Source organism: Curtobacterium sp. ODYSSEY 48 V2, from assembly GCF_023712625.1.
In the GTDB taxonomy this organism is placed as follows: Bacteria; Actinomycetota; Actinomycetes; order Actinomycetales; family Microbacteriaceae; genus Curtobacterium.
Map to the genome: position 1 here is coordinate 115,343 of NZ_JAMAXX010000006.1, position 113,155 is coordinate 228,497.

Annotated in this window: 111 protein-coding genes (2 of these 111 cut by a window edge); 80 read left to right on the forward strand and 31 right to left on the reverse strand. The window is 71.8% G+C overall.

Annotated features, from left to right (window positions below):
* The 16 genes from rpsC to map all read left to right on the forward strand — a co-directional run.
* Window positions 1–804, forward strand: the 3' portion of a protein-coding gene (rpsC, locus tag M3666_RS10685; protein ID WP_066657031.1) for a 30S ribosomal protein S3. Its footprint begins 3 nt before the window's first position; the window shows 804 of its 807 coding nt (coding positions 4–807); its start codon lies beyond the left edge, outside the window; it ends in the stop codon at window positions 802–804.
* Between the two features lie 2 nt (window positions 805–806).
* Window positions 807–1,226 (forward strand): 50S ribosomal protein L16, encoded by a 420-nt coding sequence (gene rplP, locus M3666_RS10690; RefSeq protein ID WP_066657030.1) that lies wholly within the window; start codon window positions 807–809, stop codon window positions 1,224–1,226.
* The gene (rpmC, locus tag M3666_RS16755) at window positions 1,226–1,543 is read left to right on the forward strand and encodes a 50S ribosomal protein L29 (RefSeq protein WP_058728265.1); all 318 of its coding nucleotides are present in this window, start codon (window positions 1,226–1,228) and stop codon (window positions 1,541–1,543) included. Before rplP ends, rpmC begins: the two co-directional genes overlap by 1 nt.
* A complete protein-coding gene (rpsQ, locus tag M3666_RS10700; RefSeq protein ID WP_066657023.1) occupies window positions 1,543–1,827 on the forward strand; it encodes a 30S ribosomal protein S17 in 285 nt (94 codons plus the stop codon). The genes rpmC and rpsQ overlap by 1 nt, the downstream gene beginning before the upstream one ends.
* Before the next feature lie 31 nt (window positions 1,828–1,858).
* A complete protein-coding gene (gene rplN, locus M3666_RS10705; protein WP_017885523.1) occupies window positions 1,859–2,227 on the forward strand; it encodes a 50S ribosomal protein L14 in 369 nt (122 codons plus the stop codon).
* Between the two features lie 3 nt (window positions 2,228–2,230).
* Window positions 2,231–2,590 (forward strand): 50S ribosomal protein L24, encoded by a 360-nt coding sequence (rplX, locus tag M3666_RS10710; protein WP_066657021.1) that lies wholly within the window; start codon window positions 2,231–2,233, stop codon window positions 2,588–2,590.
* Window positions 2,590–3,180: a 50S ribosomal protein L5 gene (rplE, locus tag M3666_RS10715; RefSeq protein WP_066657018.1), complete on the forward strand. Its 591-nt coding sequence runs from the start codon at window positions 2,590–2,592 to the stop codon at window positions 3,178–3,180. Before rplX ends, rplE begins: the two co-directional genes overlap by 1 nt.
* 179 nt (window positions 3,181–3,359) lie before the next feature.
* Window positions 3,360–3,758 carry a 30S ribosomal protein S8 gene (gene rpsH, locus M3666_RS10720; RefSeq protein ID WP_065960021.1) on the forward strand — a complete coding sequence of 133 codons (399 nt, stop codon included), beginning with the start codon at window positions 3,360–3,362 and terminating at the stop codon, window positions 3,756–3,758.
* A 6-nt stretch (window positions 3,759–3,764) separates the two neighbouring features.
* Window positions 3,765–4,301 (forward strand): 50S ribosomal protein L6, encoded by a 537-nt coding sequence (gene rplF / locus M3666_RS10725; protein WP_066657016.1) that lies wholly within the window; start codon window positions 3,765–3,767, stop codon window positions 4,299–4,301.
* Window positions 4,302–4,303: 2 nt separating this feature from the next.
* The gene (rplR, locus tag M3666_RS10730) at window positions 4,304–4,675 is read left to right on the forward strand and encodes a 50S ribosomal protein L18 (protein WP_066657014.1); all 372 of its coding nucleotides are present in this window, start codon (window positions 4,304–4,306) and stop codon (window positions 4,673–4,675) included.
* On the forward strand, window positions 4,672–5,445 hold the full coding sequence (rpsE, locus tag M3666_RS10735) for a 30S ribosomal protein S5 (RefSeq protein WP_081985128.1): 774 nt from the start codon (window positions 4,672–4,674) through the stop codon (window positions 5,443–5,445). The genes rplR and rpsE overlap by 4 nt, the downstream gene beginning before the upstream one ends.
* On the forward strand, window positions 5,445–5,630 hold the full coding sequence (rpmD, locus tag M3666_RS10740; protein ID WP_031273241.1) for a 50S ribosomal protein L30: 186 nt from the start codon (window positions 5,445–5,447) through the stop codon (window positions 5,628–5,630). The genes rpsE and rpmD overlap by 1 nt, the downstream gene beginning before the upstream one ends.
* Window positions 5,627–6,091: a 50S ribosomal protein L15 gene (gene rplO / locus M3666_RS10745; protein ID WP_066657012.1), complete on the forward strand. Its 465-nt coding sequence runs from the start codon at window positions 5,627–5,629 to the stop codon at window positions 6,089–6,091. Before rpmD ends, rplO begins: the two co-directional genes overlap by 4 nt.
* Before the next feature lie 146 nt (window positions 6,092–6,237).
* The gene (gene secY / locus M3666_RS10750; protein WP_066657008.1) at window positions 6,238–7,560 is read left to right on the forward strand and encodes a preprotein translocase subunit SecY; all 1,323 of its coding nucleotides are present in this window, start codon (window positions 6,238–6,240) and stop codon (window positions 7,558–7,560) included.
* On the forward strand, window positions 7,557–8,147 hold the full coding sequence (locus M3666_RS10755; protein ID WP_251155197.1) for an adenylate kinase: 591 nt from the start codon (window positions 7,557–7,559) through the stop codon (window positions 8,145–8,147). The genes secY and M3666_RS10755 overlap by 4 nt, the downstream gene beginning before the upstream one ends.
* 59 nt (window positions 8,148–8,206) lie before the next feature.
* Window positions 8,207–8,986: a type I methionyl aminopeptidase gene (gene map / locus M3666_RS10760; RefSeq protein WP_251155281.1), complete on the forward strand. Its 780-nt coding sequence runs from the start codon at window positions 8,207–8,209 to the stop codon at window positions 8,984–8,986.
* 210 nt (window positions 8,987–9,196) lie between these two features.
* Here map and M3666_RS10765 read toward each other — a convergent pair whose 3' ends face one another.
* The gene (locus tag M3666_RS10765; protein WP_066657002.1) at window positions 9,197–10,474 is read right to left on the reverse strand and encodes an LCP family protein; all 1,278 of its coding nucleotides are present in this window, start codon (window positions 10,472–10,474) and stop codon (window positions 9,197–9,199) included.
* 285 nt (window positions 10,475–10,759) lie between these two features.
* On the opposite strand from M3666_RS10765, the gene infA reads away from it, so the two are divergent.
* From infA to M3666_RS10800, 7 genes are all read left to right on the forward strand, one after another.
* Complete coding sequence (infA, locus tag M3666_RS10770) at window positions 10,760–10,981, forward strand: translation initiation factor IF-1 (protein ID WP_017885509.1); 222 nt, start codon at window positions 10,760–10,762, stop codon at window positions 10,979–10,981.
* 70 nt (window positions 10,982–11,051) lie between these two features.
* The gene (gene rpmJ / locus M3666_RS10775) at window positions 11,052–11,168 is read left to right on the forward strand and encodes a 50S ribosomal protein L36 (protein ID WP_022903266.1); all 117 of its coding nucleotides are present in this window, start codon (window positions 11,052–11,054) and stop codon (window positions 11,166–11,168) included.
* Between the two features lie 149 nt (window positions 11,169–11,317).
* Window positions 11,318–11,692: a 30S ribosomal protein S13 gene (gene rpsM / locus M3666_RS10780; RefSeq protein ID WP_058728274.1), complete on the forward strand. Its 375-nt coding sequence runs from the start codon at window positions 11,318–11,320 to the stop codon at window positions 11,690–11,692.
* Window positions 11,693–11,701: 9 nt separating this feature from the next.
* Window positions 11,702–12,100 carry a 30S ribosomal protein S11 gene (gene rpsK, locus M3666_RS10785; protein WP_017885507.1) on the forward strand — a complete coding sequence of 133 codons (399 nt, stop codon included), beginning with the start codon at window positions 11,702–11,704 and terminating at the stop codon, window positions 12,098–12,100.
* 205 nt (window positions 12,101–12,305) lie between these two features.
* The gene (locus tag M3666_RS10790; protein ID WP_066656999.1) at window positions 12,306–13,301 is read left to right on the forward strand and encodes a DNA-directed RNA polymerase subunit alpha; all 996 of its coding nucleotides are present in this window, start codon (window positions 12,306–12,308) and stop codon (window positions 13,299–13,301) included.
* Between the two features lie 66 nt (window positions 13,302–13,367).
* On the forward strand, window positions 13,368–13,925 hold the full coding sequence (rplQ, locus tag M3666_RS10795) for a 50S ribosomal protein L17 (RefSeq protein WP_209684906.1): 558 nt from the start codon (window positions 13,368–13,370) through the stop codon (window positions 13,923–13,925).
* A gap of 170 nt (window positions 13,926–14,095) precedes the next feature.
* Complete coding sequence (locus M3666_RS10800; RefSeq protein WP_209684907.1) at window positions 14,096–15,208, forward strand: aromatic acid exporter family protein; 1,113 nt, start codon at window positions 14,096–14,098, stop codon at window positions 15,206–15,208.
* Window positions 15,209–15,221: 13 nt separating this feature from the next.
* Here M3666_RS10800 and M3666_RS10805 read toward each other — a convergent pair whose 3' ends face one another.
* Window positions 15,222–16,370, reverse strand: coding sequence for a hypothetical protein (locus M3666_RS10805; RefSeq protein ID WP_251155198.1), 1,149 nt, complete (start codon window positions 16,368–16,370; stop codon window positions 15,222–15,224).
* A gap of 106 nt (window positions 16,371–16,476) precedes the next feature.
* Here M3666_RS10805 and M3666_RS10810 point away from each other — a divergent pair, with 106 nt between their 5' ends.
* Entirely contained in the window at window positions 16,477–19,680 is a 3,204-nt protein-coding gene (locus M3666_RS10810) for a BTAD domain-containing putative transcriptional regulator (RefSeq protein WP_251155199.1), read from the forward strand.
* Between the two features lie 42 nt (window positions 19,681–19,722).
* Here M3666_RS10810 and M3666_RS10815 read toward each other — a convergent pair whose 3' ends face one another.
* Together M3666_RS10815 and M3666_RS10820 are read right to left on the reverse strand one after the other, a co-directional pair.
* On the reverse strand, window positions 19,723–20,559 hold the full coding sequence (locus M3666_RS10815) for an ABC transporter permease (protein ID WP_209684910.1): 837 nt from the start codon (window positions 20,557–20,559) through the stop codon (window positions 19,723–19,725).
* Window positions 20,556–21,563 (reverse strand): ATP-binding cassette domain-containing protein, encoded by a 1,008-nt coding sequence (locus M3666_RS10820; RefSeq protein WP_251155200.1) that lies wholly within the window; start codon window positions 21,561–21,563, stop codon window positions 20,556–20,558. The genes M3666_RS10815 and M3666_RS10820 overlap by 4 nt, the downstream gene beginning before the upstream one ends.
* A gap of 165 nt (window positions 21,564–21,728) precedes the next feature.
* On the opposite strand from M3666_RS10820, the gene truA reads away from it, so the two are divergent.
* The 6 genes from truA (at window position 21,729) to glmM (ending at window position 28,972) form a co-directional block, all read left to right on the forward strand.
* Window positions 21,729–22,661 carry a tRNA pseudouridine(38-40) synthase TruA gene (gene truA, locus M3666_RS10825; protein WP_251155201.1) on the forward strand — a complete coding sequence of 311 codons (933 nt, stop codon included), beginning with the start codon at window positions 21,729–21,731 and terminating at the stop codon, window positions 22,659–22,661.
* Window positions 22,658–23,404, forward strand: a complete 747-nt coding sequence (locus M3666_RS10830) for an MBL fold metallo-hydrolase (RefSeq protein WP_251155202.1) — start codon at window positions 22,658–22,660, stop codon at window positions 23,402–23,404. Before truA ends, M3666_RS10830 begins: the two co-directional genes overlap by 4 nt.
* 139 nt (window positions 23,405–23,543) lie before the next feature.
* Complete coding sequence (locus M3666_RS10835) at window positions 23,544–26,351, forward strand: ExeM/NucH family extracellular endonuclease (RefSeq protein ID WP_251155203.1); 2,808 nt, start codon at window positions 23,544–23,546, stop codon at window positions 26,349–26,351.
* A gap of 253 nt (window positions 26,352–26,604) precedes the next feature.
* The gene (gene rplM, locus M3666_RS10840) at window positions 26,605–27,051 is read left to right on the forward strand and encodes a 50S ribosomal protein L13 (protein ID WP_022904636.1); all 447 of its coding nucleotides are present in this window, start codon (window positions 26,605–26,607) and stop codon (window positions 27,049–27,051) included.
* 36 nt (window positions 27,052–27,087) lie between these two features.
* Window positions 27,088–27,573 (forward strand): 30S ribosomal protein S9, encoded by a 486-nt coding sequence (gene rpsI / locus M3666_RS10845; RefSeq protein ID WP_066656983.1) that lies wholly within the window; start codon window positions 27,088–27,090, stop codon window positions 27,571–27,573.
* Window positions 27,574–27,595: 22 nt separating this feature from the next.
* Window positions 27,596–28,972: a phosphoglucosamine mutase gene (gene glmM, locus M3666_RS10850; protein ID WP_066656981.1), complete on the forward strand. Its 1,377-nt coding sequence runs from the start codon at window positions 27,596–27,598 to the stop codon at window positions 28,970–28,972.
* Window positions 28,973–29,125: 153 nt separating this feature from the next.
* Here glmM and coaA read toward each other — a convergent pair whose 3' ends face one another.
* Complete coding sequence (gene coaA, locus M3666_RS10855; protein ID WP_251155204.1) at window positions 29,126–30,070, reverse strand: type I pantothenate kinase; 945 nt, start codon at window positions 30,068–30,070, stop codon at window positions 29,126–29,128.
* Between the two features lie 123 nt (window positions 30,071–30,193).
* Window positions 30,194–30,679 (reverse strand): glutathione peroxidase, encoded by a 486-nt coding sequence (locus tag M3666_RS10860; protein ID WP_251155205.1) that lies wholly within the window; start codon window positions 30,677–30,679, stop codon window positions 30,194–30,196.
* Window positions 30,680–30,749: 70 nt separating this feature from the next.
* Between M3666_RS10860 and glmS the strand changes: the two genes are divergently transcribed.
* The 5 genes from glmS to tsaE are packed head-to-tail and all read left to right on the forward strand — an operon-like array spanning window position 30,750 to window position 35,747.
* On the forward strand, window positions 30,750–32,597 hold the full coding sequence (glmS, locus tag M3666_RS10865) for a glutamine--fructose-6-phosphate transaminase (isomerizing) (RefSeq protein ID WP_209685288.1): 1,848 nt from the start codon (window positions 30,750–30,752) through the stop codon (window positions 32,595–32,597).
* A gap of 9 nt (window positions 32,598–32,606) precedes the next feature.
* The gene (locus tag M3666_RS10870; RefSeq protein ID WP_209685290.1) at window positions 32,607–32,981 is read left to right on the forward strand and encodes a holo-ACP synthase; all 375 of its coding nucleotides are present in this window, start codon (window positions 32,607–32,609) and stop codon (window positions 32,979–32,981) included.
* Window positions 32,978–34,081, forward strand: coding sequence for an alanine racemase (gene alr, locus M3666_RS10875; protein WP_251155206.1), 1,104 nt, complete (start codon window positions 32,978–32,980; stop codon window positions 34,079–34,081). Before M3666_RS10870 ends, alr (M3666_RS10875) begins: the two co-directional genes overlap by 4 nt.
* Complete coding sequence (gene alr, locus M3666_RS10880) at window positions 34,078–35,238, forward strand: alanine racemase (protein WP_251155207.1); 1,161 nt, start codon at window positions 34,078–34,080, stop codon at window positions 35,236–35,238. Before alr (M3666_RS10875) ends, alr (M3666_RS10880) begins: the two co-directional genes overlap by 4 nt.
* Window positions 35,235–35,747, forward strand: coding sequence for a tRNA (adenosine(37)-N6)-threonylcarbamoyltransferase complex ATPase subunit type 1 TsaE (tsaE, locus tag M3666_RS10885; protein ID WP_066656963.1), 513 nt, complete (start codon window positions 35,235–35,237; stop codon window positions 35,745–35,747). The genes alr (M3666_RS10880) and tsaE overlap by 4 nt, the downstream gene beginning before the upstream one ends.
* 12 nt (window positions 35,748–35,759) lie before the next feature.
* Here tsaE and M3666_RS10890 read toward each other — a convergent pair whose 3' ends face one another.
* On the reverse strand, window positions 35,760–35,939 hold the full coding sequence (locus tag M3666_RS10890; protein ID WP_066656960.1) for a hypothetical protein: 180 nt from the start codon (window positions 35,937–35,939) through the stop codon (window positions 35,760–35,762).
* A gap of 81 nt (window positions 35,940–36,020) precedes the next feature.
* On the opposite strand from M3666_RS10890, the gene tsaB reads away from it, so the two are divergent.
* From tsaB to M3666_RS10910, 4 genes are all read left to right on the forward strand, one after another.
* Window positions 36,021–36,644, forward strand: coding sequence for a tRNA (adenosine(37)-N6)-threonylcarbamoyltransferase complex dimerization subunit type 1 TsaB (gene tsaB, locus M3666_RS10895; RefSeq protein WP_066656957.1), 624 nt, complete (start codon window positions 36,021–36,023; stop codon window positions 36,642–36,644).
* Window positions 36,641–37,183 carry a ribosomal protein S18-alanine N-acetyltransferase gene (rimI, locus tag M3666_RS10900; protein ID WP_235426394.1) on the forward strand — a complete coding sequence of 181 codons (543 nt, stop codon included), beginning with the start codon at window positions 36,641–36,643 and terminating at the stop codon, window positions 37,181–37,183. Before tsaB ends, rimI begins: the two co-directional genes overlap by 4 nt.
* Window positions 37,170–38,225, forward strand: coding sequence for a tRNA (adenosine(37)-N6)-threonylcarbamoyltransferase complex transferase subunit TsaD (tsaD, locus tag M3666_RS10905; protein WP_200884118.1), 1,056 nt, complete (start codon window positions 37,170–37,172; stop codon window positions 38,223–38,225). The genes rimI and tsaD overlap by 14 nt, the downstream gene beginning before the upstream one ends.
* A 104-nt stretch (window positions 38,226–38,329) precedes the next feature.
* On the forward strand, window positions 38,330–39,106 hold the full coding sequence (locus tag M3666_RS10910; protein ID WP_066656948.1) for a DUF4190 domain-containing protein: 777 nt from the start codon (window positions 38,330–38,332) through the stop codon (window positions 39,104–39,106).
* A gap of 168 nt (window positions 39,107–39,274) precedes the next feature.
* Here M3666_RS10910 and M3666_RS10915 read toward each other — a convergent pair whose 3' ends face one another.
* The gene (locus M3666_RS10915; protein WP_251155208.1) at window positions 39,275–40,492 is read right to left on the reverse strand and encodes an SAM-dependent methyltransferase; all 1,218 of its coding nucleotides are present in this window, start codon (window positions 40,490–40,492) and stop codon (window positions 39,275–39,277) included.
* Window positions 40,493–40,652: 160 nt separating this feature from the next.
* Here M3666_RS10915 and groES point away from each other — a divergent pair, with 160 nt between their 5' ends.
* Together groES and rarD are read left to right on the forward strand one after the other, a co-directional pair.
* A complete protein-coding gene (gene groES / locus M3666_RS10920) occupies window positions 40,653–40,949 on the forward strand; it encodes a co-chaperone GroES (RefSeq protein WP_056121496.1) in 297 nt (98 codons plus the stop codon).
* A 161-nt stretch (window positions 40,950–41,110) separates the two neighbouring features.
* Window positions 41,111–42,073, forward strand: a complete 963-nt coding sequence (rarD, locus tag M3666_RS10925) for an EamA family transporter RarD (RefSeq protein WP_251155209.1) — start codon at window positions 41,111–41,113, stop codon at window positions 42,071–42,073.
* Between the two features lie 189 nt (window positions 42,074–42,262).
* Here rarD and M3666_RS10930 read toward each other — a convergent pair whose 3' ends face one another.
* Window positions 42,263–43,597, reverse strand: a complete 1,335-nt coding sequence (locus tag M3666_RS10930; protein WP_066656937.1) for an ABC transporter substrate-binding protein — start codon at window positions 43,595–43,597, stop codon at window positions 42,263–42,265.
* 334 nt (window positions 43,598–43,931) lie between these two features.
* Here M3666_RS10930 and M3666_RS10935 point away from each other — a divergent pair, with 334 nt between their 5' ends.
* Entirely contained in the window at window positions 43,932–44,750 is an 819-nt protein-coding gene (locus M3666_RS10935) for an SDR family oxidoreductase (protein WP_251155210.1), read from the forward strand.
* A gap of 235 nt (window positions 44,751–44,985) precedes the next feature.
* Here M3666_RS10935 and M3666_RS10940 read toward each other — a convergent pair whose 3' ends face one another.
* Together M3666_RS10940 and guaB are read right to left on the reverse strand one after the other, a co-directional pair.
* Entirely contained in the window at window positions 44,986–45,867 is an 882-nt protein-coding gene (locus tag M3666_RS10940; protein ID WP_251155211.1) for a hypothetical protein, read from the reverse strand.
* Window positions 45,868–46,078: 211 nt separating this feature from the next.
* Window positions 46,079–47,581, reverse strand: a complete 1,503-nt coding sequence (gene guaB / locus M3666_RS10945) for an IMP dehydrogenase (RefSeq protein WP_066656935.1) — start codon at window positions 47,579–47,581, stop codon at window positions 46,079–46,081.
* 318 nt (window positions 47,582–47,899) lie between these two features.
* On the opposite strand from guaB, the gene M3666_RS10950 reads away from it, so the two are divergent.
* From M3666_RS10950 to M3666_RS10980, 7 genes are all read left to right on the forward strand, one after another.
* Entirely contained in the window at window positions 47,900–49,330 is a 1,431-nt protein-coding gene (locus tag M3666_RS10950; RefSeq protein ID WP_251155212.1) for a branched-chain amino acid ABC transporter permease, read from the forward strand.
* 12 nt (window positions 49,331–49,342) lie between these two features.
* Window positions 49,343–50,329: a branched-chain amino acid ABC transporter permease gene (locus M3666_RS10955; RefSeq protein ID WP_066656933.1), complete on the forward strand. Its 987-nt coding sequence runs from the start codon at window positions 49,343–49,345 to the stop codon at window positions 50,327–50,329.
* Window positions 50,322–51,251 (forward strand): ABC transporter ATP-binding protein, encoded by a 930-nt coding sequence (locus tag M3666_RS10960; RefSeq protein ID WP_066656931.1) that lies wholly within the window; start codon window positions 50,322–50,324, stop codon window positions 51,249–51,251. The genes M3666_RS10955 and M3666_RS10960 overlap by 8 nt, the downstream gene beginning before the upstream one ends.
* Window positions 51,248–52,090: an ABC transporter ATP-binding protein gene (locus M3666_RS10965; RefSeq protein ID WP_066656928.1), complete on the forward strand. Its 843-nt coding sequence runs from the start codon at window positions 51,248–51,250 to the stop codon at window positions 52,088–52,090. Before M3666_RS10960 ends, M3666_RS10965 begins: the two co-directional genes overlap by 4 nt.
* A gap of 416 nt (window positions 52,091–52,506) precedes the next feature.
* The gene (locus M3666_RS10970; protein ID WP_144411388.1) at window positions 52,507–52,692 is read left to right on the forward strand and encodes a hypothetical protein; all 186 of its coding nucleotides are present in this window, start codon (window positions 52,507–52,509) and stop codon (window positions 52,690–52,692) included.
* Window positions 52,693–52,824: 132 nt separating this feature from the next.
* Window positions 52,825–53,946, forward strand: a complete 1,122-nt coding sequence (locus M3666_RS10975) for a GuaB3 family IMP dehydrogenase-related protein (RefSeq protein WP_066656924.1) — start codon at window positions 52,825–52,827, stop codon at window positions 53,944–53,946.
* A gap of 258 nt (window positions 53,947–54,204) precedes the next feature.
* Window positions 54,205–55,965, forward strand: coding sequence for a glycerol-3-phosphate dehydrogenase/oxidase (locus M3666_RS10980; RefSeq protein ID WP_251155282.1), 1,761 nt, complete (start codon window positions 54,205–54,207; stop codon window positions 55,963–55,965).
* A gap of 99 nt (window positions 55,966–56,064) precedes the next feature.
* Here M3666_RS10980 and M3666_RS10985 read toward each other — a convergent pair whose 3' ends face one another.
* Entirely contained in the window at window positions 56,065–56,592 is a 528-nt protein-coding gene (locus M3666_RS10985) for a hypothetical protein (RefSeq protein ID WP_251155213.1), read from the reverse strand.
* Window positions 56,593–56,704: 112 nt separating this feature from the next.
* Between M3666_RS10985 and M3666_RS10990 the strand changes: the two genes are divergently transcribed.
* From M3666_RS10990 to guaA, 5 genes are read left to right on the forward strand one after another with little or no spacing between them, the layout of a single operon-like run.
* Window positions 56,705–57,235 (forward strand): cation:proton antiporter regulatory subunit, encoded by a 531-nt coding sequence (locus M3666_RS10990; protein ID WP_058728934.1) that lies wholly within the window; start codon window positions 56,705–56,707, stop codon window positions 57,233–57,235.
* Between the two features lie 3 nt (window positions 57,236–57,238).
* A complete protein-coding gene (locus M3666_RS10995) occupies window positions 57,239–58,780 on the forward strand; it encodes a cation:proton antiporter (protein WP_251155214.1) in 1,542 nt (513 codons plus the stop codon).
* A gap of 5 nt (window positions 58,781–58,785) precedes the next feature.
* Window positions 58,786–59,595 (forward strand): SURF1 family cytochrome oxidase biogenesis protein, encoded by an 810-nt coding sequence (locus tag M3666_RS11000; RefSeq protein ID WP_251155215.1) that lies wholly within the window; start codon window positions 58,786–58,788, stop codon window positions 59,593–59,595.
* A gap of 10 nt (window positions 59,596–59,605) precedes the next feature.
* The gene (locus M3666_RS11005) at window positions 59,606–60,052 is read left to right on the forward strand and encodes a DUF3817 domain-containing protein (protein WP_066656914.1); all 447 of its coding nucleotides are present in this window, start codon (window positions 59,606–59,608) and stop codon (window positions 60,050–60,052) included.
* Window positions 60,049–61,629, forward strand: coding sequence for a glutamine-hydrolyzing GMP synthase (guaA, locus tag M3666_RS11010; protein ID WP_251155216.1), 1,581 nt, complete (start codon window positions 60,049–60,051; stop codon window positions 61,627–61,629). The genes M3666_RS11005 and guaA overlap by 4 nt, the downstream gene beginning before the upstream one ends.
* A gap of 274 nt (window positions 61,630–61,903) precedes the next feature.
* Here guaA and M3666_RS11015 read toward each other — a convergent pair whose 3' ends face one another.
* Entirely contained in the window at window positions 61,904–62,773 is an 870-nt protein-coding gene (locus tag M3666_RS11015) for a Bax inhibitor-1/YccA family protein (protein ID WP_251155217.1), read from the reverse strand.
* 113 nt (window positions 62,774–62,886) lie between these two features.
* Window positions 62,887–63,873: a DUF817 domain-containing protein gene (locus tag M3666_RS11020; protein ID WP_251155218.1), complete on the reverse strand. Its 987-nt coding sequence runs from the start codon at window positions 63,871–63,873 to the stop codon at window positions 62,887–62,889.
* Window positions 63,874–63,986: 113 nt separating this feature from the next.
* On the opposite strand from M3666_RS11020, the gene M3666_RS11025 reads away from it, so the two are divergent.
* Window positions 63,987–65,000 carry a glycerophosphodiester phosphodiesterase family protein gene (locus M3666_RS11025; protein ID WP_251155219.1) on the forward strand — a complete coding sequence of 338 codons (1,014 nt, stop codon included), beginning with the start codon at window positions 63,987–63,989 and terminating at the stop codon, window positions 64,998–65,000.
* Here M3666_RS11025 and M3666_RS11030 read toward each other — a convergent pair.
* The gene (locus M3666_RS11030) at window positions 64,974–65,507 is read right to left on the reverse strand and encodes a hypothetical protein (protein ID WP_209685320.1); all 534 of its coding nucleotides are present in this window, start codon (window positions 65,505–65,507) and stop codon (window positions 64,974–64,976) included. The genes M3666_RS11025 and M3666_RS11030 overlap by 27 nt on opposite strands.
* Window positions 65,508–65,626: 119 nt before the next feature.
* Between M3666_RS11030 and M3666_RS11035 the strand changes: the two genes are divergently transcribed.
* Window positions 65,627–68,092 carry an ATP-dependent helicase gene (locus M3666_RS11035; RefSeq protein WP_066656896.1) on the forward strand — a complete coding sequence of 822 codons (2,466 nt, stop codon included), beginning with the start codon at window positions 65,627–65,629 and terminating at the stop codon, window positions 68,090–68,092.
* A gap of 58 nt (window positions 68,093–68,150) precedes the next feature.
* Here the strand turns inward: M3666_RS11035 and M3666_RS11040 are convergent, their stop codons facing one another.
* From M3666_RS11040 to M3666_RS17095, 10 genes are all read right to left on the reverse strand, one after another.
* Window positions 68,151–68,423 (reverse strand): hypothetical protein, encoded by a 273-nt coding sequence (locus tag M3666_RS11040; protein WP_066656894.1) that lies wholly within the window; start codon window positions 68,421–68,423, stop codon window positions 68,151–68,153.
* A gap of 163 nt (window positions 68,424–68,586) precedes the next feature.
* Complete coding sequence (locus tag M3666_RS11045; RefSeq protein ID WP_066656892.1) at window positions 68,587–69,078, reverse strand: GNAT family N-acetyltransferase; 492 nt, start codon at window positions 69,076–69,078, stop codon at window positions 68,587–68,589.
* A 256-nt stretch (window positions 69,079–69,334) separates the two neighbouring features.
* Entirely contained in the window at window positions 69,335–69,970 is a 636-nt protein-coding gene (locus M3666_RS11050; RefSeq protein WP_066656890.1) for a pyridoxal 5'-phosphate synthase, read from the reverse strand.
* 18 nt (window positions 69,971–69,988) lie between these two features.
* Window positions 69,989–70,642 (reverse strand): NUDIX hydrolase, encoded by a 654-nt coding sequence (locus M3666_RS11055; RefSeq protein WP_066656885.1) that lies wholly within the window; start codon window positions 70,640–70,642, stop codon window positions 69,989–69,991.
* Window positions 70,639–72,192 (reverse strand): nicotinate phosphoribosyltransferase, encoded by a 1,554-nt coding sequence (locus tag M3666_RS11060; protein ID WP_066656882.1) that lies wholly within the window; start codon window positions 72,190–72,192, stop codon window positions 70,639–70,641. The genes M3666_RS11055 and M3666_RS11060 overlap by 4 nt, the downstream gene beginning before the upstream one ends.
* Window positions 72,189–73,019, reverse strand: coding sequence for a hypothetical protein (locus M3666_RS11065; RefSeq protein WP_066656877.1), 831 nt, complete (start codon window positions 73,017–73,019; stop codon window positions 72,189–72,191). Before M3666_RS11065 ends, M3666_RS11060 begins: the two co-directional genes overlap by 4 nt.
* 49 nt (window positions 73,020–73,068) lie before the next feature.
* Window positions 73,069–73,950 carry an oxygenase MpaB family protein gene (locus M3666_RS11070; protein WP_251155220.1) on the reverse strand — a complete coding sequence of 294 codons (882 nt, stop codon included), beginning with the start codon at window positions 73,948–73,950 and terminating at the stop codon, window positions 73,069–73,071.
* Window positions 73,947–74,309, reverse strand: coding sequence for a hypothetical protein (locus M3666_RS11075; RefSeq protein ID WP_251155221.1), 363 nt, complete (start codon window positions 74,307–74,309; stop codon window positions 73,947–73,949). Before M3666_RS11075 ends, M3666_RS11070 begins: the two co-directional genes overlap by 4 nt.
* A 50-nt stretch (window positions 74,310–74,359) precedes the next feature.
* Window positions 74,360–74,653 carry a hypothetical protein gene (locus M3666_RS11080; RefSeq protein WP_066656863.1) on the reverse strand — a complete coding sequence of 98 codons (294 nt, stop codon included), beginning with the start codon at window positions 74,651–74,653 and terminating at the stop codon, window positions 74,360–74,362.
* A 270-nt stretch (window positions 74,654–74,923) separates the two neighbouring features.
* The gene (locus tag M3666_RS17095; RefSeq protein ID WP_251155222.1) at window positions 74,924–76,555 is read right to left on the reverse strand and encodes a RecQ family ATP-dependent DNA helicase; all 1,632 of its coding nucleotides are present in this window, start codon (window positions 76,553–76,555) and stop codon (window positions 74,924–74,926) included.
* 296 nt (window positions 76,556–76,851) lie between these two features.
* Between M3666_RS17095 and sucC the strand changes: the two genes are divergently transcribed.
* From sucC to M3666_RS11125, 8 genes are all read left to right on the forward strand, one after another.
* On the forward strand, window positions 76,852–78,021 hold the full coding sequence (gene sucC, locus M3666_RS11090) for an ADP-forming succinate--CoA ligase subunit beta (protein ID WP_066656857.1): 1,170 nt from the start codon (window positions 76,852–76,854) through the stop codon (window positions 78,019–78,021).
* A 14-nt stretch (window positions 78,022–78,035) separates the two neighbouring features.
* Window positions 78,036–78,929, forward strand: a complete 894-nt coding sequence (sucD, locus tag M3666_RS11095; RefSeq protein WP_066656854.1) for a succinate--CoA ligase subunit alpha — start codon at window positions 78,036–78,038, stop codon at window positions 78,927–78,929.
* Window positions 78,930–79,069: 140 nt separating this feature from the next.
* Window positions 79,070–81,199: a DUF6350 family protein gene (locus M3666_RS11100; protein ID WP_251155223.1), complete on the forward strand. Its 2,130-nt coding sequence runs from the start codon at window positions 79,070–79,072 to the stop codon at window positions 81,197–81,199.
* 31 nt (window positions 81,200–81,230) lie between these two features.
* Window positions 81,231–81,824, forward strand: a complete 594-nt coding sequence (gene purN, locus M3666_RS11105) for a phosphoribosylglycinamide formyltransferase (RefSeq protein ID WP_251155224.1) — start codon at window positions 81,231–81,233, stop codon at window positions 81,822–81,824.
* On the forward strand, window positions 81,821–83,479 hold the full coding sequence (gene purH / locus M3666_RS11110) for a bifunctional phosphoribosylaminoimidazolecarboxamide formyltransferase/IMP cyclohydrolase (protein ID WP_251155225.1): 1,659 nt from the start codon (window positions 81,821–81,823) through the stop codon (window positions 83,477–83,479). Before purN ends, purH begins: the two co-directional genes overlap by 4 nt.
* A gap of 599 nt (window positions 83,480–84,078) precedes the next feature.
* Window positions 84,079–85,902: an ABC transporter ATP-binding protein gene (locus M3666_RS11115; protein WP_251155226.1), complete on the forward strand. Its 1,824-nt coding sequence runs from the start codon at window positions 84,079–84,081 to the stop codon at window positions 85,900–85,902.
* Entirely contained in the window at window positions 85,899–87,821 is a 1,923-nt protein-coding gene (locus M3666_RS11120; RefSeq protein ID WP_251155227.1) for an ABC transporter ATP-binding protein, read from the forward strand. Before M3666_RS11115 ends, M3666_RS11120 begins: the two co-directional genes overlap by 4 nt.
* Before the next feature lie 31 nt (window positions 87,822–87,852).
* Entirely contained in the window at window positions 87,853–88,275 is a 423-nt protein-coding gene (locus M3666_RS11125) for a DUF805 domain-containing protein (protein ID WP_066656841.1), read from the forward strand.
* Between the two features lie 4 nt (window positions 88,276–88,279).
* Here M3666_RS11125 and M3666_RS11130 read toward each other — a convergent pair whose 3' ends face one another.
* Entirely contained in the window at window positions 88,280–88,660 is a 381-nt protein-coding gene (locus M3666_RS11130) for an MGMT family protein (RefSeq protein ID WP_066656839.1), read from the reverse strand.
* A 6-nt stretch (window positions 88,661–88,666) separates the two neighbouring features.
* On the reverse strand, window positions 88,667–89,122 hold the full coding sequence (locus M3666_RS11135) for a GNAT family N-acetyltransferase (protein ID WP_066656837.1): 456 nt from the start codon (window positions 89,120–89,122) through the stop codon (window positions 88,667–88,669).
* Window positions 89,123–89,220: 98 nt separating this feature from the next.
* On the opposite strand from M3666_RS11135, the gene M3666_RS11140 reads away from it, so the two are divergent.
* Window positions 89,221–90,471, forward strand: coding sequence for an ROK family transcriptional regulator (locus tag M3666_RS11140; protein WP_066656834.1), 1,251 nt, complete (start codon window positions 89,221–89,223; stop codon window positions 90,469–90,471).
* A gap of 165 nt (window positions 90,472–90,636) precedes the next feature.
* Here M3666_RS11140 and M3666_RS11145 read toward each other — a convergent pair whose 3' ends face one another.
* Window positions 90,637–91,065, reverse strand: coding sequence for a hypothetical protein (locus M3666_RS11145; RefSeq protein ID WP_209685343.1), 429 nt, complete (start codon window positions 91,063–91,065; stop codon window positions 90,637–90,639).
* A 160-nt stretch (window positions 91,066–91,225) separates the two neighbouring features.
* On the opposite strand from M3666_RS11145, the gene M3666_RS11150 reads away from it, so the two are divergent.
* From M3666_RS11150 to M3666_RS11190, 9 genes are all read left to right on the forward strand, one after another.
* Entirely contained in the window at window positions 91,226–93,790 is a 2,565-nt protein-coding gene (locus tag M3666_RS11150; RefSeq protein ID WP_251155228.1) for a lamin tail domain-containing protein, read from the forward strand.
* 138 nt (window positions 93,791–93,928) lie between these two features.
* Entirely contained in the window at window positions 93,929–94,771 is an 843-nt protein-coding gene (locus M3666_RS11155) for a PhzF family phenazine biosynthesis protein (RefSeq protein ID WP_066656827.1), read from the forward strand.
* 360 nt (window positions 94,772–95,131) lie between these two features.
* The gene (locus M3666_RS11160; RefSeq protein WP_066656825.1) at window positions 95,132–96,496 is read left to right on the forward strand and encodes an extracellular solute-binding protein; all 1,365 of its coding nucleotides are present in this window, start codon (window positions 95,132–95,134) and stop codon (window positions 96,494–96,496) included.
* Between the two features lie 103 nt (window positions 96,497–96,599).
* A complete protein-coding gene (locus tag M3666_RS11165) occupies window positions 96,600–97,550 on the forward strand; it encodes a carbohydrate ABC transporter permease (protein ID WP_374109582.1) in 951 nt (316 codons plus the stop codon).
* 2 nt (window positions 97,551–97,552) lie between these two features.
* On the forward strand, window positions 97,553–98,452 hold the full coding sequence (locus M3666_RS11170; RefSeq protein ID WP_374109583.1) for a carbohydrate ABC transporter permease: 900 nt from the start codon (window positions 97,553–97,555) through the stop codon (window positions 98,450–98,452).
* Window positions 98,453–98,513: 61 nt separating this feature from the next.
* Window positions 98,514–101,642, forward strand: a complete 3,129-nt coding sequence (locus M3666_RS11175) for a glycoside hydrolase family 38 C-terminal domain-containing protein (RefSeq protein WP_251155229.1) — start codon at window positions 98,514–98,516, stop codon at window positions 101,640–101,642.
* A gap of 401 nt (window positions 101,643–102,043) precedes the next feature.
* Window positions 102,044–103,003, forward strand: coding sequence for a hypothetical protein (locus tag M3666_RS11180; protein WP_251155230.1), 960 nt, complete (start codon window positions 102,044–102,046; stop codon window positions 103,001–103,003).
* 141 nt (window positions 103,004–103,144) lie between these two features.
* A complete protein-coding gene (locus tag M3666_RS11185; protein WP_251155231.1) occupies window positions 103,145–103,885 on the forward strand; it encodes a histidine phosphatase family protein in 741 nt (246 codons plus the stop codon).
* Window positions 103,875–104,759: an NAD(P)H-hydrate dehydratase gene (locus M3666_RS11190; RefSeq protein ID WP_251155232.1), complete on the forward strand. Its 885-nt coding sequence runs from the start codon at window positions 103,875–103,877 to the stop codon at window positions 104,757–104,759. The genes M3666_RS11185 and M3666_RS11190 overlap by 11 nt, the downstream gene beginning before the upstream one ends.
* A 204-nt stretch (window positions 104,760–104,963) precedes the next feature.
* Here M3666_RS11190 and M3666_RS11195 read toward each other — a convergent pair whose 3' ends face one another.
* Window positions 104,964–105,479: a YdeI/OmpD-associated family protein gene (locus tag M3666_RS11195; RefSeq protein WP_308301851.1), complete on the reverse strand. Its 516-nt coding sequence runs from the start codon at window positions 105,477–105,479 to the stop codon at window positions 104,964–104,966.
* A gap of 197 nt (window positions 105,480–105,676) precedes the next feature.
* Between M3666_RS11195 and M3666_RS11200 the strand changes: the two genes are divergently transcribed.
* The 5 genes from M3666_RS11200 to M3666_RS11220 all read left to right on the forward strand — a co-directional run bounded on the left by M3666_RS11200 (window position 105,677) and on the right by M3666_RS11220 (window position 110,577).
* A complete protein-coding gene (locus tag M3666_RS11200; protein WP_251155233.1) occupies window positions 105,677–106,816 on the forward strand; it encodes an extracellular solute-binding protein in 1,140 nt (379 codons plus the stop codon).
* 5 nt (window positions 106,817–106,821) lie between these two features.
* The gene (locus tag M3666_RS11205) at window positions 106,822–107,847 is read left to right on the forward strand and encodes an ABC transporter permease subunit (protein WP_251155234.1); all 1,026 of its coding nucleotides are present in this window, start codon (window positions 106,822–106,824) and stop codon (window positions 107,845–107,847) included.
* Between the two features lie 23 nt (window positions 107,848–107,870).
* The gene (locus tag M3666_RS11210) at window positions 107,871–108,719 is read left to right on the forward strand and encodes an ABC transporter permease subunit (RefSeq protein WP_251155235.1); all 849 of its coding nucleotides are present in this window, start codon (window positions 107,871–107,873) and stop codon (window positions 108,717–108,719) included.
* Window positions 108,716–109,786 carry an ABC transporter ATP-binding protein gene (locus tag M3666_RS11215; RefSeq protein WP_251155236.1) on the forward strand — a complete coding sequence of 357 codons (1,071 nt, stop codon included), beginning with the start codon at window positions 108,716–108,718 and terminating at the stop codon, window positions 109,784–109,786. Before M3666_RS11210 ends, M3666_RS11215 begins: the two co-directional genes overlap by 4 nt.
* 260 nt (window positions 109,787–110,046) lie before the next feature.
* Window positions 110,047–110,577, forward strand: coding sequence for a hypothetical protein (locus M3666_RS11220; protein ID WP_251155237.1), 531 nt, complete (start codon window positions 110,047–110,049; stop codon window positions 110,575–110,577).
* Window positions 110,578–110,827: 250 nt separating this feature from the next.
* Here M3666_RS11220 and M3666_RS11225 read toward each other — a convergent pair whose 3' ends face one another.
* Entirely contained in the window at window positions 110,828–111,307 is a 480-nt protein-coding gene (locus tag M3666_RS11225; RefSeq protein WP_209685358.1) for an NUDIX domain-containing protein, read from the reverse strand.
* 58 nt (window positions 111,308–111,365) lie between these two features.
* Between M3666_RS11225 and nagB the strand changes: the two genes are divergently transcribed.
* Complete coding sequence (gene nagB, locus M3666_RS11230; RefSeq protein ID WP_209685360.1) at window positions 111,366–112,151, forward strand: glucosamine-6-phosphate deaminase; 786 nt, start codon at window positions 111,366–111,368, stop codon at window positions 112,149–112,151.
* Between the two features lie 16 nt (window positions 112,152–112,167).
* Here the strand turns inward: nagB and M3666_RS11235 are convergent, their stop codons facing one another.
* A protein-coding gene (locus M3666_RS11235; protein ID WP_251155238.1) for a MalY/PatB family protein crosses the window boundary here: on the reverse strand, window positions 112,168–113,155 show its 3' portion. Its footprint extends 182 nt past the window's final position; only the last 988 of its 1,170 coding nucleotides appear in the window; its start codon lies off the right edge, out of view; it ends in the stop codon at window positions 112,168–112,170.

Consider the following 113,155-nt stretch of genomic DNA (forward strand, 5'->3'; position numbering starts at 1 on the left):
GGCCAGAAGGTCAACCCGTACGGCTTCCGTCTCGGGATCACGACGGACCACGTCTCGCACTGGTTCACCGACAGCACGAAGGCCGGTCAGCGCTACGCCGACTACGTGGCCGAGGACATCAAGGTGCGCGAGTACCTGAAGAAGACCCTCGACCGCGCCGGTGTCGCCCGCATCGAGCTCGAGCGCACCCGTGACCGCGTCCGCGTGGACATCCACACCGCGCGTCCGGGCATCGTCATCGGTCGCCGTGGCGCCGAGGCGGAGCGCGTCCGTGGCGAGCTCGAGAAGCTCACCAAGAAGCAGATCCAGCTCAACATCCTCGAGGTCAAGAACCCCGAGACCGAGGCCCAGCTCGTCGCGCAGGGCATCGCCGAGCAGCTCTCCGCTCGTGTCGCGTTCCGTCGCGCCATGCGCAAGGGCCTGCAGGGTGCACAGCGCGCCGGCGCCAAGGGTGTCCGCATCCAGGTGTCGGGCCGTCTCGGCGGCGCCGAGATGTCCCGCTCGGAGTTCTACCGCGAGGGTCGCGTGCCCCTGCACACGCTCCGCGCGAACATCGACTACGGCTTCTACGAGGCCCGGACCACGTTCGGCCGCATCGGCGTGAAGGTCTGGATCTACAAGGGCGACATCACGAACAAGGAGCTCGCTCGCGAGCAGGCGAACCAGCGTTCGTCGCGCCCCGAGCGTCGTGGCGGCCCGCGTGGCGAGCGCGGCGACCGTGGGGACCGCCGTGGCGGCGACCGCGGCGGCCGTCAGCAGCAGGCTCCGCAGGACGCGCCGGCCGGCGCAGGAGTTGAGGCGTAACCATGCTTATCCCCCGTCGAGTCAAGCACCGCAAGCAGCACCACCCGAAGCGTTCGGGCCAGGCGACGGGCGGCACCAAGGTGTCGTTCGGCGACTTCGGCATCCAGGCGCTCACGCCCGCCTACGTGACCAACCGTCAGATCGAGTCCGCTCGTATCGCCATGACGCGTCACATCAAGCGTGGCGGCAAGGTCTGGATCAACATCTACCCGGACCGCCCGCTCACCAAGAAGCCGGCTGAGACCCGCATGGGTTCCGGTAAGGGCTCGCCCGAGTGGTGGGTCGCCAACGTCAAGCCGGGTCGTGTGCTCTTCGAGCTCTCCGGCGTCAGCGAGGACATCGCCCGTGAGGCGCTGACCCGTGCAATCCACAAGCTGCCCCTCAAGGCACGCATCATCAAGCGCGAGGAGGGCGACGCATAATGGCGATCGGTTCCAAGGAGCTCCGTCCGACGGAGCTCGACACCTTCGAGAACGAGCGTCTCGCTGACGAGCTGAAGAAGGCCAAGGAGGAACTCTTCAACCTCCGCTTCCAGTCGGCCACCGGCCAGCTGGAGAGCCACGGTCGTCTCCGCGCCGTCAAGCGCGACATCGCACGCATCTACACGGTCCTCCGTGAGCGCGAGCTCGGCATCCGTGCCACCCCCGCGCCCGTCGAGACCGCCACCAAGGCCAAGAAGACGAAGAAGGCTGACAAGCCCGCCGAGTCGACCGAGGCCGCTACCGCCGAGGAGAACTGATGGCGAACGAAGAGAACAACTCCGCCGCCTCGACCCGCGGCTACCGCAAGACGCGTCGCGGCTACGTGACGAGCGACAAGATGGACAAGACCATCGTGGTCGAGGTCGAGGACCGCGTGAAGCACGCGCTCTACGGCAAGATCATCCGTCGCACGTCCAAGGTGAAGGCGCACGACGAGCTCGGCACCGCCGGTGTCGGCGACCTCGTCGTGATCAGCGAGACCCGTCCCCTCAGCGCCTCCAAGCGCTGGCGCCTGGTCGAGATCCTCGAGAAGGCCAAGTAGGCCCCGGCCTGCTTCGGAATAGGAGACAGCAGTGATTCAGCAGGAATCCCGCCTGAAGGTCGCCGACAACACGGGTGCCAAGGAGATCTTGACCATCCGCGTGCTCGGTGGCTCGGGTCGTCGCTACGCCGGCCTCGGTGACGTCATCGTCGCCACGGTGAAGGACGCCATCCCCGGCGGCAACGTGAAGAAGGGTGACGTCGTCAAGGCGGTCATCGTTCGCACCAAGAAGGAGACCCGTCGTCAGGACGGCTCCTACATCAAGTTCGACGAGAACGCGGCAGTGATCCTCAAGGCCGACGGCGACCCGCGCGGTACGCGCATCTTCGGGCCGGTCGGTCGTGAGCTCCGTGACAAGAAGTTCATGAAGATCATCTCGCTCGCGCCGGAGGTGCTGTAAGCCATGGCGAACATCAAGAAGGGTGACCTCGTCCAGGTCATCACGGGAGCCAAGCAGGAGCGTGGCGGCGACCGTGGCAAGCAGGGCAAGGTCATCGAGGTCCTCAAGGACAAGAACCGTGTCGTCGTCGAGGGCGTGAACTTCGTCACGAAGCACGTCCGCGTCGGCCAGACGCAGCGCGGGTCGAAGACCGGTGGCGTCGAGCAGCACGAGGCTCCGATCCACGTGTCGAACGTCGCCATCGTCGACCCGAAGACCAAGAAGCCGACCCGCGTCGGCTTCCGCATCGAAGAGGTGGAGAAGGACGGCGTCAAGAAGACCGTCCGCGTCCGCTACGCCAAGAAGTCGGGTGAGAAGCTCTGATGACCGACACGACTGCCGCGCCGGAGACCAAGGTCGAGCCGCGCCTCAAGCAGAAGTACAAGAACGAGATCAAGGCTGCCCTCACCGAGCAGTTCGGGTACGCGAACGTCAACCAGGTCCCCGGCCTGGTCAAGGTCGTCGTGAACACCGGTGTCGGTGAAGCAGCTCGTGACTCGAAGGTCATCGAGGGGGCCGTCAAGGACCTCACGGCGATCACGGGTCAGAAGCCGGTCGTGACGAAGGCCCGCAAGTCCATCGCGCAGTTCAAGCTGCGTGAGGGCCAGGCCATCGGCGCGCACGTCACCCTCCGTGGTGACCGCGCGTGGGAGTTCATCGACCGCCTCGTCACCCTCGCACTGCCCCGCATCCGCGACTTCCGCGGGCTCAGCGACAAGCAGTTCGACGGCAACGGCAACTACACGTTCGGTCTCACGGAGCAATCGATGTTCCACGAGATCGACCAGGACCGCATCGACCGCGTGCGTGGCTTCGACATCACCGTCGTGACCACCGCGAAGACGGACGACGAGGGCCGCGCGCTGCTCCGCCAGCTCGGCTTCCCGTTCCGTTCGGCCGACCAGACGGTCTAAGCTAGTCCGGGCGCTGCGGGCCGGAGGATTCACGTCCTCCGGCCCGCACGCACGAACACCGGCCGACGGCGACAGCCGCCGGCCCCCAGGTCTCCGGGATCCGCTCGGAGACCACCCGATCGCTCAGGTCGGCATTCGTGGAACGGGTGTCGAAACCAGGCGAAGAATGGACGACCATCATGACGATGACCGATCCGGTCGCAGACATGCTGACCAGATTGCGGAACGCGAACTCGGCGCACCACGACGCCGTCTCGCTCCCCAGCTCCAAGCTGAAGAAGAACATCGCCGAGATCCTCAAGCGCGAGGGTTACATCAGCGAGTGGAAGATCGAGGACGCCCGCGTCGGGCAGACCCTCACGATCGACCTGAAGTACGGCCCCGAGCGCGAGCGTTCGATCGCCGGCATCAAGCGCGTCTCGAAGCCCGGTCTCCGGGTCTACGCGAAGTCGACGGAGCTCCCCCAGGTCCTCGGTGGCCTCGGCGTGGCGATCCTCTCGACCTCGTCGGGACTGCTCACCGACCGTGAAGCCGAGCAGAAGGGCGTGGGTGGGGAAGTCCTCGCCTACGTGTGGTGATCGACAATGTCTCGAATCGGACGTCTTCCCATTGACATCCCCGCGGGTGTGACCGTCGCCATCGACGGCCAGACCGTCGCGGTCAAGGGCCCGAAGGGCGAGCTCGCGCTCACCGTCGCAGAGCCCATCCAGGCCAAGGTCGAGGAGAACCAGGTCCTCGTCACCCGTCCGGACGACGAGCGCAGCTCGCGTGCGCTGCACGGCCTGACCCGCACCCTCATCGCGAACAACATCGTCGGCGTGACCCAGGGCTACTCCAAGGGCCTCGAGGTCGTCGGTACCGGTTACCGCGTCGCGGCGAAGGGCAGCAACGTCGAGTTCGCGCTCGGCTACTCCCACCCCATCACGGTCGAGCCGCCGGCGGGCATCAGCTTCGCCGTCGAGGGCAACAACAAGCTCACCGTGTCGGGCATCGACAAGCAGGCCGTCGGCGAGGTGGCTGCCAACATCCGCAAGCTGCGCAAGCCCGAGCCCTACAAGGGCAAGGGTGTCCGCTACGCGGGCGAGATCGTGCGCCGCAAGGCCGGAAAGTCAGGTAAGTGATCATGGCTCTCGGTATCCGAGGAAAGAGCAAGTCGGCCGCCAAGGCGCGCCGTCACAACCGTCTCCGCAAGAAGATCACCGGCACCGAGGCGCGTCCGCGTCTCGCCGTCACCCGTTCGTCGCGTCACGTGTTCGTCCAGGTCATCGACGACGCGAAGGGCCACACCCTGGCCAGCGCATCGACGATGGAGGCCGACCTCCGTTCGTTCGACGGCGACAAGACGGCCAAGGCCCGTCGCATCGGCGAGCTCGTCGCCGAGCGTGCGAAGGCCGCTGGCGTCGAGGCCGTGGTCTTCGACCGCGGTGGGAGCAAGTACGCCGGTCGCGTCGCCGCGATCGCCGATGGTGCCCGTGAAGGAGGGCTGAACCTGTGAGCGACATCGCGAACAACAACGAAGCGGCCGAGACCGAGACCGCTGCTGCGACGGAGACCGTCGCCAAGGCCGCGGCCGGCAAGGAAGCGGAAGCCCCTGCCGTCGCCGAGCGTCCGGTCGAGACCGCCGCGGGCTCCGCGTCGAACAACCGCGACAACGCCGACCAGCGCGGCCGTCGTGGTGGCGGGCGTGACCGTCAGCAGGGTCGTGACCGCAACAACCGCGGTGGCGACAGCCAGTTCCTCGAGCGCGTGGTGACCATCAACCGCGTGTCGAAGGTCGTCAAGGGTGGTCGTCGCTTCAGCTTCACGGCGCTCGTCGTCGTGGGTGACGGCAACGGCCTCGTCGGCGTCGGCTACGGCAAGGCGAAGGAAGTCCCCACCGCGATCTCGAAGGGCGTCGAGGAGGCGAAGAAGAACTTCTTCCGCGTCCCGCGCGTCGGCAACACCATCCCGCACCCGGTGCAGGGTGAGGCCGCTGCCGGTGTCGTGCTCCTGCGTCCGGCCGCTGCCGGTACCGGTGTCATCGCCGGTGGTCCGGTCCGCGCCGTGCTCGAGTGCGCCGGCATCCACGACGTCCTGAGCAAGTCGCTCGGCTCGTCGAACACCATCAACATCGTGCACGCGACCGTCGAGGCGCTGCAGCAGCTCGAGGAGCCCCGCGCGGTCGCGAGCCGTCGTGGCCTCGACGTCGACCGGGTCGTCCCGGCCCGTCTGCTCCACGCCGAGGCTGCGGCGCTGCGTGCCGCGACCGAGAAGGCAGGTGCGTGATGGCGATGCTGAAGATCACGCAGACGAAGTCCGTTATCAGCGAGAAGCAGTACCAGCGCGACACCCTGCGCAGCCTGGGCCTCAAGCGCATCGGCCGTACGGTCCTGCGTGAGGACAACGCCCAGAACCGCGGGTACATCGCGACGGTGGCGCACCTCGTGAAGGTCGAGGAGGTCGACGCATGAGCGACGAGAAGAACGAGCGGGTCCAGGTGCTGAAGCTGCACCACCTCCGTCCGGCTGCCGGTTCCAAGAAGGACCGCACCCGTGTCGGCCGTGGTGAGGGCTCGAAGGGCAAGACCGCCGGCCGTGGTACCAAGGGCCAGAAGGCTCGTTACCAGGTCAAGGTCGGCTTCGAGGGTGGGCAGATGCCGCTGCACATGCGCACCCCGAAGCTCCGCGGGTTCAAGAACCCGTTCCGCGTCGAGTACCAGGTCGTGAACCTGGACAAGATCGCGGAGCTCTACCCCAACGGTGGCGACGTCACCGTCGCGGACCTGGTCGCCAAGGGCGCCGTCCGCAAGAACGAGAAGGTCAAGGTTCTCGGTCAGGGTGACATCAGCGTGAAGCTCACGGTCTCGGTCGACAAGGTCTCGGCGTCCGCCGCCGAGAAGATCGTGGCTGCTGGCGGAACCGTCTCCCAGTAACCCCCGTCGGCGGCCCGTGCGTTTGCGCACGGGCCGCCGTTACGGTTTCCTTGACAGTGGCTGACGTCCGTCGGCCAGGTCGGCGCTGCCGATCGACACCGTGAAGACCCCGATCGGGTCGCCGGTCCCAGAAGTTCGGAGTCCTCGTGTTCAGAGCGGTCGCGCGCATCATGCGCACCCCAGATCTTCGCAAGAAGATCGGCTTCACCCTCGCGATCATCGCGCTGTTCCGTCTCGGGTCGTACATCCCCGCGCCGTTCGTCGACTACGCCGCCGTGCAGAGCTGCCTGGCGAGCGCCGGCTCCTCGGGTGGGCTCTACGACCTCATCAACCTCTTCTCCGGCGGCGCGCTGCTGAAGCTGTCGGTCTTCGCGCTCGGCATCATGCCGTACATCACGTCGTCGATCATCGTGCAGCTCCTGCGCGTGGTGATCCCGCACTTCGACGCCCTCTACAAGGAGGGCCAGTCCGGCCAGGCGAAGCTGACGCAGTACACGCGCTACCTCACCATCGCGCTCGGTGTCCTGCAGTCGACCACCCTCATCACGGTCGCGCGCTCGGGTGCCCTCTTCGGCACGAACGCGTCGGCGTCCTGCTCGTCGATCATCTCGAACGACAGCTGGTACGCGATCATGCTCATGGTCGTCACGCTGACCGCCGGTACCGGCCTGATCATGTGGATGGGCGAGCTCGTCACCGAGCGCGGCATCGGCAACGGCATGTCGCTGCTCATCTTCACGTCCATCGCCGCGCAGTTCCCGTCGGCCCTGTGGGCGATCGAGCAGTCGCAGTCCTTCGAGCTCTTCCTGTTCGTCATCCTCGTCGGTCTGGTCATCATGATGGCCGTCGTCTTCGTCGAGCAGTCGCAGCGACGCATCCCGGTGCAGTACGCCAAGCGCATGGTCGGGCGCCGCACCTACGGCGGCAACAACACCTACATCCCGATCAAGGTGAACATGGCCGGCGTCGTGCCCGTCATCTTCGCCTCGTCGCTGCTGTACCTGCCGGCCCTGGTCGCGCAGTTCAACCAGCCCTCGGACGGCTCGGAGCCGGCCGCCTGGGTGACCTGGATCCAGAACAACCTGACCTCGGGTGACAACTGGTTCTACATGGTCCTGTACTTCCTGCTCATCGTCGGGTTCACGTACTTCTACGTCGCGATCACCTTCAACCCCGAAGAGGTCGCCGACAACATGAAGAAGTACGGCGGCTTCATCCCGGGCATCCGGGCCGGCCGTCCGACGGCCGAGTACCTCGACTTCGTCCTGACCCGGGTGACGTTGCCCGGCTCGCTCTACCTCGGTCTCATCGCGCTCATCCCGCTGGCAGCACTGGCGCTGTTCGGCGCGAACCAGAACTTCCCGTTCGGCGGCGCGAGCATCCTCATCATCGTGGGTGTCGGTCTCGAGACCGTGAAGCAGATCGACTCGCAGCTGCAGCAACGTCACTACGAAGGGCTTCTCCGTTGAGCGCACGCCTCATCATCGTCGGACCTCCCGGAGCCGGGAAGGGCACCCAGGCCGGTCGCATCGCGGAGGGCTTCGGCGTCCCCGCGATCTCCACGGGTGACATCTTCCGCAAGAACGTCTCCGAGGGCACGCCGTTGGGCGTGCAGGCCAAAGCGATCATGGACGCGGGGAACTACGTCCCCGACGAACTGACGAACGAGCTCGTCAAGTCGCGCCTCGCCGAGCCGGACGCCGAGCAGGGCTTCCTGCTCGACGGCTACCCCCGCACGGTGGGCCAGGTCGAGTACCTCGACGCGCTGCTCGCGGAGCAGGGCGCCGCGATCGACGCCGTCGTGCAGCTCGTCGCCGACCAGGACGCGCTCGTCGCGCGGCTCCTGAAGCGCGCCGAGGACCAGGGGCGCAGCGACGACAACGAGGAGACCATCCGGCGTCGCCAGGAGGTCTACACGGAGCAGACCGCGCCGATCGTCGCGGCGTACGCCGAGCGCGGTCTCGTGGTCGACGTGGACGGCCTCGGCGGCATCGACGAGGTCGGGGACCGCATCCAGGCGGCGCTCAGCTCGCGCGGCCTCACCGCGGGCGTCTGACACCCCTCGTGCGTCGTCGCAAGCCCTCGATCTACAAGTCGCCGGAGGAGCTCCGCGCGATGGTCCGTCCCGGACTGCTCACCGAGGCCGCGCTCGTCGCGGTCCGTGCTGCGATCCGCCCGGGCGTCACCACGGGCGAGCTCGACGCGATCGCCGAGCGGACGATCCGCGAGGGCGGTGGCGTCCCGAACTTCCTGCTCGTCCCGGGCTACCGGCACACCCTGTGCGTGTCCGTGAACGACGAGATCGTCCACGGGATCCCCGGCGACCGCGTACTCGAGCCGGGCGACATCGTCTCGGTCGACGCCGGTGCAGAGGTCGACGGGTGGAACGGTGACAGCGCCTTCACGACGGTGCTCCCCGGCGGCGACGCTCCCGTGACGGCGGCGCGCCAGACGCTCTGCGACACCACGGAGCGCTCGCTCTGGCACGGCATCGCGGCGCTCGCACACGCACGGAACCTCAACGAGGTGGGCGCGGTGATCGAGGACGCCATCGACGAGACGGGCGCCTGGGGCATCGTCGAGGACTTCACGGGGCACGGGATCGGCCGGTCGATGCACGAGGACCCGCCCGTCTTCAACTACCGGGTCCGCGGTGCCGGTCCGGCGGTCCGGCCCGGTCTGGTCGTGGCGATCGAACCGATGGTGACGGCCGGGACGATCGACAGCTCCACGGACGACGACGACTGGACGATCAGGACCCTCGACGGTTCCGACGCGGCGCACTGGGAGCACTCGGTGGCCGTGCACGCCGACGGCATCTGGGTGCTCACCGCATCGGACGGCGGCGCCTCCGGCCTCGTGCCGCTCGGCGTCACGCCCGTCCCCGTCCCGTAGGGCGTCCGGACGCGTCCGGACCGTGACCGGTGACCGCGAGGTCGGCCGGGAGGCGCGGTGCGACTCCGCGCACCGGCCCGGCCACGTCGATGGCCGGGCCGACGCCGGGACCGCTCCGCGCGCGACCGCGCCGGTCCCCGACGGGCTGAGTTCCCGACGGGTTCAGTCCCCGACGCGCTCAGTCCCCGACGGGCGCAGTCCCCGACGCGCTCAGTTCCCGACGGTGCAGGTCTGCTCGGACGCCGACTGGCCGGAGATGCTCGAGGGCAGCGGGGTCGCCGTCGGCGTCCCGGCAGCGGTCGCCGTACCCGTGGGCGTCCCGGTCGCAGCTCCGCTCGCCGCATCGTCCCCCGCGGCCGGCGCGTCGGACGCCGGCGCGTCGCTCCCCGGGGTGCCCGCCGCGGTCGGGGACTCCTCCGACGCCCGGCCGGTGGACGAGTCGCTCAGCGAGGTCTTGCGGTCCTGCTGCAGCACGACGTTGAGGTCGTGCGCCGCCGCCTCGTCGACGAGCACGTGCGCGGTGTCGGAGGGGTCGTCGACGACCGGGTACTGCACGAACAGCATGTCCGAGGTGCTCATGCCCCGCAGGGTCGAGGCGAGTCCGACGAGGGTGCGGGTCTGCGCCAGGCCGTCGGAGAGCGTCATGTTCGACAGCGCTGCACCGGCCAGCTTGTAGAGGGTCACCGGGTTCGACAGGGTGCCGTCCGAGGTGACCTTCCGGAGCAGGGCGGACAGGAAGACCTGCTGGGAGCTGATGCGCGCGAGGTCGCTGCCGTCACCGACGCCGTGCCGGCTGCGCAGGAACGCGAGCGCGTCCTGGCCGGCGAGGGTGTGCTGACCGGCCGAGAGCTGCAGGCCGGTGTACGAGTCGTCGATGGGCTTCGCGACGCAGACGTCGACGCCGCCCACGGCGTTCGACATCTCGATCACCCCGTCGAAGGTGATGAGTCCGGCGTAGGGGATCGTCAGCCCGGTCAGGTTCTCGACCGTGTCCACGGCGCAGGAGATCCCGCCGTGCCCGAGGGACTCGTTGATGAGCTCGCTGTCCACGGCCGGGTACGAGGTGCCCGTCTCGGGGTTCGTGCACGCCGGGATCGGGACCTTGAGGTCGCGGGGGAAGCTGACGGCCGTGAGCTGCTGGTGGTCCTGCGAGATGTGGACGAGGATCGTGACGTCGTTCCGGGCGCCCTCGACGTTCTCGTCCGAGTCGAACTGCCCGACGCGGGTGTCGCTGCCGAGGAGCAGGATGTTCGCGCCGCCCTGCATCGCCGTGATGTCGGCGGTCTTCGCGGTGTTCTGGTCGTCGGTGCTGAGCTCGACCGTGTGCGGTGCCGCGGCGAGCTGTGCGCCGGCGATCGCCGCGACGCTCGTGCCGCTGACCAGGACGACGGCGACCGTGGCCGCGACGAACCCCAGCAGCGTGCCCCATCCGCGACGGCGCGGCAGTCGACCGTGACGGGCGAGGGGGCGGCGGGGCGCGTCAGGCACGTGGTCTCCGATCGGTTCTCCGGCGCGGGCGTCCGGGGGTCAGCGACGGCCAGGCTACGGCGACGGGCCCGTTCCGGACCTCGGAAGCGGCCGCTGATCCACTGTGGACCGTTCAGCTCCGGACGGCGAGCCCCAGACGGAGGGTCGCGGCCCGACCGGCACTTGGCAATCTGCGCCTGATCGCATAGGGTTGATCTTTGGTGTGTCATGCCCTTCGGCGTGGCGCCCGACCCGCAGACCGGCTCGGGGATCACACCGGTAATCCAACCAAGCGACAGTGAGGCTATGGCCAAGAAAGACGGCGTCATCGAGATCGAAGGCTCGGTGCTCGAAGCTCTGCCCAACGCGATGTTCCGCGTTGAGCTGACCAACGGACACAAGGTCCTCGCGCACATCTCCGGGAAGATGCGCCAGCACTACATCCGCATCCTCCCCGAGGACCGCGTGATCGTGGAGCTGAGCCCGTACGACCTGACCCGCGGCCGGATCGTCTACCGCTACAAGTGATCCGCGAGCTGGAAAGGAACGGCTCGGCGAACCCGCCGGGCACGAAGCCAGCGAGCAACAGGAAGCAATCATGAAGGTCAACCCCAGCGTCAAGCCCATCTGCGAGCACTGCCGTGTCATCCGCCGCAAGGGCCGCGTCATGGTGATCTGCAAGAGCAACCCGCGCCACAAGCAGCGCCAGGGCTGAGCTCCCAGCAGGACCCACAACTCAACACTGAACACGCAGTACCAGAACTCCGCCACTGACCTCGGTCGTCGGCGGGGGGACACCTCGGGGCGGAGGCCCGGGCACCGGTACTGCGCCACACCTCCACTGAAAACAGGAGCAGCCAGAACATGGCACGTCTAGCAGGCGTCGACATCCCGCGCGAGAAGCGCGTGGAGATCGCACTCACGTACATCTACGGCGTCGGCCGTACCCGCGCGGTCCAGGCACTCGCCGAGACCGGTATCTCCGGTGACATCCGCGTCAAGGACCTGACCGACGACCAGCTCGTCGCCCTCCGTGACTTCATCGAGGGCAACTTCAAGGTGGAGGGTGACCTCCGCCGCGAGGTCGCCGCCGACATCCGCCGCAAGGTCGAGATCGGTAGCTACGAGGGTCTCCGCCACCGTCGTGGTCTCCCGGTGCGTGGTCAGCGCACCAAGACCAACGCGCGTACCCGCAAGGGACCGAAGCGCACCGTGGCAGGCAAGAAGAAGGCCCGATAGGAGATCATCATGGCTACCCCCAAGACTGCCGCGCGCAAGCCGCGTCGCAAGGAGAAGAAGAACGTCGCCGTGGGCCAGGCCCACATCAAGAGCACGTTCAACAACACCATCGTCAGCATCACCGACCCGTCGGGTGCCGTCCTCAGCTGGGCGTCCTCGGGTGCCGTGGGCTTCAAGGGTTCGCGCAAGTCGACGCCGTTCGCGGCGCAGCTCGCCGCCGAGTCCGCTGCGCGTCAGGCGCAGGAGCACGGCGTCAAGAAGGTCGACGTCTTCGTCAAGGGCCCGGGCTCGGGTCGCGAGACCGCGATCCGCTCGCTCCAGGCCGCTGGTCTCGAGGTCGGCTCGATCAACGACGTCACCCCGCAGGCGCACAACGGCTGCCGCCCGCCGAAGCGTCGCCGCGTCTGACGCGAGGAGCAACCGGCCGTTCCCCGCTCGTCCCCTGACCGGGGCGAGCGGGGCCGGCCATTCCTGGTCGTTCGATCGCGTACGTCGGGCCCTCCCGGCCCCGCGCTGCGCGTGATCACAACTCAACAGACCCGTCGGGGCCCGGTCGGCCCCGTCGTACCGCCGAGTGTCATATAGCGGACACTCCGCCGAAAGGAATCCCACAGTGCTCATTGCACAGCGCCCCACCCTGACCGAGGAGTCGATCTCCGAGCACCGCTCGCGCTTCGTCATCGAGCCGCTCGAGCCGGGCTTCGGTTACACCCTCGGCAACTCGCTGCGCCGCACGCTCCTCTCCTCGATCCCCGGCGCGGCTGTCACCAGCATCCGCATCGACGGCGTCCTCCACGAGTTCAGCACCGTCCCCGGTGTCAAGGAAGACGTCACCGAGATCATCCTCAACATCAAGAGCCTCGTCGTCTCCAGCGAGCACGACGAGCCGATCACCGCGTACCTGCGCAAGCAGGGTGCCGGTCAGGTCACCGCGGCGGACATCTCCGCCCCGGCCGGCGTCGAGATCCACAACCCGGACCTCGTCATCGCGACCCTGAACGACACCGCGCGCTTCGAGCTGGAGCTGACGATCGAGCGTGGCCGCGGCTACGTCTCGGCGACCCAGAACCGTTCGGAGTTCAGCGAGGCCGGGCAGATCCCGATCGACTCGATCTACTCGCCGGTCCTCAAGGTCACCTACCGCGTCGAGGCGACGCGTGCCGGTGAGCGCACGGACTTCGACCGCCTGGTCGTCGACGTCGAGTCGAAGCCGGCGATCACGCCGCGCGACGCCATCGCGTCGGCCGGTCGCACGCTGGTCGAGCTGTTCGGTCTCGCCCGCGAGCTGAACACGGCGGCCGAGGGCATCGAGATCGGCCCCGCGCCGGTCGACGCGGTGCTCTCGAACGAGCTGCAGACCCCGATCGAGGACCTCGACCTGTCGGTGCGCAGCTACAACTGCCTCAAGCGGGAGGGCATCAACACGGTGTCCGAGCTCGTCGCCCTGTCGGAGACGCAGCTCATGAACATCCGCAACTTCGGTCAGAAGTCGGTGGACGAGGTCAAGGACAAGCTCACCGAGCTCGGCCTGTCCCTCAAGGACACCGTCCCCGGATTCGACGGCGCCCACTTCTACAGCGGGTACGACGAGGACGAGTCCAACAACTGACCTCGCGCTCACGCGCACGCGCACCGATGAGTCGGTGCGCACCACCATCACCACTGGAGAACTGACATGCCGAAGCCCACCAAGGGCCCCCGCCTCGGTGGCGGCCCCGCCCACGAGCGCCTGCTCCTGAGCAACCTCGCCAACGCCCTCTTCACGCACGGTCGCATCACGACCACCGAGACGAAGGCCAAGCGCCTGCGTCCCGTCGCCGAGCGTCTCATCACGTTCGCGAAGCGTGGCGACCTGCACGCGCGTCGTCGTGTGATCGCCCAGCTGCGCGACAAGTCCGTCGTGCACACGCTGTTCACGGAGATCGCCCCGCAGGTCGAGGACCGTCGGGGCGGCTACACCCGCATCACGAAGCTCGGCTTCCGCAAGGGTGACAACGCGCCGCTCGCCTCGATCGAGCTCGTCCTCGAGCCGGTGTCGAGCACGCCGGCCCCGGTCAAGCGCGACGCGGCCCCGGCTGCTGCCGCTCCGGCCGAGGAGACCCCGGCCGAGGAGACCCCGGTCGAGTCCACGGAGACGACCGAGGAGTCCGCTCCCGTCGAGGCCGAGACCGAGACCCCGGCTGCCGCCGAGGTCGAGGCCGACGCCGAGGCGAAGTCGGACGACGCCAAGTAGGTCCAGCACCACCACACGGAACCCCCCGCGACCCACGTCGCGGGGGGTTCCGTCGTCCCCGCGGACGGCGTGGCGACGGACGGGAGGCGCGGGGCGGGGCCGCCACGAGCCTCCCGTCCGGAGCGCACCCGCGTCCGCTCCCAGCGTCGCCGCCGTACGGTGATCGCGACATGGCGAGAGCGGAACGGATCACCGGCGCAGGGCGCCGTCTGTGGCGGTGGAGTCGGGACTCCGGCACCCAGCCGCGGTTGTTGCTGGCCGGCAAGGCCGCGCTGGCCGCCACGATCGCGTGGACCCTGGCGAAGTACGCGCCGGGCGTCGCCGCGGAGTACCCGTACTACGCACCGCTCGGTGCGATCGTCGCGATGCGCACGACCGTCTTCGCGGGGATCCGGGCCGGCGTGCAGACGCTGGTCGGCATCACGCTCGGCATCCTGATCGCCGGGTTCACGATGCTCATCGGCGATCCCGGCGTCATCGCGGTCGCGCTCGTCGTCGGCCTCGGCGTGCTCGTCTCGGGCTTCCGGATCCTGGGCGAGGGGTACTCGTGGGTGCCGATGGCGGCGCTCTTCGTGCTCCTCATCGGCGGCGGGAACGCCGAGGGCTACTCGTTCGCGTACGTCGTGCAGATGGCGATCGGCATCGGCATCGGGCTCGCGGTGAACTTCGCCGTGGTCCCGCCGCTGCACTTCTGGGACGCCGAGCGCCGCATCGACCAGGTGAACGCCGTGCTCGCGCAGCAGCTCGACGACCTGGCTGACGTGCTCGACGAGGGCGAGCCGGACACCGGTGCCTGGGACCGTCAGCAGGAGCGGCTGGACAAGGCGATCGCCGAGGTGCGGGACCGCGTCTCGACGGCGCAGGAGGCGCGCCGGATGAACCCCCGGAGCGTGCTGCGGGGACCGCGTGCGCGCCTGCAGACCGACGGCGCGCGCTTCCGGGCGCTCGAGCGCGTCGCCTGGTACACGACCGACCTCACCGAGCTGGTCGCCCGTTCGGGTCCGGTCGCGGAGAACATCGGGCGGCCGGACCCGGCGTTCGCAGGACCCTTCGCGGCCGCGCTCCGGAAGGTCGCCTGCGTGGTTCGCGGTGACTGCGAGGAGGACGGGGCCGACGAGTCGATCGCCGACCTCGAGCGCGCGATCGACGCCAGCGACGCGGACCCGTCGCAGGTGACGGTGACCTCGAGTGCGATCGTCGCGCTGCGCGGGGTGCTCGAGTCCGAGAAGCGGGCGACCGCCGACGTCGACACCGAGACCGGGCCCTCGGGACGACAGCGCTAGCGAGCGCCTCCGGTCAGCCGCGCGAGGCCGTCGCCCAGCGCTCGACGGCCTCGGCGGTGTCCGGGGCCACCGCGCGCATCAGGACGAAGTGCTCCCACGTGCCACCGTCCGACACGACGTCGAGGGTGCACGCGGTGTCGTCGCACGTCCGCCAGGCGCCGTCGCGGTCGTCGAGGCCGTCGAGGTCGATCCGCCCGTCCCGGTCGATCGTGCCCGCGGCCAGGCGCTGCTCCACCGCCCAGCCACCGTTCGGGAGGCGGTCGTACTGCGCCTGCTGCTGGTCGTACCGCGGATCGGACTCGGCGGGCGCCACGAAGCCGCACGACGCTCCCGACAGACGGTCGAGCGCGTGCTCGACCGTCGTCGGAGCGACGTCGGTGCCCTCGAGTGCCCAGCGGAGCGTGGTGTCCGTGACCGCGTCCACGTTGTCGGCGACGCAGGGCGGCAGGCTGCCGTCGACGTGCTCGTCGACGCGGGCGGTGGTGACGGGGCTCGTGCGCACGGCGTCGCCGACCTGCTCGACGAGAGCGCGGAAGGGGGCGTCGAGTGCCGCCTCGGTCGTGTCCGGGTCGTCCTGGACGCGCTGCGCCAGGACCTGCACCCAGGCGTCACCGACGAGCACGTCGGAGACGCAGTACACGACCGCGGCGTCGCTCGCGCTGCAGCTCGGACCGCCGTCCAGGACGCCGGTCAACCCGGACGCGGCGAGGTCCTGGTACTCCGCCGTGGCGTCGGGCAGCACCGTGACGCGCACGCCCTCGTAGCGGGGGTCGTCGATCGTCCCGAGCACGGTGCCGTCGAGCGGTGCGACGCCGGTGGTCGACGTGCAGGAGGAGCCACCGGCGACCACGGGTGCCCAGTCGGCGGCCGCGACGTGCGGGACGTCGGCGAGGGCGACCGCACGCGCGCCGGGGACGACGGCGTCGACTGCTGCTGCGGGCAACAGCGCCGAGCAGTCCGGTGTGCCGTCGCCGGCGGGGGCCGTCCCGAAGTCCACGGTCACCTCCGCGGACGGGCTGCTGCTCGGCGCGGACGACGCGAGCGGGCCGGAGGCGCTCGGTGTCGCGCCCTCGGTCGACGGCGACGAGCAGGCGGTGACCGCGAGGAGCACGGCGACGGACACGGCGGGTACGGCCGCGCGGCGGGTACGAGGGAAGCCCATGTCCGTGACGCTAGCCCGTCGCGTGTCACGGACCGGTGACGACCACGTGCTCGCCGGTCACGATCGGGTGACGGCGTCCTCGCACGGCCGGAACTAGGATCGGGTCGTGCCCGTCGCGTCCCGTGTCGCCGTCCTCGGACCGGTGACGGTGGCGGGCCCGGACGGTGCCGCGGTCGCCGTTCCCGGTGCGCTCGCGCGGTCGTTCCTGACCGCGCTGGTGCTCGCACCCGGCCGTGCACTCGGCACCGACGCCCTGATCGACGAGCTCTGGGGTGCGGACCGGCCGAGGAGTGCCCGGGCGGCCCTGCAGACCCTGGTCTCCCGACTGCGCCGGACGACGGCGGACGGTCTCGTCGTGTCGACCAGCACGGGGTACGCGCTCGGTGGCGACCCGGCGGACGTCGACCTCGTCGCCGCGGAGCGGGCCGTGCACGCACCCGACACCGCAGCGGTGGGGGCAGCGCTCGGCCGGTGGCGGGGCGCACCGGGTGCGGACGTCGACGGGGACCTGGGCTCGGCGCTCGCCGACCGCGCGGCCGCGGTCGAGCACGCCCTGCGTCGGCGGCTCGCCGTCCTGCTGCTCGAGGACGGCGACGCCGCCGCCGCTGCGACCACCTGGCTCGCCGAGGTCGACGCGGCGCCCTTCGACGACACGGCGGTCGGCGGAGCGATGCGCGCCCTCGACGTCGACGGGCGGACCCCCGAGGCACTCGCGGTGTTCGCCGCGCACCGCGGACGGCTGGCGGACGGACTCGGGGCCGATCCGTCCGCGGAGCTCGTGCGGCTGAACGCCGAGCTCCTGCGCCGGTCGGCGTCCGCGACCGACCACCCGGTCCGGCGGACCGGGCTCCGGGTCGCGCCGAACGAGCTCGTCGGGCGGCAGGACGACGTCGCGACGGTGTCCCGGTCGCTCGACGAGCACCGCCTGGTCACGGTGCTCGGTCCGGGCGGACTCGGCAAGACGCGCCTGGCGCAGGCCGTCGCCGCCGCGCTGCCCCCGACCACGGGCGTCGTCGTCTGCGAGCTCGCACCGATCGACGACGGCGAGGACCTGCTGCCTGCCCTCGGCGCACTGCTCGGGATCGCCGAGGTCCGGACGGCGCGCATGCTGCAGGACGCGGTCGTCACCGACCTGTGGGGCCGGGTGGTGCGTGCCCTCGACGACGGACCGACGGTGCTCGTGCTCGACAACTGCGAGCACCTGCTGCAGGCCGTGGCCCGCTGCACGGCCGACCTGCTCGCCGCCGTGCCCGGGCTGCGGGTGCTCACGACGTCCCGGGCACCGCTCGCCATCGCGGGCGAGGTCGTCGCACCCCTCGGACCGCTGCCGGTCGAGGCCGACGGTGCGGCGGTCCGGCTGTTCACCGAACGCGCCCGTGCCGCTCGGCCCGGTGCGGTGCTGCCCGTGGACGCGGTGCGCAGGATCTGCACCCGACTCGACGGGTCGCCGCTCGCCATCGAGCTCGCCGCCGCCCGCATCCGAGGGATGTCGGTCGACGAGGTCGAACGGCGGCTCGACGACCGCTTCGCCCTGCTGCGCGGTGGTGACCGGAGCGCTCCCGAACGGCACCGCACCCTGCTCGCCGTCATCGAGTGGAGCTGGCGGCTGCTCGACGAGGGCGCCCAGGACCTGCTGACCCGCCTCGCACTGTTCCCCGACGGTGTCGCGGTCGAGGCCGTCGAGTCGGTGGCGGAGCCCGGACGGCGGTGGGACGCGCTCGACGACCTCGCCGACCTGGTGGAACAGTCCCTCGTGCAGCTCGTCGAGGTCGAGGGGGAGCCGGTCCGCTACCGACTGCTCGAGACCGTGCGCGAGTTCGGCGCCGCACGCCTGGCGGCGCGGGGCACCACCGAGGCCGTGCGGGCGGCCATGACCGCGTGGGGCCGGGAACTGTCGGCAGCGCGCAACCTGTTCGCACTGCGGGGTCCGGCGCAGCTCGTCGCGTTCACCGAGGTCCGCCGCGAGGCCGACACGCTCGTCACCCTGCTGCGCTGGGCGATCCGCGCCGACGACGTGCCGACGGTGGCGCACGTCTTCGCGGCCCTCGGCGGGTACTGGACGCTCCGCGGGCTGCACCGCGAGGTCGCCGCGACCGCACCCGACGTCGTCGCGGCGCTGCGGTCGCGCGTGCCGGCGCCGGCCGACCGCACCGCGACGGTGATCGGCCTCGTGATGTGCGGTGCGACCGCGGTGTTCACCGACCTCCGCACCACCGCCCGGGCGATCAGCGGACTCCGGGAGCTGCACCGCTCCGGGCGTGCCGAGGACCCGGTCGTCGACGCGCTCGCCGGGCTCCTGCTCGCCCTGCCGCGACCCGAGCAGGGCTCCGCCGAGCTGGCACGGCTGCGTGCCCACCGGGAGCCCGCGGTCGCCCTGCTCGGCCACCTGCTCAGCGCGCCGCTGGCCGAGAACGACGGCGACCCGGCCGGGGCGCTGCGGTACATCCGGCGTGCGGAGGAGCTGGCACGGACGACCGGAGAGGCCTGGACCACGGGCACCGTCGCGGTCACGCTGACCCAGCTGCTCGCGCAGTCCGGGCGGTACCGGGAGTCCCTCGCCGCCGCCGTCACCGCCCGGGAGGACCTCGAGCTGTTCGGGGCGGAGGACGACCTGTACGAGATCGGGTGGACCGTCGGTCTCGCCTCGGCCGCGACCGGCGACGTCGACCGTGCACGTGCCGTCGCAGCGGACCTGCGGCACCGGCCCGACGGCGGCCGCGGCGGGTTCGACGACCGCGGGCTGATCGCCGTGCTCGCGGTCGCGATCACCGCCGAGTGCGCGCGGTACGAGGGCGACCTCGCCGGGGCCGCGGCGGCGTACGCCGCGGCCTGGGACGTCGTGCAGCCCGGCCGCGGACCCGCCGCGCACTGGGCGCTGACGGCGGGGGCGGCACGCATCGCGGCGGTGGACGAGGCGGGCACGGGCCGGACCGACGGCGCGGCCCCGGGCCTCCCGGCAGCCGAACTGGCGGTCGCCCGCCGGATCCGTGTCGGCACCCTCGTGCAGCTGCGGCTCCGCCAGGCCCGCCGGGACGTGCCCGTCATCGGGACGGCCCTCGCCGGGCTCGCGATCGCGTACGCGCGCGCCGGACGTCCGGACACGGCTGCCGCGTGCTGGGGCACGCTCACGCGGATCGGCTCGCGGCAGGACTTCGCGGTGCTCGCGCACGCCCGGCTGCGACCGCTGCTCGCCGAGGCCGTGGGGGAGCCGGCGCTCGCCGACGCCGAGACGGCCGCGGCCGGCAGGGACCGGACCGAGGCCGTCTCGTGGGTGCGGCGCGTGCTCGAGGACGCTCGCCTGCCCGGCTGACCGGCGCTCGGGCCGTCCTCCCCCGGACGGTCGCCCGGACCGTCAGGCCTTCCGCATGTACGCGCGGACCGTCAGCGGGGCGAACACCGCGACGACCACGGCCGCGCCGAGCAGGCTCAGCCAGAGGTCGCCGCCGACCACGCCGTGGTTCACCAGGTCGCGCACCGCGGTGATGAGGTGCGAGACCGGGTTGACCTCGGTGAACCAGCGCAGCCAGGCGGGCAGCGTGTCGGTCGGGACGAAGGCGTTCGACAGGAACGTCAGCGGGAACAGCACGAGGTTCGCGATGCCGGAGACGCTCGACGCGGTCCGGGCGATGACCCCGAAGTACGCGAAGACCCAGCTGATCGCCCACGCCACCACGATGACGAGCAGCGCCGCGAGGAGCACGGCGCCGAGTCCGCCGGCGGGGCGCAGCCCCATGACGATGCCCACCACGAACGTGATCGTCGTCGCGATGGCGTAGCGGACGGTGTCGGCGAGCAGGGCCCCGGCGAGCGGGGCGATCCGGGCGATCGGGAGCGACCGGAACCGGTCGAACACGCCCTTGTCCATGTCCTCGCGGAGCTGTACGCCGGTGACGACCGACGACGTGATCGCCGTCTGCACGAGGATGCCGGGGATGATCACGGGCAGGTAGCTGCCGACGTCGCCGGAGATCGCGCCGCCGAAGATGTACGTGAACATCACCGTGAAGACGATCGGCATGAGCGTGACGTCGAACAGCTGCTCGGGGGTCCGGCGGATCTTCACGAGTCCGCGGTACGCCATCGTGAACGACTGGCGGACGGTGGCGGCCGGGCCGGTGCCGCCGATCCCGGGTCGGGGTGTCACGCGGGGCGACGACGTGGTGGTGGGGGTCGGGGCGAGGGTGGTCATGCGGGGCTCCCTTCGAGCGCGCGCTCGGACTCGGTGTCGGCGTCGGCGTCCGCGGGCGTCGGCGAGCCGGTGATGGTGAGGAAGACCTCGTCGAGCGTCGGCTTCTGCACGCTCATCTCGGCGAGGGAGACGCCCGCGTCGCGGAACGACACGAGCAGGTCGGTGACCCGGTCGGGCGCCGTCATCGGGGCGGTGAGCCGCGCGCCCTCCGGGCTGACGACCGCCGGGGTGCCGAGCACGCGCTCGACGAGCGATGCCGCGGTCGCGAGGGCGTCCGCATCCGCGTCCGCCAGGCGGAGCTGCAGCGAGGCCGTGCCGACCGAGGACTTCAGCTCGTCCGCGGTGCCCTCGGCCACGACACGTCCGTGGTCGATGACGGCGATGCGGTCGGCGAGCTGGTCGGCCTCGTCGAGGTACTGCGTCGTGAGCAGGACGGTCGACCCGGTCGCGACGAGCTCGCGGATCGTGTCCCACATCTGCGCCCGGGTGCGGGGGTCGAGGCCGGTCGTCGGCTCGTCGAGGAAGATGAGCGGCGGCTGCGCGATGAGGCTCGCGGCCAGGTCGAGCCGGCGGCGCATGCCCCCGGAGAACTTCTTGAGCGGACGCGACGCCGCCTCGGACAGCCCGAAGCGCTCGAGCAGCTCGACCGCCTTGCGCTTCGCGTCGCCGCGGGAGAGGCCGAGCAGCCGCGCGAAGATGACGAGGTTCTCGGTGGCGCTGAGCGTCTCGTCGACGCTCGCGTACTGCCCCGTCACCCCGATCAGGGAGCGGACCGTCTGCGGCTCGCGGCGGACGTCGTGCCCGAAGACGCGGGCCTCGCCGCCGTCCGGCCGCAGCAGGGTCGCGAGCATCGAGATGGTGGTCGTCTTGCCGGCGCCGTTCGGGCCGAGCACGCCGTAGACCGTGCCGGCCTCGACGCGGAGGTCGACCCCGTCCACGGCACGGTTGCTGCCGAACGTCTTGACGAGGCCGGTCGCCTCGACGGCGAGTGGTGTGGTGGTCATCGCACAGGTCCTTTCGTCGATGTCGGGACGATCGTGCCGCCGGCCGCTCACGCGGCACTGACGTGGCGCTGACACGGTCGGACGCTCTCCGTCAGCGGGGCGGGCGCGGTCGTCGTCGGCGGGGCCGGACGGGAGGCCCGTCCCGTCCCCGGTACGCTCGCTCCCGTGGCAGGGACGGACGACTCGGGTGCCGGTGTCGGCGGTGCCGTGCGGCTGCGGCTGGACGTCGCCTACGACGGGGCTGCCTTCTCGGGCTGGGCCCGGCAGCCCGGCCTGCGGACCGTGCAGGGCGCGCTCGAGTCCGCGCTCGCCACGGTCTTCACCCGGTGGGGCGCGCCGCCGCAGCTGACGGTCGCCGGTCGGACGGACGCCGGGGTGCACGCCACCGGGCAGGTCGCCCACGTCGACCTGACCGCGGAGCAGTGGGGTGCGCTCACCCGTCCGCGGCGGTCGTCGCCGGACGGCCCTCCTCGCACCTCGCTCGACGGACTCGTCAAGCGCGTGAACGGTCTCGCCGGGGCGACGGGCGACGTCGTCGTCACGCGCGCGTCGGTCGCACCGGACGGCTTCGACGCCCGGTTCTCCCCGCTCTGGCGGCGCTACGAGTACCGGGTGGCGGACGCCGACGCCCCGCGCGACCCACGTCGCCGCGGGCACACGCTCTGGCACCCGACGCGCCTGGACCCGGCGGCGATGGAGCGCGGTGCGCTGACGTTGCTCGGGCTGCACGACTTCGCGACCTTCTGCAAGCCGCGCGAGGGCGCGACCACGATCCGGACGCTGCAGGAGTTCCGCTGGGACCGCGAGCCGGACGGCGTGCTGGTGGCGCGCCTCCAGGCCGACGCGTTCTGCCACTCCATGGTGCGGGCGATGGTCGGGGCGACCATCGCCGTCGGGGAGGGCCGCTTCGGCCCGGACCGCCTCGAGGAGCTGCGGGTCGCGCAGCAGCGCACGAGCGCGTTCAAGGTCGCACCCGCGGCCGGTCTGACCCTCACCGAGGTGGGCTACCCGGGGGACGACGAGCTCGCGGCCCGGGCGGCGCAGACCCGTGCGCGCCGGACGGACGACGAGCCGGACGCCGGTACCGTCGGGGGATGAGCTCCCGCAGGCCCCGGTCCGTCGTCTCCGTGGCACCCGGTGTGGTGTTCGTCGAGGGGCCGGTCTCGAACTGGGTCGTGCTCGCCGAGGAGGACGGCGTCGCGCTGATCGACGCCGGCTACCCCGCGGACACCGCGCTCGTCCTCGACACCGTGCGCTGGGCGGGGCACGACCTCGGCGACCTCCGACGCATCTACGTCACGCACGGGCACGTCGACCACATCGGGGGCATCCCGGGGATCCTCGAGCGGTACCCGCACGTGCAGGTCCTGGCGCACGCGGACGAACTCGACAACGTGCGCGGGCCGCAGCGGCAGCAGGTCCGGCCGGCGGAGATCGGCGGGCGTCTCGCCGCACCGCGGACGTTCCGCTGGCTGGCGCGGGCCGTCGGTTCCGACGCCCTGCGTCCCGTGACCGTCCCCACCGCCCGGGCCTTCACCGCGCACGACTTCGCGGGGCGTGCGATGACGCCGTTCCCCGCCGTCGGGCACACGGCCGGCTCGACCGCGTACCTGTTGCCGGCCGCGAACGCGATCGTCACCGGGGACGCGGTCGTCTCGCACCACGACACGCTCCCGGGGTCGTGGCAGCCGCGGCCACGCATGATCACGCCGTTCTTCACCGCGGACCAGGCGACGGCGCTCGAGTCCGCGCGGGCGCTGCCGATCCCGGAGATCGTGCTGCCCGGGCACGGACCGGCCGTGCACCGGGTCGGCAGCGGGTGGGTACCGGTCGCCGGCTGAGCCCGCCGCCGGGCACCGTCCCGTCGCCACGCGGCGCACCCCGGACGGGGGTGGACCGGATCGTTCACCTGCCGGAAACCTGAGTGGCCCCGCAGGTCGCTAGCGTGCTGGAGTCCCCCTCCTCCTGCCGAAGGTCAGCATGCCCAACCTCCTGCGGCGCACCGTGCTGTGCGCCACGGTGGCAGCGACGCTCGTCGCCGCCCCGCTCGTCCCCGTCTCCACCGCCGTCGCGGACCCCGCTGGCACCGGCCTCGTCATCGCCGAGGCGTACCTGAAGGGCGGCAGCGCGAACCAGCCGTTCACGAACAAGTTCGTCGAGATCGCGAACCCGACCGACACCGCCGTCGCCGTGGACGGGTGGTCGATCCAGTACCGGGCCGCCGCGAACACCGGCACGCCGTCGGTCGGCAAGCTCGCCGGCACCGTCCCCGCACACGGGTCGTACCTCGTGCAGATGGGCTCGAACGGGACGAACGGCCAGGCGCTGCCCACCCCCGACGCCGTGACCGGCCTCAACCCGTCCGGGTCGACCGGCACGCTCGTCCTGTCCGACCAGGCCACGGCGCTCACGCTGCCGGTCGGCTCGGTCACCACCGGGACGCCCGGCGTCGTCGACCTGCTGGGCTACGGCACGTCGAACACGTTCGAGACCGCCGTCGCGCCGACCGGGACGGCGAACTCCGTGCCGGACGCGCTGCACCGCGACGGCACCGTCGACACCGACTCCAACGCGGCGGACTTCGCCCTGGGCTCGACGGTGACGCCGGAGAACTCCGGTGGCGCCGGCACGACACCGACCGATCCGGGCACCCCCACCGACCCCGGCACGCCGACCACGCCTGCCGAAGCGGTCACGATCGCCGAGCTGCAGGGCACGGGTCCCGCGTCGCCGTACGTGGGGAAGCGCGTCGTCACCGAGGGCGTCGTGACCGCGGTCTACGCCACGGGTGGGCTGAACGGCTACACGATCCAGACCGCCGGTACGGGCGGGGCGGTCGACCTCGCCACCCACACCGCGTCGGACGCCGTGTTCGTGTTCTCCGCCGCGACCGCGGGCAGCGTCGCCATCGGGGACGCCGTGCGCCTCACGGGCACGGTCGCCGAGTACAACGGCCTCACCGAGCTCGAGGTCGGCTCGACCGCCGACGTCGAGGAGCTCCCCGCCGCGGGCGTCGTGCAGCCGGTCCCGGCCACGCTGACCCTGCCGCGCACGGACGCGCAGCGCGAGTCGCTCGAGAGCATGCTGATCGCGCCGCAGGGCGACTACACGGTCGCCGACAACTACACGACGAACCAGTACGGCGAGATCGCGCTCGCCGCGGGCACGAAGCGCCTGATCCAGCCGACCGAGGTCGCCCGCCCGGGCAGCGCCGAGGCCGCGGAGGTCGCCGCCGACAACGCCGCGCGCACGGTGGTCCTCGACGACGGCGCGAGCACGAACTTCCTCAGCGCCGCGAACCAGTCGGTCCCGGTGTCCTGGCTCACGCAGGGCCCGGTCACGGTCGGTGCCGCAGCGACCTTCTCGGAGCCGGTCGTCCTCGACTACCGCAACGACACCTGGAAGTTCCAGCCGACGTCGCCGATCACCGGTGCGACGCCCGCGGCAGACCTGCCCGCGTCGTTCTCGCAGGTCCGCACCGCGGCCCCCGAGAACGTCGGTGGGGACCTCAAGCTCGCCGGGTTCAACGTGCTGAACTACTTCCCGACCACGGGCGATCAGCTCACCGGCTGCACGTACTACACCGACCGCGACGGCGACCCCGTGACCGTCCGCGGTGGCTGCGACGCCCGTGGCGCCGCGAACGCCGACGACCTCGAGCGCCAGCAGGTGAAGATCGTGAAGGCGATCAACGCCCTCGGTGCCGACGTGGTCTCCCTCGAGGAGATCGAGAACTCAGCACGGTTCGGCAAGGACCGCGACGCCGCCGTCGGCACGCTCGTCTCGGCGCTGAACGCGGCGACCGGCCAGGACACCTGGGCGTACGTGCCGTCCCCGGCGGTGCTGCCCGCGAGCGAGGACGTCATCCGCCTCGCCCTCATCTACAAGCAGGACCGCGTCGCACCCGTCGGCGAGTCGACCATCCTCGACGACCCGGCCTTCGCGAACGCCCGCCAGCCCGTCGCGGACGCCTTCCGCCCGGTCGGCGGGGACGCGGACGACGACTTCCTGGTGATCGCGAACCACTTCAAGTCGAAGGGCTCCGGCTCGGGCGCGGACGCCGACCAGGGCGACGGCCAGGGTGCCTCGAACGCGTCCCGCGTGGCACAGGCGACGGCGCTCGCCGCGTTCTCGACCACCGAGCAGGAGAAGTACGGCACGGACAGGGTGTTCATGCTCGGCGACTTCAACGCCTACAGCGAGGAGGACCCGATGGTCGTCCTGCGCGACGCCGGCTACACCGACCTCGGGCCGGCGAAGGACCCGACCGAGTACTCCTACGTGTTCAGCGGCCTGAGCGGTTCGCTCGACCACGTGCTGGCCTCACCCGCGGCGCTCGAGGCCGTGACCGGCGTGGACATCTGGAACATCAACTCGACCGAGTCGGTGGGCCTGGAGTACAGCCGCTACGACTACAACGTCACCGACCTGTACCGCGACGACGTGTACCGGGCGAGCGACCACGACCCGATCCTGGTCGGCTTCGACCTGGCCGAGGACGAGACCCCGACGCCGGGTGACGGTGGTACGCCGGGCAACGGCGGGACCCCCGGCGGACCCGGCCACGGCGGCGACCACCCGGGCAAGCCGGGTCACGGCGGCGACCACCCGGGCAAGCCGGGTCACGGCGGCGACCACCCGGGCAAGCCGGGTCACGGTGACGGGAAGCCGGGCAAGCCCGGCCACGGTGACGGCAAGCCGGGCGGGCCCGGTCACGGTGGGTTCGTCGCGGACGTCGTCCGTGTCGTGCTCGGGGTGTTCGGCTGGCTGCGTGGACTGTTCGGCTGAGGTGACCACGGCCCGGACGTGACCGTGTGACGGACGGGAGGCGCGGTGTCGGACGGCACCGCGCCTCCCGTCCGTCACGGCCCCGTTCGACAAGGCGAGCCGCGTCGGGTAGGCTCTCACCTTGGTCTGTGCGCCCCGTGCGCCGGACAGTCAGATGAGCCCTCCACCGGGCAGTTCCACGAGCATCGCCCGCGGAACACCCACCGGAGCGGGATTCACGGACTCCTCACCTCGACACGAAAGCAGCACTCCTGTGACTCGTACGTTCTCCCCGAAGCCGGCAGACGTCCAGCACGACTGGATCGTCATCGACGCGACCGACGTCGTCCTCGGCCGTCTCGCCACCCACGCCGCGGCGCTCCTGCGCGGCAAGCACAAGGCCACCTTCGCCCAGCACATGGACATGGGTGACTACGTCATCATCATCAACGCGGACAAGGTCGCCCTCACCGGCTCCAAGCTCGCGAAGAAGGTCTACTACCGTCACTCGGGCTACCCGGGCGGCCTCACGGCGACCTCCTACCCGGAGATGCTCGAGAAGCACCCGACCCGCGCCGTCGAGAAGGCGATCCGCGGCATGCTGCCGAAGAACACCCTCGGCCGTGAGCAGCTCAAGAAGCTGAAGGTCTACGCCGGCGCAGAGCACCCGCACGCCGCGCAGCAGCCCAAGGCGTACACCTTCGACCAGGTCGCACAGTAGTTCCGGCCACGACGACTTCAAGGACTGATAAAACTCATGGCTCAGATCGCTGACTCCCTCGACCAGACCCCGGAGAGCTTCACCACCGAGAGCGCCCCGGCGTCCTCGGAGGCCGCTCCCCGCCAGATCCTCAACGTCTCGGGCGGTGCCGTCGGGCGCCGCAAGGAGGCCATCGCCCGCGTGCGTCTCGTCCCCGGTGGCGGCTCGTTCACGGTCAACGGCCGCACGCTCGAGGACTACTTCCCGAACAAGCTGCACCAGCAGCTGATCAACGACCCGTTCAAGGTGCTCGAGCTCCTCGGCGCCTACGACGTCGTCGCTCGCATCACCGGTGGTGGCCCCTCGGGTCAGGCCGGTGCGCTCCGCCTCGCCATCGCGCGTGCGCTGAACGAGATCGACCGCGAGAACAACCGCGCCACCCTCAAGAAGGCCGGCTTCCTCACCCGTGACGCTCGCGTCATCGAGCGCAAGAAGGCCGGTCTCAAGAAGGCCCGCAAGGCGTCGCAGTTCTCGAAGCGCTAGTCGCGCGACGAACCCGATCGCAATGCCGCGTCTGTTCGGTACCGACGGTGTTCGTGGACTCGCCAACGGCGAGCTGACGGCCGCGCTGGCTCTGGGTCTCGCCCAGGCCAGCGCGGCCGTGCTCACACACGGACACCATGCGGACGCCCGCCGGGCGTCCGGTCGACCGCGCCCCCGCGCGGTCCTGGCGCGCGACCCGCGCGTCTCCGGTGAGTTCCTGGGTGCCGCGGTCGCGGCCGGTCTCGCTTCCGCCGGTGTCGACGTGCTCGACGCCGGGGTCATCCCCACCCCCGCTGCGGCGTTCCTCGTCGCGGACATCGACGCCGACTTCGGCGTGATGATCTCCGCGTCCCACAACCCCGCGCCCGACAACGGGATCAAGTTCTTCGCCACGGGCGGCCGCAAGCTGCCGGACGAGGTCGAGGACCGCATCGAAGCGGCCATGCACGACCAGTCCGCCCCGACGCCCACCGGTGGCGACGTCGGCCGGATCACCCGCTTCGCCGACGCCGAGGACCGCTACGTCGTCCACCTGCTCGGCACGCTGCCGCACCGGCTCGACGGCCTGCACGTCGTGCTCGACTGCGCGAACGGTGCCGCCGCGGGCGTCTCGCCCGAGGTCTTCGTCAACGCCGGCGCTCGCGTCACGCTCATCGGCGCGGACCCGGACGGCATGAACATCAACGACGGTGTGGGCTCGACCCACATCGACAACCTCGCCGCCGCCGTGCTGGCGCACGGCGCCGACGTGGGCATCGCGCACGACGGCGACGCCGACCGCTGCCTCGCGGTGGACGCCGCCGGCAACGCCGTCGACGGCGACCAGATCATGGCGATCCTGGCGCTCTCGCTCCAGGAGCGGGGCCGGCTCGCCGACGACACGCTCGTCGCGACCGTCATGTCGAACCTCGGGCTCAAGCGGGCCATGGCGGACGCGGGCATCACGGTGCTCGAGACCGGCGTGGGCGACCGCTACGTGCTCGAGAAGATGAACGAGGGCGGCTTCTCGCTCGGTGGCGAGCAGTCCGGCCACATCATCTTCAACGACTACGCCACCACCGGCGACGGCGTGCTGACGGGCCTGCACCTGGTGGCCGAGATGGCCCGCACGGGCAAGAGCCTGCAGGAGCTCGCGTCGTGCATGACCGTCTTCCCGCAGGTGCTCCTCAACGTGCGCGGTGTCGACCGCCACGGGCTGGACGACCAGGGCGTGCAGGACGCGATCGCCGCGGCGACCGAGGCCCTCGGCGACGCCGGTCGGGTGCTGCTGCGACCGTCGGGCACCGAGCCCGTCGTCCGCGTGATGGTCGAGGCGGCGTCGCAGGAGGATGCGCAGCGGGTCGCCGAGGAGCTGGCCGCCGTCGTGCGCGACCGGCTGGCGATCGACGCGGCCGCGTAGGGCACTCGCACGCGACGTCCCGGGTCGTCGGAACAACCGGAAGCGGCTCGCGCCACGTGTGATCACGTGGCGCGAGCCGCTTCCGGTTGTTCGCGAGCAGGTCGCGCCGCGGGACGACCGAGGCGGCACGGCGCCCTCGCCCACCGCCCCGCGTCAGATCTTGCGGAGCAGCACCGAGTTGACCTTGTGGTTCGCGCCCTTCTTGAGCACGAGCGTCGCCCGGGAGCGCGTGGGCAGCACGTTCTCGAGCAGGTTCGGCTCGTTGATCGCCCGCCAGACCTCGGTCGCGGTCCGGACCGCGTCCTCGCGCGACAGCGAGGCGAAGCGGTGGAAGAACGAGTCCGGGCTCGAGAACGCCTCCTCCTGCAGGGCGAGGAACCGGTCGACGTACCAGGACTCGATGTCCTTGGTCTTCGCGTCGACGTAGATCGTGAAGTCGAACAGGTCGGACAGCGCGAGCCGCCCGTGCACCGGCGGCGCGAGCACGTTGAGGCCCTCGACGATGAGGACGTCCGGCTGCCGCACGACGATCTCGGCGTCGGGGACGATGTCGTAGACGAGGTGCGAGTAGAACGGCGCACGCACCTCGGCCGCCCCGCTCTTCACCTGGCTGACGAACCGCAGCAGCGCACGACGGTCGTACGACTCCGGGAAGCCCTTGCGGTCCATGATCCCGCGGCGCTCGAGCTCGGCGTTCGGGTACAGGAAGCCATCGGTTGTCACGAGTTCGACCCGCGGGGTGTCCGGCCAGCGCTTCGTCAGCTCGCGGAGCAGTCGCGCGACGGTCGACTTGCCGACCGCCACCGACCCGGCGACACCGATCACGAAGGGCGTCCGGCCGGCCCGCTCACCGAGGAAGCGGCTCGTCTCGGCGTGCAGGTCCCTGGCCCCGGCCGCGTACAGCGTCAGCAGGCGGGAGAGCGGCAGGTAGACCTCCAGGACCTCCTGCATGTCGAGCCGGTCGCCGAGGCCGCGCAGCTGCACGATCTCGGTCTCGGTGAGCGACAGGTGCTCCTTCGGTGCGAGCTGGGACCACTCGTCGCGCGGGATCTCCACGAACGGGGTCGGGTGCGCGACGGTGGCTTCCGTGATCGGCATGGGCACGAGCGTACAGACGGGAGGCGCGGCGGACGTGCGTGGACCGGCTGCGGTGATCCGCGCCTCCCGTCCGGTGCCCGGTGCGTGTCCGCAGGACGCGACCCGTCGTGCGGACGGTGACCGTCAGGCCGGCAGGGCCGCCTCGATGGCGGCGACGACCTCGGGGGCGTCCGGCTTCGTGGTCGGACGGAAGCGCGTGACGGAGCCGTCGGGGGCGACGAGGAACTTCTCGAAGTTCCAGCTCACCCGGCCGGCCTTGCCGGAGGCGTCGGGCGTCTCCTTGAGTGCCTGGTAGAGCGGGTGGGCGCCCCTGCCGTTCACCTTCACCTTCTCGGACATCGGGAAGGTCACACCCCAGGTGGTGGAGCAGTACTCGTCGATCGCCTCGGACGAGCCGAGTTCCTGCAGGAACTGGTTGCTCGGGAAACCGAGGACCGTGAAGCCGCGGTCGCCGTAAGTCTTCTGCAGGGCCTCGAGCTGCTCGTACTGCGGCGCGAGTCCGCAGCGCGAGGCGACGTTCACGACGAGGACGGCCCGGTCCGAGAACTGCGCGAAGGTGGTGTGCTCCCCGTGCAGCGTGGTGATGTCGATGTCGTCGAAGCGTCCCATGTCCCGAACGGTATCCCCACTCCTGCGGACTTGCAGGGTTGATCTCCAGCCAGACCGTAGGATCGTGCGCATGTGTGGAATCGTGGGCTACGTCGGCAGCAAGAGCAGCCAGGAGGTCCTCCTCGGTGGTCTCCGTCGTCTCGAGTACCGCGGCTACGACTCGGCGGGCATCGCCGTCGTCGACCGGCCGGGTGACCTCGTCTCGGCGAAGAAGGCCGGCAAGCTGCAGGCCCTGGTCGAGGAGCTCGAGTCGCACCCGATCGCCGACGGTGCCACCGGCATCGGGCACACCCGCTGGGCGACCCACGGCGGCCCGACCGACGGCAACGCCCACCCGCACCTGGCGGACGGCGGCAAGCTCGCGCTCATCCACAACGGCATCATCGAGAACTTCTCCGAGCTGAAGCAGGAGCTCGTCGCCGAGGGCGTCGAGTTCACCAGCGAGACCGACTCCGAGGTCGCCGCGCACCTCGTCGGTCGTGCGTTCCGCGAGACCGGGGACCTGACCGCTGCCATGCAGCAGGTCGTGCAGCGGCTCGAGGGTGCCTTCACGCTCCTCGTCGTGCACGCCGACCAGCCGGGCGTCGTCGTCGGTGCGCGCCGCAACTCGCCGCTCGTCGTGGGCCTCGGTGACGGCGAGAACTTCATGGGCTCCGACGTCGCGGCCTTCGTCGCCTACACGCAGCGTGCCCTCGCGATCGGCCAGGACGAGATCGCGACGATCCGTCCCGACGGCGTCGAGGTCGTGCACTTCGACGGCTCGCCGGCGACCCCCGAGGAGTTCGAGGTCAGCTGGGACGCCTCCGCCGCGGACAAGGGCGGCTGGAGCTCCTTCATGGCCAAGGAGATCAGCGAGGAGCCCGAGGCCGTCGCCAAGACGATCCTCGGTCGCGTGCACGACGGTGCCGTGACGCTGACCGACCTCGACCCGATCGCCGATCGGCTGCAGCAGGTCGACCGTGTCATCGTGATCGCGTGCGGCACGGCGGCGTACGCCGGCATCCTCGGCAAGTACGCCATCGAGCAGTGGGCACGCGTCCCCGTCGAGGTCGAGCTCGCCCACGAGTTCCGCTACCGCGACCCGGTGCTGAGCGACCGCACCCTCGTCGTCTCGATCAGCCAGTCGGGCGAGACCATGGACACGCTCATGGCCGTCAAGTACGCCCGCGAGCAGGGTGCGCAGGTGCTCTCGATCTGCAACACGCAGGGCGCCACCATCCCGCGCGAGTCCGACGCGGTGATCTACACGCACGCCGGCCCCGAGGTCGCCGTCGCGTCGACCAAGGCCTTCATCGCCCAGGGCGTCGCGCTCTACCTGCTCGGGCTGCACCTCGCCACGCTCAAGGGCACGCTCACGGCCGAGCAGATCGCCGAGCAGGTCAGCGAGCTCGAGGGCCTCGCACCGAAGCTCCAGCAGACCATCGACGACGCGTCCGGCGTCGCCGAGCTGGCGAAGTGGATGGCGGACACCCGGAGCGTGCTGTTCCTCGGCCGCCACGTCGGGTACCCGATCGCGCTCGAGGGGGCCCTCAAGCTCAAGGAGCTCGCGTACATCCACGCCGAGGGCTTCGCCGCCGGTGAGCTCAAGCACGGCCCGATCGCGCTCATCGAGCCGGGGCAGATCGTCTTCGTGATCGTGCCGTCGCCGCGCGACCCGCGTTCGCTGCACCCGAAGGTGGTCTCGAACATCCAGGAGATCCGCGCCCGCGGTGCCCGGGTGATCGCGATCGCCGAGGAGGGCGACGCCGCCGTGCTGCCCTTCGCGGACGAGGTCCTGCGGATCCCGCTCGCCACGCCGCTGTTCGAGCCGCTGCTGGCCGTCGCGCCGCTGCACATGTTCGGCATGGAGCTCGCCGCCGCCAAGGGGCTCGACGTCGACCAGCCGCGCAACCTGGCGAAGTCGGTCACCGTCGAGTAGGCCCGCGTCGTGATCATCGGCATCGGGGTCGACGTCGTCGACACGGAGCGGTTCCGGGGTGTGCTCGAACGCACCCCGGCGCTCCGGACGCGGCTGTTCACCCCGGCCGAGCAGCTGCGCGACGGGGAGCCCCGACCGGTGTCGTCGCTCGCGGCCCGGTTCGCGGCGAAGGAAGCCCTCATCAAGGCGTTCGGGTCCAGTGCCGGGCTCAGCTGGCAGGACCTCGAGGTCGTGTCGGACGACCAGCGGAACCCGTCGCTCACGCTGCACGAGGGCGCTCGTCGGGTGGCGGCGGACCGGGGTGTGACGGACGTCCACCTGTCGCTGTCGCACGACGGCGGTATCGCGACGGCGTTCGTCGTCATCGAAGGAGGGGGCGCATGAGCGCGTTCACGGGGATCACGGTCGACCGCGAGGCCCTCATCGCGAACTACGCCACGGTGTCCGAGCAGGTGGCGCCGGCGGGTGTCATCGCGGTCGTCAAGGCGAACGCGTACGGGCACGGTGCGGTCGACGCCGCACGGGCGTTCGTCGACGCCGGTGCCGAGTGGCTCGGGGTCGCCGACGTCGAGGAGGGCATCGCGCTCCGCCGCGCCGGCATCCACGAGGGCGTCCGGATCCTGGCGTGGCTGCACGCCCCGGACGAGGACTTCCGCCGCGCCGCGCAGTACGACGTCACCCCGGCGGTGTCGAGCGTGTCCCAGCTCGCGGCCGCGGCCGACTCCGAGGTGCCCGCGGTGCACGTCTGCGTCGACACCGGGCTGAGCCGGAACGGCGCGGTCGAGTCCGAGTGGGCCGAGCTCTTCGACACCGCCGGGCGGATCGCCCGGGCCGGCGGGCGCACCCGCGTCGAGGGGCTCATGTCGCACCTGTCGAACGCGTCGCGTGCCGACGATCTCGACCAGGACGCCGCACTCCAGCGGGCGCTCGACGGCCTGGCGGCGAACGGCATCGTGCCGGACATCGTGCACCTCGCCGCGAGCGCCGCGGGCATCGCGGTGCCGGAGACGCGCCACGACGCCGCACGGGTCGGGCTCGCGCTCTACGGGCTCAGCCCCTTCGCCGACCGCACCTCGGCCGACCTCGGGCTCCGCCCGGCGATGCGCGTGACCGCCGCGGTGCTGCGGACCGTCCCGGTGGCCGCGGGCGACGGCGTCAGCTACGGCTACACCTGGCGTGCAGCGACGGACACCCGGCTCGCGGTGATCGGCCTCGGGTACGCCGACGGCTTCGACCGCGACCTCGGCAACCGGGTGTCGGTGCGCATCGGCGACCGGGAGTTCCCCGTCGTCGGCCGCGTCGCGATGAACGCCATGCACATCGACATCGGCGACGCCGACGTCCGGGTGGGCGACGAGGTCGTGCTCTGGGGCGACCCGGCGGACGGCGACCCCGCGGTCGAGGACTGGGCAGCGGCGATCGACACCATCAACTACGAGGTGGTCGCCAGGGTCGGCCGCAGCGTGGAACGGAGGACGACGTGAACGCCCCCCTTCGTCGGGCCCGGATCGACCTCGACGCCTACCGGTCGAACCTCGACCTCGTGCGCGAGTGGATGCACCCGGTCGAGGTCATGGCGATCATGAAGGCCGACGCCTACGGGCACGGTCTCGAGCCGATCGCGCTCGCGGCCGTCGACGCCGGCATCCGCTGGATCGGCGTGCTGACCGTGCCGGCCGCGCTGCGCCTCCGGGCGATCGGCGTCGGCGAGGACGTGCACCTGTTCACCTGGCAGCACGACCCGGCGCTCGACTTCCGCGACGCCGTGGACTCGGCGATCGACCTCGGCGTCTCGAACGTCGCCGAGCTGCAGCGGGTCGTCGACGCCGTCGACCAGCGTCCGGCACGGGTCCACCTCGGCGTCGACTCCGGCTTGCACCGCGACGGCGCGACCGCGGACGCCTGGCCGGAGCTGGTGGCACTCGCGGTCGACGCGCAGCGCGCCGGCCGGATCGAGGTCGTCGCGGCGTACACGCACCTCGCGGAGTCGTCGGACGAGGACGACAGTGCCGCGGTCGCCGTGTTCGACCGGGCCGTCGAGACCGCGGAGGACCTCGGGCTCGACCTGCCGATGGAGCACGTCGCGGCCTCGCTCGCCGGGCTCGAGCGGAAGGAGTTCCGCAAGGACATGGTGCGGATGGGCGCGAACCTGCTCGGCATCCCGGGTGCCGAGGGCGTGTCCGCCGCCGACCTCGGGCTCGAGCCGGTGATGACGCTCACGGCCTCGGTCGCGAAGACGAAACGGGTCCCGGTCGACACCGGCGTCTCCTACGACTACACGTACCGCACCACGTCGGAGACCACCCTGGCGCTCGTGCCCGTGGGCTACGCGGACGGGGTGCCGCGTCGCGCGCAGGGCCGCGTCGAGGTGACGATCGGCGGGAAGCGGTACCCGGTCGCCGGTCGCGTCGCGATGGACCAGTTCCTGGTCGACGTCGGCGACGACGAGGTCCGCGTCGGCGACGAGGTCGTGCTGTTCGGCACGGGGGAGCACGGCGAGATGACCGTCCTCGAGTGGGGCGAGGCGCTCGGCACCATCGGGGAAGAGGTGACCTGCCGGATCGGGGCCCGCGTCCCGCGCGAGGTCGTCGGGCACCAGGTCGAGGGCCGGGTCGGCGACTACCTGCGGGAGCAGCCGTGACGGACGCCCGGGTGCTGCTCGACACGACGGTGTCGACGACCGACGAGATGGGTGTGCTCGGTGCGCGGCTCGCACGTGTCCTGCGTGCCGGCGACCTCGTCGTGCTGACCGGGCCGCTCGGTGCGGGCAAGACGACGCTCACGCGTGGCCTCGGGGCCGCGCTCGGCGCGCGGGGGCAGGTGTCGAGCCCCACCTTCGTCCTCGCCCGGACCCACCCGACGACGACCGGCCCGGACCTGGTCCACGTCGACGCCTACCGGTTGAGCGACCCCGTGGAGCTCGACGACCTCGACCTCGACTGGGACGCCTCGGTCGTGGTGGTCGAGTGGGGCCGGGGCTTCGTCGACGGCATCGCGGACAGCATCCTCGACGTGGAGATCGTCCGTGCGACGGGAGCGGACGCGCCCGACGGCGACGCCGACGACCTCGACCCCGACGACGTTCCCGACGAGCCCCGACGGGTGATCGTCACCGCGACCGGGCCGCGCTGGGCGGACGTCACGCTCTGACGGATCGCCGGGTCAGCCCGACCGCACCGAGGTGGTCGGGTCGATGAAGAAGTCGGCGTAGGCCGGGTCGTCGACCGGCAACCACCCGAGTCGGGCGTGCACGAGCGCGTCGACGTCCGCGGGCGGCAGCAGGCCCCGACGGCGCCACTGCTCGGGATCGCGGTGCGCTGCCGTGCGCGGTGTCCAGGGCATCGGTGACCTCCCTCGTGCAGGTGGAACATCACCGGACACTACGCCACCGTCCGCCGTCCCGATCGCGCCTACGATGGACGCGTGCTCCTCGCCATCGACACGTCCGCCGGCACCTCGGTCGCCGTCGTCGACCCGGCCAGCGGTCGTGTGCTCGCCGAGCGCAGCACCGACGACTCCCGCCGGCACGCCGAGGTGATCGGCCCGTTCCTCGCCGAGGTGCTCGCCGAGGCCGACGTCACCGGTGCCGACGTCACCGGGGTGGTCGCCGGCACGGGCCCCGGCCCCTTCACCGGCCTGCGCGTCGGGATCGCCGCCGCGCGCACCTTCGCCGCCGCCCGCGGCGTCCCCCTCCTCCCGCTCGTCAGCCACGACGCGATCGCGGCCGACCTGCAGCGGCACCCCGTCGTCGTCCTGACGGACGCGCGCCGCCGCGAGGTCTACTGGAGCGCCCACGACGAGACCGGCACGCGGGTCGCCGGTCCCGGACTCGCGAAGCCGGCGGACCTGGACGAGGCGATCCGCGCCTCCCGTCCGGAGGCCGTCGACTGGCCCCGCGAGACCGTCACGACCGTCCCGGCCGGGAGGCTCGGGTCGCTGGCAGCAGACCGGCTCGCCTCCGGCGCGCCCTTCGCCGACGACACCCCCCTCTACCTGCGTGACCCCGACGTCACCGTGCCGGGGGCCCCGAAGCGGGTCGTCCGGTGACCGGACTGCCCGCCGGCCTGCGGCTGCGCCGCGCGGTCCCGCAGGACCTCGACGACGTCATGTTCCTCGAGCACACGTCGTTCCCGACGGACGCCTGGACCTCGTCGCAGATGGCGGGGGAGCTGTGGTCCCCGCACGGGTACTACGTCGTGGTCGAGACGACCGAGGACGGCGCCCCGACGGTCGTCGGCTACGCCGGGCTGTCCTCGCTCGCGGGCAACCCCGTCGCCGACGTGCAGACCATCGCGGTCGCTGCCGAGCAGCGGGGCCGGGGCATCGGGAAGGTGCTCTTCACGGAGCTCCTCGACGAGGCCCGACGGCGTGAGGTGCACGAGGTGTTCCTCGAGGTGCGCGCCGACAACCCCGTGGCGCAGGCGATGTACACCGCTGCCGGGTTCGAGCGCATCGCCGTGCGGCCCCGCTACTACCAGCCCGACGGTGTCGACGCGTGGGTGATGCGGGCGGAGCTCCCCGTCACCCCCGGTGCGTCCACCGGTGTCGGACCGATCGGACAGGAGACCCTCGGTGAGCGCGACTGAACCCCTGGTGCTCGGCATCGAGACGAGCTGTGACGAGACCGGCGTGGGCATCGTCCGCGGGACCACCCTGCTCGCCAACGTCATCGCGTCGAGCATGGACGAGCACGCCCGCTACGGCGGCGTCGTGCCCGAGGTGGCCGCACGGGCGCACCTCGAGGCCATGACCCCGACCCTGCACGAGGCCCTCGACCGCGCGGGTGTCACGCTCGACGAGCTCGACGCCGTCGCCGTGACCGCCGGCCCGGGGCTCGCCGGTGCCCTGATGGTCGGGGTGGGCGCAGCCAAGGCACTGGCGGTCGCGACGGGCAAGCCGCTGTACGGCGTGAACCACCTGGTCGGGCACGTCGGTGCGGACGTCCTGCGTGCGGACGGCAGCGCGATCGAGCTGCCGACCGTGGCGCTGCTCGTGTCCGGCGGCCACACGTCGCTGCTGCTCGTGCGGGACCTGGTCGGCGACGTCGAACTGCTCGGCGAGACGATCGACGACGCGGCCGGCGAGGCGTTCGACAAGGTCGCACGCCTGCTCGGACTGCCCTACCCGGGCGGGCCGCAGATCGACCGGGCGGCAGCGGAGGGCGACCCGACCGCGATCCGGTTCCCGCGCGGCCTGACGCTGCCGAAGGACATGGCGCAGCACCGGTACGACTTCTCGTTCTCCGGGCTGAAGACCGCCGTCGCGCGGTGGGTCGAGAAGTGCCGGGACGAGGGCCGCGAGGTCCCCGTCGCCGACGTCGCGGCGTCGTTCCGCGAGGCCGTCGTCGACGTGCTCCTCACGAAGGCGCTCGCCGCGTGCCGGGACACCGGTGTCGACCGCCTGCTGCTCGGGGGTGGGGTCGTCGCGAACGCACGGTTGCGCGCCGTCGCCGAGGAACGCTGCGCTGCCGCCGGGGTCGCGCTGCGGATCCCACCGTTCGACCTCTGCACCGACAACGGGGCCATGATCGCCGCGGTCGGTGCGCGCCTGGTGGCAGAGGGGCACGCGCCGAGCGACCTCGGCATCGCGGCGGACTCCACGCTGCCGGTGACGACCGTCCAGGTCTGAGTCGCGCGGCCGGGTGGCGCACGCCGACGCCTGAACCGGCTCCCGGCCCGTGTGGGAGGATGCTCAGCAGGCACCGACCGACCGGGTGCCGGGAGGGGTGGACGGTGTCCGATCAGAACCAGTGGCCGAAGCCGGGCGAGTCGAGCGGGGGAGACGACGGCCGGCAGCAGCAGGACGGGCAGTCGGGCAGCCAGCAGCCCGCGAACCCCTCCGCGCAGCCGTCGCAGGGCACCCCGTACGGCCAGGGCCAGCAGGCGTCGGGCGCCCCGTACGGTCAGGGCCAGCAGCCGTCGGGCAACCCGTACGCGCAGCAGTCCCAGCAGGGCAACCCGCACGCGGCCTCGGGGCCCCAGCACAACCCGTACGCACCGCAGTCGCAGCAGGGCAACCCCTACGCGCAGCAGTCCCAGCAGGGCAACCCGTACGCGCAGCAGTCGCAGCAGGGCAACCCGTACGCGCAGCAGTCGCACCAGGGCAACCCGTACGCGGCCTCGAGCCCCCAGCAGAACCCCTACGCGCCGCAGCAGGGCGGGAACCCCTACGCGTCGCCGTACGCCACGAGCGGGTACCAGCCGTACGCCCAGCGCCCGAAGACGAACACCCTGGCGATCCTGTCGATCGTGTTCGCGTTCGCCGGGGTCGTCATCTGGCCGATCGTGATCCTCACGAGCCCCGCCGGCGCGATCATGGGGCACATCGCCCTCGGGAAGATCAAGCAGACGGGTGAGGGTGGCCGTGGACTGGCCCTCGCCGGGGTCATCGGCGGGTGGGTGCTGACCGGGCTCTACGTGCTCTTCGCGGTGATCTTCATCATCGCGATCGCGTCGAGCCACTCGTCCTCCGACCCGTACGGCTACGACTCGGGCGCCTTCATCCGCTGACCCGCGCCGCGCTGCACGGCTCCGTTCCGCGAGATCGACAGACCCCCGCCGATGTTCGGCGGGGGTCTGTCGCTGCCGCGGACGTGAACACGACAGCGACAGCGACAGCGACAGCGAGAGCGCCTCGCGCCGACCGCCCGCGCAGCCTCGTGCCCCGCTACCGCCCCGCTACCGCCCCGCGGCCGAGCCGGCCACGTCGGTGAGGCGCTCGCACAGGAGCGCGGTGTGCCGTCCCTCCAGACGGGTGAGCACGAGCGTCACCGACCGCCGCCCCCGCAGCCGCAACCGCTTCCGGAACTGCGCCGGGTCGACGTCGACGCCGCGCTTCTTGATCTCGACGGTGCCGACGTCCTCCGCCGCCAGGCGTGCCGACAGCTGCTTCACGTCGAGGGGCATCGTGTCCAGCACCCGGAACCCCTGCGCGAACGGCGTCGTCACGGCACGGTCCGACGTGACGTACGCGATGCCCTCGGAGAGCATCCGGCCTCCGATGGACCGCGCCAGGTCACCGATCAACCGCCCACGGATGACGGCGCCGTCCGGCTCGTACAGGTAGGCGCCGACGGGACCGACCTCGACGTCCTCGGCGTCCGCCGGGCCGGTGAGCTCGGCGATGCCGTGACCGCCGATGACGGTGGCCGCGCGCCGGACACCGTCACGGGCGAGGGGCCCGGACCACAGGACGAGCTCGACGACCTCGCGGTCGACGGACACCCACTGCGCCTCGAGCGTGTCCGGGATCAGGTCGCGGTCGATGCCCGGGCCGAGCTTCACGCCCGTCGGGGTCGTCGTCGCGGCGGCGAACACGGTGTCGAGCGACGGCGACCAGTCGTCCGGGTCGGCCAGGCGCCTCGTGTTCGCGTGCCCGGCCGTGCGTCGCGCGGGGTCCATCCAGACGCCGTCGACCCGGGACAGGTCGAAGGCGGCCGCGGCGCCGAGCTCGACCCGGGCGTTCGGCCAGAGCGCGAGGTTGTGCGTCGCGACCGCCGCGGTCACCTCGTCGCGGTCGACGGCGGTGACGTCGAGGTCGAGCGCGGCCATCGCCATGGCGTCGCCACCGATCCCGCAGCCGAGGTCCGCGACCCGGGTCAGACCGGCGGCGGCGAAGCGACCGGCGTGCTGCGCGGCGACCTGCAGTCGGGTGGCCTGTTCGAGGCCGGCCTCGGTGAAGAGCATCCGCGCGGCGAAGTCCCCGAACTTCGCGCGGGCCTTCTGGCGGAGCTTCGCCTGGGTCAGCACGGCTGCCACGAGCCCCGGGTCGTGTCCCTCGCCACGGAGCCGGGAGACCACCCGGACGATCTCGCCCCCGTCCGAGACGCCGGGGGTACGGTCGAGCAGGGCCATCCCCTCGGGGGTCAGCAGCTGGGCGAGGTCGGCGGCTTCCACCCGTCGATCCTCCCAGGTCGCCGGGGAGGCCCGACACGTGCTGGCACTCGGATTGACCGAGTGCCAGACTGTCCCTAGAGTTGTGGTTGGCACTCTCCTGTGCGTAGTGCCAACCGGTTCCCATCTGTACCGAGTCAGTACCGAGAAAGAAGAGGTCACCGTGGCCGTCACCATCAAGCCGCTCGAGGATCGCATCGTCATCCGCCAGGTCGAGGCGGAGCAGACCACCGCTTCCGGTCTCGTCATCCCGGACACCGCGAAGGAGAAGCCCCAGGAGGGCGAGGTCGTCGCCGTGGGTCCGGGTCGCATCGACGACAACGGCAACCGCGTGCCGCTCGACGTCGCCGTCGGCGACAAGGTCATCTACTCGAAGTACGGCGGCACCGAGGTCAAGTACTCCGGCGAGGACCTGCTCGTCCTCTCGGCGCGCGACGTCCTCGCGGTCATCGAGCACTGAGACCAGCAGCTCTCGTCACGAACGCCCCGTCCGGCTCGCAGCCGGCGGGGCGTTCGTGCGTTCGGGCGCGTGTCGCTGCGGCGCTCCCGGCCCGTCCAGGTGGTCGGCCTGGAGGCGCGCTGTCCGCCCGCAGCGTCCGCGCCCCTTCCTAGGATGGTTCCGTGAATGGAGCGACCCCGGCGCGTCCGGCACGCAGCGAGGCATCCGTCGGCGTCGTGCAGGCGATCGTCGCGTACGGACTCTGGGGCCTGATGCCCCTGCTCTTCGCCGCGATGGCCCCCGCCGGCGCGTTCGAGATCGTCGCCTGGCGGATCGTCTTCGGCCTGGTCTTCTGCGCGGTGGCGATCGCCGTCACCCGGTCGTGGCTGCGCACCCGCTCCCTGCTCGCCCAGCGCCGGGTGATGCTCGTGATGGGACTCGCGGCCGTGCTCATCCTGGTGAACTGGACCGTGTACGTCGCCGCGACGACGACGGGCCACACGGTCGAGGCGGCGCTCGGGTACTTCATCAACCCGCTCGTCACGATCGCCCTCGGCGTGGTCGTGCTCCGCGAGCGCCTGCGTGCGGCGCAGCGGGCGGCCGTCGGCATCAGCGTCGTCGCGGTCGTCGTCATCGCGGTCGGCTACGGGCAGGTGCCGTGGATCTCGCTCGCGCTGGCGTTCTCGTTCGGGTGCTACGGCCTGGTGAAGAAGCGGGTCGGGGGCACCGTCGACGCGCTGAGCGGCCTGACGATCGAGACCGTCTGGCTGGTCCCGATCGCCGTGGGGGCGCTCGTCGTGCTCGGCGTCACGGGTCTCGGCGGCGGGGTGACGTTCACGAGCGAGGGGTGGCCGCACGTCCTCGTCACGGTGCTCACCGGGCCCGCGACCGCGGTGCCGCTGCTGCTCTTCGCGTCGTCCGCCCGGCGGGTGTCCCTGTCGACGCTCGGCCTGACGCAGTACCTCGCGCCGGTGATGCAGCTCCTGGTCGGGGTGGTCGTGCAGCACGAGGCGATGCCGCCCGCGCGGTGGATCGGCTTCGGGATCGTCTGGGTCGCGCTCGTGGTCCTGACGGTCGACAGCTTCGTGGCGGCCCGGGCCGCGCGGCGGCGGACGCTCGCCCCTGCGGCGGGCGAGCCGGCCTGACGGGCACGAGCCGCGCCTCCCGTCCGGGCCCGGTGCCCGCGCGCGGTGCGGAGCGCTGTGCCGAGACTCGGCCATGCGGACAGTTCCGCAGCCCCGCGCCCGCGAAACTGTCCGCGGACGCGAGTCTCGCGGGGACGACGTCGGCCCCGGACCTGCATGAGGTCCGGGGCCGACGTCGCGTGCTGCGTGTTACTTCGAGACCGAGCCCTGGATGGCGGTCTGGTACACGGGCTTGTTGTCGCCGTCGAACTTGTAGATGCCGATGTAGGCGCTCGACGGGTCGTTCTTGCTGTCGAACGGACCGATGCCGGACGGGCCGGTGTACTGGATGTCCTCACCCTTGTCGAGCAGGTCCTTGCACGCCTTGAACGTCTCGCACTTCGTGCCGCCGTCCGCACCGGACACCGCGGCCATGTTGGCCTGGATGGTGCCCGAGTCGGTGCCCTTGCCCTTCACCGCGGCCAGCGCAGCGAGGGTCGTGGCGTCGTAGGACTCGGCAGCGTACGAGTAGTCAGCCAGCTCCTTGCCCGAGGACTGCTTGTAGAAGTCCGACAGGCGCTGCTTCAGCTCGTCCTTCGGGCTGGCACCGGGGATGGTGCCCTGCGCGCCCTCGAGGGTGCCCGGGTCGAAGTCCTTCGAGTAGTCCGCGGTGTTGCCGTCGGACATGTAGATCTTCGACATGTCGGCGTTCTGCGACTTGAGCTCCGGGATGATCGACTTCGTCTCGTCGAAGGCGAGCACCACGATGGCGTCCGGCTTCGCGGCGAGCGCAGCGGTGACCTCGGACGAGAACGTCGTCTGTCCGGGCGGGAACTCCTGACCCTTGCCCTTGCCGCCGTAGACGACCTGGCCGCCCGAGTCCTCGATCGCCTGCTGCACGGTGTCGCGGAGGCCCGTCCCGTAGGTGTCGTTGAAGACCAGGAACGCGACCTTGGCGTTGCCGTCGCCCGTGACGAGCTGGCCGAGGGCCGAGCCCTGCACCGAGTCCGGCGGCGCGGTCCGGTAGTAGTGCGACGAGTACCCGGACAGGTCGGTCGCGGTGTTCGCCGGCGAGATCTGCACGATGCAGTTGCTCGTCAGCTGGTCGATGACGTTGAGCGTGACGCTCGACGACTCGGCGCCGATGACGACCGGCACCTTGGCGTTGACGAGCTTCGTCGCGGCCGAGCTCGACACGGTCATGTCGTTGCTGTCGCCCGAGTCGGTCGCGGGGTCGATGCTGACGTCCTTGTCGAGCACGCCACCGGCCGAGTTGATGTCCTCGACCGCGAGGCCGACGCCGGACTCGGCGGGCGGGTTGAGGTACGACAGGGTGCCCGTCAGCGGGAGGATCGTGCCGATCTTCAGCGCGTCGGTACCGGGGGTGTCGGGGGCCTTGCAGCTCGCCGCCGGGTCCTTCTTCGCACCGCCGGCGGAGGCGGAGGAAGTGGTCTCGGCGCTGCCGCTGGTGGAACACGCGGCGAGGAGGAGCGCTGCCGCTCCCGCCACTGCCAGTGCCGTGGTGGCACGGGTGGTTCTGGTCATCCGTGGAGCCCTTTCTCTGCGCGGAGGCCCAACCGCATCGGGTCGAGCGCGGTCTCCTCCACGTGGGTTGCCGAGAAAACTAGGGCCGAAGTGTTTCGCGTGTGTGTCCGAGATCATCACCTGGACGTTTCGTTACACACCCGTGACGAAACTGAGGAGGTGCACGGGAACCCCTGATGAGGAGTCCGTCCGGACGGTCCTCGCGCTCGCCGAGGCCCGTGCGGGCCGTTCGGGATCGGCTGGAGCGCTCCCGCGCGGGGCTCGTCCGCGTCGTTCTGTGCAGGGGGCGCGGACCCGGGGGAGCACTGCGGCGGTCGCGCGTACGGTCCGGCCCATGAGCGACGCAGCTTCCACCACCACCTTCCGTCCCACGCGCGCGATCGTCACCGGCGCCGAGTCCGGCATCGGCAAGGCCACCGCGGTGGCGCTCGCTGCCGCCGGCATGGACGTCGGCATCACCTACCTGTCCGAGCCCGAGCGCGCCGAGGAGACCGCCGCCGAGGTCCGACAGGCCGGACGGCAGGCCTTCGTCGAGCAGATCGACGTGACGCAGCTCGACCAGGCGGGCGCCGTGATCGACCGCCTCGTGGCGCAGCTCGGCGGCGTGGACGTGATCGTCGCCGATGCGGGCACGGGCGACAACGCGCCGTTCCTGGACATCACGCTCGAGCAGTGGCGGCACACCGTCGCCACCGACCTCGACGGGGCGTTCGTCACGATCCAGGCAGCAGCGCGGCACATGGTCGGACAGGGCACCGGCGGGCGGATCATCGGCATCACGAGCGTCCACGAGCACCAGCCCCGGTACGGGTCGAGCGCCTACGACGCCGCGAAGCACGGGCTCGGTGGGCTCCTGAAGACGATCGCGATCGAGCTCGCTCCGTCCGGGATCACGGCCAACGCCGTCGCGCCGGGCGAGATCGCGACCCGGATGACCGGTGCCGAGGACGAGGACCCGCACACGATCTCCCGGCCGGGGGTCCCGCTCGGCCGGCCGGGCAACGCGTGGGAGATCGCAGCCGCGGTGGCGTTCCTGGCCAGCCCCGCGTCGTCGTACATCACGGGGGTGTCCCTGCCCGTCGACGGCGGCATGCTCCAGATGGGCCCCCACGGCGGCAGCCACATCACCTCCGACGACTGGCGGAGCGCGTAGGGCGGCGGGGGCGGCGGCTCTCCGTCGCGGCCCGGGACGCCGTCGTTGGGTCGAGACGCCCTGAACACGCTGAGACGCCCCGAACACGCTGAGACGCCCTGAACACGCTGAGACGCCCGCGAATCCGACGGTGTCTCGGCAGTTCGGCGGCGTCTCGGGTGGACACCGGCGTCTCGAGGAGCCACAACGCCCTCCAGACGGTGGCGTCTCGGCGACGGAGCGCCGAGGGACTCGATCACCGCGACCGCTCGGCCCAGCCGCGCCCGAGCGGGAGGCCCGCCGCGAGCAGCACGGGCGCCAGGAGCCCCGGGTCGAGCGCTTCGCGCATGCCCCACCGTGCGAAGCCCCTCACCTCGGGTAGTCGTCGCAGTGCGTCCTCGCGGCGCTTCTCCGTCCACAAGGCCTCACGGTCGTCGTACTTGACCCGGCCGTCGAACTCGCCGACGACGCCGGCGTCAGGCCACCAGAAGTCCACCCGGAAGCGTCCGGCGTCGGTGTCGAACTCCCGTTGCAGTACCGGTGGAGCGACTCGGAGTTCCCGCATCGCCACCCTGCTGACCGATTCGCCCGGGGACTCGGCGGCGCCGTCCGCGAACTCGAGCGCCGTCCGGGCCACACGCGAACCACGTGTCCCCGCACGGGCCGCGAGAGCACGCTCGAGGTCCGGGAGCGACGCGGCCCCGTCGTGCAGCACGTGGTCGAGCACGAGGACCGCGTGTGCCAGGGGTGCGACGTGCACGATGTCGACCACCGTCCGGAGCAGGCACGTCACCGGGACCCCGGCTGCATCGGCGACGTCGCCCTCCGACAGGTCACCGGTGTGCCGCACGACGCCTCGGCCGACGTGCGTCTTCCGGAGCGCAGGGTCGATCACGTGCAGGCGCCAGTCCCAGCGCCCGAGTTCGGGGAGGCCCCACAGCGCCCCGGCGGACCGGTGCGAGACGACCGCTGGACGGTGCAGCGCCGCGGCCCGGGTGCGCACCACGAGTCGCCGGCGTCCACGTTCGTCCAGACCGTCCCACGCCTCGCGCTCGACCGCCGCGCCGTGGAACAGGCGCACCGGGTCGCGGAGGTCCGCCGGACGACCGGCGAGGACGGGAGACGGCGTGACTGACATGCGCGGCAGTCTCGCGTGACCACGTGGCGGAAGAGCGGCGACAGCGTGCGTTGTGGAGGGCCTCCCGGCCGTCACCCTCGGTGCAGGAGCGAGCGAGACGCCACCGTCAACGCGAAACGCCCCCGGATCGCCGAGACGCCGCCGGATTCGGCGGCGTCTCGACGCAACGGGGGCGTCTCGCGCAGAAGCGCGGGAGGGGAGGAGTCCGGGGTCAGCCGCGGTAGTTCGGGGCCTCGACGACCATCTTGATGTCGTGCGGGTGGGACTCCTTGAGCCCGGCCGCGGTGATGCGGACGAACTTGCCGCGGGCCTTGAGCTCCGGCACCGTGCGGCCACCGACGTAGAACATCGACTGCCGCAGTCCGCCGACGAGCTGGTAGACGGCGTTCGCCACCGAGCCGCGGTAGGGGACCTGGCCCTCGATGCCCTCGGGGATGAGCTTCTCGTCCGAGGGGACGTCGGCCTGGAAGTAGCGGTCCTTCGAGTACGAGGTCTTCTCGCCGCGGGTCTGCAGTGCGCCGAGGGAGCCCATCCCGCGGTACGCCTTGTACTGCTTGCCGCCGACGAAGACGAGCTCGCCCGGGCTCTCGTCGGTGCCCGCGAGGAGCGACCCGAGCATGACGGTGTCAGCACCGGCGACCAGGGCCTTCGCGATGTCGCCCGAGTACTGCAGACCGCCGTCGGCGATGACCGGCACGCCGGCCTCACGCGCGGCGAGCGACGCCTCGTACACGGCGGTGACCTGCGGGACGCCGACGCCGGCGACCACGCGGGTGGTGCAGATCGAGCCCGGCCCGACGCCGACCTTGACGGCGTCCACGCCGGCGTCGATGAGCGCCTGCGCGCCCTGTCGGGTCGCCACGTTGCCGCCGATGACGTCGATGCCGGCGAACGACGGGTCGGCCTTCAGGCGGCGGACCATGTCGAGCACGCCCTCGCTCTCGCCGTTGGCGGTGTCGACGACGAGCACGTCCACGCCCGCGTCGCGCAGGGCCTCGGCGCGCTGCCAGGCGTCGCCGAAGAAGCCGATCGCGGCGCCGACGCGCAGGCGGCCCTCGTCGTCCTTCGTGGCGTCCGGGTACTTCTCGCTCTTGTCGAAGTCCTTGACGGTGATGAGGCCGCGGAGCTTGCCGTCGGCGTCGACGAGCGGGAGCTTCTCGATCTTGTGCTGCGCGAAGATCGCGACCGCGTCCTCGGGGTCGATGCCCTCGGGCGCGGTGATGAGGGGCGCCTTGGTCATGACGTCGCGGACGAGGGTGGTCGCCGTCTCGAACGGTGCGACGAAGCGCATGTCACGGTTCGTGATGATGCCGACGAGGGTGCCGTCCGACTCGACGACCGGCAGCCCGGAGACGCGGAACTGCCCGCAGACGGCGTCGACCTCGGCCACGGTCGCGTCCGGGGTCGTCGTCACGGGGTTGGTGATCATGCCGGACTCGGACCGCTTGACCTTGTCGACGTACGCGGCCTGGTCCGCGATGGACATGTTGCGGTGGAGGATGCCGATGCCGCCCTGACGGGCCATCGCGATCGCCATGCGCGCCTCGGTCACGGTGTCCATCGCAGCCGACAGCAGCGGGACGTGCACGTCGATGCGCTTCGTGAGCCGGGACGTCGTGGACGCCTCGCTCGGGATGACGTCGGTGTGCCCGGGCAGGAGCATGACGTCGTCGTACGTGAGTCCGATGAATCCGAACGGATCCGGCTGGTCCATGGTTCCCCTTCGTGGGCGAGGTGAAGTGGTGGCACCGGGGCGCGTCGTCGGGTTCCCGATGGGCCATGGTAACGCGCGGGACACTCCCGCCATTCCGTCGTCCCCCGACCGTCCGGGCACGGCGGGCGCCGCGCGCGGACCGACAGCGGTCCGACGACCCGTTCCTGAGAGTCCTGTACCGGCTGGACGGGCGGATTTCCGCGGATCGACGGGGTCTCGGTCACGAATGCAGCACGATTTGTGCAGGAGACGTGCTGGAAACACGGGGGACACAAAAAATCCCTATGGTCCTCGACTATCCGAACGAGAGGCTCATCCGTGGGTTCCATCACTCCGCCGGGGTCAGCGCTCATGCGCCGATTCCGCCGTGGGGCACCAGGTCGCAACCGCCTGGTCCTCGCCGCAGTACTCTTCCTCGCTTTCCTCGCCACCTTCGCGGTCGACTGGGCAGTGTCGCCCGCAGCCGACGCGGCGACGAGCAGTCCCTCCGCCAGCAGCAGCCCGAGCACCGGCGCACCGGCGAGCTCCGGCCCCTGCACGGTCAGCCCCACGAACGGCTGCATCCGGGGCACCATCCTCGACTCCGAGCGGAAGCCCGCGACCGGGGTCGACGTCGACGTCGCCGGGGCCGGCGGGTTCGCGCAGACCGCGACCACCGACGACGCCGGGCGCTGGTCGGTGTCCGTGACCACGGCGGGGCAGTACACCGTCAGCGTCGACCAGGACTCGCTGCCGAAGGGGCAGTACCTGACGAACGCCGCCGACGCCGAGCGCAAGGTGAACGCCACGCTCAACGCCAACGTCGGCCAGATCTTCCAGCTGTCCGACCAGCAGGGCGCCACCACCAGCGACGACACGAGCAGCGTCAGCGCCGCACGCGCCTGGCAGCAGCTCGCGTCGGGCATCCGGCTCGGGCTCCTCATCGCCCTCGCGTCGGTCGGCCTGTCGCTCATCTACGGCACCACCGGCCTGTCGAGCTTCTCGCACGGTGAGCAGGTGACCCTCGGCGGTCTCCTCGCCTACGTCTTCGCGAACCAGCTCGGCTGGAACATCTGGGTGACCGGCATCGTCGTCACGCTGCTCTGTGCGGCGACCGGGTACCTGCAGGACGCCGCGATCTGGAGGCCACTGCGCCGCCGTCGGATCAGCCTCACCCAGCTCATGATCGTCACGATCGGTCTGTCGATCGCCGCGCAGTACGCCTTCCAGTACTTCTTCGGCGCCTCGACCGTCCGCATCCAGCAGGGCAACCCCGAGACGGTGACCTTCGCCGGTCTCACGCTGACCGTGCAGTCCTACGTCGCGATGGGCATCGCGCTCGTCGTCCTCGTCGGCACCGGCCTGTTCCTGGCCAAGACCCGCTTCGGCCGTGCCACCCGCGCCGTGTCGGACAACCCGGCGCTCGCCGCGGCGTCCGGCATCGACGTCGACCGCGTCATCCGCTTCGTGTGGACGCTCGCCGCCGGCCTCGCGGGCCTGTCCGGCGTGATGCTCGGCCTGGTGCTCAACGGCGTGAACTGGCAGACCGGCCTCCAGCTGCTGCTGCTCATGTTCGCGTCCGTCACGCTCGGCGGTCTCGGCACCGCGTACGGCGCCCTCGTCGGCTCGATGATCATCGGCATCGTCGTCGAGCTCACGAACCTCGTGCTGCCGGGTGACTTCAAGTACGCCACGGCCCTCGTGATCCTCATCCTCATCCTGCTGTTCCGGCCGCAGGGCATCTTCGGTCGCGCCGAGCGCATCGGCTAAGGGAGCACCGACATGGACTACATCCTGAACCTGCTGTCCTCGCTGACGCAGGAGGCCCTCGCCCCCACCACGGCGGCGTTCGCCCTGGCCGCGATCGGCCTCAACGTGCACTTCGGTCTGACCGGACTGATCAACATGGGCCAGGCGGCGTTCCTGCTGCTCGGCGCCTACGGCTTCGCGATCTCGATCACGAACGGCCTGCCCTTCGTCATGGCGGTGCTCGTCGCCCTGGCGGTCGCGATCGTGTTCGCGGTCATCCTCGGCATCCCGACCCTGCGGTTGCGCGGCGACTACCTGGCGATCGTGACGATCTCCGGCGCCGAGATCATCCGCATGGTCGGACGCTCCAGCCTGCTGACGAACACCACCGGCGGCTCGAACGGCATCGCCGGGTCGAGCTACCGCGACCCGTTCAACGCCCTCAGCCCGCTGCCCGACGGCACCACGAGCATCCTGTGGTTCACGTACTCGAACAACGGCGTCAACGGTTGGTGGATCCGCATCGCGGCCTGGGGCCTCGTGGCGCTCTTCACCCTCGTGCTCTTCCTGCTCATGCGCAGCCCGTGGGGTCGCGTCGTGAAGGCCATCCGCGAGGACGAGGACGCCGTGCGGTCCCTCGGCAAGAACGTCTACTCGTACAAGATGCAGGCGCTCGTGTTCGGCGGCGCGCTCGGTGCGCTCGCCGGGGTGATCTACGTGCTGCCGAGTTCCGTGCAGCCGGACGCGATGGGCCGTTCCATGACGTTCTTCATCTGGACCGCGCTGATCCTCGGCGGTGCCGCGACCGTGTTCGGTCCGGTGCTCGGGGCGATCCTGTTCTTCGTCGTGCGGCTCTTCGTCCGCACCCTCGCCGGGGACTTCATCCCCGACTCGATCATGAACGCGCAGCAGGCGGAGCAGTTCTCCTACGTGCTCGTCGGCGTCGCGCTCATGCTCCTCATCGTGTTCCGGCCACAGGGACTCCTGGGCAACAAGAAGGAGCTGTCGTTCAGTGTCTGAGACCTACACCCACACGAAGTCCGACCCGATCCTGACGGTCGACGGCGTCACCCGGCACTTCGGCGGCATGACCGCGGTCGACGTCGACCACCTCGAGGTGCAGCGCGGCACCATCACCGCCCTGATCGGCCCGAACGGCGCCGGCAAGACGACGTTCTTCAACCTGCTGACCGGCTTCGACAAGCCGAGCCCCGGCGCGACGACCCGCTTCAACGGCGACACGCTGCAGAAGACGAGCGCGACGCACATCGCCAACAAGGGCATGGTCCGCACGTTCCAGCTCACGAAGGCGCTGAGCCGCCTCACCGTGATGCAGAACATGCTGCTCGGCGCCCGCGACCAGCCGGGCGAGAACTTCTTCGTCGGCCTCGTCCCGGCGCTGTGGCGGAAGCGCGAGCGCGAGATCACCGCCAAGGCCGAGGACCTGCTCGCCCGCTTCAAGCTCCTCGAGAAGCAGGACGACTACGCAGGTTCCCTGTCGGGCGGGCAGCGGAAGCTCCTCGAGATGGCCCGCGCACTGATGTCCGACCCGACGATGATCATGCTCGACGAGCCGATGGCGGGCGTGAACCCCGCGCTCACCCAGTCGCTGCTCGGACACATCCAGTCGCTGCGCGACGACGGCATGACCGTGCTCTTCGTGGAGCACGACATGCACATGGTCCGGCACATCTCCGACTGGGTGGTCGTGATGGCCGAGGGCAAGGTCGTCGCCGAGGGCCCGGCCGACACGGTGATGGACGACCGCGCCGTCATCGACGCGTACCTCGGTGCGCACCACGACACCGACCTGGGCGACGACTCGCTCCTCACCGAGGAGACCTACGAGGAGCTGGCCGACGAGGTGGCCGAAGAGGAAGCAGCGGACGACCACCCGAAGGCGGACGACCGCAAGCAGGACGAGCAGGAGGCGACCCGATGACCGACGCAACGAACGCAGCTGACGCGGGCCGCGCCTCCAGTCCGACGACGGGTGCGACGAGCGCGACGAGCGCGACGAGCGCAACCGCGACGATCGACCGCGGCGAGCCCGTCCTGACCGCGAAGAACCTCGTCGCGGGGTACCTGCCGGGCGTGAACATCCTCAACGGCTGCGACCTCGACTGCTACCCGGGCGAGCTCATCGGCATCATCGGTCCGAACGGTGCCGGCAAGTCGACGCTCCTCAAGGCGCTGTTCGGCCTGGTGTCGATCCGCGAGGGCTCGGTCTCCCTGCAGGGCGAGGACATCACGAACCTCAAGGCGAACAAGCTCGTCCAGGCCGGCGTCGGCTTCGTGCCGCAGACGAACAACGTGTTCCCCTCGCTCTCGATCGAGGAGAACCTGCAGATGGGCCTGTACCTGCGCCCGAAGAAGTTCGCCGAGCGGCTCGAGGTCATCTACGACCTGTTCCCGGTCCTCGGACAGCGGCGGACGCAGCGGGCGGGCTCGCTGTCGGGAGGTGAGCGGCAGTCGGTCGCGATGGCCCGCGCGCTGATGATGGACCCGAAGGTGCTGCTGCTCGACGAGCCCTCCGCGGGCCTGTCGCCGGTGCGCCAGGACGAGACGTTCATCCGCACGCGCCGGATCAACAAGGCCGGGGTGTCGATCATCATGGTCGAGCAGAACGCGCGACGCTGTCTGCAGATCTGCGATCGTGGGTACGTGCTCGACCAGGGGAGGAACGCGTACTCGGGCACCGGGCGTGAGCTCGCCGACGACCCGAAGGTCATCGAGCTCTACCTGGGGACGCTCGCCAAGGACGTCGACTCCGCTCGCTGAGCGGGGTCGACCCGCGGGTACTGCTGTGGGGGTGGTACCCGCACCCCGACGGGGCCGCGCAGGCTGCTGATGCGCCGCGCGGCCCCGTCCTCACGCCCGGGCGTCGTCAGGCCCGGGGCGGCGCCGTGGTCGTGGTGGTCGTCGTGGTCGTCGTGGTGGTCGCGCCGAGACGCCGGCGTGTCAGCGAGACGCCGCGGACACACCGAGACGCCGCCGGATCCGGGTGCGTCTCGCATCGACGCCGGCGTCCGGCGTCTCGCGTCGACCGAGGCGTCTCGCGTTTCGCGTCTCGCGTCGACGCCCGCGTCTCGCCGCCGCCACCTGCGTCCGGCTCGGCCGGGAGGCGCGACCCACCCCCGCCCCGCCGGCCCGGCCCGCGCACGCCGGCTCCCCGTCCGTCGGCTAGCGTGACGCACGTGCGGACCCCCGGCCCCCTCGTGCTCGACGCCCTCGTCTGGGTCGTCTTCGCCGTGCTCTTCGTGGGCGCCGCACTGCTGGTCAAGGTCGCCGCCGCCCTGCTCGCGGTCCTCGTCGTGCTCGCGCTCCTGCTCGGCCTGGTCCTCCGGGCCCTGCGGAAGCGACGGACACGACCGCGACGCTGAGCAGCACCAGCACCAGCACCCGCACCAGCCCCAGCACCCGCACCAGCCCCAGCACCGTGCCCCCACCGGTACGGCGTCGCCCTGCACCGTCCACCCGTCCCACTCCGGGACCCCGCCCGCTAGGCTTGCCCGGTGACTGAAGTCGAGATCGGTGCAGGCAAGCGCGGCCGTCGGGCGTACGCGTTCGACGACATCGCGGTGGTCCCCTCGCGGCGCACCCGCGACCCGCACGACGTGAGCGTGCAGTGGTCGATCGACGCGTTCACCTTCGCGTCGCCGATCCTCTCGGCGCCGATGGACTCGGTGTCCTCGCCCGCGACGGTCATCCAGATGGGCGAGCTCGGCATCCTCGGCGTGCTCGACCTCGAGGGCCTGTGGACCCGGTACGAGGACCCGACGCCGTACTACGAGGAGATCAAGACCCTCACGGACGGCAACGTCACGAAGCGCATGCAGGAGATCTACTCCGAGCCGGTCAAGGCCGAGCTGATCACCGCGCGCCTGGCCGAGATCCGTGCCGCCGGGGTGCCGGTCGCCGGTTCGCTCAGCCCGCAGCGCACGCAGGAGTTCTCGCAGACCGTCGTCGACGCCGGTGTCGACCTGTTCGTCATCCGCGGCACGACGGTCTCGGCGGAGCACGTCTCCCAGAACCAGGAGCCGCTCAACCTCAAGAAGTTCATCTACGAGCTCGACGTGCCGGTCATCGTGGGCGGTGCCTCGACGTACACGTCGGCGCTGCACCTCATGCGCACCGGTGCCGCGGGCGTGCTCGTCGGCTTCGGCGGCGGAGCGGCCTCGACGACCCGCGCCGCCCTCGGCATCCACGCGCCGATGGCGACCGCGGTGGCCGACGTCGCCGGTGCCCGACGCGACTACATGGACGAGTCCGGCGGCCGCTACGTGCACGTCATCGCGGACGGCGGGCTCGACACCGCCGGCGACATCGTCAAGGCGATCGCGGTCGGCGCGGACGCCGTCATGCTCGGCACCGCACTGGCCCGCGCGACCGAGGCCCCTGGTGGTGGCTTCCACTGGGGTGCCGAGGCACACCACGCCGAGCTGCCCCGCGGTCGTCGGGTCGAGGTCGGGCAGATCGCCCCGCTCGAGAACGTGCTGAACGGGCCGACGCCGTCGTGGGACGGCCGCGCGAACCTGGTCGGTGCGCTGCGTCGGTCGATGGCCACCACCGGATACTCCGACGTCAAGGAGTTCCAGCGAGTAGAAGTGGTCGTGGCGCCGTACCACCAGCAGTGACGGTGGCACCCGTGCTCCCGCACGGGTGACGCCTCGGCGCTCCCGTGCGCGGAGGCCGGCTCCGTGCGCGCAACCCGCACGGAGGCGACGATGGCCAAGCCAGCCAGCAGCACCACGCAGACCAGCACGGACGCGACGAGCGCAGGTGCCGAGAGCACCGTCGAGGACGCCCGGCATGCCACGGCACCGAGCGCGAGCGTCGGCTTCGACCCGGCGGCCAAGCTCGGTCCGGAGGAGCGCGCCGCCGCGATCGAGGCGATGAAGACCCGGGAGCTCGACGTCCTGGTGGTCGGCGGCGGCATCGTCGGCGGTGGCAGCGCGCTCGACGCCGTCACCCGCGGCCTGAGCGTCGGCATCGTCGAGGCCCGCGACTGGGGCTCGGGGACGTCGAGCCGCTCGTCGAAGCTCGTGCACGGCGGCATCCGCTACCTCGAGCAGCTGAACTTCGCGCTCGTGCGCGAGGCCCTGATCGAACGCGGCCTGCTGCTGCAGCGCATCGCTCCGCACCTGGTGAAGCCCGTTCGCTTCCTCTACCCGCTCAACCACCGCGTGTGGGAGCGCTTCTACATCGGCATCGGCATGGCGATGTACGACGTGTTCAGCTGGTCCGGCGGTCGTCCGCCCGGGGTCCCGCACCACCGGCACCTCAGCCGCAAGCAGGTCCTCAAGAACATGCCCGGCCTGAAGAAGGACGCCTTCGTCGGCGGCATGACCTACTACGACGCCCAGGTCGACGACGCCCGCTACGTCGCGTCGCTCGTGCGCACCGCAGCGTCGTACGGCGCGCACGCTGCGAGCCGGGTCCGCATCGAGGGGTTCATCAAGGTCGGGGAGCGGGTGGTCGGGGCGCACGCGCACGACATCCAGACCGGCGAGAAGTTCGACATCCGGGCGAAGCAGGTCGTGAACGCGACGGGCGTCTGGACCGACGACACCCAGGCGATGGTCGGCACCCGCGGGCAGTTCAAGGTGCGGGCGTCGAAGGGCGTGCACCTCGTGATCCCGCGCGACCGCTTCCAGTCGAACACCGGCATGATCCTCCGCACCGAGAAGAGCGTGCTCTTCGTCATCCCGTGGGGCCGGCACTGGCTCGTCGGCACGACGGACACCGACTGGAACCTCGACAAGGCGCACCCGGCGGCGACCGCGGCGGACATCGACTACATCCTCGAGCACGTGAACAAGGTCCTCGCGGTGCCGCTCACCCGCGAGGACGTCGAGGGCGTCTACGCCGGCCTCCGACCGCTGCTGGCGGGGGAGTCGGACCAGACGTCGCAGCTCAGCCGTGAGCACGTCGTCGCGCACACCGCCCCGGGCCTGGTCGTGGTCGCGGGCGGCAAGTGGACGACCTACCGCGTGATGGGCAAGGACGCCATCGACGAGGCGGTCGCGGCGATGGACGGCAAGATCCCGGCGTCGACGACCGAGGACATCCCGTTGGTCGGTGCCGAGGGCTACCCGGCCGCCTGGAACCGTCGCGGGCGCACCGCGCGGCAGTTCGGCGTGCACAAGGTCCGGATCGAGCACCTGCTCAACCGGTACGGAACCCAGGCCACCGAGGTGCTGCAGCTCGTCGAGCAGGACCCGTCGCTCGCCGAGCCGCTGCCGCAGGCGGATGACTACATCGGCGCCGAGGTCGTCTACGCGGCCTCGCACGAGGGCGCCCTGCACCTGGAGGACGTCCTCGCTCGCCGCACCCGCATCTCGATCGAGGCGTGGGACCGCGGAGAAGAGGCGGCTCCGGTCGCCGCCAAGCTCATGGCCGGCGTGCTCGGGTGGGACCAGGAGACGACCGAGCACGAGGTGTCGAACTACCTGAAGCGCGTCGCCGCCGAGCGCGAGTCGCAGCGGCAGCCCGACGACGAGTCGGCCGACCGGGTGCGCCTCGAGGCGCCGGACATCGCGTTCGGCTTCGACGAGGACGACGTGGTGGTCGGCGGCGGCCGGTCGAGCGGTGCCGACGGCGCGAAGGCGACGGACGAGCAGGTCGAGGGCGAGAAGACGAGCGAACCGCGGTAGGTCACCGGACGGGAGGCGCGTGGCGGCCCCGCCACGCGCCTCCCGTCCGTCACGTCCCGCCTCTTCCGCGGGATGCAACCTCGGCGGTTCCGCGCAGCGCTACTCCGCTGCGAGCTGTCGCCGACGCTGCGTGTTGCGGGTGCGGGTGCGGGTCCGGACGGCGGTGCCGACGAGGACGACCGGGATCGCGATGAGCGCCGCCGTGCTCGTCAGGTACAGCACGCCGGACCAGATCGTGTGCGCGGCGCCGTCGGTCGGCCACGAGTCGGCGACGTCCATGCCGAGCCAGAAGCCCGACTGGAACGTCGCGAGTGCGCCCGCAGCGAGGATGCCGAGGTGCAGCACCGCGATCGTCGTCGTCGGTAGCCGCGACGCGAGTCCGACGACCGCTGCGGTGAGCGCCAGTCCCACGCCGATGCCTGCGACGACGAGCACGCCGACGACGTCCTGCGCCACGTCGTTGCCCACGTCCACCCGCGCGTAGATCTGCTCGAGCGAGCGCCCCGGCACCGCGCCGAGCGGGTCGAGCACGAGCGCGTTCACGGCCAGCAGTGCCGCGTAGGCCGCGACGACCACCACCCCGACGACGGCGACGACGATGCGGGCACGGCCCCCGGTGTTCCCCATGCGGCGAGGCTGGCGACGGGTCGGACCGGCACGCGTCCACCGACCGGATGACCCGTGGAATGGGCCGCCGCACCCGGTGGTTATCATCGGGGTACTCACCAAGGGAGCCATCATGGTCGACGTCCATCGCGTCAAACTCCCCGGAGTCGGCGTGCTGCACAGCTTCTACACCGACGACGGTGGCAAGTGCGGTGTCATCACGCACCGGTCGGGGCACTCCGACCTCATCTCGTTCGCCGACGTCTCCGACGGCGCGGACAAGTCGGAGAAGGTCTCGCTCCGCCTGAGCGAGGACGAGGCGCACACCCTCGCCGAACTGCTCGGCGGTACCCGGATCACCGAGGGCCTCGACAAGCTCGACGAGATCCCCGGCCTGTCGATCGACTGGTTCAGCGTCGACTACGAGGACGCCATCGCCGGCAAGCCCCTCGGCGACCTGCACGACTCGGGCTTCATCGGCCTGACCGTCGTCGCCGTGGTCCGCGGCGACAGCGCCAACCCCGCTCCCTCGCCGGACTTCGTCGTGTTCCCCGGTGACACCATCGTCGTCGCCGGCGCTCCCGAGAAGGTCGCCAAGGCGTTCTCCTTCTACCGCAGCGGACAGCTGGCGGCGGCTGCCGCCGAGGCGCCGCCCGGGAGCTGACCCGTGCACCTCGGCGGCGAACTGCTCACCATCGGTGTGCTCTTCGTCATCGCCTACGTGCTCGGGCGCCTGGGCAAGACGATCGGTCTGCCCGCCATCCCGATCTACATGGTGGTCGGGCTCATCGCGAGCCCGCACACCCCGTGGATCGGCCTCAACGTCGAGTCGCACACGATCGAGCTCATCGCGACCTTCGGGCTCATCCTCCTGCTCTTCAACCTCGGGCTGGAGTTCGACCAGGAGGAGTTCTACGGCAACGCCGGGAAGCTCCTGGTCTCCGGCGGCACGTACGTCGCCATCAACATGGGCGTCGGGTTCGCCTTCGGGTTCTCGCTCGGCTGGGGCACGCGAGAGGCCCTGATCATCGCGGGCATGACGGCCACGTCGTCGAGTGCGATCGTCACGAAGCTGCTCATCGAGCTGCGGCGCCTGGCGAACGACGAGACCCCGATGATCCTGGGCGTCACCGTCATCGAGGACGTCTTCATCGCCATCTACCTGGCGATCGTCTCCGTGGTGCTCTCCGGCGACACGAACCTCTGGGCCGTGGTCGGCAAGCTCGCGCTCGCGTTCGGCTTCCTCATCGTCATGTTCACGCTCGCCCGGTTCGCCGGCAAGTGGGTGTCGAAGATCTTCGCCACCCGCGACGACGAGCTGTTCACGGTGTTGTTCTTCGGGCTCGCGGTGATGTTCGGCGGCATCGGTGACCTGCTCGGCGTGACCGACGCCATCGGTGCGTTCGTGATCGGCCTGCTCTGCGGTGCGACCCGGTACCGGGACCGCATCGAGCAGCTGGCGCTCCCGATGCGCGACGTGTTCGCGGCGTTCTTCTTCGTGAACTTCGGCCTCGGACTCGACCTGTCGACCTTCGGCGAGGTGCTCTGGCCCGTCCTCGGCGCGATCGGCATGACCATCGTGCTGAACGCCGTCGCCGGACAGCTCGTCGCCCGCATGAACGGCTTCAACGTCCAGCAGGGGATCAACACCGCGGTGATCCTGGTCAACCGCGGCGAGTTCGCGCTGATCCTCGCGACGCTGTCGGCTGCCGCCGGCCTGGAGGCGCGGATCACCGCCTTCGCGGGCCTCTACGTCCTCGTGATGGCCGTCCTGGGTCCGCTGCTCGCCGTCAACTCGGACCGGATCGGCCGCCTCGTGGTGCGTCCCGCCCGGGTGGCGCGGCTGCGCCAGCGCCTGCGCGACCGGCTTGGCCGCGGTACAGGCCGTTCGGGTCCGGACGGCGCGACGGGTGCTGCCGGCGCTGCCGGTGCTGCCGGTGTCGGGATCCCGGCCGGACCGGCCCTCGACGAGGCGATCGACACCGCCGCCGAGGCCGGCGTCGCCGACCAGGACGCGGCGGCCGCCGCGCGTCGTGCCGAGCGGGACCGCCAGTTCGCCGAGGAGTTCGCCCTCGTGGAGGCTGCGGGCAGGGAAGAGCGCGAGAATGGGTCACCGGAGCCGACGACGAGCGAACCCGTGACGTCGCCGGTGGACGTCCCTGCCGAGCGCCCGAGGCGCCCGGTCCGCCAGCGCGATCCGGAGTACTGATACAGATGTGGGCCGTAGCCCGACGACCGAGGTGGATCGCACTGCTCCTGCTGGCGCTCGTGCTCGCCGGGACCTTCGCGGGCCTCGGCAAGTGGCAGCTCGAGCGGAGCATCGCGAACGGCAAGCCCCTGCCGGCGACGACCGAGACCCGCAAGGCCCTCGACGACGTCACCGAGCCCGGCCGTGCGGCGTCGGAGTCCATCGCCGGGCAGCGCATCTCCGTCACGGGCACGTTCGTCGCGGGTGACACGACGATCCTGACCGGGCGGTCCGGCGGCGGCACCTACCAGGCGATCGGACACCTCGTCGACACGGAGACCGGTGCGAGCCTGCCGGTCGTCATCGGCTGGTCCGACCAGCGGCGACAGGCCGAGGCGGGGGGCGAGCGCCTCACCGACGGCCAGGAGCTCACGGTGCAGGGGCGCTACTACCCAGCAGAGTCCCCGGACCAGGACGCCTACAGCAAGGGTGAGTACTCGGCCGTGGCCCCGGCCCGGTTCGTGAACACCTGGAAGGCCTTCGATGACCGGATGTACATCGGGTACGTCGTCGCCGACGGCACCACCGCGAAGGCCGCCGACCTCGGCACCATCGCCGACCGTGCTCCGACGCGCGAGGTCCGCTTCGACTGGCTCAACCTCTTCTACGCGATCGAGTGGGTCGTGTTCGCCGGGTTCGCCGTGTTCCTCTGGTACCGGTTCGTGAAGGACGCCTGGGAGCGCGAGCAGGAGGACGCCCGCGAGGCCGCGGCCGCGGACACCGACGCCGCCGGGAGCCCGGGGGAGCCCGCCGAGCCCGCCCGGTCGCACCGGTAGGATCGACCCCATGGCCCTGACCGTCCGCACGCGTGACATCCCGAAGATCCCGGGCGCGGTGAAGTGGTACCGCGTCTCCGCGTACATCACCGGCGTGCTGCTGCTCGCGCTCGTGATCGAGGTCGTCATCAAGTACACGCCGCTGCAGCTCGAGATGCAGCTCGGCAACGGCCCGTTCTTCGTGCCGAACGGCACCGCGGGCGAAGCACCCGGCACGTTCAACCTGTCTATCGCGATCCTCATCGCGCACGGCTGGCTCTACGTGCTGTACCTGTTCACGGACTTCCGCCTGTGGAGCATCATGCGCTGGAGGCCGTCGCGCTTCCTGCTCATCGCCCTCGGCGGCATCATCCCGTTCATGTCCTTCGTGGTGGAGCACCGCATGCAGCAGAAGGCCATGGACACCTACCACGAGCTGACCGCTGCCCAGCAGCGTGAGAAGGAGGCCGCTCGGTGAGCGAGACCGAACAGCGCCCTGTCCTGGTCGTCGACTTCGGCGCGCAGTACGCCCAGCTGATCGCACGGCGCGTGCGCGAGGCGAACGTCTACAGCGAGATCGTCCCGCACTCGATCACGGCGGACGAGGTCCGCGAGAAGGACCCGGCGGCCATCGTGCTCTCCGGTGGTCCGTCGTCCGTGTACGAGGACGGTGCGCCGTCCCTCGACGGCGAGATCCTCGACCTCGGCGTGCCCGTGCTCGGCATCTGCTACGGCTTCCAGGCCATGGCGAAGTCGCTCGGCGGCGAGGTCGCGCACACCGGCCTCCGCGAGTACGGCGCCACCGACGTGACCGTGTCGGGCACCGACAGCGTGCTGCTCGGCGACCAGCCCGAGTCCCAGGTCACGTGGATGTCGCACGGCGACTCCGTGGCGAAGGCCCCGGAGGGCTTCGCGGTCCTCGCGTCGAGCGCCTCGACCCCGGTCGCCGCGTTCGCCTCCGACGAGCGCAAGCTCTACGGCGTGCAGTGGCACCCCGAGGTCAAGCACTCCGCGTACGGCCAGGCCGTGCTCGAGAACTTCCTGCACCGCGCCGCAGGCCTCCCCGGCGACTGGAACTCCGCGAACGTCATCGAGGAGCAGGTCGAGCGGATCCGCTCGCAGGTGGGCTCGGCACGCGTCATCGCCGGGCTCTCGGGCGGTGTCGACTCCGCCGTCGCCGCAGCCCTGGTCCACAGGGCCGTCGGCGACCAGCTCACCTGCGTCTTCGTGGACCACGGGCTCCTGCGCGCTGACGAGCGCAAGCAGGTGGAGGAGGACTACGTCGCCTCGACCGGTGTCCGCCTGGTCACGGTCGATGCCGAGCAGCAGTTCCTCGACGCCCTCGCCGGCGTCAGCGACCCCGAGCAGAAGCGCAAGATCATCGGGCGCGAGTTCATCCGCACGTTCGAGGCGGCGGCCGAGGCCCTCGTGCTCGAGGCGCGCGGCGACGACGACGCCGGCGAGGTCAAGTTCCTCGTCCAGGGCACGCTCTACCCCGACGTGGTCGAGTCCGGCGGCGGATCCGGCACCGCGAACATCAAGTCGCACCACAACGTCGGGGGCCTGCCCGAGGACATGACGTTCGAGCTCGTCGAGCCGCTGCGTACCCTGTTCAAGGACGAGGTGCGAGCCGTCGGTCGCGAGCTCGGGCTGCCCGAGGTCATCGTCGGCCGCCAGCCGTTCCCCGGCCCCGGGCTCGGCATCCGCATCGTCGGCGAGGTCACGAAGGACCGCCTCGAGCTGCTCCGGGCCGCGGACAAGATCGCGCGCGAGGAGCTCACCGCGGCTGGCCTCGACGAGGAGATCTGGCAGTGCCCGGTCGTCCTGCTCGCCGACGTCCGCTCCGTGGGCGTCCAGGGTGACGGTCGTACCTACGGCCACCCGATCGTGCTCCGTCCGGTCTCGTCGGAGGACGCCATGACCGCCGACTGGACGCGCCTGCCGTACGACACCCTGGCGAAGATCTCGAACCGCATCACGAACGAGGTTCCCGACGTGAACCGCGTCGTGCTCGACGTCACGTCGAAGCCGCCGGGGACGATCGAGTGGGAGTGACCACTCCCTGACGCCCCGAGGGCCCGGTACGCACTGCGTGCCGGGCCCTCGCCGCGTCTCCGTGCCGCTCTCAGCCCGTCCGGGTCGCCCGGTTGGTCCGCCCCGGTCGCACGACGTGCCGCCAGCGGACGTGCCGGTCGCACGACATGCCGCTCGTGCGAGAGGTGAGCGGCATGTCGTGCGACGAGAACATGTCGGGGCGGGCGCCGCCCTCCCGACACACGACGAAGGGCCCCGGCGTGTGCCGGGGCCCCTCGTGTCGATCAGGTGCGAGCTACTCGCGGTTGCTCGCCAGGATCGCGAGGATGCGCAGGATCTCGATGTACAGCCACACCAGGGTGACGATGAGGCCGAACGCCGCGGTCCAGGCGTAGATGCGGGGAGCGCCGCGCTGGACGCCGGTCTTGATCTGGTCGAAGTCGAGCACCAGCGAGTACGCCGCCATGAGCACCACGAAGATGCCGATGATGACGCCCAGCGGGATGCCGAAGATCTCGAAGCTCCGGAGACCGAACGCGGAGTTCGTCACGCCGGTCCACATGAGCACGAGGTTCACGAGCGAGAAGACCAGGTAGCCGACCATCGCGACGAGGAAGAACCGGGTCGCCTTCGGCGTCGCGCGCACCTTGCCGGACGTGAAGAGCAGCAGCGTCACCGCGAAGACACCGAGGGTGCCGAACACGGCCTGCGTGACGATGCCGTCGAACTGGCTGTTGAACATCGCCGAGATGCCGCCGACGAACAGGCCCTCGAAGAACGCGTAGGCCAGGACGAGCCCCGCCGACGGCTTCTTCTTGAACGTGTTGACGAGCGCGAGCACGAACCCGACGATCGCGCCGACGATCCAGACGATCGGCGGCAGGTTCCAGCCGGCGACGGCGCCGACGAGGAGCACGCCGAACGCGAGCAGCGTCTTGACGATGGTGTCCTCGTACGACATGCGGTCGGTGTCGACCGGGCTCGCCGTCGGGCGGTCGTACATGTACTGCAGCTGCTCGGGCGTCATGCTGCCCTGCTGCGGGTACTGTCCCTGCTGTGGGGTGCGTCCCCAGCCCGCCTGCTGCTGACCAGCGCCGGCGCCCCAGGCGCCACGGCCCTGGTCGTTGAAGGCGGGGGACTGGTCGAAACCGGGCTTGAAGGCCATGGTGTCCTCTTCCTCGGAGATTTACGTCCTCTCAGCCTAGGGGCGCCCCGTCGCGGAAGGCTGAGGATTCGCGGCGAGCGGAAGCGGGACCCGGTGGTCCCGACACCGGGAGCCTACGGTCGCGGTCTGCGTGGCTGCCCCGAGCTCGTCGTGAGCTGGCCGACCGCCGGACGGGCGCCTGCGGGGCGGTGTCGGGACGTGCCTCCCGGTCGGTCGGTGCCCGCACGTCGTCGGTCGGTGACCGCCGGAGCCGACCGGACCTGCGGGTACAGCCACGAGACCAGCGCGACCGAGACGACCATGAGCAGCAGCCAGGCGACGACCTTCGTCGGTGCGACCGGCTGCCACGCTCCTGCCTGCGCCGGGTAGGACCAGGCGCCGGCCCAGGTCGCGACGTTCTCCGCCAGCCAGATGAACAGCGCGACGAGGGCCATCGCGAGCAGGACCGGCATCCGCAGCGTCGCGCGGTGCACGCGGACGTGCATCGTGGTGCGTGCGAACAGGGCCACGACCAGGGCGAGCAGCACGTACCGCGCGTCCCACACGAAGTGGTGCCCGAAGAAGTTCGCGTAGATGCCCGCCGCGACGAGCACGAGCGACCACTGCCGCGGGTACCGGTCGAAGCGCAGGTCGAACAGCCGCACGACCCGGACCATGTACGACCCGACCGCGCCGTACATGAACCCGGAGAAGAGCGGCACGCCCGCCACCACGAGCCAGCCGTCGCCCGCGTACTCCCACGAGCCGACGTGGGTCTTGAAGACCTCCATCACCGTGCCGACCACGTGGAAGACCAGCACCACCCGGAGCTCCCGGACCGTCTCCAGGCCGAACACGAGCATCGCGACCTGGATCGCCGCCGCGGACATCGTGAGGACGTCGTTCCGGGCGCCCGGAGGCACGGTCAGGTGCACGACGACCATCGTCGCGAGGAGCAGCGCCCCGAACGTGCACGCCCACGCCTGCTTCGCGCCGAACACCAGGAACTCGGTGAGGGCGAGACGGCCCGGGCGGTGCGGCTGGTGCCCGGCGTCGAGCAGGCGGCGGGCCGCGCGGTCGATGCGGGCCTCGACGGCGGTGGAGAGGTGTCGGACGGTCACGGAGCGACCCTCCGCGGGCGGCCTGGGAACGAGGGGCGACGGCTGAACGGATGTGTCCACAGGCACACCGTGAGGACACCTGCGGGCAGGGTCGAGCGGCTACGGTTCGGCGCATGACCCGTGTGATCGCCCACCGTGGTGCCTCCGGCCACCGACCGGAGCACTCCCGGAGTGCCTACGAACTGGCCGTCGGCCTCGGTGCCGACGCGATCGAGCCGGACCTCGTGCCGACGAAGGACGGCGTGCTCGTGCTGCGGCACGAGAACGAGGTGTCCGGCACGACGGACGTCGCCGACCACCCCGAGTTCGCACACCTGCGGACGACGAAGACCGTCGACGGCCAGAGCGTGACGGGCTGGTTCACCGAGGACTTCACGTGGGACGAGCTGCGGACGCTCCGGGTCCGGGAGCGCCTTCCCCGGCTGCGTCCGGCCTCGGCCGCGCACGACGGCGAGGACGGCGTCCTGCGGCTCGAGGACCTGCTCGCGATCCTCGACGCGGCGCCCCGACCGGTCGGGCTCGTCGCCGAGGTCAAGCACGCGCACTTCTTCGAGCAGGCCGGCTTCCCGATGGCGCAGCTGCTCGACGACACGCTCGGGGACGCCGGGTGGCGCGGCGACGACCGGCTGACGATCGAGTCGTTCGAGAAGACGGTGCTCCGTCAGCTCGGCGCACGGGGGACGGGTGGTCGGCTCGTGTACCTCCAGGAGGCCCGTGGCAGTGCCGCGGACGAGGTCGCCGCCCACGGATCGGCGGCTCCCTCGTGGGCGACGGAGCGCACGGACGCCGCGCTGGCCGGGTTCGCCGCGGAGTTCCACGGCGTCAGCGTCGACCTGAAGACCCTGATGGCGGGGGTCGACAGCGTCGCCGTCGACGACCCGCGCCCGGTCCGGAGCGTCATCGTCGAGCGCGCGCACGCTGCGGGGCTCGCCGTCTACACGTGGACGCTCCGGCCGGAGAACCGGTTCCTGCCGGCGCCACTGCGGCGCGGGGGCGACGTGGCAGCGCGCGGCGACTGGGAGCGGTGGTTCACCTCGGTCGTGCGGACCGGGGTGGACGGGGTGTTCGCGGACCACCCGGACCTGGCGGTGCGGGCGCGGTCACTCGTCGACAGCGCCACCGACTGATCCGTCAGCTCCCCGCGTCCGCACGCCGCGGAGTCGTCGTCGCCGCACCGCCGCGGTCGCGCGGGCGGTCCGCCAGGTGGCGATCGCAGCAGCGGCCGCAGCCGAGACCGAGATGAGCAGGCGGAAGGCCGGGAGGGGTGCCCACGCGTGGGACCAGTACGTCTCGAGCACCCAGACACAGAGCGCCGCCAGGCCGCCGGCGAGCAGTGCGTGCGCGACGACGTGCACGCCGCGGCGGGCGGAGATCCGGGCGAGCGCCCACCCGAGTGCGTACGTGCAGGGGAGCGCCACGGCCCCGCCCCCGATCGTCACGAGCCCCGCGACGACGGCGAGGAGGACGATCGTGAGGGCGAGAGCGGGCGGGCCCTCGGGGCTCCCGATGCCGCCGTCGGCGAGGAAGGACCAGCCGGCCCCGACCGTGATCGTCACCGGCGTCGTGACGAACGACATCCAGACCCAGCTCCGCTCGACGAGCTCAACGGCGTCACCTGCGGTCCACGTCCTCATGCCCGACAGCCTGTCCGCCGTCGGACCCGATCCCGGTCCTGGTGCGTCGCAGTGTGTCCCGCGGCCCACGGACCGCAGCCGCTGCGCCTGTCGGAGGGCGCGCCTAGACTGACCCGGTCATGACGATCGTGCTCGACCCCTTCGACCAGTCCCCCGAGCCGGGCGCGGGCAACCGCCCCGGCGGGTACGACGACCCCTTCACGGCGGGTCTCAACCCCCAGCAGAAGGAAGCCGTCGAGTACCGCGGCGAGTCCCTGCTCATCGTGGCCGGTGCCGGATCGGGCAAGACGAGCGTGCTCACCCGCCGCATCGCCCTGCTGCTGGCGAACCGCGAGGCCTGGCCGTCGCAGATCCTCGCCATCACGTTCACGAACAAGGCCGCCGCCGAGATGCGCGAGCGCGTGCAGGCCCTGGTCGGGCAGGCCGCCGAGGGCATGTGGATCTCGACGTTCCACTCGGCGTGCGTGCGGATCCTCCGGCGCGAGGCCGAGCGCTTCGGGTTCCCGCAGTCGTTCACGATCTACGACTCCGCGGACTCCCGTGCACTCCTCAAGCGGATCATCAAGGAGCTCGAGGCGGACTCCCTCGGGCTGACCGTCGGCGCCGCGGCGTCGAAGATCTCGAAGCTCAAGAACGAGCTGCAGGACGTCGACACCTACGCCCGGAACATCAACGTGAACGACCCGCAGGAGGTCATGTTCACGGAGGTGTTCCGGCGCTACACGAACGAGCTCCGTCGGGCGAACGCCTTCGACTTCGACGACCTGATCGGGCAGACCGTCTTCCTGTTCCGCGCGTTCCCCGAGGTCGCCGCGCTCTACCAGCGCCGCTTCCGGTTCGTCCTGGTCGACGAGTACCAGGACACCAACCACGCGCAGTACGCCCTGATCCGCGAGCTCACCCGCCCGGTGCCCGTCGAGCAGGTCGACAAGCTCGAGGACACCGGACAGCACGTCGCCCGGATGCGCGAGGCCGACGGGTCGATCGCCCCGGCATCGCTCACCGTCGTCGGTGACTCGGACCAGTCGATCTACGCCTTCCGCGGCGCGGACATCCGGAACATCGTCGAGTTCGAGCGGGACTTCCCGAACTCGAAGGTGATCCTGCTCGAGCAGAACTACCGGTCGACGCAGACGATCCTCGACGCTGCGAACGCCGTCATCGCGAACAACTTCGACCGCCAGGCGAAGAACCTGTTCACCGACGTCGGGGCCGGCGACAAGATCGTCGGCTTCACCGGGTACACCGGCCACGACGAGGCGCAGTTCGTCGCCGACGAGATCCAGCGCCTGCACGACGAGGGCACGTCGTACCGGGACATGGCGGTGTTCTACCGGACCAACTCGCAGACGCGTGCGCTCGAGGAGATCTTCATCCGCTCGGCGATCCCGTACCGGGTGCTCGGCGGCACGAAGTTCTACGAGCGTGCCGAGATCAAGGACGCCATGGCGTACCTGATCACCGTCGCCAACCCGGCTGATCCGCTGTCGCTCCGGCGCATCCTCAACGTGCCCAAGCGCGGCATCGGTGCCGTGACGGAGACGGCACTGCAGCGCTACGCCGACGAGCACGAGACCTCGATGCGTGACGCCCTGCGGCACGCCGACGAGCTCGGGTTCGGTCCGAAGGTGCGGACCGCGATCACGTCGTTCGCAGCGCTGCTCGACGACGTCGCTTCGCGCGCCGCCACCCAGCCGGTGGTCGACACGCTCACGCAGCTGCTCGACGGCTCCGGGCTGCTCGAGAACCTGCGGAAGTCGCCCGACGCGCAGGACGCGGCGCGTGCGGACAACATCGACGAGCTCGTGGCGGTGACGCGGGAGTTCCAGAAGAACAACCCCGAGGGCACCCTGTCCGACTTCCTGACCGAGGTCTCCCTGGTCGCAGCGGCCGACGAGCTCGACGACTCGTCCGGCACCGTGTCGCTCATGACGCTGCACACGGCGAAGGGCCTGGAGTACGACGCGGTGTTCCTCACCGGCGTCGAGGAAGACCTGCTGCCGCACCGGATGTCCGCGAACGAGCCGGGCGGCCCCGCCGAGGAACGCCGGCTCTTCTACGTCGGCATCACCCGAGCGAAGAAGTCGCTCTTCCTGTCGCTGGCGATGACCCGCGCGCAGTTCGGCGACGTCAACGTGGCGATGCCGTCCCGCTTCCTGCAGGAGATCCCCGAGGGACTGATCGAGTGGAAGCAGTCGCCCGGCATGGCGAACAGCCGTGGGGGGACCGAACCGCGCGCGCTGAACGCCCGTCGCGGTGGCGGTCCGGGTGGCTTCGGCGGTGCCGGCGGGGGCGGCGGTGGCTACCGCGGCGGTGGCGGCTTCGGCGGCGGTTCCTACGACCGTGCGGCCGCGGCGGCGAAGACCCGTCCGAAGACCGAGTGGGCGAACCGGGTGTCCGGGCAGGTCCGGGACAACGGTGACATGGAACTCGTCGCCGGAGACCGCATCAAGCACGTCGACTTCGGCGAGGGCACGGTGTCCGCGGTGACCGGGCAGGGCGCGAAGCGCATCGCCGAGATCGCCTTCGATGCCGCGGGTCGCAAGAAGTTGCTCATCAAGATCGCGCCGATCGAGAAGCTCTGACGGCAGCGGGCGCGGTGGTGCCGGTCGACCCCGGCGGGTCGACCGGCACCCGGTCAGCTCAGCGATCCACGGGGGACCACTTCCCGTCCATCTCCGAGCGCTCCTCGTCGGTCATGGGTCGGACGTCCTCCGTGCCGTCGGCGTTGCGCGAGACCGCGATGCCGCCCGCTCCGGGCTCCTGTGCGGCGGCAGCCGGGGCGCTCGTCGTGCTCGCAGCGGGGTCGGTCGGTGTCGCGGGCGCGGCGTTCGCGACGGACGTCCCGCAGACGAGGGCTGCGCCCAGCGCGCAGGTGGCGACGGCGGTGGCGAGCAGGTGCTTCGAGGTGGTCATGGTTCCTCCTGGGATCGGGGAGCGGCGGCTGGTCCGGCGCTCCTGAGTCCAGGGAACAGCATGTGATGTGCCAGATCCCACACTCGCAGGTGATCTCTGGACGATGACCACTCGGCGCTCAGCCCGCGTGCTGATCGAGCCGCGCCACGGTCGAGGGCGGTGCTCAGCGCACCATCCGGACCGCATCGAGCCCGTGCGGGCCGATCGGTTCGTGCTTGACGGTGCCGTCCCGCTCGAAGCCGTTCCGCCGGTAGAAGGCTTCGGCACGCGGGTTGCCGTCGGCGACCCAGAGGAATGCGGGCACCGTGCCGATCACAGCGTCGAGCAACGCCTGTCCGACGCCCGCTCCGTGCTGCGCAGCGAGGACGTAGATGCCCTCGAGCTCGCGGTCCCGTGGGGCCTCGCCGCGACCGGGCCCCGCGGACGCCCAGCCGACGATCGCGTCGCCGACGGTGGCGACGAGCACGTCGACACCGGGCTCGGCGATGATCCCGCGCCATCGTGCCGCGCGGGCATCGACGTCGAGGGCCGCGAGGAACTCCGCCGGCAGGAGGTGGGCGTAGGCCTCGCGCCACGCCTGCACGTGCACGGCGGCGATCGCGTCGGCGTCTCGCACGTCGGCCGGTCGGACGGTGAGCGCGTGCGTGGTCCCCATCCGACGACGGTACCGCTGGCCCTGCCGTCGGCGTCGAACCACGTTCCCGACGTCGAACCAGCACCGGCGGCTGGTTCGATGTCGGAGTCCTGGTTCGACGTGCCGCTGCACAACGCGGAGCACGTCGCGCCGTGGGGTTCCGTGGCGCGACGTGCTCCCGGTTGTGCTGGGCGCCGCCGGCCCCGCGGCCCCGCTCGCAGCGGCGACCGCACCGGCGTCGCGCCCGCAGCGTCCCAGCCGCGCCGACCGCGCAGCGCTACGGCTGCAGCCGCGCCACGTCCCAGCCGTCGCCGGCGCGGACGTACTGCAGCCGCCGGTGCATCCGGTCGCGGCTGCCCTGCCAGAACTCCACCACGTCGGGCTCGAGCCGCCACGCCACCCAGCCCTCGGGGCGCGGCACGTCGTCGTCGCTCTCGTCGAGCAGCACGTTCGCGTCGTCGATCAGGTCCTGCAGCGTGCGCGGTTCGAGCACGTCCGACTGGTCGGCGATCGCGGTGGCGGCGCGTGACTTCGGCGAGCGGTCGGCGAACAGCGCGTCGGACTCCTCGTCGGACAGCTGCACGGCCCGGCCCTCGAAGCGCAGCTGCTGCATGCTCTCGCGCCAGTACACCTGCAGCGCCGCGTGCGGGTTGTCCGCGAGCTGCCGTCCCTTCGGGCTCAGGGTCGAGGTGCCGAACACCAGCCCGCGGTCGTCGAGCCGCTTCACGTCGACGGTGCGGGCGGACACCCGCCCGTCGGTGCCGGCGGTCGCGAGGGTCATCGACATCGGCTCGGACACCTCGCGCTCCGCGGCGCCGTCGAGCCAGGCTCGGGCGACGTCGAACGGGGACGCGGGAGGCGCGTCGAACTCGGGCAGGTGCAGGGAGTCGTCACCGGAGAGCGAACTGGACATGCCCCCACCCAACCGTGCTCAGTCGGTCCACGTCCAGGTCGCCGGGGGACGACCGCCCCGGCCGGTGGGCGTCGGGGAGGCATCGGTCCGGACGAGCGCGGGGTTCGTCCGGAGTGCACGGTTGAGGTTGCCGGCATCCGGGGCGGTCCCGTGGAGCGCCGCGTGGAGTACTGCCGCCGCACTCGTCGGGAAGACGTCACCGAGCAGGGCGCGTGTCATCGGGACGTCCCGCCAGAGCCGGGTGCGCACCTGGTCGAGGGCGGCCCGCACGATCGTGTCGTGGTCGAACGGGAGGCCCAGGTCGCCCCCGTCGGTCGACCTCCACACCACGGGCCCGCCGTCCACCGCCGGTGCCACGACCGCCGCGAACGCGATGCTGATCGCGGTCTCCCGCGGGTCGCGGGACGGGCCGTCGAACGCACCGACCTGTGCGAGGTGCCGCACCGCCCCGGTGCCGATGGCGGCCTTGGTGCGCAGGGCGCGCCGTGCACCGTCGGCGAGGCGTTCCGCAGCGTCCAGGAGCACGCCGGGCAGTGCCTCCCGACCGGCGTACGGGTCGTACGCCCGACGCGCGGTGGCGACCCGCAGACCCTCCGTCACCGTGAACGACACCGGGACGACGTCGATCGCGATGAGCGGCTGGTCGCGGGTCGCCGTGTGGGCGTCGGTCACACCGACGCCCGGCGGGCCGCGCGGGCGGCGCGTTCGGTGCGGAGCGTCTCGCGCACGTCGGCGAACGACTGGTGCACCCGGAAGCGGCCGTCGACCCAGACGGGCTGGAGCAGGCTGGTCGCCTCGTCCTCGGCGGTGGCCTCGTCGGTCTGGCGGATCTCGCCGGTGTCGTCGCGGTGCAGGGCGATGCGGCCCTTCGCGCTCTTCTTGCCGCTGCCGGTCTTCGGGTCCTTCTGGATGTCGACCGGCTGCCCGTCGACGAGGGCCCACGTGGCCTTCACGGCGCTGCCGAGGTTGTCGCGCGTCATGTACTGGTACGTGTACGACCCGATGCCGAGCACGACGTTGTCGCTCGCGTAGCCCTTCGCGGCGAGGCGCTCGTAGATGCGACGGGCACGGTCGAGCGTGATGCTGTCGCCGTAGATGACGCCGATGTGCTGGTCGAGCACCTTGAAGCCCCGCTCGTTGACGGTGTGCCCGAACAGCTCGTCGAGGAGCTCGACGACGCCCTTCTCCTCGTGGCTGCGCGACGGGTCGGTCAGCGCTGCCTGGTCGACGCCGTGCACGGTGCCGGTGACGATGTCCACCGGGTCACCGGAGTCCGGGCGGATGACGAGCTTGCCGTCGCGGGCCGTGATGCGGTCCTCGAGCTGCGGGAGCGTCTCGGTGATGACCTTGAACAGGTCGAAGCCGTCGCTCACCGCCGAGACGATGCCGGTCGGGTACACGTCGAGGATCTGCGCGAACGTCTCGAGCTCGCCGTCGGCGCCGCGGACGCACATCACGCTGTGCTCGGTGGCGGGGACGCTGGCCGCAACCCAGCCGTTGTCGCCCGGGTAGTAGCGGTCGATGAAGTCGAGCGACGGCATCGAGTCGGTTCCGAGGAACGACAGCAGGTGTCCGGCACCGCCCGCGGCGGCGGACTCGATGCTCGTCTGCCCGCGGAACGAGAAGTCGTGGGCGGCGAAGTCGATGCTCGCCGGGTCGGCGCCGGTGCGCTCGGCCCACTCCTCCATGAGGTCCCGGTACTCGAGCGCCTTCGTCGCGACGGTCGAGGGGTGCCAGATCGACGCCGACAGAGCGGTCTCGATGTAGTTCGGCAGCCAGAAGAAGTCGTCGAGGGTGTTCTCGACCGTCAGCGTCGCGACGCCGATCGGGGCGAGGGTGCCCTCGGGGAGCGCCCGGATCTCGAGCGGGAGGTACCCGAGGCGGTGCAGGGCGCGGACGTGGTCGACACCGATGTGGTTCGGGCCGAAGTAGCCCTGCAGTGCCTGCTCGAACAACCGCGCGACCTCGTCCTCGTCGGCGGCGAAGAACGGCGCCCACGCCTCGACCAGGTACCGCTGCACGAACGCCTGCAGCCCGAAGACCACCGCGTGGGTCGACTCGGGCATGTGCGCGTTCGAGCGGTTCGTCCAGTTGATCAGGATCCGGGTCGTGCCCTCGGGGTAGACCTGCCGGTGCGAGTGCTTGTACCCGTCGACCGCCAGCAGCGGGGCGATCGGGCTCGCGGTGGTGGTGCGGGGCTCGAGGCCCGTCGTGGTCGTCATCGGATCTCCTTCGTGAGGTACGGGCTGAGCGGGACGGTGCGGAGGCCCGGGACGTCCTGCTGTGCGGGGTAGCTGTCGGTGGTGACGATCTCGCCGAAGTGCTCGGCGAGCTGCGGGGCCCGTCCGGAGAAGACGCCGTGCGAGACCCAGAGGCCCAGGCGCTCCGCCGGCAGGCCGGTCGAGCCGGCGAGGCCCGCGAAGGTGCCGCCGCCGTCGCAGATGTCGTCGACGACGAGCAGCCGACCGGTCTCGGGGAGCGGCTCGCACGAGAACCCGTCGAGCTTGCCGGTGTCCGGGTTGCGGTGCTTCTCGGCGCGGAACAGGGGGAGACCGGCTGCCTCGGCGACGAGCGCCGCCCGGGCGACCGCGCCCTTGTCCGGGGCGATGATGCCGCTGTAGTCGGACCCGGCGAGGACGGCGTCGTGCACGACGCGCTCGCTCGGCACCACGGTGAGGCGCTCGACCAGCCCGACGATCACGGGCGAGTGGGGGTCGAAGGCGATCACCTGGTCGATGGCGAAGCCGTTCAGGACGTCCGCGTAGACCTTCGCGCCGAAGGGGAGTCCGCGGTCCTGCCGCGCTCCGGGCAGGTACGGGACGAGCGCCACCGAGCGTGCCCCGCGCTGTCGGACCGCGTCCGCCCACATGCCGAGCATCACCAGGTCGTCGCCGCCGGTGCCGCGCAGGGTCGCGATCTCGGTGGTCGCCCCCGCGTCGGCGTCGTCCCGGACCTTGACGTGTGCCTCGCCCGCGGGGAACCGCATCGTGGAGAACGTCGGTGTCGTCGGTGTGCCCTGGGCGTCCCAGGTGCTGAGTTCGACTGCCATGCTCCGACCGTACCACCGTTTTTGTCGACATGACAAGAACTTGTCGGGATCAGTGGGCGTACCGCGCGGCGATCCGGTGCATGGCCCGCAGCAGCAGCGGCCCCGGGAGTCGGAGCGCCCACCCCGGCACGAGGCTCCGCACGCACCGGACGAGCGCGACGGTCCGCCGGAAGCGCCGCTGCTCGCGCGGCCCCCACGCGAAGCCGTACGCGGTCCGCAGGGCGTCCGGCAGCATGCCGACGGTGACGATGCGGACGAGCGGCATCGCGGTGCGGACCCACAGCGGTGCGAAGCGGGGGTGCAGGAGGTCGCGCACGATCCCGCGCGCGTCGTCGGTGACGTGCAGGGAGGGCAGGGTCGCACCCCAGTACACGTCGAAGGAGGCCACCGAGGCGAACCAACCGTCGGCGGGCACGCGCAGGGACGTCGCGATCGGGGCGTAGGCCGCCAGGACACGCTCGGCGTCGTCGGGCGACAGGGGGTCGCCGAACAGCTCGTGTGCCCGTCGTGCGGAGTCGAACAGGGTCGCCGCCACCCACCGCTGCCGGTCGACGTCGTCGGCGCCCTCGACCGGTCGGTGCGCCCGGTCGACGAACGCGGTCGCCACGGCAGCGTCGGTCTCGGTCCCGATCACGACGGCGTAGACGAACATCAGGGTGTGGGCCAGCCGCTGCTGCGGTCGGCGGGCGAAGTCGGAGTGCCGTCGGACCCCGGCTGCGACGACCGGGTCCGCGATCTGCAGCAGGATGGCGCGGCCACCGGCCGCGACGGGTGTGCTGTCCGCCAGCCACCGACGCAGGTCGCGGCCGGCGACGTGTCCGTGTGCCGGACGGGAGGCCCGTGGTCCGCCCGTCGCACCGCGTCCGTCCGCCGACCGGTCGCCGTGGCCGGCGGGGCGGGGGCGGGACGAGCCTCCCGGCCGTCGCGTCACGGGCGTGTCCCGGATCGCCGTGCCCGCCGCAGCGCTGCGGTGTAGAGGAACAGGGCTGCGGCCAGGGCCACTGCGCCGCCGATCAGTGCGCCGACCAGCCACGCGACGCTCACGAGCGTGCCGCCCGCAGCCGCCAGCAGTGTCACGACCAGCCAGATGGCCGGCAGGGGCCACCGGTGCGCCGTCGCGCCGGTGACCAGGGCGAGCACGACACCCGCGACGAGCAGCGAGAGCCAGGCGACCCCGCCGCTCCGGGCACCCGAGTGCGCCGACGCGGCGATGAGCAGCAGGGACGCCAGCGAGAGGAGCCGGGCCAGCGCGGGCGTCGCACGGACACGGTCGCGGACGCCACGGAGCACGGCCCGATCGTACTGGGCCGTGCTCCGTGGGGGTCGTACGGGTGTGGTGCTCAGAGCGGCTTCGTGCCGAGGTCGCCGCCGAGGTCCGGACGCTCGGTGTCGTCGTCGTGCTCCCACAGGTCGGGCGAGCCCTCGCGCGGGGCGCCACCGGTGGGGCCGTCGTCGGTTCCGTCGCCCGGCTGGGGCTCGACGGTCTCGCCGGCGACGGCGTCGTTCGTGACGGTCTCGAGGGACTCCTCGGACTCGTCGACCTCGTACGGACCCACGTGCTCGCGGTCCAGGTCGTCGGTGCGGCGCTCCTGGGCGTCGAAGTCGTCGACGGGGCTGATGCCGGGGTCGCTCATGGTGCAGTCCTTCCGTGGGAGGGTCGGGCTCCGGAGCGGGTCGCCGGGGCCGTCGGGCCTTCCTGTGTACGCCGTCCGCCTGACCGGTCGTCCGGTCTGTGGTCGTCCGGTCTGCGCACCCCTCGTCCGGTTTCGCGTCCCGTTCACCTCGGCGTCACCTGCGGTCCACGATCGCGGGTCACACTCGCCGTGCTCGGGGGAGTGGAGCGCGGTCGCCGACGGGTGGTCGAGCGACCGCGCCTTCCCCACCCCGGCTCCGACGCCGGCGCGTCAGACGCGTTCGAGCAGGTGCCGTTCCTCGACGTCGGCCAGCCCGAGGGTCTTGTAGCCGACGGACTCGAAGAACACCGTCAACCGGTCGTCCTCCGTGCTCATCACCGTCCCTCGACCCCACTGCGCGTGCTCGACGGGCGACTCCGGGGGCCAGGCGTCGTCGTTCGCACCGTCGGCACCGTGGGCGTCCGCGTCCTGGGCGGTCCCGGCCGTGCACGTGTCGCAGTTGCCGCACGGCTCGGCGAGCTCGTCACCGAAGTACCCGAGCAGGAACTGCCGGCGGCAGCCCGAGGTCTCGGCGAACCGGCGCATCATCGCGATGCGCGACTCCTCGATCTCCTCGCGCTCCTTCGCCTGCGCCTTCGCCAGCCCCGCTGCCGCCTCGGCGTCGCGGGGGCCGTCCGGTCGACGGGTGAGACCGTCCTCACCGTCGTCGAGCGCGCCCGCGTCGACGAGGGCGTTGGCGGCGCGGCCCGCGGTGCGAGCGGCGAGCCCGGAGCGTTCGGCGAGCTCGGAACGGGCCACCGAGCCCTCGGCGGGGACGGCGTCGAACACGGCACGGAGGGTGGCCGGGCGCGGCGACCCGGACGCGAAGAAGCGTCGGAGGCCGAGGTCCTCGGCGCGGTAGTGCATCGTGGCGAGGCCGACGTCGCCGTCGCGGCCGGCACGGCCCACCTCCTGGTAGTAGGCGTCGACCGACTCGGGGACGTCGGCGTGCACGACGAAGCGCACGTCCGGCTTGTCGATCCCCATGCCGAACGCGCTGGTGGCGACGACGACGTCGAGCTCGCCGTCGAGGAACTCGTGGTGGACCCGCTCGCGGTCCCGCACGCGGAGGCCCGCGTGGTACGCCTTCGCCCGGCGACCGCTCTCCACGAGTTCGTCCGCGTACACCAGGGTCTCGGCGCGGGTGGCGACGTAGACGATGCCGACCCCCTCGAGTCCGACGACCTGCTCCACGACCGCCTCGCGCTTCGACTCGTCGTCGGCGTGCCGGGCGACCTCGAAGCGCAGGTTCGGCCGGTCGAAGCCGGTGGCGACGACCAGCGGGTCCCGCATGCCGAGCCGCTCGACGATCTCGGCGCGGACGGGCGTCGACCCGGTCGCGGTCATCGCGAGCACCGGCGGGCGCCCGAGGCGCTCCACGACCTCGCCGAGCACCAGGTAGTCCGGGCGGAAGTCGTGCCCCCAGCTCGACACGCAGTGCGCCTCGTCGACGGTGACGAGCGCGACGCCGGCGTCCCGCAGCCGCTCGACGACCTCGTCCTTCGCCAGTTGCTCGGGGGCCAGGAACACGTACCGGGCCTCGCCGGACGCCACGGCGTCCCACGCGTCCTCGAGCTGCCGGCTGCCCCTGGTGGCGTTGATCGTGACGGCTCGGGGCGCGTCCGGGTGGTCCTCGATGCCGACGACCTGGTCCTCCTGCAGGGCCACGAGGGGCGAGACGACGACGACCGGGCCGTCCAGGGCGAGCGCGGCGACCTGGTAGATCGCGGACTTCCCCGAGCCGGTGGGCATGAGCGCCAGGGCGTCGCGACCGTCGAGGACGGCGTCGACGACCTGTTCCTGCTCGGGGTGGAGGTCCCAGCCGAAGACGTCGGCGGCGCGGGTACGGAGTTCCTTCTGCACCCGTCGACCGTGCCCCGTGCCGCCTGGCCGGCCACCCGGTGACTGCGTCCCCCGGCCACCCGGGGCCGCGAGGGACGAGACGGGGGTGGAGCGTGCCTCCCGGCCGGCGTTCCGCGGTGCCGACGCATCCCGCGGCCGAGCGGGCGCGACCGGTGTCCGGACGGACGTGCTCTCCGTCCATGTGGCGGCGCTAGGGTGGTCGCGGCCGTTGTCTCGACATCGAGCGACCCTCGACGTTGAGTGCGCGACCCGATGACCGATGCCGATCGCACGAACCGTGCGGGAAGAAGAACAGCGTGGATCTTTTCGAGTACCAGGCCAGGGACCTCTTCGAGTCCTACGGCGTCCCTGTGCTGCAGGGCATCACCGCCGACACCCCGGAAGAGGCGAGGGCGGCCGCCGAGCGGATCGGCGGCGTGGTCGTCGTCAAGGCGCAGGTGAAGGTCGGCGGTCGCGGCAAGGCCGGCGGCGTCAAGGTCGCGAAGACCCCGGACGAGGCGTACGAGCACGCGGAGGCGATCCTCGGCCTCGACATCAAAGGCCACACCGTGCAGCGCGTGATGGTCGCCCAGGGTGCCGACATCGCCGAGGAGTTCTACTTCTCGGTGCTGCTCGACCGGGCGAACCGCTCGTACCTGTCGCTCGTCAGCGTCGAGGGCGGCATGGAGATCGAGCAGCTCGCGGTCGAGAAGCCCGAGGCGCTCGCGCGCGTCGAGGTGAACCCGCTCACGGGCATCAACAAGGAGGCCGCGCTCGACATCGCGCGCCAGGCGAACTTCCCGTCCGAGCTCCAGGACCAGGTCGCGGACGTCTTCGTGAAGCTCTACGACGTGTTCGCCGGCGAGGACGCCACCCTCGTCGAGGTGAACCCGCTGGTCCGCACCGGCGACGGGCAGATCCTCGCCCTCGACGGCAAGGTGTCGCTCGACGACAACGCCGACTTCCGCCACGAGGGCCACGCGCAGCTCGAGGACACCGCGAGCGAGGACCCGCTCGAGGCCAAGGCGAAGCAGCACGGCCTGAACTACGTGAAGCTCGACGGCGAGGTCGGCGTCATCGGCAACGGCGCAGGGCTCGTCATGTCGACGCTCGACGTCGTCGCGTACGCCGGTGAGCGCCACGGCGGCGTGAAGCCCGCGAACTTCCTCGACATCGGCGGTGGCGCCTCGGCCGAGGTCATGGCGAACGGCCTCGACGTCATCCTCGGCGACCCGCAGGTGAAGAGCGTGTTCGTGAACGTCTTCGGCGGCATCACCGCCTGCGACGCCGTCGCGAACGGCATCGTCGCCGCACTCGGCATCCTCGGCGACTCGGCGACCAAGCCGCTCGTCGTGCGCCTGGACGGCAACAACGTGGACGAGGGTCGCCGGATCCTGGCGGAGGCGGCGCACCCGCTCGTCACCGTCGCCGAGACCATGGACGACGCGGCCGAGCAGGCCGCCGAGCTCGCCGCGGCCGCGGCGTAAGGAGCACCAGAGCAATGTCGATCTTCCTCAACAAGGACTCGAAGGTCATCGTCCAGGGCATCACCGGCGGCGAGGGCACGAAGCACACCGCGCTCATGCTCAAGGCCGGCACGCAGGTCGTCGGCGGCGTGAACGCCCGCAAGGCCGGCACCACCGTCACGCACGGCGACGTCGAGCTCCCCGTGTTCGGCTCGGTGCGTGAAGCCGTCGACACCACCGGTGCCGACGTCTCGATCGTCTTCGTCCCGCCGGCGTTCGCGAAGGACGCGGTCATGGAGGCCATCGACGCCGAGGTCCCGCTCGTCGTCGTCATCACCGAGGGCATCCCCGTGCAGGACTCCGCGGAGTTCTGGGCGCACGCGAAGGCGCTGGGCGGGAAGACCCGGATCATCGGCCCGAACTGCCCCGGCATCATCACCCCGGGGGAGTCGCTCGTCGGCATCACCCCGGCGACGATCACCGGCAAGGGCCCGATCGGTCTCGTGTCGAAGTCCGGCACCCTGACCTACCAGATGATGTACGAGCTGCGTGACCTGGGCTTCTCGACCGCCATCGGCATCGGCGGCGACCCGGTCATCGGCACGACGCACATCGACGCGCTCGCCGCGTTCGAGGCCGACCCGGAGACGACGGCGATCGTCATGATCGGCGAGATCGGCGGCGACGCTGAGGAGCGCGCGGCCGACTACATCAAGGCGCACGTCACGAAGCCGGTCGTCGGCTACGTCGCGGGCTTCACCGCGCCCGAGGGCAAGACCATGGGCCACGCCGGCGCGATCGTCTCCGGTTCCGCCGGGACCGCCGAGGCGAAGAAGCAGGCGCTCGAGGCCGCCGGCGTCAAGGTCGGCAAGACGCCGTCCGAGACGGCCGCGCTGCTGCGCGAGGTGGTCGCCGCCGCGACGGCGTAGCGGTCCGCACGACCCGACGGACGGGAGGCACGGTGCCGGTGGGCACCGTGCCTCCCGTCCTGCTGTGGACGGTCGGCCAGTCTCCACAGGTGCCGCGCGGCTCGCTCGGTGACCGCGGGACGGCACGTACCCTGACCACGATGAACCGCCTGGGAACCGCACTGCTGGCCGCCGTCGAGGCGATCGTGACGGTCGGCGTCGGCGTCGGGATCGCCCTCGTGCCGCTGACGCTGCTCTGGGGCTTCGAGTACGGGCTGCAGATCGACTGGGACGTCTTCTGGAAGGCCGCGGGCAGCGTCTGGCTCGTCGGACACGGCGTCGACGTGACCTTCCGGCTCGGCAGCGACGTCGCCGGCGCCTCCGGGGTCGAGGGAGCCGCCGACCCGATCCACGTCACGCTCGCGGCCCTCGGCTTCGCGGTCGTGACCGCCTGGCTCGGTGGGCGCGCCGGACGGCGGTTCGCCGAGACGGAGCACCGCGCGACCGGGCTCCTGGTCGGCACGGCCGCCGTCGCACTGCTCGGGCTCGCGGTCGCGCTGTCGTCCACCTCGGCAGCGACGGACCCCGTGGTCTGGCAGGCCGTCGTGCTGCCCGCGCTCTGGTTCGCGGTGCCCGCCCTGGTGACGAGCGAGGTGTGCCGGGTCCGTCGTGGTCTGCCGGCCGATCCGCTGACACGGCGGGTGCTCGACCAGGTCGACCGGATCCCCGCGCTCTGGCGCACCGTCGCCGGCTTCGCGTTCCGCGCCGGCACCGCGGTGACCGCCGTCGTGGTCGCCGCCGCGGGCGTCGTCGTCGCGTTCCTGCTCGTCACCTCGTTCGCCGAGGTCATCGCCCTGTACGAGCGTTCGCATGCCGGGGTCATCGGCGGCATCGCGCTCACCGTCGGACAGCTCGCGTTCCTGCCCGACTTCGTGGGGTGGGCGGTCGCGTGGCTGGTCGGACCGGGCTTCGCGATCGGCACCGGGTCGAGCGTCTCGCCCGTCGGCACGTCGCTCGGGCCGATCCCCGGTGTCCCCGTCTTCGGCGCGCTGCCGGCGTCCGGGCACACCTTCGGGCTGCTCGGGGTGCTGGTGCCGGTCGTCGCCGGGTTCGTGGTCGGCGGCCTCATGCGCCCCGCGCTCGTCCGGGCCCTGGGCGACGACGACTCCCCGCTCCGTCGGGCGCTCGCCGGTGTCGCCACCGGTGTCGTGGCCGGCGTGCTGACCGGGGTCGCGACGGGCCTGACCGCGGGCTCGCTCGGACCCGGGCGGCTCGCCGAGGCCGGGCCGGACGGGCTGCTCGTCGGACTGCTGGCAGCGCTCGAGGTCGGGCTCCCCGCCGCGGTCGCGCTGGCCGTCGGGAGCGACCTGGTGCGCCTGCCCGAGCGGCCGTGGGGCCGTGAGCACTGGGTCGAGGCCGAGGGGAACGCTGCTGCCGACGCCGCTGCCGACGACGCCCGGGCCGGCTCGCTCGTCGCCGCGCTGGACGAGGCCGGAGCGGGGCGTGCGAGTGCGACGCACCGGTTCACGGTGCACGAGGCGCACGAGTCCGCGACGCACGCGGATCCGTCGTCGGTGACCGGGTCGCGCCCCGGGGACGTCCAGCCGACCGAGACGATCGCGGACGACGAGCACGCCGCCGCCCCCGCCACCGCCGCCACCACCGAGGGCGGACCCGCGCGCTCGTCCGTGCAGGACCGCCGCGCCGTGCCGGACCGTGGTGCCGAGCCGGAGCCCGAACGCCTCGGCGGGGGCGACCGTGCGCACGAGCACGAGCACGAGCACGAGCACGTGGCGCCGTCCGCTGTCTCGGGTCGCGCAGTCGTCGAGGAACCCGACGACGTCCCGCTGCCCGACTGGGCCCGCACCGACGCGGTCGCCGCGGAACGGGTCACCCCGAGCCCGGCCACGCCCCCGGCGCGGAGCGGCATCAGCGGCCTGCGCGACCGACTCCGCGGTGCGGCCGGTGACGTCCGCGCCCGTGCCGGCGAGCTGCGCGACCGGGTCGGCGGCGCAGCGGGGCACCACCAGGCGCACCACCAGACGGAGCGGTCCGGGCGCGACGAGACGCTGCCGCACGCCCCCGGCTCGGAACAGCAGCCGGCGTTCCCGTGGAGCACCGAGGAGTTCGTGGCCGGACGCGACGACGTCGACCAGACCGCGGGCGACGAGGAGACTCCCGGCACGGGGAAGCCGACCGCCGCCGGGCAGGACCCGCCCCGGTGGGACCAGACCGACCAGATCGCCGAGGACGAGCTGCCCTGGTGGCGCCGTCCGAAGCACGACGCGTAGCGCTCGCCGCGCCGCCGCTAGGCTGGTCACCGTGCTCGAACTGGTCGTCCTGATCTCCGGTACCGGCTCGAACCTCCGAGCCCTGCTCGAGGCGACGACCGACGCCGAGTACCCCGCCCGCGTGGTCGCGATCGGGGCCGACCGCGATGCCGAGGGCCTGGCGCTGGGCGAGGAGTTCGGGGTCCCGACCTTCTCGGTGCCGTTCTCCCGCTTCGCCTCGCGCGACGAGTGGGGCGCCGAGCTCGCCGCCCAGATCCGGCCGTGGTCGCCGGACCTCCTCGTGCTCTCCGGCCTGATGCGCCTGCTCCCGCACGCCGTCGTGTCCGAGTTCGCCCCCGCGATCATCAACACCCACCCCGCGTACCTGCCCGAGTTCCCCGGCGCACACGGGGTCCGTGACGCCCTGGCCGCCGGCGTCGAGCAGACCGGCGCCAGCGTGATCCAGGTCGACGACGGCGTGGACACCGGCCCGATCCTGGCGCAGGAGCGGATCCCGGTGCTGCCGGACGACTCCGAGTCGACGCTGCACGACCGCATCAAGCCGGTCGAGCGCCGCCTGCTCATCCAGACCATCCTCGACATCGCCAACGGCACCACCGACCTGAAGGGCACCCCGAGCGCATGAGCGTGCACGCCGCCGACCCCAGCCTCTACCGCCACCGCGACGTCGTCCCCGTGCGGCGCGCGCTCATCTCGGTGAGCGACAAGTCCGGCCTGCTCGAGCTCGCCGGCGCCCTGGCCGACGCGGGCGTGGAGCTCGTCTCGACGGGCAGCACGGCGCAGACGATCCGCGACGCCGGGTACGCCGTCACCGACGTGTCGAGCGTGACCGGGTTCCCGGAGTCGCTCGACGGCCGCGTCAAGACCCTGCACCCTGCCGTGCACGCGGGGCTCCTCGCCGACCTGCGCCTCGAGTCGCACGAGCAGCAGCTCGCCGAGCTCGGCATCGCGCCGTTCGAACTCGTCGTCGTCAACCTGTACCCGTTCGTCGAGACCGTCGCCTCGGGTGCCGAGGCCGCGACCGTGGTGGAGAACGTCGACATCGGCGGACCGGCGATGGTCCGCGCCTCGGCGAAGAACCACCCGAACGTCGCGATCGTCGTGTCGCCGTCGTCCTACGCCGAGGTCGTCGAGGCCGTCCGCGCCGGCGGCACCACGCTCGAACTCCGGAAGCGCCTCGCCGCGCAGGCCTTCGCCCACACGGCCTCCTACGACGCCGCCGTCGCCTCGTACTTCGCGACCGACGTCGTCGGGCAGGACGCGGCACACGTCGCCGCCCAGGCCGCCGCGCCCACGGTGACGGGCGACCTCGAGACACCCGGCTCGTTCGACGAGACGCTCCGGCTCGAGGCCGGGCTGACCGCGACGCTCCGCTACGGCGAGAACGCGCACCAGGCCGCCGCGCTCTACACGACCTCCGGCGGAGCGGGCATCGCCCAGGCGACGCAGCTGCACGGCAAGGAGATGTCGTACAACAACTACGTCGACGCCGACGCCGCCGTCCGGGCCGCGTACGACTTCGACACCCCCGCCGTCGCGATCATCAAGCACGCCAACCCGTGCGGCATCGCCACCGCCCCGGCCGACGCGGTCGACCCGATCGCCTCGGCGCACGCCGCCGCGCACGCCTGCGACCCGCTGTCGGCCTTCGGCGGGGTCATCGCCGCGAACCGCCCGGTCACGAAGCAGATGGCCGAGACCGTGCGCGACATCTTCACCGAGGTCGTCGTGGCCCCGGCCTTCGACCCCGAGGCGCTCGAGATCCTCTCGCAGAAGAAGAACATCCGGCTCCTCGCCCTGCCGGCGGACTTCGCGCTCGCGTCCCGTGAGGTCAAGCAGGTCTCCGGCGGCTTCCTCGTGCAGGACGCCGACCGCTTCACCACCTTCGACCAGTCGACCTGGACCCTGGTGTCCGGCGAGCCGGCCGACGACGCGACCCTCGCCGACCTCGCGTTCGCGTGGAAGGCCAGCCGCGCCGTGAAGTCGAACGCGATCCTGCTCGCCGACCAGGGCGCGAGCGTCGGCGTCGGCATGGGCCAGGTCAACCGGGTGGACTCCTGCCACCTCGCGGTGAACCGCGCCGGGGAGCGTGCCCGGGGCAGCGTCGCAGCGTCGGACGCGTTCTTCCCGTTCGCCGACGGCCTGCAGGTCCTGCTCGACGCCGGTGTCCGTGCCGTCGCGCAGCCGGGCGGCAGCGTCCGTGACGACGAGGTCATCGCGGCGGCGCAGGCGGCCGGCGTGACCATGTACTTCACCGGCGAGCGTCACTTCTTCCACTGAGTCACCGAACACCGAACACCGGTCACCGGACACCGACACGCGCTCGGATCGACGGCGTCCAACAACGCCGAGACCATTGCGCAACACGTGCGACTGTGAATAGTCTGTAAGGCTCCGCACCGCATCGGACGATCGCAACCGGATCGGCCGTGCCCGCGGACACAACGGTGACGAAGACGACGACTGGAGTGACGATGGACGCGACGACCGGAACAGTGGCGACGGCTGCCCGGACGGGTCTCGTGTCCCTCGTGGGGACCACTCCCGCCCCGCGACCCCGGACCCGGACGGCACCGCCGCTCCGGTACCCGGGCGCGGCCGCCGTCTAGCCAGGCCCCTCCCACGGCCTCGCGCCCGACGACACCGTCGGCGAGCGCGGACCACCTGCTGAGAACCCGGGGACCCGTGTCCCCGGTGCCCTCCGGCCCGGTCGACGTCACGCGAGTGGCGGCGACGGCGCGCGACCACGCGCCCGGCCGACGACCACCGCACTGCCACGCCGCGCCTCCCGGCCGGACCGCCACCCACCGACGCGACCCGTCGGCGGGCCGGACGACCCGACCGGGCGGACGCCGCACGACGCACGAGGACGCAACCGCATGTCCACAACGCCCGACCAGGCGACCCCCTCCACCGACCGCCCCTCGACCCTGCGCGCCATCGGGCGCATCTGGCCCTACGTCAGGCCGTACCGCTGGCGACTGTTCGGCGGCATGGCCGCGGCGATGGGCGCCTCGCTCGTCGCCCTGGTGATCCCGTACGTGCTCCAGTGGCTCGTCGACGGACCGCTGTCCTCGCGCGACGCCGCGCTCATCTGGCCCGCCGGACTCGGCGTGCTCGCACTCGGCGCCCTCGAGGCCTTCTTCATCGCATCCCGCCGACGGCTCGTGATGCGCCCGTCGACGCGCATCGAGACGAGCATGCGCAACGCGCTCTACGCCAAGCTCCAGGACCTGCCGGTGGCCTTCCACGACCGCTGGGAGTCCGGGCAGCTGCTGTCCCGTTCGGTGTCCGACCTGTCGCTCATCCGCCGATGGCTGGCGTTCGGCGTCGTGCTGCTCGTGGTGAACATCGTCACGATCGCCGTCGGCTTCGTCGTGCTGTTCACCTTCGGGTGGCTGCTCGGACTGATCTTCCTCGTGGCGTCGATCCCGCTGTGGATCAACGGCCTGCTGTTCGAGCGGAAGTACTCCGTCGTCGCGCGGCGCAGCCAGGACCAGGTCGGCGACCTCGCCACGAGCGTCGAGCAGTCGGTGCACGGCATCCGCGTGCTCAAGGCGTTCGGCCGCGGTCGCTTCAAGCTCGACGAGTTCAGTGAGCAGGCCGAGGCGCTCCGCGGCACCGAGATCGAGAAGGCGAAGGCCATCGCGAGCATCTGGCTGTGGCTGCTGCTCGTGCCGGACGTCGCGTTCGCGCTGTGCCTGCTCGCCGGCATCTGGCTGGCGTCGCAGGGCGAGCTGACGGTCGGACAGCTGTTCGCGTTCTTCGCGACGGCGACCGTGCTGCGGTTCCCGATCGAGTCGATCGGGTTCTTCCTGTCGATGACGTTCGACACCCGGACCGCGGTCGACCGGTTCTTCGAGGTCATGGACTCCGAGAACACGATCCAGGACCCGGCGTCACCGAGGACCATCGACGAGCCGCACGGTGCGCTGTCGTTCAACGCCGTGCACTTCCGGTACCAGGACGCGACGGACGAGTACCCGGACCTGGTGGACGGCGTCGAGCTGCAGCTGCACCCGGGCGAGACCATGGCGCTCGTCGGCCTGACCGGCAGCGGCAAGACGACCCTGCTGTCCCTGGTGCCGCGGCTGTACGACGTGACCGGCGGCTCGATCACGATCGACGGCGTCGACGTCCGCGACCTCACCCGCGCGGACCTCCGTCGGCACGTCGGTGTCGCCTTCGAGGACGCCACGCTGTTCTCGACGAGCGTCCGCGACAACGTGCTGCTCGGTCGCCCGGACCTGTCCGGCGACGAGGCCGAGCGCATCATGCGCGAGGCGCTCGACATCGCGCAGGCGTCCTTCGTCGACGACCTGCCCGAGGGTGTCGACACCCGCGTCGGCGAGGAGGGACTGTCGCTCTCCGGCGGCCAGCGGCAGCGTCTGGCGCTCGCCCGCGCGATCGCCGCGCGGCCGTCGGTCCTGGTGCTCGACGACCCGCTGTCGGCGCTCGACGTCGACACCGAGGCGCGGGTCGAGGCCGGGCTCCGCCGCGTGCTGGCCGACACCACGTCGCTCATCGTCGCCCACCGCCCCTCGACCGTGACGCTCGCCGACCGGGTGGCGCTCATGGAGGGCGGACGCATCACCGCCGTCGGCACCCACTCGGAGCTGATGGCCACCAACGAGCACTACCGCTACGTCATCTCCTCGCTCGACGAGGACGACGCACCCGCCCGAGAGGAGGCGATGGCATGAGCCAGCAGGACCAGGTACCGCCCGTGGACACGGCAGCCGGGCCGGGAGGCCCCGATCCCGTCCTCGACGACGTCGCGGACACGAAGGCGGCCGGCCCCGTCACCGCCGCGGTCACCACGCTCGGCGTGCGCGGCGAGGAGCGCGAGGACTTCAGCAAGGCGGAGAGCAAGCGCCTGCGGCGCCGCTCCCTCGCCCTGCTCGGGTCGCTCGCGGCTCCGCTGAAGGCACGCCTCGTGCTGCTCGGCGTCGTCGTGGTGGTCTCCACCGCGGGCACCGTCGCGGGTCCCGCGCTCATCGCGTGGGGCATCGACAACGCCCTGCCCCGGGTGATGGACCAGAACGACTGGGTGCCGGCGTTCGGCGTCGTGGCGACGTACATCGTCGTCGCGGTGCTCGGCGCGGTCCTCACCGCCTGGTACACCGTGCTCGCGGCGCGGATCAGCCAGGCGATCCTGTTCGACCTGCGGAAGCGCGTGTTCCTGCACACCCAGCGGCTGTCGCTCGAGTTCCACGAGACGTACACGTCCGGGCGGATCATCTCCCGCCAGACGAGCGACCTGGACTCGATCCGCGAGCTGCTCGACTCCGGCCTGAACCAGCTCATCCAGGGCGTGCTCTACATGGTGTTCACGGGCATCGCGCTCGTGCTGCTCGACCCGACCTCCGGGCTCGTGCTCGCGGTGTCGCTCGTGCCGCTGTGGTTCCTGATCCGCTGGTTCCAGACGAACTCGCAGACCCTGTTCCGGGCCACCCGTGTGACCTCGGCGCGCGTCATCGTGCACTTCGTCGAGACGATGACCGGCATCCGGGCGGTGCAGGCGTTCCGGAAGGAGTCCCGCAACCGCGACGAGTACGGCGGCTACGTCGAGGACTACCGGGTGGCGAACACGAAGGTGTTCAACCTGTTCGGGACCTTCGACCCGGTGCTCGTCCTCATCGGCAACGCCACGCTCGCGGCGGTCGTCATCGTCGGCGGCTTCCGGATCGTGGGGGGCTCGCTCGAGGTCGGCGCGCTGCTCGCGGTCGCGCTGTACGCCAAGCGGTTCTTCGACCCGGCGCAGGAGCTCGCGATGTTCTACAACGGGTACCAGTCGGCCTCGGCGGCGATGGAGAAGATCTCCGGCGTCCTCGAGGAACGCCCGTCGGTGCCGGACCCCGCGAAGCCCGTGCGGCTGCCGGACGCCACCGGCGCGATGGACTTCGACGACGTCGAGTTCGCGTACAACGCCGAGAAGGTCGTGCTCCCCGAGTTCGACCTGCACATCCCGGCGGGGCAGACCATCGCGCTCGTCGGGTCGACCGGTGCCGGGAAGTCGACGCTCGCGAAGCTCATGGCGCGGTTCTACGACCCGTCGAAGGGTTCCGTGCGGCTCGACGGCGTGGACCTGCGGGACATCGACCCGAAGGACATGCGCCGCGCGATCGTCATGGTCACGCAGGAGGCGTACCTGTTCTCCGGCTCCGTCGCGGACAACATCGCGCTCGGCAAGCCCGGGGCGACGCGGGACGAGATCGTGCGCGCGGCGGAGGCGGTCGGGGCGGACGCGTTCATCGAGGCCCTGCCCGACGGGTACGACACCGACGTGAACAAGCGCGGTGGCCGGGTGTCGGCCGGGCAGCGGCAGCTCCTGTCGTTCGCCCGGGCGTTCATCGCCGACCCGAAGGTGCTCATCCTCGACGAGGCCACGGCGTCGCTGGACATCCCGTCCGAGCGGCTCGTGCAGGAGGGCCTCGAGACCCTGCTCGCGGACCGTACCGCCGTGATCATCGCGCACCGCCTGTCGACCGTCGCGATCGCCCACCGGGTGCTCGTGATGGAGTACGGGCGGATCGTCGAGGACGGCACGCCGGACGACCTGATCGCGGGGACCGGGCGGTTCGCCCAGCTGCACGCCGCCTGGCGGGACTCGCTCGTCTGACGGACCGGGCTGCACGTGGTTTGCTGACTCCATGAGCAACGACAGCGTGCAGCCCGGCGGCGTCGCCCTGCGCGACCCCTTCTACGGGGCACCCTTCGCCGAGGCGGTCCGACGGTTCTGGCGGAAGTACACCGTGTTCACCGGACGGGCCTCCCGCTCCGAGGCCTGGTGGTGGTGGCTGACGTCGTTCGTGATCGGGCTCGTGCTCCAGCTCGTCCCGCAGGTGTTCACGCCCGGGACCCCGGTGCTCGAGAACCCGGTCGGCTCGTACCTGTTCGTGCTCTGGGGCCTGGCCACACTGATCGGGTCGCTCGCCCTCGGTGCCCGTCGGCTGCACGACGCGAACCTGTCCGGCTTCTGGCAGTTCCTGCACGTGGTCGTCGGCATCGGCTCGCTCGTGCTGCTGGTGATGTTCCTGCTGCCGCCGAACCCGAAGGGCTCGCGCTTCGACTGAGCGCTCAGAACGGGTCGTCGGCGTCCGTGGCGGGTGACCAGCGCGCCCGACGCACGTCGATCCTCCAGGCCGACGAGCCCGACGCAGCTGACGACCGCTCCACGAGCGGCGTGCCCTCGGCACGGTAGTGCTCGAGGGCCCGCGCCTCGTGCCGGACGGGCGGCAGTCCGCCGGCGCGCACCACGCGCCACCACGGCAGGTCGGCGCCCTCGCGGGCCATCACCGTGCCGACGGCGCGAGCGGCCCGCGACCCGAGGACGGCGGCGACGTCGCCGTACGTCATGACGTGCCCAGCAGGGATCAGCCGGACCACCTCGGCGACCGCTGCGCCGAAGTCCGGCTCGGCCCCGGAGTCCGGCTCGGGTCCGGACTCGGCTCCGTCCACGCCCGGCTAGAGCGCGAGGACGGCGTAGTGGTCGCCGTACTGCGTCTCACGCACGACCTCGAACCCGAGGGCGCGGAAGAACGCCTCGGGGCCGCCGTGGCCGCCCGGCTCGTACACGACCGTGAGCCGCTCGAACCCGCGGCTCCGGGCCTCGTCCGCGAGACCGTGCACCGCGAAGCGGCCGACACCGCGGCCCTGTGCGTCGGCGGCGACGTTGACGCGCCAGATCGCGCTGCGGAGCTCTTCCTCGTTGTTGTCCTCGTCGAAGGTGCCGATGATCATCCCGACCACGCGGTCACCGTCGAGCACCACGCGGGTCCACGCCGAGCTCGGCTTCACGTCGGACTCGGCGACGCCGTACGTCGTCGGCTGGACGAACTGCTCCTGCCCGGGCTTGAGCGTCAGCGAGTTGGCCGCGGCGGCGGTCGACGCGGAGAGGGCTTCGAGGCGGAGGTCCGTCATGCCGCTCAGGGTAGCGGTGCACCCCGTCCGGGTGCCAGGACGACGTGCGAAGCGTTGCAGCACCGTTGCGTGCGCACGGGCGGCGGTAGGGTCGCGGCATGGCGGAGCATCGGCGCGGGGCGAACCTGCCGTCGATCGGCGGCTTCAACCGCACCGTCGTGCTCGATGCCGTCCGCCGCTCGCCCGACGGGCTGAGCCGTGTGGAGCTCGCCGCGAGCACGGGCCTGAGCGCCCAGACGGTGTCGAACGTCACGCGCTTCCTGATCGAGGCCGGCATGATCGTCGAGTCCGGCACCGTGGTCGCCGGCCGTGGGAAGCCCCGGACGATCCTGCGGCTCGAGGCGACGAGCCGGTACGCGGTCGGTGTGCACGTCGACCCCGCGGTCGTGACGTACGTGCTCCTCGACCTCGCCGGCAGCGTGGTCGCCGAGACCACCACGTCGACGCCCTCCGCGGACGACCCCGCCGAGGTCGTCCGGACCATCGCGACCGCCGTCGACGGTCTCGTCGCGGACGCCGGTGTCGCGGCGGAGAGCGTGCTCGGCGTCGGCATCGCGAGCCCCGGGCCGATCGACGTCGACGCCGGCGTCGTGCTCGATCCGCCGTTCCTGCCCCGCTGGCGGGACGTGCCGCTGCGCGACGCGCTCGCCGAGGCGACCGGCTTCCCGGTGCTGCTCGAGAAGGACGTCACCGCGGCGGTCGTCGGCGAGATGTTCCTGGCGGGGGAGTCCTCGGCGCGGAACTTCGCCTTCGTCTACTTCGGGACGGGGTTCGGCGTCGGGCTCGTCGTCGACCACGAACCCGTCCGCGGTACCGGCTCGAACGCGGGCGACGCCGGGCACATCATGGTCGACCAGGGGGCGCTCGCGGGGACCCCCGACGGCTCCGGTCCGCGGGGTGAGGTCGGGGCCGCGGTCGCCCCGGCACGGCTGGTCGAGGTCGCGCGGGACCGCGGGCTCCGGCTGCCCGGCGCTGCTCGGGCGGACGACGTCACCGCCGTGCAGCGGGCCTGGGACTCCCTCGGCGAGGCGATCGCGTCCGGCGACGAGGTCGCCTCGGGACTCGCGGCCGACGCCGGGACCGTCATGGGCCGGGCCGTCGTGGTCATCGTCAACCTGCTCGACGTCGACCGCGTGGTCTTCGGCGGACCGTTCTGGTCGCGCATCGCCCCGGTCGCCCTGCCGGCGGCGCGGGCCGCGATCACGGGGTCGCCGCTGCTCGTCCCGAAGCACCCGATCGCGGTCGTGGACAGCGGGCGGGGTGCGGACGTGGCGGCCGTCGGCGCCGCGTGCCTCGTGCTCGACGCGGCGCTGTCACCGCGCGCGAGCGCGCTGCTCATCCGCCGCTGACCCGTCGACGCGGGTCGACAGGAGCGGCTGGCCGACGACCCGCCGGTGACCGCGTGCCGGACGGGAGGCCCTGGGCGTGCCCGCCCCGCGCCTCCCGTCCGGTCGTCCGTCGACCGGGAGGCGCGGTGACGGTCCGCCCCGCGCCTCCCGTCCGACGACGTCCCGTCAGGCCGCGCCGAGCACCCTCCGCCACGCCGCCGTCAGCGTGTCGTACTCCTCGTCCGTCAGGAGGTCGCGGACGCCGGTGGCGAGGACCGCCGAGCGGACCGCTTCCTCGGCCCCGGCGCGGTCGCGGAGGTGTGCACCGCCGTGCTTGACGGCCTTGCCGGCCTCCTGCGCCGCCTCGATCTCGTCGACGCGACCGGCCTCGCCGGCGGCGTCGAGTGCGTGCTTCCACGCGGCCAGCAGGTCGGCGTTCGTCACCATCCGGCCGTCGGCGCCGCCCTGGATCGCGAGCGAGGCGCTCGCCTCCGGCACCACGATCTGCTCGTCGGCCTTCCAGACGACGTCGAGCGCCTCGGCCTCCTCGGCGGTGATCTGCCCGGCACGCTCGATCATCGACTGCAGTGCGGTGTTGCTGGTGTCGTCCGTCACGGTTCCCTCTCCGACCGAACGCGCTCGCGTGGTCGCTCCCATCCTCCTGACGCCTGCTGGGAGGACGCGGCACCGGTCGTTCACCCGGCAGCCACCGGCCGGACGCCGGGATGCTGAACAGTCGTGCAGGTCCCCCTGACCTCCCCGAGAAGGACCCTGCATGCACACCCCCGCCCTGCGGCTCGGTGCCGGCCTCGCGACGGGCATCGCCCTCGCCGCCGGCGTGCTGACCGCGACCCCCGCCGTCGCCGCGGTCGGTGACGACGACCCGACCGTCGGCGCCCGCGTCACCACCGGCCCCGCCACCGGGCTCGCGATCAACGAGGTGGAGTCGAACGCCGACGACACCGACTGGGTCGAGCTGGTGAACACCTCGTCCGCCGCGATCGACCTGAGCGGCTGGCGCTTCCTCGACTCCGACTCGTCGCACACGGCGTACACGCTGCCGCAGGGCTCGACGATCGCCGCCGGCGGGTACCTCGTCGTCGACCAGGAGACCACCACCCGGTCGGGCTTCGACTTCGGGCTCGGCGGTGCCGACTCGGTGCGGCTGTACGACGCCTCCGGCACGCTGACGCTGCGGTACGCGTGGACGACGCACGCCGCCGTGACGTACGGCAGCTGCCCGGACGGCTCCGGCACGCTCGTGGACACGACCGCGTCGACGAAGGGCGGACCGAACGACTGCTCGTCGCCCGTCCGCATCAACGAGGTCGAGTCGCAGGGCGGCATCCCGGGTGACTGGGTGGAGCTGACGAACGTCGGGACGACCACGGTCGACCTCGGCGGGTACGTGCTGCGGGACAGCGAGGACGACCACGCCTGGACGGTCCCCGCCGGCACCACCGTCGCGCCGGGCGGGTTCACCGTGCTCGACGAGGCGCAGGCCGGTGCGGACGCCGATACCGCTCCTGGGGCCGGGACCGGGACCGGGGCCGGGGCCGGGTTCGGCTTCGGGCTCGGGAAGGCCGACGGTGTGCGGCTCTCGGATGCCCGCGGCGTCCTGGTCGACGAGTACTCGTGGACCGCGCACGCCGCGACCACGTACGGCCGGAACCCCGACGGCACCGGCGCGTTCGCCGAGACGGCCGAGCCGACGAAGGGCTCGACGAACCGCTTCGCCGGCGTCGTCACCGCCGAGGCGTGGCCCGGCGGCCCGGACGAGATCGTCCTGGACGCCGAGGACACCTTCACCGGTGACCTGAGCGGCCTCGACTGGACGTCCTCCGCCTCCTCGCAGGACGGGCAGCTCTGGGCCGTGCAGAACGGGGACGGGCTGCTGTACCACCTCGTCCCGGACGGCCGGGGCGGCTGGGCCCCGACGAACACCGCGGGCGTCGACCTGCGCTACGCCGACGGCACCGGGACGCCCGACGCCGAGGGCGTCACCGTCACGGCCGACGACCCCGGCGCGGTGTACGTGTCGACCGAGCGCGACAACGACGTGTCGAAGGTGAGCCGCCCCGCCGTGCTGCGCTTCGCGACCACGGACGGCTCCGAGTCGGTCCTGCGCGCCACGGACGAGTGGGACCTCGCCGCGGACTTCCCGGGCCTGGGCGCGAACGCCGGGCTCGAGGGCGTGACCTGGGTGCCCGACGCGTGGCTGACGTCCCGCGGGTTCGTCGACCAGCACACCGGTGCGACCTACGCGCCCGCCGCGTACCCGGGGCACGGCGAGGGGCTCTTCCTCGTCGGCGTCGAGGGCACGGCGAGCGTGTACGCCTACGCGCTGATGGACGACGGCTCGTCCCAGCGCGTGGCCACGATCGCGACGCCGTTCTCACTCGTCGCCGAGGTGCAGTTCGACCCGACGCTCGACGCGCTCTGGGTCGTGTGCGACGAGGCGTGCTCCGGCCGCACCGCGCTGTTCGACGTGCAGGACGGCGCCTTCACGCTCGCGTCGCTGTACGAGGCGCCGGCGAACGCCGACCGGGCGCTCGCCAACGAGGGCTTCGCGATCTCGGGACGCTGCGTGGACGGTGCTCGGGCGACGTTCTACGCGGACGACAACGACACGAACGGGGCTTCGCTGCGCACCGGGACGTACCCGTGCGACGCGGTGGAGGAGCCGGGTGACGGCGACGGCGACGGCGGGGCGCCTGCGCCGGGTGACGGCGGGGCGCCTGCGCCGGGTGACGGGGAGACACCTGCGCCCGGTGGCGGGGAGACGCCCGCGCCGGGTGACGGCGGCGGCAGCACCCCGGCTCCGGGTACGGGTGGCAGCAGCCCGACCCCGGTCCCGACGGCTCCCGGCCCGACGACTCCTGGCCCGACGGCCCCGGGTCCGGCGGCGCCCGCGGCTCCGGTCGCGCCGGACGTCTCGGCGCTCGTCGACGGGAACCGCGGTTCGGTCTCCGCGCCGTCGAACGTCCGTGCGGGCAGTTCGCTGACGATCGACGTCGGAACGCGGTACGCCGGGGAGCGCGTCGCGGTCTGGCTGTTCTCCGAGCCACGACTCCTCGGGACGCCGGTCGTCGCCGCGGACGGCACGGTGACGGTGGCCGTCCCCACCGACGTCCCGGCAGGGCAGCACCGCATCGCGGTGGCCGCGTTCGACGGCACGGTGCTCGGGTGGACCGGGATCACGATCGACCCCGCGACGGGGTCGCTCGCGTTCACCGGTGCCGAGCTGGGCGGTGGGATCGCCGCGGCGCTCCTGCTCCTGGCAGCCGGTGCGGGTGTCCTCGTGGCACGCCGTCGTCGGACGGTCGGCTCGCCGGCCTGACGCTGCACGACCCGACCGACGCTCCCGTCGTCCCACCGGACAGCGGGGGCGTCGGTGTCCCGCGCGGGGGCGTCGGTGCCTCCGCGATGGCGTCCCAGCACCGCGATGGCGTCGGTGGCTCCGCGGTAGCGTCGGGGGATGCGCTCCGAGGTCCTCCGCTACACCGCCTTCGCCGCCGAGCCCGGGGGCGGCAACCCCGCGGGGATCGTGCTCGACGCCGAGGGGATGACCGACGACGAGATGCTCGCGGTCGCGCAGGAGGTGGCGTACCCGGAGACCGCCTTCGTGGTCGCGCGGACGCCGGACGGCGCCCGGGTGCGCTACTTCTCGCCGGCCGCCGAGGTCCCCTTCTGCGGACACGCCACCGTCGCCACCGCCGTCGTGCTCGCCGAGCGCGAGGGGACCGGGGCCCGGGTGTTCTCGACGGCCGCGGGGGACATCGCGGTCGACGCCACGACCGCACCCGACGGCAGTGTCCAGGTCGCGATGACGAGCGTCGAGCCGTCGACCCGTCCGATCGATCCCGTCCGGTGGGAGCGGCTCGCCGCCGTGCTCGGGCTCGTCGACGGTGACGTCGCCGAGGGGTTCCCCGTGCTCGAGTCCTCCGCCGGCAACCGGCACCCCGTGGTCGTGCTCGCCGACGTGGAGCTCTTCCACCAGTTCCGCTTCGACCCCGCCGCGCTCGCCGCACTCAAGCGGGAGTACGGGTGGGAGGGCACCGTCACCGTCCTGCACCGGACGGGTCCGCTCGAGTTCGAGGCGCGCAACCTCTTCCCCGCCGGCCGGATCACCGAGGACCCGGCGACGGGCTCGGCGGCGGCCTCGACCGGTGCGTACCTGCGCGCGGTCGGCGCGGTGTCGCCCGGGGCACGCGTGGTGATCCGGCAGGGTCGACACGTCGGGCGTCCGAGCGTGCTGCTCGTCGACGTGCCCGAGTCCGGCGGCATCACGGTGACCGGGGGCGCCACCCCCATCGCCTGACCCGGCGGCACCGCCTGCGCGCGACGCCGGGCGCCCGTTCCTCCCCCTGACGCCCGCGATGCTCGGGCGCCCGTTCCTTCCCCTGACGCCCGCGATGCCTGGCGCTTCCGGGCGTACCTGGTCGTTCCGGAAAACCAGGTACGCCCGTTCCGACCAGGTACGCCCGTTCCGACCGGGCACGCGCGACAGCTTCGAGCCCGCGCGGACGCCGCGGGGCCCGGCGCGCACGGGACCACCCCGCGCCCGCGGGGCCGTTGCCGACCCGTGACGGAAAGTGCTTGACACGAATAAGTCCATCCGTTGTACTAATCCTGCGCGCGGGTGACGGAGCCCGCGGACATCCCGTGCAAAGGAGCACCGATGAAACGCCGCACCCGAATCATCGCCGGACTCGCAGCCGTGGCAGCCGCCGCGGTCGGGCTGGCGGGTTGTTCCAGCTCGGGCTCTGCCTCGAGCGACACGATCAAGATCGCCTACCAGAAGTTCGGTGCCTTCCAGCAGCTCGACGCCCAGATGAAGGTCGTCAAGCAGGAGTACGAGAAGGCCAACCCCGGCAAGAAGGTCGAGCTCGTCCCGATCCAGGCGCAGGAGGACGACTACGCCACGAAGCTCGCCCTCATGAACCGCGCCCCCGCGACCGCCCCCGACGTCATCTACGAGGACACCTTCCGCATCAAGGCGGACGCCGACGCCGGGTACCTGCTGCCGATCGACCAGTACACGGAGAAGTGGGACGAGTGGGACCAGTTCTACGACAACGCCAAGCAGGCCGGCGAGGGCGAGGACGGCAAGATCTACGGCGTCCCGATGGGCACCGACACCCGCGCGCTCTGGTACAACAAGGACATCTTCGAGAAGGTCGGCCTGCCGGTCCCGTGGGAGCCGAAGACCTGGGACGACGTGCTCGCAGCGGCGAAGACCATCAAGGAGCAGGACCCGGACGTCATCCCGTTCAACATCTACTCCGGCAAGGCACAGGGCGAAGCCTCGACCATGCAGGGCTTCGAGATGCTGCTCTACGGCGCGGACGGTGACGGCAACACGCTCTACCAGGACGGCAAGTGGGTCGTCGGGTCGAAGCAGTTCGAGGACTCGCTGCAGTTCATCGAGGACGTCTACCAGGGTGACCTCGGCCCCACCCCGCAGCAGGCGCTCGACACGAACATCGGCACCACGATCACGCAGACGTGGCTGCCCGAGGGCAAGCTCGCCATCGACCTCGACGGCTCGTGGCAGTCGGGCACGTGGCTCGAGACGGGCACCGCTCCGTGGAAGGAGTGGAACGACGTGATGGGGCAGGCGCCCTTCCCGACCCAGAACGGCCAGGAGCCCGGGTACAACTCGATGTCCGGCGGGTGGACGCTCTCGGTCGGCGCGAAGTCGAAGGACCCGCAGGCCGCGTTCGACTTCATCACGATGTTCCTCGACAAGGACGGCTCCATCAAGTACGACGCCGAGAACAGCCAGATCGCCGTCCGCAAGGACGTCGCCGAGGACCCCGAGTACACCGGCGCCAACCCCACGTTCGAGTTCTTCTCCGGCTTGGTGGAGCACACCAACTTCCGCCCGGCGACGAGCGAGTACGCGCAGGTGTCGAACGCCATCCAGGTCGCGATGGAGTCCGTCATGACCGGCCAGCAGTCGCCGTCCGAGGCCGCAGCCGTCTACGACAAGGCCGTCGAGGGCGTCGTCGGCAAGGACGGCACCGTCGCTGCCGGTCAGTGACGTGACCGTCTGACGGACGGGAGGCGCGGATCACCCCGTGCACCGCGCCTCCCGTCCGACCCACCCCACCTTCGGAACCCCTCCGCACCCGGAAGGCATCCACGTGTCCAGCACCCCTCTCGCGCCGACGCTGTCGGCGCCCGGCGCGCCGAAGCGCACCGAACCACCCGTGCCGCGCAAGCGGCGGCCCCTCCGGAACGCGACGCGGGTCGTCCCGCTCCTGCCCGCCGTGGTCCTCCTCGTCATCTTCCTGCTCGGGCCGGTCATCTCGTCGTTCTACGGGTCGTTCACCAACGCGGCCCTGACCGGCGTCGACGCCGCGAACCAGCAGTTCGTCGGGTTCCAGAACTACGTCGAGCTGTTCCAGGACCCGGACTTCCCGAAGTCCGTCGTCCTGACGATCGTGTTCCTGCTCGCGTCCGCCGTCGTCGGGCAGAACGTGCTCGGTCTCGGTCTCGCGCTCCTCATGCGCAGCGCGAACAAGCTCGTCCGCGCGGTCGTCGGCACGTTCGTCGTCGCGGCATGGGTCCTGCCGGAGATCGTCGCCTCGTTCGCCGCGTACGCCTTCTTCCACGACGAGGGCACGCTCAACTCGTTCCTCGCCTCCATCGGGATCAGCGGGCCGAACTGGCTCTACACGTACCCGATGATCGCGGTCATCCTGGCGAACGTCTGGCGCGGTACCGCGTTCTCGATGCTCGTCTACTCGGCGGCCGTGCAGGAGGTCCCCGAGGAGATCACCGAGTCCGCCGAGGTCGACGGCGCCACCGGCTGGCAGCGCCTCGTCTACATCACGCTGCCGGTGATCCGTCGGTCCATCTCGACGAACCTCATGCTCACGACACTGCAGACGCTGTCGGTCTTCACCCTCATCTTCGTGATGACGGGCGGCGGGCCCGGCACCAACTCGTCGACCCTGCCGATCCTGGCGTACCAGGAGGCGTTCCAGTTCTCGCAGCTCGGCTTCGGGACCGCGATCGCGACCATCCTGCTCGTGGTGGGGGCGGTCTTCTCGATCATCTACATCAAGGCACTGAAGCCGGAGGTGGACTGACCATGGCCCTCACCGCTGACCGTCCCGTGTCCGACACCACCCGGTCCGTCACCGCGCCGGGCACCCTGCACATGACCTCTCCGCGGGGGCGCACCCTCCGCTGGGTGTCGAACATCGTCCTGCTCGTCATCGCCGTGTGCTTCGCGGTGCCGCTGCTCTGGCTCGTGCTCGCCTCCGTCGACGCCCAGGCCTCGCTGTCCGTGAAGATCCCGTCGCAGTTCACGCTCGACAACTTCACCCAGGTGCTCACCCCGGAGCTGTCGTTCATCCCGCTCGCGAACAGCCTGCTGCTCTCCGGCGGCACCGCGGTGGTGACGGTCGTCGCGGCGCTCCTCGCCGCGTACCCGCTGTCCCGGTACAAGATGCGGGTCAACAAGCCGTTCCTGTACAGCATCCTGTTCGGCACCGGCCTGCCCATCACCGCGATGATGGTGCCCGTCTACGCGCTGTTCGTGTCGCTCAACCTCATCGACAACATCTACGGCTGCATCTTCTTCCTCGCCGCCACGAGCCTGCCGATGGCGATCTGGATGGCGAAGAACTTCATGGACTCGGTGCCGATCTCGCTGGAGGAAGCGGCGTGGACGGACGGCGCCTCGATGTTCACCACGCTGACGCGCATCGTCGTGCCGCTCATGCGTCCGGGGATCGCCGTCGTGTTCATCTTCGTGTTCATCCAGGCGTGGGGGAACTTCTTCGTCCCCTTCGTCCTGCTGCTCTCGCCCGACAAGGTGCCCGCCGCGGTGAGCATCTTCAACTTCTTCGGGCAGAACGGGGCCGTCGCCTACGGGCAGCTCGCCGCGTTCTCGATCGTGTACTCCGTGCCGGTCATCGCCCTCTACGTGCTCGTGTCCCGCGGCCTCGGTGGGGGCAACGCCCTCGCCGGCGGCATCAAGGGCTGACCGCGCCCCACGCTCGCCGGGCACCACGCCCGACCGTCCCTGCTGGAAAGGAACCACCTCCATGCACCACGACGAACCCCTCGTCGAAGCTCGGATCGCCCGTCTCGTCCGGGACCGCATCGACCCCGCCGTGCACCGTCGCTCGGCGCCGGTCACCGTCGACGCCTGGCAGGTGCCGGACGAACCGGTGCCGTTCGCCGAGGCCGTCGCAGCCGAGTACACGCCGTTCCGCGTCGGTGACGCCTGGGGAGCGCGGCCGTGGGGGACCACCTGGTTCCGCGTCCGCGGCACCGTGCCGGAGGACTTCGGCGTCGACCCCGGCACCACCGTCGAGCTCCGGGTGGACCTCGGCTTCTCGAAGCGGCAGCCCGGGTTCCAGGCCGAGGGGCTCGCCTGGCGCACCGACGGCTCCACGATCAAGGGCATCGAACCGCGGAACGACACCGTGCCCGTCGAGGTCGGCCCCGGCGGCACGTTCGAGGTCTACGTCGAGGCCGCCGCGAACCCGGACATCGGCGGCGACGACTTCCAGGGGGCGACCCCGCTCGGCTCGAAGACCACCGCCGGCACCGAGCCGATCTACCGCCTGCGCGCGCTGGAGCTCGTCGAGCGCGACGACACCGTGTGGGAGCTGCAGCAGGACGTCTGGGTGCTCCGCGGACTCATGGCCGAGCTGCCGACCGACGGCACCCGGGGCGCGGACATCCTGCGCGGGCTCGAACGTGCGGCGGACGCCCTCGACCCCGACGACGTCGCCGGCAGCGCTGCCGCGACCCGCGAGGTGCTCGCGCCGCTGCTCGCCGTGGGGGCGGCCGGGTCCGCCGGGCGCGCCGTCGCCGTCGGGCACGCCCACATCGACTCCGCCTGGCTCTGGCCCGTCCGCGAGACGATCCGCAAGTGCGCGCGCACGTTCTCGAACGTGCTCGACCTGATGGACCAGGACCCCGACTTCACCTTCGCCTGCTCGTCGGCGCAGCAGTACGCCTGGATCCGTGACGGCTACCCGTCGATCTGGGCGCGCATCAAGCAGCGCGTCGCCGAGGGGCGGTGGATCCCGGTCGGGGGCATGTGGGTCGAGTCGGACACGAACCTGCCCGGCGGTGAGGCCCTGGCCCGCCAGTTCGTCGCGGGCAAGCGGCTCTTCCTCGAGGAGTTCGACATCGACACCCCCGAGGCCTGGCTGCCCGACTCGTTCGGCTACACCGGAGCCCTGCCGCAGATCGTCCGCGCCGCCGGGTCGAAGTGGTTCGTCACGCAGAAGCCCTCGTGGAACGAGACGAACGTCATCCCGCACACGTCCTTCCACTGGGAGGGCATCGACGGCTCGCGCGTCCTGACGCACCTGCCCCCGGCGGACACCTACAACTCGGACGTCTCGGCGGCCGACCTGCACCGCGGCGAGCGCGGGAACAAGGAGCGCGGCGTCGCGAACACGTCGATGCTGCTCTACGGGTTCGGCGACGGCGGCGGCGGACCCACCCGCGAGATGGTCGCGGCAGCACGGCGCCAGCACGACCTCGACGGCTCGCCGCGGGTCGACCTCGGCACCCCCGCCCAGGTCTTCGAGGAGCTCGAGCGCGTCCTGCCGGAGCCCGCCGTGTGGTCGGGGGAGATGTACCTCGAGTTCCACCGCGGCACCTACACGTCGCAGATCCGCACGAAGCAGGGCAACCGGCGCTCCGAGCACCTGCTCCGCGAGGCCGAGCTCTGGGCGGCCACCGCGGCCGTGCGACTCGGTGCGGAGTACCCGTACGACGAGCTCGAGTCCGTCTGGCACACCGTGCTCCTGCAGCAGTTCCACGACATCCTGCCGGGGTCGTCGATCGCCTGGGTGTACGAGAACGCCGAGGCCGAGTACGCCCGGGTGGCGGAGGTGCTCGAGGACCTCATCGGTGCCTCGACGGCCGCGCTCGCGAGCGGTGGTGCGCCGGCGCTCGCCGGGGTCGGGGCGTCGGCGACCGCCTTCGCCGGGGACGGTGGGGCGCCGCTCGACGCTCCGCGTGGTCCGGGTGCCGCCGGGACCGGGGGCAGCGCCGAGGACGGGACGGTCGTGCGCTTCAACGCCTCGCCGGTCGCAGCGGGCGGGGTGACCGCCCTGGGGGGTTCCGCCGTGTCGGCGACGGAGGCCGTGCCTCCCGTCCGGAGCGGTGACCGCTTCGTCCTCGACACCGGTGTCGTCACCGCGACCGTCGACGCGGAGGGCCACGTCGTGTCGTTCGTCGACCACGCGACCGGACGCGACGCGATCGCGCCCGGCGCTGCCGCCGCGCAGTACACGGTGTTCCGAGACACCCCGAACCAGTGGGAGGCGTGGGACATCGACCGCGCCTACCAGCGCAGCGGGACCGTGCTGGCGGCGGCCTCCGTCGAGGTGGTCGGCGATGCGCTCGTCGTGACGCGTCCCTTCGGCTCGTCGTCGGTGACCACCCGGTACTCGGCCGTCGCCGGGCAGCCGGAGCTGCACGTCGAGACCGAGGTCGAGTGGCACGAGCAGCAGAAGCTCCTCAAGCTCGCGTTCCCGCTCGACGTCCGGGCGTCCGTCGCGTCGAGCGAGATCCAGTTCGGGCACATCGACCGGCCGACGCACCAGAACACCTCGTGGGACATGGCGCGCTTCGAGACCGCCGCGCACCGGTGGGTGCACGTCGCCGAGCCCGGCTTCGGGGTCGCGGTGGCGAACGACTCCACGTACGGGCACGACATCACCCGCTCGACCCGGGCCGACGGCGGGACGACGACGCTGGTGCGGGAGTCCCTGCTGCGCGCGCCGACGTTCCCGGACCCGCACGCCGACCAGGGGCACCACGTCTTCCGGACGGTGCTGCGCGTCGGGGAGTCCGTGCTCGACGCGGCGGACTCCGGGTACCGGCTCAACCTGCCGGTGCGGTCCGTGCCGGGGTCGGGGTCGGCCGACGTGTCGCCGCTGGTCGTCGTGTCCTCGCCCCAGGTGCTCGTCGAGGCCGTGAAGCTCGCCGAGGACCGCTCCGGCGACGTCGTCGTGCGGCTCTACGAGGCCTCGGGCGGTCGGGCGTCGGACGTCGGGGTGTCGTTCGGGTTCGACGTCGCTTCGGTGGAGGCCGTGGACCTGCTCGAGCGGCCGCTCGGCTCGGGGACGTGGGCGGCCGGGGAACCCGTCGTGCTCACCCTGCGCCCGTTCGAGATCGTCACGCTGCGGGTGCGGCGGGCCTGAGGCGGCGGCGCCGGGCCCGTGGCAGCGGGTCCGGCACCGCCGGCCCGGAGGGGCTGCGGCGCCGGGGGAGCACGGGTGCGTTCCCCCGGCGCCGCGTCGCGCGCGCCGGGCTGTGCTGTGCCGCGCTGGCCCGGGGCGCCACGCCCCGCTCCGCCCCCGCTCCGCCCCCGCTCCGCCCCCGCTCCGCCCTCGCCCCGCCCCCGCCCCGCGGAATCGGGCATACCTGGTCGATCCGGGCGTACCTGGTCTTCCGTTCCGACCAGGTACGCCCGGAAACGCTTGGTACCGCACCTGTTCTGGGAAGGAACGAGCGTCCTGCACAGGGCGACCGGACTGGAGGCTCGTCCACAGTTGCCACGATCGGCACCCGTCGGCGCGTGGAGACCGGGCACGATCGCGGCATGGAACGTCCACTCCCCATCCTCCGTGCGGGACCGGCACGCGAGATCGCGTGTGACCCGACGACCCTGCGCCGCCGCGCACGATCGAGCGGCGCTGACCGGTTGATCCGCGTCGGCCCGAACGCCTTCGTCGAGGGCGCCCGCTGGGACGCCGCGGGGCCTCGGCAGCGCTACGTGACCCGTGTCCATGCACGGCTCGGGCGGATCGGTACCGCGGCGGTCGCCTCGCACGTGTCGGCGGCTGCGGTCCTCGGGCTCCCGGCCCTGGGCGGCTGGCAGGTCCCCGTGCACGCGACCGTGCCCGAGACGATGTACCGCGGGCGGACGCGGGACCTCGTCCTGCACACGCGTCCCGTTCGTGGCGACGAGCTACTGGCGGCCGACGGGATCCGGGTGACGACCGTGCCCCGCACCGTCGTCGACATCGCGATGCAGGACGACCTGCGCACCGCGGTGGTCGTGGCGGACGCTGCGGTGCGTGCCGGGACCGGAGCGGCGGAGCTCCTGGCGGCGGTCGACCCCCGAGCACGCGGGCACCGTCGAGCGGAGCACGTGCTCGGCCTCGCAGACGGGCGCGCCGGATCGGTCGCCGAGTCCTTCGCGCGGGTGGTGTTCCTCGAGCTCGGGCTGCCAGGGCCGGTCCTGCAGCACGAGTTCGTGGTCGGCGGGAGACGGTTCACGGTGGACTTCTGGTTCCCGGACCAGGGTGTGGTCGTCGAGATCGACGGTCGAGCGAAGTACACGCAGGAGCGGTACCTTGCGGGTCGGAGCCCCACCGAGGTGTTCCTCGACGAGAAGCGGCGGCACGAGCAGTTGCTGACCGTGCCCGGCGTGCGGACGATCGTCCGGCTCGAGTGGCGCGACCTGTTCGACCCCGACGGGCTGGTCCGACGCTGCCGAGCCGCGGGACTGCCGTGCCCGGTCCGACCGTCGAGGAGCGCACGGCCCGGGGCGGCCTGACCCGGCAGGCACGCGCATCGAGGAGCGCACGGCCCGGAGCGGCTTGATCTGCAGGCACGCGCGCAGCGGCCCGAGCGCGCCGCAGCCCGACGACGACGTGGCCGGGAGCCGACCCAGGGGCCCGCGGTTAGCGTCGCGCCCATGGCTGTCACCGAGATCTGGCTCGTCCGGCACGGGGAGTCGACCGCGAACGTCGCCGCCGCCAGAGCCGAAGCCGAGGGCGCGGACGTCATCGAGGTCGACCACCGCGACGCCGACGTCCCGCTCAGTCCGTTGGGGGAGGAACAGTCCCGAGCGCTCGGGCAGGAGCTCGCCGACCGCGGCGTCGACGACGTCCCGGTCGCCCTCTGGGTCTCGCCGTACCGCCGGGCGCAGCAGACGATCAGCATCGCGCTCGAGGCCGGCGGGCTGACCGAGCCGCCGAAGCGCGTCGACGAGCGGCTCCGCGACCGGGAGCTCGGCGTCCTCGACCTGCTCACCCGTGACGGCGTGCGGAACCGGTACCCGGACGAGGAACGCCGACGACAATGGCTCGGCAAGTACTACCACCGTCCCGCCGGCGGGGAGTCCTGGGCGGACGTGATGCTCCGCCTCCGCACCGTGCTGACGGACGTCGACCGGCTCGAGGGCACCGAACGACTGCTCGTCGCCGCGCACGACGCCGTGGTGATGCTCGCGGTCGCCGTCTGCCTCGACCTCGACGAACACGCCCTCATGGCGTTCGCCGAGGACCACACGGTCGCGAACGCCTCCCTGACACGACTGCACCGCGACGGGCCCGGTGCCCCCTGGACGCTCGAGGAGTTCTCCGCCGTCGGGCACCTCGACGACGACGAGGTCACCGAGCACAGCGGCCGGAAGGACGACGCCCGTGTCGACTGACCAGGAGCCTGCAGCACCGCAGCACATCACACCGAACGTCCTCCGCGAGTGGGCGCTGCCCGACCCCGGCGCCGGCAAGTACGGCCGGGGACAGGTCCTCGTCGTCGGCGGCGCCGCCCACACCCCGGGTGCCGCCATGCTGTCGGCGCTCGCCGCACTGCGGGTCGGAGCAGGCCGACTGTCCCTGGCGGTCGGGTCGAGCGTGGCGAACCAGGTCGCGGTCGCCGTGCCCGAGTCGGGCGTGGTCCCGCTCGCCGAGGACGACGGCGGACACGTCGCCGTCGGCGCGATCGACGCCGTGCTCGACGCGGCCGGTGCTGCCGACGCGGTGCTGGTCGGTCCCGGGCTGGACGAGCCGGACGGTGCTCGGGACCTCGTCGCGGGCATCGCGGACGTGGTCGGTCCGGACACCTTCGTCGTGCTGGACGCCTTCGCGCTCGGCGTCGCGGCGGACGTCGAGGACCGGCTCAGGCCGTTGCGCGGTCGTCTCGTCCTCACGCCGAACAGCGGTGAGGCCGAGCGGCTGCTGGGTCGGGACTGCGGGGACGACGACGTCGCCGACGCCCGGGAGATCGCCGAGCGGTACGGCGCCGTGGTCGCGCTGTCCGACGTCATCGCGGCGCCGGACGGCCGTGCCTGGGTGAAGGGCACCGGCTCGGGAGGGCTCGGGACGAGCGGCAGCGGCGACGTGTTGTCGGGTGTGGTGGTCGGATTGCTCGCCCGCGGTGCCGAGCCGGCACAGGCCGTCGCCTGGGCGTCGTACGTGCACGCCGCCGCGGGTGACCGCCTCGCCGTGCAGGTCGGGCCACTGGGCTACCTCGCCAGCGAACTGTTGACCGAGATCCCGCGGGTCCTGGTCGAGCTCGGCGGCTGACGACGGCGCTCGTTCCTTCCCAGAACGACTGCGATACCTGGTCAGAACGGGTGTCCCTGGTGGAACCGAACGACCAGGTACGCCCGGTTCTACCAGGTACGCCCGATCGCGCCCGGCGAAGCCACGGCCACAGCCACGGCCACAGCCACGGCCAGGGCCAGACCTAGCGCCACGGCCAGGGCCAGGCCGACCGCGCTCACCCGCCTATCCGCGCAACGCCTCCACGGCCTTGTCGACCCGGCGCTGCCGCGTCTCCGGGGCCTTCGCCGCGAGCACCGGGTCCACGAGTGCCCGCTGCCGTGACGCCGACAGGGTGTCGTACGCCGCACGGACCCCGGCCGCGTCGAACGCCGCCGCCAGGTCGGAGGGCAACTCGACGGTGCGCGGCAGGGTGTCGAGCTCGAGCGTGACCTCGACGGTGTCCCCGGCGCCGATCCCCGCTGCGGTGCGGTGCGCCTCCGACAGCGGCACGAGGAACTGCCCGCCCATCACCCCGACCGTGGACCGGTAGGTGTAGCCGCCGTCGATCGTGACCACCACGGCGGGGCGCTTCCCGGAGCCGAGGGCGTCGATGGCCTCCTCGGGGACGGGCAGGCCGGTGGCCGTCTTCCTCGCCTGCAGGACCGTCGTCGTGAACTGCACCCGTGCCTCCCGGCTGTCCGCGGTCGTGACCGCACCCGCACGGCCGACGCGGCCGTGCCCCGTACCGGTCGAGCGCACGACGCGACCGGACGTCGAGCCCGCCGCGACCGACCCTCGCCGGGGACCGTCCCCGGCAGCGAAACCGTACAGCCGTACCCGCTGTTCCGCCACCGTTCACCGCCGCAGCACGACCCCGAAACCGGGCGCGTCCACGATCGTGCCGAAGCCGGACCCCCGGACACCCGAATCCCCACAGCACCCGGAAGGCACACCCCGTGCAGCACACCCGCACCCTGGCCGGCATCGCCCTGGCCGCAGCAGCAGTCGTCACCCTGGCCGGTTGCTCGGCGACGAGCAGCGCGTCGACGTCGAGCGACACCGACTGGAAGACCGCCACGAGCGCCGAGTCGGCCGGCGGCATGGACGCCCTCGTGAAGGCCGCGAAGGCCGAGGGGCAGCTCAACGTCATCGCCCTCCCGCCGACCTGGGCGAACTACGGCAAGATCATCGACGGCTTCGAGCAGAAGTACGACATCAAGATCAACTCGGCCAACCCGAACGGCTCCAGCGCCGACGAGGTCGCCGCCGTCAAGTCGCAGCAGGGTCAGTCGACGGCCCCCGACGTGCTCGACCTCGGCAACGCCGTGATGCAGCAGAACCTCGACCTGCTCACCGACTACAAGGTGGCGAACTGGTCGGACATCCCGGACACGCTCAAGGACGCGGACGGCAAGTGGACCCGCGACTACACGGGCCTCATGTCGATCGGGTACGACTCGTCGAAGATCACGGACGCCCCGAAGGACCTGGACGACCTGCTCGGCAGCGAGTACAAGGGCAAGGTCTCGATCGCGGGCGACCCGACGCAGGCGAACCAGGCGGCGTCCGCGGTGTACCTCGCCGCGCTCGAGAACGGCGGGTCGGCGGACGACATCACGAAGGGCGTCGACTACTTCGGCAAGCTGCAGCAGGCCGGCAACTTCCAGAACGTGCTGCCCACGCAGGCGACGGTCGCCTCGGGGGAGACGCCCGTCGTGATCCAGTGGTCGTACAACAACCTCGCCTGGGGCCCGGCGGCCGGGTCGAGCGGCAACCAGGACTGGAAGACGGTCGTCCCCGAGGGGCAGGCGCTCGGCTCGTACTACTCGCAGGCCATCAACAAGGACGCGCCGCACCCCGCGGCGGCACGCCTGTGGCAGGAGTACATCGCGAGCCCCGACGCCCAGAACCTGTACCTCCAGGCCGGCGCCTTCCCGTCGACCCTCGCGGCGATGGAGCAGTCGGGCAAGGTCGACGAGGACGCCCTGCGGGCCGCAGGCGGGATGCCGAAGGACTACGTCGAGCTGACCGACGCGCAGGTCACGGATGCAGCGAAGGTCCTCGCCGCGAAGTGGTCCGCCACGATGGGGTCCTGAGCAGCATGACGACCGCATCGGCGCCGGGCGGCAGCGCGTTCGCCCCGGGCGCGAGCAAGGGCGCGAGCACGGGCGCGGGCACGGCAGTCCCGGTCCCCGCCGCCACCAGCGCGGCAGCGGCCCCCGTCGCGTCGTCCGGCGCCGATGCGGCCACCGCCGCCCGTCGCACCGGGACCCGGGCCCGCCGCCGCCCCGGCCTCGCCTGGCTCGGCCTCACCCCGTTCGCCGCGTACGTCCTGCTCTTCCTGGCCGTCCCGGCCGTGATCGCGGTCGGCAGCGGGTTCTCCACCGGCGACGGGCGGTTCACGCTCGCGAACCTCGCAGCGCTCCGTGACCCGTCCGTCCTCCGCGCGTTCGCCGGTTCGTTCGGCCTGTCCGCGGTCTCGGCCGTGATCGGCGCCGTCGTCGGTGCCCTGGTCTGCTGGGCGCTCGCCGCGCTCCGGCCCGACGGGCTCGTCCGCTCGATGATCGACTCCGCCGCCAGCGTCCTCGCACAGTTCGGCGGCGTGATGCTCGCGTTCGCGTTCATCGCCACGATCGGCGCGCAGGGACTGGTCACCACCTGGCTGGTGTCGGCCTTCGGTCTCGACCTCAACGCGAACGGGACCCTCCTGTACAACGTCCCCGGTCTCGTGATCCCGTACGTCTACTTCCAGGTGCCGCTCATGGTCCTCACGTTCATGCCCGCCCTCGAGGGCGTCAAGCCCCAGTGGGGCGAGGCCGCCGCCACCCTCGGCGCCTCGCGCGCGACCTCATGGCGGCGCATCGCCCTGCCCGTGCTCGCGCCGGCGTTCTGGGGGTCGCTGCTCCTGCTCTTCGCGAACGCGTTCTCGTCGTTCGCCACCGCGGCGGCACTCATCTCGCAGGGCGGCATCGTGCCGCTGACGATCCGCGCGCAGCTCACCAGCGAGACGATCATCGGTCTGCAGAACGTCGCGGGTGTGCTCGCCCTCGGCATGGTCGTGGTCATGGCGGTCGTGATGGGCGCCTACTCGCTGCTCCAGCGTCGCGCTGCGCGGTGGCAGCGGTGACCGCCGTCCCCTCGGTCCGCCCCGTGGCCGCCGCATCCCGGCCTGGAGGCCCCACCCGCGTCGGCCGCTTCGGCGTCGCTCCGTCCCGGGGCACCGCCGTCGCCGTGCTCGCCCTGGTCGGACTCGTCGTCGCCGTGCCGTTGGTCGCCCTGGCACAGTTCACGTTCCGCCAGGGCACCGACGGGGCGCTCACGCTCGACCACTACGCCGCGATCGTCGACCCCGCGAACGCGTCCACCTACCAGCCGGTGTTCGACGGCCTCGCGGCGTCCCTGCTCATCGCCGTGATCACCGTCGCGATCGTGCTGCTCGTGCTCCTGCCCGCCCAGATCGTCACCGCGCTCCGCTACCCCCGCCTGCGCCGCGTGCTCGAGTTCGTCTGCCTGGTGCCGATCACCGTGCCCGTCGTCGTGCTCGTCGTCGGCTTCATTCCCGTGTACCAGGTCGTCGCGCAGGTGTTCGGCTCCGGCGCGTGGACCCTGGCCTTCGCGATCGGCATCGTGTCGCTGCCGTTCGCGTTCCGCCCGATCGCCGCGGCGCTGACCTCGGTCGACGTCACGGTGCTGTCCGAGGCCGCGCGCTCGCTCGGCGCCTCGTGGTGGACCGTGACGTGGCGGATCCTGCTGCCGAACCTCCGCCGCGGCATCACCGCCGCGTGCTTCCTGACCGTCACGGTCGTCCTCGGCGAGTACACCCTCGCTTCGTTCCTGTCCCGCACCACGTTCCAGACCGCGCTCGTGCTCGTGCAGCAGACCGACCCGTACGTGGCCGCGATCTTCTCGCTCGCCGCACTGCTGTTCGGTTTCGTGCTGCTCGTCGTCATCGGCCGGGTCGGCGCGGGCCGCCGGCGCACCCCGAAGGAGTCCACATGACCGTCACCGCTCCCGCCGCCCCGGCGTCGCTGTCCACCGAGGGGGCGACCGTCGAGCTCGAGGCGGTCGAGAAGCACTACGGCTCCCACCGTGCGCTCGCCGGCCTGTCGCTCCGCATCGAGCCCGGCGAGTTCGTCTCGCTGCTCGGACCGTCCGGCTGTGGCAAGACCACCGCGCTGCGTGCGCTCGCCGGTCTCGAGGCGATCGACGCCGGCGCGATCCGCATCGACGGGGTGGACGTCGCCGCGGTGCCGGTCGAGCGGCGCGACATCGGCATGGTGTTCCAGCAGTACTCGCTCTTCCCGCACATGACGGTGCGGCAGAACGTGTCGTTCGGCCTCGAGATGCGGAAGGTCGCCGCCCCAGCACGTCGCGAGCGCGTCATCGAGGCGCTCGACATGGTGCACCTCGCCGGCCTCGCCGACCGGTTCCCGCACCAGCTCTCCGGCGGGCAGCAGCAGCGGGTCGCCCTCGCCCGTGCCCTCGTCACCCGCCCGCGCGTGCTCCTGCTCGACGAGCCGCTGTCCGCGCTCGACGCGAAGGTGCGGGTGTCCCTGCGTGACGAGATCCGCCGCATCCAGAGCGACCTCGGCATCACGACCGTCTTCGTCACCCACGACCAGGAGGAGGCACTCGCCGTCTCCGACCGCATCGCGGTGATGAACGCCGGCGGTATCGAGCAGGTCGGGACGCCCGAGGAGCTCTACCGACACCCCGTCTCGGCGTTCACCGCGGACTTCGTCGGGCAGTCGAACCGCCTGCGTGGCGACCTGCGCAGCGGCGACGTGTTCGTCTACGGCTTCCGCGTCCCGGCGCTCGCAGCGGACACCGCGGACGGTCCGGTGCTCGCCTACGTCCGCCCCGAGGACGTCGCCTTCGCCGCCGAGGGCGTCACCGGCACCGTCGTCACGTCGAGCTTCCTCGGGTCGATCCGGCGCACGACGGTCCGGCTGGACGACGACACGGTCGTGACGGTGCAGCACGAGGTCGGCGACCGCCGCGTGGCCGGTGACGCCGTGGCCCTGCGGCTGCTCGGCGCCCCGGCCGCGGTCGCCCCGCTCGCGTAGCGGCCGCGCCGGCCGCGCCGAGCCGAGCCGCCCCGAGCGTTCCGCGGAAGCGACAGTCTGCTGCGAACCGTTGGCGACGATCTGTCGCCTTCGCGGGGGTGAAGGCGACCCGGTTCCGATCGGGAGGCGCGGGGCGGGCCCGCCCCGCGCCTCCCGGCCCGCGAGTCCTCGCGACTGTGATTGACTCCCCGGACATCTCCTGGTCATGGATGTGGAACATCAGTGCGGGAGTCTCTCCTCACTGAACCGAGGAGGTACTGATGGGTTGCAAGATCGGGCTGTTGATCGCGAGCGTCGTCGTGGTCGCAGGGGCGGTGGTGCCTGTTGCACAGGCGCACGCGGAGCCGAACCCCGTGCGTGAGGCGAAGCAGCTGTTGCAGACGACGGACTTCGACTCGGTGCTGCGACAGCTGCGGGCTGCAGACCTCGTCGAGTCCGAACGGGACGACCCGGACGGGCACCACACGGTCATCACGCTCGGCGACGGACTCGAACTCGACGTCCTGCGGTCGAAGGGCGATGCTCGCCTGGGCGGAGGCTACGACGCTGGAGGGCACTACGTGACGTTCAACCAGTACGACCAGAACCTGCTGTACAACGGAGCTGGCTTCGCGCTCGGTGCCGCGATCTGCGCGATCCCCGCAGTCGGCCAGCTCGCTTGCCTCGCCGTGCAGGCGATCATCGCAGTCGGCGCCGCCTACCTCGCGACGATCAAGGGGACGTGCAAGAACAACAAGCGGCTCAAGGTCTACTTCTCGAACAACCACGCTGCGCGTACGGGGTGCGTGTGAGCCCTCGTCGAGCTCGTGTCGTCACCCTCGTCCTGGTCGGGTCCGCGGCGGTCGTGATCCTGACAGCGGCACAGACGGCCACGGACGTGCCGTGGCTCGTCGTCGCGATCCGGATCAGCATCGGGATCGTGTCGGTGCTCGTCGGATGCGGGCTCGTCCGGCTGCGGCCTCGCGGAGTGTCACGGGACCGGCACGGGTCCCGGCATCAGGGTCGCGGTCGCTAGGCAAACGCGCCCTGGTCGGCGGCGGGTCAGCGCTCGAAGCGCGCGGCCGGCTCGTCGGACAGGCCCGCCCGGACCCGCTCCAACATGTCCGCGGACATCTCCGGCAGGGCGTCGAGCCGCGCCCAGAACGCCTCGGTGTTCTCGCCGTCCGCGGGGGCGGGCGTGCCGGACACGTACCGGCACGCGAAGACCAGGTCGAGGTACTGCGCCCGGTCACCGTTCGGGTAGGTCATCTCGGGCAGGACGTGCACCCAGGTCAGGCGCTCGGCGACCGCGACGACGTCGGCCTCCTCGAGGACCTCGCGCTCGGCGGCGACCGCGGGTTCCTCACCCGGGTCGACGATCCCCGTCACCGGCGTCAGCGCGCCGTTGTCCGTACGACGGACGACGAGCAGTTCGCGGTCGGGGCCCTCGCCGCGCGTGACGACGGCGGTGATGCCCGTCATCCACAGCGGATCGTTGCCGACCTTCTCGCGCAGGGACAGGACGAAGTCAGGGGTGGGCATGCCCCCACGCTACCGAGCACCCCTGTCGGCGACTGGTCATGACCAGTAGGGTGAGGGCGTGGAGATCATCATCCTGCCGACGCCGGCCGAGGTCGGTCGTGTCGCTGCCGCCAAGATCGCCTCGGTCGTCGCCGAGAAGCCGTCCGCCGTCGTGGGTCTCGCCACCGGGTCGAGCCCGCAGGGCATCTACGCCGACCTGCGTCGTCGGGTCGAGGCGGGCGAGGTGTCCTTCGCCGCGGCCCGCGGGTTCGCCCTCGACGAGTACGTCGGGATCCCGCTCGAGCACCCGGAGTCGTACGCGTCGGTGATCCAGCGCGACGTCGTGGAGCCGCTCGGGTTCGACCCCTCGCGGGTGCGGGTGCCGGACGGCCGCGCGACGGACCTGGCGTTCGCGGCGAAGGAGTACGACGCTGCGATCCGGGCTGCCGGCGGGGTCGACGTGCAGATCCTCGGGATCGGCGCGAACGGGCACATCGGGTTCAACGAGCCGACGTCGTCGTTCGCGTCCCGCACCCGCATCAAGACCCTCGCACCGTCCACGCGTGAGGCCAACGCCCGCTTCTTCGACTCGCTCGATCAGGTGCCGACGCACTGCATGACGCAGGGGCTCGGCACGATCCTCGAGGCGCGTGAGCTCGTCCTCGTCGCGCAGGGCTCGGCGAAGGCCGACGCCGTGGCCGCCGCGGTCGAGGGGCCGCTCTCGTCGTTCGTGCCCGGGTCGGCGTTGCAGCTGCACGAGCACGCGACCGTCGTGGTGGACGAGGAAGCCGCAGCCGGGCTCCGTCTGGCGGACTACTACCGGTACACGTACGCCAACAAGCCGGAGTGGCAACGTTTCGAGTGACGCCTGCCGAGCGGGGTCAGCGGGCGGACGCCAGACGCGCCAGCCCCTCGCGCAGGGTCTCCTCGGAGCACCCGAAGTTGAGCCGGGCGTGGCCGATGCCCGGCTGCCCGAAGTCGCGACCGTTCGTCAGCGCGACCTTCGCCCGGTCGACCAGCTGCAGTGCGGGGTCGTCGCCCCACGGCAGGGCGCGCAGGTCGAGCCACGCCAGGTAGGACGCCTGCGGCTGCCGGTACCCAGCACCGGGCAGGGCCGAGCCGAGCTCCTCGGCGAGCACACGGCGGTTGCCGGCCAGCTCGGCGAGCAGCGACGCGAGCCACGGCTCCCCGTCACGGAAGGCGGCGACGCTCGCGGTGTACCCGAGGATCCCGGTGCGCTCGACGACCTCGACGGGCAGCCCGTCGAACCAGCCGCGCGCCCGCTCGGACGCCCCGACCATCAGCGCGCACTTCGTCCCGGCCAGGTTCCACGCCTTGCTCGCGCTCGTCAGGGCGACGCCGTGCTCCACCGCCTCGGGTCCGCAGGTGAGGAACGGGGTGAACACCGCGTCCGCGTGCACGAGCGGGGCGTGGATCTCGTCGGAGACGACGACGGCGTCCCACTCCGCGGCGAGCCGGGCGAGTGCCACCAGGTCGTCGCGATCGTGCACGAGCCCGAGGGGGTTGTGCGGGTTGCAGAGCAGCACCGTCCGGGCGCCGCCGGCGAAGGCTCGCTCGACCCCGGCGAGGTCCATCCGCCACCCGGCCGTGGTGTCGAACGGGTCGGGTTCGCCGTCCGGGGCGAGCAGCGGCACCTCGGTCACGGTGCCGCCGGCCTCGCGGACGTACTCCCAGAACGGCGGGTAGACGGGCGGCATGACGACGACCTGGTCGCCGGGGTCGACGACCCGCCGGAGCACCTCGACCGCCGCGACCGACACGTCCGTCGTGGTCCGGACGAGGTCGGGGTCGACGTCCCATCCCCACCGGCGGTCGGCGAAGTCGGCGAAGACCTCGGGCAGCACCCGG

Excerpts from the sequence above, each read along its gene's own strand:
- rplP (WP_066657030.1), top strand. The coding sequence starts at position 807 with ATGCTTATCCCCCGTCGAGTCAAGCACCGCAAGCAGCACCACCCGAAG.
- rpmC (WP_058728265.1), top strand. The coding sequence starts at position 1,226 with ATGGCGATCGGTTCCAAGGAGCTCCGTCCGACGGAGCTCGACACCTTC.
- rpsQ (WP_066657023.1), top strand. The coding sequence starts at position 1,543 with ATGGCGAACGAAGAGAACAACTCCGCCGCCTCGACCCGCGGCTACCGC.
- rplX (WP_066657021.1), top strand. The coding sequence starts at position 2,231 with ATGGCGAACATCAAGAAGGGTGACCTCGTCCAGGTCATCACGGGAGCC.
- rplE (WP_066657018.1), top strand. The coding sequence starts at position 2,590 with ATGACCGACACGACTGCCGCGCCGGAGACCAAGGTCGAGCCGCGCCTC.
- rpsH (WP_065960021.1), top strand. The coding sequence starts at position 3,360 with ATGACGATGACCGATCCGGTCGCAGACATGCTGACCAGATTGCGGAAC.
- rplF (WP_066657016.1), top strand. The coding sequence starts at position 3,765 with ATGTCTCGAATCGGACGTCTTCCCATTGACATCCCCGCGGGTGTGACC.
- rplR (WP_066657014.1), top strand. The coding sequence starts at position 4,304 with ATGGCTCTCGGTATCCGAGGAAAGAGCAAGTCGGCCGCCAAGGCGCGC.
- rpmD (WP_031273241.1), top strand. The coding sequence starts at position 5,445 with ATGGCGATGCTGAAGATCACGCAGACGAAGTCCGTTATCAGCGAGAAG.
- rplO (WP_066657012.1), top strand. The coding sequence starts at position 5,627 with ATGAGCGACGAGAAGAACGAGCGGGTCCAGGTGCTGAAGCTGCACCAC.
- map (WP_251155281.1), top strand. The coding sequence starts at position 8,207 with ATGGTCCGTCCCGGACTGCTCACCGAGGCCGCGCTCGTCGCGGTCCGT.
- infA (WP_017885509.1), top strand. The coding sequence starts at position 10,760 with ATGGCCAAGAAAGACGGCGTCATCGAGATCGAAGGCTCGGTGCTCGAA.
- rpmJ (WP_022903266.1), top strand. The coding sequence starts at position 11,052 with ATGAAGGTCAACCCCAGCGTCAAGCCCATCTGCGAGCACTGCCGTGTC.
- rpsM (WP_058728274.1), top strand. The coding sequence starts at position 11,318 with ATGGCACGTCTAGCAGGCGTCGACATCCCGCGCGAGAAGCGCGTGGAG.
- rpsK (WP_017885507.1), top strand. The coding sequence starts at position 11,702 with ATGGCTACCCCCAAGACTGCCGCGCGCAAGCCGCGTCGCAAGGAGAAG.
- rplQ (WP_209684906.1), top strand. The coding sequence starts at position 13,368 with ATGCCGAAGCCCACCAAGGGCCCCCGCCTCGGTGGCGGCCCCGCCCAC.
- M3666_RS10800 (WP_209684907.1), top strand. The coding sequence starts at position 14,096 with ATGGCGAGAGCGGAACGGATCACCGGCGCAGGGCGCCGTCTGTGGCGG.
- M3666_RS10805 (WP_251155198.1), bottom strand. The coding sequence starts at position 16,370 with ATGGGCTTCCCTCGTACCCGCCGCGCGGCCGTACCCGCCGTGTCCGTC.
- M3666_RS10815 (WP_209684910.1), bottom strand. The coding sequence starts at position 20,559 with ATGACCACCCTCGCCCCGACCCCCACCACCACGTCGTCGCCCCGCGTG.
- M3666_RS10820 (WP_251155200.1), bottom strand. The coding sequence starts at position 21,563 with ATGACCACCACACCACTCGCCGTCGAGGCGACCGGCCTCGTCAAGACG.
- M3666_RS10830 (WP_251155202.1), top strand. The coding sequence starts at position 22,658 with ATGAGCTCCCGCAGGCCCCGGTCCGTCGTCTCCGTGGCACCCGGTGTG.
- M3666_RS10835 (WP_251155203.1), top strand. The coding sequence starts at position 23,544 with ATGCCCAACCTCCTGCGGCGCACCGTGCTGTGCGCCACGGTGGCAGCG.
- rpsI (WP_066656983.1), top strand. The coding sequence starts at position 27,088 with ATGGCTCAGATCGCTGACTCCCTCGACCAGACCCCGGAGAGCTTCACC.
- glmM (WP_066656981.1), top strand. The coding sequence starts at position 27,596 with ATGCCGCGTCTGTTCGGTACCGACGGTGTTCGTGGACTCGCCAACGGC.
- coaA (WP_251155204.1), bottom strand. The coding sequence starts at position 30,070 with ATGCCGATCACGGAAGCCACCGTCGCGCACCCGACCCCGTTCGTGGAG.
- M3666_RS10860 (WP_251155205.1), bottom strand. The coding sequence starts at position 30,679 with ATGGGACGCTTCGACGACATCGACATCACCACGCTGCACGGGGAGCAC.
- glmS (WP_209685288.1), top strand. The coding sequence starts at position 30,750 with ATGTGTGGAATCGTGGGCTACGTCGGCAGCAAGAGCAGCCAGGAGGTC.
- alr (WP_251155206.1), top strand. The coding sequence starts at position 32,978 with ATGAGCGCGTTCACGGGGATCACGGTCGACCGCGAGGCCCTCATCGCG.
- M3666_RS10890 (WP_066656960.1), bottom strand. The coding sequence starts at position 35,939 with ATGCCCTGGACACCGCGCACGGCAGCGCACCGCGATCCCGAGCAGTGG.
- M3666_RS10930 (WP_066656937.1), bottom strand. The coding sequence starts at position 43,597 with ATGACCAGAACCACCCGTGCCACCACGGCACTGGCAGTGGCGGGAGCG.
- M3666_RS10935 (WP_251155210.1), top strand. The coding sequence starts at position 43,932 with ATGAGCGACGCAGCTTCCACCACCACCTTCCGTCCCACGCGCGCGATC.
- M3666_RS10940 (WP_251155211.1), bottom strand. The coding sequence starts at position 45,867 with ATGTCAGTCACGCCGTCTCCCGTCCTCGCCGGTCGTCCGGCGGACCTC.
- guaB (WP_066656935.1), bottom strand. The coding sequence starts at position 47,581 with ATGGACCAGCCGGATCCGTTCGGATTCATCGGACTCACGTACGACGAC.
- M3666_RS10955 (WP_066656933.1), top strand. The coding sequence starts at position 49,343 with ATGGACTACATCCTGAACCTGCTGTCCTCGCTGACGCAGGAGGCCCTC.
- M3666_RS10965 (WP_066656928.1), top strand. The coding sequence starts at position 51,248 with ATGACCGACGCAACGAACGCAGCTGACGCGGGCCGCGCCTCCAGTCCG.
- M3666_RS10980 (WP_251155282.1), top strand. The coding sequence starts at position 54,205 with ATGAAGACCCGGGAGCTCGACGTCCTGGTGGTCGGCGGCGGCATCGTC.
- M3666_RS10985 (WP_251155213.1), bottom strand. The coding sequence starts at position 56,592 with ATGGGGAACACCGGGGGCCGTGCCCGCATCGTCGTCGCCGTCGTCGGG.
- M3666_RS10990 (WP_058728934.1), top strand. The coding sequence starts at position 56,705 with ATGGTCGACGTCCATCGCGTCAAACTCCCCGGAGTCGGCGTGCTGCAC.
- M3666_RS11000 (WP_251155215.1), top strand. The coding sequence starts at position 58,786 with ATGTGGGCCGTAGCCCGACGACCGAGGTGGATCGCACTGCTCCTGCTG.
- M3666_RS11005 (WP_066656914.1), top strand. The coding sequence starts at position 59,606 with ATGGCCCTGACCGTCCGCACGCGTGACATCCCGAAGATCCCGGGCGCG.
- M3666_RS11015 (WP_251155217.1), bottom strand. The coding sequence starts at position 62,773 with ATGGCCTTCAAGCCCGGTTTCGACCAGTCCCCCGCCTTCAACGACCAG.
- M3666_RS11025 (WP_251155219.1), top strand. The coding sequence starts at position 63,987 with ATGACCCGTGTGATCGCCCACCGTGGTGCCTCCGGCCACCGACCGGAG.
- M3666_RS11030 (WP_209685320.1), bottom strand. The coding sequence starts at position 65,507 with ATGAGGACGTGGACCGCAGGTGACGCCGTTGAGCTCGTCGAGCGGAGC.
- M3666_RS11035 (WP_066656896.1), top strand. The coding sequence starts at position 65,627 with ATGACGATCGTGCTCGACCCCTTCGACCAGTCCCCCGAGCCGGGCGCG.
- M3666_RS11040 (WP_066656894.1), bottom strand. The coding sequence starts at position 68,423 with ATGACCACCTCGAAGCACCTGCTCGCCACCGCCGTCGCCACCTGCGCG.
- M3666_RS11045 (WP_066656892.1), bottom strand. The coding sequence starts at position 69,078 with ATGGGGACCACGCACGCGCTCACCGTCCGACCGGCCGACGTGCGAGAC.
- M3666_RS11050 (WP_066656890.1), bottom strand. The coding sequence starts at position 69,970 with ATGTCCAGTTCGCTCTCCGGTGACGACTCCCTGCACCTGCCCGAGTTC.
- M3666_RS11060 (WP_066656882.1), bottom strand. The coding sequence starts at position 72,192 with ATGACGACCACGACGGGCCTCGAGCCCCGCACCACCACCGCGAGCCCG.
- M3666_RS11065 (WP_066656877.1), bottom strand. The coding sequence starts at position 73,019 with ATGGCAGTCGAACTCAGCACCTGGGACGCCCAGGGCACACCGACGACA.
- M3666_RS11080 (WP_066656863.1), bottom strand. The coding sequence starts at position 74,653 with ATGAGCGACCCCGGCATCAGCCCCGTCGACGACTTCGACGCCCAGGAG.
- sucD (WP_066656854.1), top strand. The coding sequence starts at position 78,036 with ATGTCGATCTTCCTCAACAAGGACTCGAAGGTCATCGTCCAGGGCATC.
- M3666_RS11100 (WP_251155223.1), top strand. The coding sequence starts at position 79,070 with ATGAACCGCCTGGGAACCGCACTGCTGGCCGCCGTCGAGGCGATCGTG.
- purH (WP_251155225.1), top strand. The coding sequence starts at position 81,821 with ATGAGCGTGCACGCCGCCGACCCCAGCCTCTACCGCCACCGCGACGTC.
- M3666_RS11115 (WP_251155226.1), top strand. The coding sequence starts at position 84,079 with ATGTCCACAACGCCCGACCAGGCGACCCCCTCCACCGACCGCCCCTCG.
- M3666_RS11120 (WP_251155227.1), top strand. The coding sequence starts at position 85,899 with ATGAGCCAGCAGGACCAGGTACCGCCCGTGGACACGGCAGCCGGGCCG.
- M3666_RS11125 (WP_066656841.1), top strand. The coding sequence starts at position 87,853 with ATGAGCAACGACAGCGTGCAGCCCGGCGGCGTCGCCCTGCGCGACCCC.
- M3666_RS11135 (WP_066656837.1), bottom strand. The coding sequence starts at position 89,122 with ATGACGGACCTCCGCCTCGAAGCCCTCTCCGCGTCGACCGCCGCCGCG.
- M3666_RS11140 (WP_066656834.1), top strand. The coding sequence starts at position 89,221 with ATGGCGGAGCATCGGCGCGGGGCGAACCTGCCGTCGATCGGCGGCTTC.
- M3666_RS11150 (WP_251155228.1), top strand. The coding sequence starts at position 91,226 with ATGCACACCCCCGCCCTGCGGCTCGGTGCCGGCCTCGCGACGGGCATC.
- M3666_RS11155 (WP_066656827.1), top strand. The coding sequence starts at position 93,929 with ATGCGCTCCGAGGTCCTCCGCTACACCGCCTTCGCCGCCGAGCCCGGG.
- M3666_RS11160 (WP_066656825.1), top strand. The coding sequence starts at position 95,132 with ATGAAACGCCGCACCCGAATCATCGCCGGACTCGCAGCCGTGGCAGCC.
- M3666_RS11170 (WP_374109583.1), top strand. The coding sequence starts at position 97,553 with ATGGCCCTCACCGCTGACCGTCCCGTGTCCGACACCACCCGGTCCGTC.
- M3666_RS11175 (WP_251155229.1), top strand. The coding sequence starts at position 98,514 with ATGCACCACGACGAACCCCTCGTCGAAGCTCGGATCGCCCGTCTCGTC.
- M3666_RS11180 (WP_251155230.1), top strand. The coding sequence starts at position 102,044 with ATGGAACGTCCACTCCCCATCCTCCGTGCGGGACCGGCACGCGAGATC.
- M3666_RS11185 (WP_251155231.1), top strand. The coding sequence starts at position 103,145 with ATGGCTGTCACCGAGATCTGGCTCGTCCGGCACGGGGAGTCGACCGCG.
- M3666_RS11205 (WP_251155234.1), top strand. The coding sequence starts at position 106,822 with ATGACGACCGCATCGGCGCCGGGCGGCAGCGCGTTCGCCCCGGGCGCG.
- M3666_RS11215 (WP_251155236.1), top strand. The coding sequence starts at position 108,716 with ATGACCGTCACCGCTCCCGCCGCCCCGGCGTCGCTGTCCACCGAGGGG.
- M3666_RS11220 (WP_251155237.1), top strand. The coding sequence starts at position 110,047 with ATGGGTTGCAAGATCGGGCTGTTGATCGCGAGCGTCGTCGTGGTCGCA.
- M3666_RS11225 (WP_209685358.1), bottom strand. The coding sequence starts at position 111,307 with ATGCCCACCCCTGACTTCGTCCTGTCCCTGCGCGAGAAGGTCGGCAAC.